General features: G+C 39.5%; 97 protein-coding genes and 2 rRNA genes (1 of these 99 running past the window's edge). 65 read left to right on the top strand and 34 right to left on the bottom strand.

The genetic code is table 11. From position 1 onward, the window contains the following. The 3 genes from A9267_RS00005 to A9267_RS00015 form a co-directional block, all read left to right on the top strand. Nucleotides 1–167, top strand: a 23S ribosomal RNA gene (locus A9267_RS00005); the annotation flags it as partial. A gap of 211 nt (nt 168–378) precedes the next feature. Next, nucleotides 379–494: ribosomal RNA gene (rrf, locus tag A9267_RS00010) — 5S ribosomal RNA — on the top strand. Nucleotides 495–1,435: 941 nt separating this feature from the next. Beyond that, nucleotides 1,436–3,913 carry an EAL domain-containing protein gene (locus A9267_RS00015; RefSeq protein ID WP_065107776.1) on the top strand — a complete coding sequence of 826 codons (2,478 nt, stop codon included), beginning with the start codon at nt 1,436–1,438 and terminating at the stop codon, nt 3,911–3,913. 81 nt (nt 3,914–3,994) lie between these two features. On the opposite strand, the gene A9267_RS00020 is transcribed toward A9267_RS00015, so the two are convergent. Together A9267_RS00020 and A9267_RS00025 are read right to left on the bottom strand one after the other, a co-directional pair. Next, entirely contained in the window at nt 3,995–4,330 is a 336-nt protein-coding gene (locus A9267_RS00020) for a hypothetical protein (RefSeq protein ID WP_065107777.1), read from the bottom strand. A 1-nt stretch (nt 4,331) separates the two neighbouring features. Continuing rightward, nucleotides 4,332–4,601, bottom strand: coding sequence for a hypothetical protein (locus A9267_RS00025; RefSeq protein WP_055026307.1), 270 nt, complete (start codon nt 4,599–4,601; stop codon nt 4,332–4,334). 227 nt (nt 4,602–4,828) lie between these two features. Here A9267_RS00025 and A9267_RS00030 point away from each other — a divergent pair, with 227 nt between their 5' ends. The 5 genes from A9267_RS00030 to A9267_RS00050 all read left to right on the top strand — a co-directional run bounded on the left by A9267_RS00030 (nt 4,829) and on the right by A9267_RS00050 (nt 10,048). After that, the gene (locus A9267_RS00030; RefSeq protein ID WP_065107778.1) at nt 4,829–6,316 is read left to right on the top strand and encodes an ATP-binding protein; all 1,488 of its coding nucleotides are present in this window, start codon (nt 4,829–4,831) and stop codon (nt 6,314–6,316) included. Nucleotides 6,317–6,322: 6 nt separating this feature from the next. Beyond that, complete coding sequence (locus tag A9267_RS00035) at nt 6,323–7,018, top strand: response regulator (RefSeq protein ID WP_065107779.1); 696 nt, start codon at nt 6,323–6,325, stop codon at nt 7,016–7,018. A gap of 155 nt (nt 7,019–7,173) precedes the next feature. Then, nucleotides 7,174–8,043 (top strand): 6-carboxytetrahydropterin synthase, encoded by an 870-nt coding sequence (locus A9267_RS00040; RefSeq protein ID WP_065107780.1) that lies wholly within the window; start codon nt 7,174–7,176, stop codon nt 8,041–8,043. Nucleotides 8,044–8,344: 301 nt separating this feature from the next. Further along, nucleotides 8,345–9,205, top strand: coding sequence for a M23 family metallopeptidase (locus tag A9267_RS00045; protein ID WP_065107781.1), 861 nt, complete (start codon nt 8,345–8,347; stop codon nt 9,203–9,205). A 78-nt stretch (nt 9,206–9,283) separates the two neighbouring features. Continuing rightward, on the top strand, nt 9,284–10,048 hold the full coding sequence (locus tag A9267_RS00050) for a DUF4344 domain-containing metallopeptidase (protein ID WP_156669070.1): 765 nt from the start codon (nt 9,284–9,286) through the stop codon (nt 10,046–10,048). Nucleotides 10,049–10,152: 104 nt separating this feature from the next. Here the strand turns inward: A9267_RS00050 and A9267_RS00055 are convergent, their stop codons facing one another. Both A9267_RS00055 and A9267_RS00060 read right to left on the bottom strand, forming a co-directional pair. Continuing rightward, on the bottom strand, nt 10,153–10,710 hold the full coding sequence (locus A9267_RS00055; RefSeq protein ID WP_065107783.1) for a VOC family protein: 558 nt from the start codon (nt 10,708–10,710) through the stop codon (nt 10,153–10,155). A 53-nt stretch (nt 10,711–10,763) separates the two neighbouring features. After that, nucleotides 10,764–11,270: a L,D-transpeptidase family protein gene (locus A9267_RS00060; protein ID WP_065107784.1), complete on the bottom strand. Its 507-nt coding sequence runs from the start codon at nt 11,268–11,270 to the stop codon at nt 10,764–10,766. A gap of 181 nt (nt 11,271–11,451) precedes the next feature. Here A9267_RS00060 and A9267_RS00065 point away from each other — a divergent pair, with 181 nt between their 5' ends. Both A9267_RS00065 and A9267_RS00070 read left to right on the top strand, forming a co-directional pair. After that, the gene (locus A9267_RS00065) at nt 11,452–12,300 is read left to right on the top strand and encodes an ion transporter (RefSeq protein WP_055026300.1); all 849 of its coding nucleotides are present in this window, start codon (nt 11,452–11,454) and stop codon (nt 12,298–12,300) included. Further along, nucleotides 12,297–13,811: an MATE family efflux transporter gene (locus tag A9267_RS00070; protein ID WP_065107785.1), complete on the top strand. Its 1,515-nt coding sequence runs from the start codon at nt 12,297–12,299 to the stop codon at nt 13,809–13,811. Before A9267_RS00065 ends, A9267_RS00070 begins: the two co-directional genes overlap by 4 nt. A gap of 96 nt (nt 13,812–13,907) precedes the next feature. On the opposite strand, the gene A9267_RS00075 is transcribed toward A9267_RS00070, so the two are convergent. The 4 genes from A9267_RS00075 to A9267_RS00090 all read right to left on the bottom strand — a co-directional run bounded on the left by A9267_RS00075 (nt 13,908) and on the right by A9267_RS00090 (nt 18,695). After that, on the bottom strand, nt 13,908–14,120 hold the full coding sequence (locus A9267_RS00075; RefSeq protein WP_055026310.1) for a DUF2986 domain-containing protein: 213 nt from the start codon (nt 14,118–14,120) through the stop codon (nt 13,908–13,910). Between the two features lie 248 nt (nt 14,121–14,368). After that, complete coding sequence (locus A9267_RS00080; protein ID WP_055026298.1) at nt 14,369–14,824, bottom strand: hypothetical protein; 456 nt, start codon at nt 14,822–14,824, stop codon at nt 14,369–14,371. A 204-nt stretch (nt 14,825–15,028) separates the two neighbouring features. After that, nucleotides 15,029–15,385, bottom strand: a complete 357-nt coding sequence (locus A9267_RS00085) for a glutathione S-transferase N-terminal domain-containing protein (RefSeq protein ID WP_055026297.1) — start codon at nt 15,383–15,385, stop codon at nt 15,029–15,031. 199 nt (nt 15,386–15,584) lie between these two features. Next, entirely contained in the window at nt 15,585–18,695 is a 3,111-nt protein-coding gene (locus A9267_RS00090) for a DUF748 domain-containing protein (RefSeq protein ID WP_065107786.1), read from the bottom strand. A 304-nt stretch (nt 18,696–18,999) separates the two neighbouring features. On the opposite strand from A9267_RS00090, the gene A9267_RS00095 reads away from it, so the two are divergent. From A9267_RS00095 to A9267_RS00110, 4 genes are all read left to right on the top strand, one after another. Beyond that, the gene (locus tag A9267_RS00095; RefSeq protein WP_055026295.1) at nt 19,000–19,431 is read left to right on the top strand and encodes a GNAT family N-acetyltransferase; all 432 of its coding nucleotides are present in this window, start codon (nt 19,000–19,002) and stop codon (nt 19,429–19,431) included. A gap of 92 nt (nt 19,432–19,523) precedes the next feature. Then, the gene (locus A9267_RS00100; RefSeq protein ID WP_082972184.1) at nt 19,524–20,225 is read left to right on the top strand and encodes a DUF445 domain-containing protein; all 702 of its coding nucleotides are present in this window, start codon (nt 19,524–19,526) and stop codon (nt 20,223–20,225) included. 264 nt (nt 20,226–20,489) lie between these two features. After that, nucleotides 20,490–20,840 (top strand): VOC family protein, encoded by a 351-nt coding sequence (locus A9267_RS00105; protein ID WP_055026293.1) that lies wholly within the window; start codon nt 20,490–20,492, stop codon nt 20,838–20,840. Continuing rightward, entirely contained in the window at nt 20,821–21,054 is a 234-nt protein-coding gene (locus A9267_RS00110) for a DUF1289 domain-containing protein (RefSeq protein WP_082972140.1), read from the top strand. Before A9267_RS00105 ends, A9267_RS00110 begins: the two co-directional genes overlap by 20 nt. Before the next feature lie 140 nt (nt 21,055–21,194). Here A9267_RS00110 and A9267_RS00115 read toward each other — a convergent pair whose 3' ends face one another. The 13 genes from A9267_RS00115 to A9267_RS00175 form a co-directional block, all read right to left on the bottom strand. Continuing rightward, entirely contained in the window at nt 21,195–21,689 is a 495-nt protein-coding gene (locus A9267_RS00115; RefSeq protein WP_065107788.1) for a GNAT family N-acetyltransferase, read from the bottom strand. Between the two features lie 48 nt (nt 21,690–21,737). Then, nucleotides 21,738–21,965 carry a hypothetical protein gene (locus tag A9267_RS00120; RefSeq protein ID WP_065107789.1) on the bottom strand — a complete coding sequence of 76 codons (228 nt, stop codon included), beginning with the start codon at nt 21,963–21,965 and terminating at the stop codon, nt 21,738–21,740. A gap of 127 nt (nt 21,966–22,092) precedes the next feature. Then, nucleotides 22,093–23,757, bottom strand: a complete 1,665-nt coding sequence (asnB, locus tag A9267_RS00125; protein WP_055026290.1) for an asparagine synthase B — start codon at nt 23,755–23,757, stop codon at nt 22,093–22,095. A 457-nt stretch (nt 23,758–24,214) separates the two neighbouring features. Beyond that, nucleotides 24,215–25,888, bottom strand: a complete 1,674-nt coding sequence (locus tag A9267_RS00130; RefSeq protein ID WP_065107790.1) for a M28 family metallopeptidase — start codon at nt 25,886–25,888, stop codon at nt 24,215–24,217. 299 nt (nt 25,889–26,187) lie between these two features. Continuing rightward, nucleotides 26,188–26,934, bottom strand: a complete 747-nt coding sequence (locus A9267_RS00135; RefSeq protein WP_055026288.1) for an HAD-IIA family hydrolase — start codon at nt 26,932–26,934, stop codon at nt 26,188–26,190. A 275-nt stretch (nt 26,935–27,209) separates the two neighbouring features. Continuing rightward, complete coding sequence (locus A9267_RS00140; protein ID WP_065107791.1) at nt 27,210–28,004, bottom strand: hypothetical protein; 795 nt, start codon at nt 28,002–28,004, stop codon at nt 27,210–27,212. 196 nt (nt 28,005–28,200) lie between these two features. Beyond that, on the bottom strand, nt 28,201–29,517 hold the full coding sequence (locus A9267_RS00145) for a serine hydrolase domain-containing protein (protein WP_065107792.1): 1,317 nt from the start codon (nt 29,515–29,517) through the stop codon (nt 28,201–28,203). 399 nt (nt 29,518–29,916) lie between these two features. After that, nucleotides 29,917–30,555 (bottom strand): hypothetical protein, encoded by a 639-nt coding sequence (locus A9267_RS00150; RefSeq protein ID WP_065107793.1) that lies wholly within the window; start codon nt 30,553–30,555, stop codon nt 29,917–29,919. Nucleotides 30,556–30,776: 221 nt separating this feature from the next. Then, entirely contained in the window at nt 30,777–31,313 is a 537-nt protein-coding gene (locus A9267_RS00155) for a phosphatase PAP2 family protein (RefSeq protein ID WP_065107794.1), read from the bottom strand. Nucleotides 31,314–31,355: 42 nt separating this feature from the next. Then, nucleotides 31,356–32,180 (bottom strand): hypothetical protein, encoded by an 825-nt coding sequence (locus A9267_RS00160; RefSeq protein WP_065107795.1) that lies wholly within the window; start codon nt 32,178–32,180, stop codon nt 31,356–31,358. Nucleotides 32,181–32,230: 50 nt separating this feature from the next. Then, entirely contained in the window at nt 32,231–32,620 is a 390-nt protein-coding gene (locus tag A9267_RS00165; protein WP_065107796.1) for a hypothetical protein, read from the bottom strand. A 313-nt stretch (nt 32,621–32,933) separates the two neighbouring features. Continuing rightward, nucleotides 32,934–33,206 (bottom strand): hypothetical protein, encoded by a 273-nt coding sequence (locus A9267_RS00170; protein WP_065107797.1) that lies wholly within the window; start codon nt 33,204–33,206, stop codon nt 32,934–32,936. Between the two features lie 473 nt (nt 33,207–33,679). Further along, entirely contained in the window at nt 33,680–35,056 is a 1,377-nt protein-coding gene (locus A9267_RS00175) for an L-serine ammonia-lyase (protein ID WP_065107798.1), read from the bottom strand. A gap of 413 nt (nt 35,057–35,469) precedes the next feature. On the opposite strand from A9267_RS00175, the gene nagZ reads away from it, so the two are divergent. After that, nucleotides 35,470–36,489: a beta-N-acetylhexosaminidase gene (gene nagZ / locus A9267_RS00180; protein ID WP_065107799.1), complete on the top strand. Its 1,020-nt coding sequence runs from the start codon at nt 35,470–35,472 to the stop codon at nt 36,487–36,489. A 129-nt stretch (nt 36,490–36,618) separates the two neighbouring features. Here nagZ and A9267_RS00185 read toward each other — a convergent pair whose 3' ends face one another. The 3 genes from A9267_RS00185 to A9267_RS00195 form a co-directional block, all read right to left on the bottom strand. Beyond that, nucleotides 36,619–37,656: a peptidoglycan binding protein CsiV gene (locus A9267_RS00185; protein ID WP_065107800.1), complete on the bottom strand. Its 1,038-nt coding sequence runs from the start codon at nt 37,654–37,656 to the stop codon at nt 36,619–36,621. Continuing rightward, nucleotides 37,656–41,138 (bottom strand): transcription-repair coupling factor, encoded by a 3,483-nt coding sequence (mfd, locus tag A9267_RS00190; RefSeq protein WP_065107801.1) that lies wholly within the window; start codon nt 41,136–41,138, stop codon nt 37,656–37,658. The genes A9267_RS00185 and mfd overlap by 1 nt, the downstream gene beginning before the upstream one ends. Nucleotides 41,139–41,308: 170 nt before the next feature. Beyond that, on the bottom strand, nt 41,309–41,887 hold the full coding sequence (locus A9267_RS00195; protein ID WP_055026284.1) for a PilZ domain-containing protein: 579 nt from the start codon (nt 41,885–41,887) through the stop codon (nt 41,309–41,311). 163 nt (nt 41,888–42,050) lie between these two features. Between A9267_RS00195 and A9267_RS00200 the strand changes: the two genes are divergently transcribed. From A9267_RS00200 to lolE, 3 genes are read left to right on the top strand one after another with little or no spacing between them, the layout of a single operon-like run. Then, complete coding sequence (locus tag A9267_RS00200) at nt 42,051–43,283, top strand: lipoprotein-releasing ABC transporter permease subunit (protein ID WP_065107802.1); 1,233 nt, start codon at nt 42,051–42,053, stop codon at nt 43,281–43,283. Continuing rightward, nucleotides 43,283–44,011 carry a lipoprotein-releasing ABC transporter ATP-binding protein LolD gene (gene lolD, locus A9267_RS00205; RefSeq protein WP_065107803.1) on the top strand — a complete coding sequence of 243 codons (729 nt, stop codon included), beginning with the start codon at nt 43,283–43,285 and terminating at the stop codon, nt 44,009–44,011. The genes A9267_RS00200 and lolD overlap by 1 nt, the downstream gene beginning before the upstream one ends. Further along, complete coding sequence (gene lolE / locus A9267_RS00210; RefSeq protein ID WP_065107804.1) at nt 44,011–45,258, top strand: lipoprotein-releasing ABC transporter permease subunit LolE; 1,248 nt, start codon at nt 44,011–44,013, stop codon at nt 45,256–45,258. Before lolD ends, lolE begins: the two co-directional genes overlap by 1 nt. A 43-nt stretch (nt 45,259–45,301) precedes the next feature. Here the strand turns inward: lolE and A9267_RS00215 are convergent, their stop codons facing one another. Continuing rightward, nucleotides 45,302–45,733 carry a hypothetical protein gene (locus tag A9267_RS00215; protein ID WP_065107805.1) on the bottom strand — a complete coding sequence of 144 codons (432 nt, stop codon included), beginning with the start codon at nt 45,731–45,733 and terminating at the stop codon, nt 45,302–45,304. 144 nt (nt 45,734–45,877) lie between these two features. Here A9267_RS00215 and A9267_RS00220 point away from each other — a divergent pair, with 144 nt between their 5' ends. The 4 genes from A9267_RS00220 to A9267_RS00235 all read left to right on the top strand — a co-directional run bounded on the left by A9267_RS00220 (nt 45,878) and on the right by A9267_RS00235 (nt 48,273). Beyond that, the gene (locus tag A9267_RS00220; protein WP_065107806.1) at nt 45,878–46,450 is read left to right on the top strand and encodes a DUF924 family protein; all 573 of its coding nucleotides are present in this window, start codon (nt 45,878–45,880) and stop codon (nt 46,448–46,450) included. A gap of 537 nt (nt 46,451–46,987) precedes the next feature. Further along, nucleotides 46,988–47,251 carry a hypothetical protein gene (locus tag A9267_RS00225; RefSeq protein ID WP_197495487.1) on the top strand — a complete coding sequence of 88 codons (264 nt, stop codon included), beginning with the start codon at nt 46,988–46,990 and terminating at the stop codon, nt 47,249–47,251. A gap of 54 nt (nt 47,252–47,305) precedes the next feature. Further along, nucleotides 47,306–47,773 (top strand): nuclear transport factor 2 family protein, encoded by a 468-nt coding sequence (locus tag A9267_RS00230; protein WP_065107808.1) that lies wholly within the window; start codon nt 47,306–47,308, stop codon nt 47,771–47,773. Nucleotides 47,774–47,889: 116 nt separating this feature from the next. After that, entirely contained in the window at nt 47,890–48,273 is a 384-nt protein-coding gene (locus tag A9267_RS00235; RefSeq protein ID WP_065107809.1) for a hypothetical protein, read from the top strand. A gap of 393 nt (nt 48,274–48,666) precedes the next feature. On the opposite strand, the gene A9267_RS00240 is transcribed toward A9267_RS00235, so the two are convergent. Beyond that, on the bottom strand, nt 48,667–49,476 hold the full coding sequence (locus A9267_RS00240; protein WP_065107810.1) for a helix-turn-helix domain-containing protein: 810 nt from the start codon (nt 49,474–49,476) through the stop codon (nt 48,667–48,669). A gap of 144 nt (nt 49,477–49,620) precedes the next feature. On the opposite strand from A9267_RS00240, the gene A9267_RS00245 reads away from it, so the two are divergent. Then, complete coding sequence (locus A9267_RS00245) at nt 49,621–50,598, top strand: LysR family transcriptional regulator (protein WP_065107811.1); 978 nt, start codon at nt 49,621–49,623, stop codon at nt 50,596–50,598. 64 nt (nt 50,599–50,662) lie between these two features. Here the strand turns inward: A9267_RS00245 and A9267_RS00250 are convergent, their stop codons facing one another. Then, nucleotides 50,663–51,661 carry an NADP-dependent oxidoreductase gene (locus A9267_RS00250; protein ID WP_065107812.1) on the bottom strand — a complete coding sequence of 333 codons (999 nt, stop codon included), beginning with the start codon at nt 51,659–51,661 and terminating at the stop codon, nt 50,663–50,665. Nucleotides 51,662–51,796: 135 nt separating this feature from the next. On the opposite strand from A9267_RS00250, the gene A9267_RS00255 reads away from it, so the two are divergent. From A9267_RS00255 to A9267_RS00265, 3 genes are read left to right on the top strand one after another with little or no spacing between them, the layout of a single operon-like run. Next, nucleotides 51,797–52,699, top strand: a complete 903-nt coding sequence (locus A9267_RS00255) for a LysR family transcriptional regulator (RefSeq protein WP_065107813.1) — start codon at nt 51,797–51,799, stop codon at nt 52,697–52,699. Between the two features lie 35 nt (nt 52,700–52,734). Next, on the top strand, nt 52,735–53,307 hold the full coding sequence (locus A9267_RS00260; protein ID WP_065107814.1) for a GNAT family N-acetyltransferase: 573 nt from the start codon (nt 52,735–52,737) through the stop codon (nt 53,305–53,307). A gap of 21 nt (nt 53,308–53,328) precedes the next feature. Continuing rightward, entirely contained in the window at nt 53,329–53,568 is a 240-nt protein-coding gene (locus tag A9267_RS00265) for a DUF3624 domain-containing protein (RefSeq protein ID WP_065107815.1), read from the top strand. 115 nt (nt 53,569–53,683) lie between these two features. Here the strand turns inward: A9267_RS00265 and A9267_RS00270 are convergent, their stop codons facing one another. After that, entirely contained in the window at nt 53,684–54,187 is a 504-nt protein-coding gene (locus A9267_RS00270) for a DUF2062 domain-containing protein (protein ID WP_055023400.1), read from the bottom strand. Between the two features lie 64 nt (nt 54,188–54,251). Between A9267_RS00270 and A9267_RS00275 the strand changes: the two genes are divergently transcribed. The 5 genes from A9267_RS00275 (at nt 54,252) to A9267_RS00290 (ending at nt 60,731) form a co-directional block, all read left to right on the top strand. Then, entirely contained in the window at nt 54,252–56,738 is a 2,487-nt protein-coding gene (locus tag A9267_RS00275; protein ID WP_269454705.1) for a DNA internalization-related competence protein ComEC/Rec2, read from the top strand. Nucleotides 56,739–56,798: 60 nt separating this feature from the next. Then, a complete protein-coding gene (msbA, locus tag A9267_RS00280) occupies nt 56,799–58,595 on the top strand; it encodes a lipid A export permease/ATP-binding protein MsbA (protein ID WP_156669095.1) in 1,797 nt (598 codons plus the stop codon). Then, on the top strand, nt 58,596–59,612 hold the full coding sequence (gene lpxK / locus A9267_RS00285) for a tetraacyldisaccharide 4'-kinase (protein WP_065107817.1): 1,017 nt from the start codon (nt 58,596–58,598) through the stop codon (nt 59,610–59,612). After that, a complete protein-coding gene (locus A9267_RS21435; protein WP_080915983.1) occupies nt 59,599–59,772 on the top strand; it encodes a Trm112 family protein in 174 nt (57 codons plus the stop codon). The genes lpxK and A9267_RS21435 overlap by 14 nt, the downstream gene beginning before the upstream one ends. 239 nt (nt 59,773–60,011) lie before the next feature. Further along, the gene (locus A9267_RS00290) at nt 60,012–60,731 is read left to right on the top strand and encodes a phosphotransferase (protein WP_082972144.1); all 720 of its coding nucleotides are present in this window, start codon (nt 60,012–60,014) and stop codon (nt 60,729–60,731) included. 78 nt (nt 60,732–60,809) lie between these two features. Here A9267_RS00290 and A9267_RS00295 read toward each other — a convergent pair whose 3' ends face one another. The 4 genes from A9267_RS00295 to A9267_RS00310 all read right to left on the bottom strand — a co-directional run bounded on the left by A9267_RS00295 (nt 60,810) and on the right by A9267_RS00310 (nt 69,213). Beyond that, nucleotides 60,810–61,676: an MBL fold metallo-hydrolase gene (locus A9267_RS00295; protein WP_065107818.1), complete on the bottom strand. Its 867-nt coding sequence runs from the start codon at nt 61,674–61,676 to the stop codon at nt 60,810–60,812. Nucleotides 61,677–61,746: 70 nt separating this feature from the next. Continuing rightward, nucleotides 61,747–64,863 carry an efflux RND transporter permease subunit gene (locus tag A9267_RS00300; protein WP_065107819.1) on the bottom strand — a complete coding sequence of 1,039 codons (3,117 nt, stop codon included), beginning with the start codon at nt 64,861–64,863 and terminating at the stop codon, nt 61,747–61,749. Next, nucleotides 64,863–68,123, bottom strand: coding sequence for an efflux RND transporter permease subunit (locus A9267_RS00305; protein WP_065107820.1), 3,261 nt, complete (start codon nt 68,121–68,123; stop codon nt 64,863–64,865). Before A9267_RS00305 ends, A9267_RS00300 begins: the two co-directional genes overlap by 1 nt. Before the next feature lie 10 nt (nt 68,124–68,133). After that, nucleotides 68,134–69,213 (bottom strand): efflux RND transporter periplasmic adaptor subunit, encoded by a 1,080-nt coding sequence (locus A9267_RS00310; RefSeq protein ID WP_065107821.1) that lies wholly within the window; start codon nt 69,211–69,213, stop codon nt 68,134–68,136. A 272-nt stretch (nt 69,214–69,485) separates the two neighbouring features. On the opposite strand from A9267_RS00310, the gene A9267_RS00315 reads away from it, so the two are divergent. Both A9267_RS00315 and A9267_RS00320 read left to right on the top strand, forming a co-directional pair. Further along, entirely contained in the window at nt 69,486–69,935 is a 450-nt protein-coding gene (locus A9267_RS00315) for a GNAT family N-acetyltransferase (protein ID WP_065107822.1), read from the top strand. Nucleotides 69,936–70,066: 131 nt separating this feature from the next. Further along, on the top strand, nt 70,067–70,966 hold the full coding sequence (locus A9267_RS00320) for an aspartate/glutamate racemase family protein (RefSeq protein ID WP_065107823.1): 900 nt from the start codon (nt 70,067–70,069) through the stop codon (nt 70,964–70,966). 409 nt (nt 70,967–71,375) lie between these two features. On the opposite strand, the gene A9267_RS00325 is transcribed toward A9267_RS00320, so the two are convergent. Beyond that, the gene (locus tag A9267_RS00325; protein WP_065107824.1) at nt 71,376–71,867 is read right to left on the bottom strand and encodes an OmpA family protein; all 492 of its coding nucleotides are present in this window, start codon (nt 71,865–71,867) and stop codon (nt 71,376–71,378) included. A gap of 315 nt (nt 71,868–72,182) precedes the next feature. Between A9267_RS00325 and A9267_RS00330 the strand changes: the two genes are divergently transcribed. From A9267_RS00330 to A9267_RS00460, 27 genes are all read left to right on the top strand, one after another. Further along, nucleotides 72,183–74,171: a serine/threonine-protein kinase gene (locus A9267_RS00330; protein ID WP_065107825.1), complete on the top strand. Its 1,989-nt coding sequence runs from the start codon at nt 72,183–72,185 to the stop codon at nt 74,169–74,171. Nucleotides 74,172–74,320: 149 nt separating this feature from the next. After that, nucleotides 74,321–75,709 (top strand): type VI secretion system-associated FHA domain protein TagH, encoded by a 1,389-nt coding sequence (tagH, locus tag A9267_RS00335; RefSeq protein ID WP_065107826.1) that lies wholly within the window; start codon nt 74,321–74,323, stop codon nt 75,707–75,709. A 17-nt stretch (nt 75,710–75,726) separates the two neighbouring features. Then, nucleotides 75,727–76,197, top strand: a complete 471-nt coding sequence (tssJ, locus tag A9267_RS00340) for a type VI secretion system lipoprotein TssJ (RefSeq protein WP_055023387.1) — start codon at nt 75,727–75,729, stop codon at nt 76,195–76,197. Nucleotides 76,198–76,267: 70 nt separating this feature from the next. Continuing rightward, on the top strand, nt 76,268–77,596 hold the full coding sequence (tssK, locus tag A9267_RS00345) for a type VI secretion system baseplate subunit TssK (RefSeq protein ID WP_055023386.1): 1,329 nt from the start codon (nt 76,268–76,270) through the stop codon (nt 77,594–77,596). A 26-nt stretch (nt 77,597–77,622) separates the two neighbouring features. After that, nucleotides 77,623–78,912, top strand: coding sequence for a type VI secretion system protein TssL, long form (gene tssL, locus A9267_RS00350; RefSeq protein ID WP_082972145.1), 1,290 nt, complete (start codon nt 77,623–77,625; stop codon nt 78,910–78,912). Between the two features lie 22 nt (nt 78,913–78,934). Beyond that, a complete protein-coding gene (gene tssM, locus A9267_RS00355) occupies nt 78,935–82,477 on the top strand; it encodes a type VI secretion system membrane subunit TssM (RefSeq protein WP_065107827.1) in 3,543 nt (1,180 codons plus the stop codon). Next, nucleotides 82,459–83,190, top strand: coding sequence for a type VI secretion system-associated protein TagF (gene tagF / locus A9267_RS00360; RefSeq protein ID WP_065107828.1), 732 nt, complete (start codon nt 82,459–82,461; stop codon nt 83,188–83,190). Before tssM ends, tagF begins: the two co-directional genes overlap by 19 nt. Further along, nucleotides 83,181–83,972: a PP2C family protein-serine/threonine phosphatase gene (locus A9267_RS00365; protein ID WP_080917474.1), complete on the top strand. Its 792-nt coding sequence runs from the start codon at nt 83,181–83,183 to the stop codon at nt 83,970–83,972. Before tagF ends, A9267_RS00365 begins: the two co-directional genes overlap by 10 nt. Nucleotides 83,973–84,280: 308 nt before the next feature. Next, on the top strand, nt 84,281–85,381 hold the full coding sequence (tssA, locus tag A9267_RS00370; RefSeq protein WP_065107830.1) for a type VI secretion system protein TssA: 1,101 nt from the start codon (nt 84,281–84,283) through the stop codon (nt 85,379–85,381). Between the two features lie 41 nt (nt 85,382–85,422). After that, entirely contained in the window at nt 85,423–85,923 is a 501-nt protein-coding gene (tssB, locus tag A9267_RS00375; RefSeq protein ID WP_055023380.1) for a type VI secretion system contractile sheath small subunit, read from the top strand. Next, a complete protein-coding gene (gene tssC / locus A9267_RS00380) occupies nt 85,923–87,413 on the top strand; it encodes a type VI secretion system contractile sheath large subunit (RefSeq protein ID WP_055023379.1) in 1,491 nt (496 codons plus the stop codon). Before tssB ends, tssC (A9267_RS00380) begins: the two co-directional genes overlap by 1 nt. A 45-nt stretch (nt 87,414–87,458) precedes the next feature. Beyond that, entirely contained in the window at nt 87,459–88,994 is a 1,536-nt protein-coding gene (gene tssC, locus A9267_RS00385) for a type VI secretion system contractile sheath large subunit (protein WP_065107831.1), read from the top strand. Nucleotides 88,995–89,008: 14 nt separating this feature from the next. After that, complete coding sequence (locus tag A9267_RS00390) at nt 89,009–89,815, top strand: type VI secretion system accessory protein TagJ (RefSeq protein ID WP_055023377.1); 807 nt, start codon at nt 89,009–89,011, stop codon at nt 89,813–89,815. A gap of 9 nt (nt 89,816–89,824) precedes the next feature. After that, nucleotides 89,825–90,313, top strand: coding sequence for a type VI secretion system baseplate subunit TssE (gene tssE / locus A9267_RS00395; RefSeq protein ID WP_065107832.1), 489 nt, complete (start codon nt 89,825–89,827; stop codon nt 90,311–90,313). Then, a complete protein-coding gene (gene tssF / locus A9267_RS00400; protein WP_065107833.1) occupies nt 90,310–92,139 on the top strand; it encodes a type VI secretion system baseplate subunit TssF in 1,830 nt (609 codons plus the stop codon). Before tssE ends, tssF begins: the two co-directional genes overlap by 4 nt. Next, a complete protein-coding gene (gene tssG, locus A9267_RS00405; protein WP_082972146.1) occupies nt 92,136–93,221 on the top strand; it encodes a type VI secretion system baseplate subunit TssG in 1,086 nt (361 codons plus the stop codon). The genes tssF and tssG overlap by 4 nt, the downstream gene beginning before the upstream one ends. Before the next feature lie 19 nt (nt 93,222–93,240). After that, a complete protein-coding gene (tssH, locus tag A9267_RS00410; RefSeq protein ID WP_065107834.1) occupies nt 93,241–95,847 on the top strand; it encodes a type VI secretion system ATPase TssH in 2,607 nt (868 codons plus the stop codon). Between the two features lie 378 nt (nt 95,848–96,225). Then, on the top strand, nt 96,226–96,705 hold the full coding sequence (locus A9267_RS00415; protein WP_055023372.1) for an Hcp family type VI secretion system effector: 480 nt from the start codon (nt 96,226–96,228) through the stop codon (nt 96,703–96,705). Between the two features lie 73 nt (nt 96,706–96,778). Then, the gene (locus A9267_RS00420) at nt 96,779–98,683 is read left to right on the top strand and encodes a type VI secretion system Vgr family protein (RefSeq protein WP_065107835.1); all 1,905 of its coding nucleotides are present in this window, start codon (nt 96,779–96,781) and stop codon (nt 98,681–98,683) included. A 2-nt stretch (nt 98,684–98,685) separates the two neighbouring features. Further along, nucleotides 98,686–99,039 (top strand): hypothetical protein, encoded by a 354-nt coding sequence (locus A9267_RS00425; RefSeq protein WP_065107836.1) that lies wholly within the window; start codon nt 98,686–98,688, stop codon nt 99,037–99,039. 49 nt (nt 99,040–99,088) lie between these two features. Next, nucleotides 99,089–99,379, top strand: a complete 291-nt coding sequence (locus A9267_RS00430) for a PAAR domain-containing protein (RefSeq protein WP_055023369.1) — start codon at nt 99,089–99,091, stop codon at nt 99,377–99,379. A gap of 21 nt (nt 99,380–99,400) precedes the next feature. Continuing rightward, nucleotides 99,401–100,504, top strand: coding sequence for a hypothetical protein (locus tag A9267_RS00435; protein WP_065107837.1), 1,104 nt, complete (start codon nt 99,401–99,403; stop codon nt 100,502–100,504). Further along, nucleotides 100,501–101,475: a hypothetical protein gene (locus A9267_RS00440; protein ID WP_065107838.1), complete on the top strand. Its 975-nt coding sequence runs from the start codon at nt 100,501–100,503 to the stop codon at nt 101,473–101,475. Before A9267_RS00435 ends, A9267_RS00440 begins: the two co-directional genes overlap by 4 nt. An 86-nt stretch (nt 101,476–101,561) precedes the next feature. Next, nucleotides 101,562–106,442: an RHS repeat-associated core domain-containing protein gene (locus A9267_RS00445; protein WP_065107839.1), complete on the top strand. Its 4,881-nt coding sequence runs from the start codon at nt 101,562–101,564 to the stop codon at nt 106,440–106,442. Nucleotides 106,443–106,456: 14 nt separating this feature from the next. Continuing rightward, on the top strand, nt 106,457–107,305 hold the full coding sequence (locus A9267_RS00450; RefSeq protein ID WP_065107840.1) for an immunity 49 family protein: 849 nt from the start codon (nt 106,457–106,459) through the stop codon (nt 107,303–107,305). A gap of 102 nt (nt 107,306–107,407) precedes the next feature. Next, the gene (locus A9267_RS00455) at nt 107,408–107,899 is read left to right on the top strand and encodes a DUF6795 domain-containing protein (RefSeq protein ID WP_065107841.1); all 492 of its coding nucleotides are present in this window, start codon (nt 107,408–107,410) and stop codon (nt 107,897–107,899) included. 21 nt (nt 107,900–107,920) lie between these two features. Continuing rightward, on the top strand, nt 107,921–109,078 hold the full coding sequence (locus A9267_RS00460) for a lipase family protein (protein WP_065107842.1): 1,158 nt from the start codon (nt 107,921–107,923) through the stop codon (nt 109,076–109,078). Between the two features lie 726 nt (nt 109,079–109,804). On the opposite strand, the gene A9267_RS00465 is transcribed toward A9267_RS00460, so the two are convergent. Next, complete coding sequence (locus tag A9267_RS00465) at nt 109,805–111,091, bottom strand: citrate synthase (protein ID WP_055023362.1); 1,287 nt, start codon at nt 111,089–111,091, stop codon at nt 109,805–109,807. A 416-nt stretch (nt 111,092–111,507) separates the two neighbouring features. Here A9267_RS00465 and sdhC point away from each other — a divergent pair, with 416 nt between their 5' ends. The 5 genes from sdhC to sucA all read left to right on the top strand — a co-directional run. After that, a complete protein-coding gene (sdhC, locus tag A9267_RS00470; RefSeq protein ID WP_065107843.1) occupies nt 111,508–111,903 on the top strand; it encodes a succinate dehydrogenase, cytochrome b556 subunit in 396 nt (131 codons plus the stop codon). Next, nucleotides 111,897–112,244: a succinate dehydrogenase, hydrophobic membrane anchor protein gene (gene sdhD, locus A9267_RS00475; protein WP_055023360.1), complete on the top strand. Its 348-nt coding sequence runs from the start codon at nt 111,897–111,899 to the stop codon at nt 112,242–112,244. The genes sdhC and sdhD overlap by 7 nt, the downstream gene beginning before the upstream one ends. Beyond that, the gene (sdhA, locus tag A9267_RS00480) at nt 112,245–114,011 is read left to right on the top strand and encodes a succinate dehydrogenase flavoprotein subunit (RefSeq protein ID WP_055023359.1); all 1,767 of its coding nucleotides are present in this window, start codon (nt 112,245–112,247) and stop codon (nt 114,009–114,011) included. It abuts the gene before it with no gap. An 11-nt stretch (nt 114,012–114,022) separates the two neighbouring features. Further along, a complete protein-coding gene (locus A9267_RS00485; protein WP_055023358.1) occupies nt 114,023–114,730 on the top strand; it encodes a succinate dehydrogenase iron-sulfur subunit in 708 nt (235 codons plus the stop codon). Between the two features lie 210 nt (nt 114,731–114,940). Beyond that, nucleotides 114,941–115,343 carry the start of a 2-oxoglutarate dehydrogenase E1 component gene (gene sucA, locus A9267_RS00490; protein WP_055023357.1) on the top strand. It continues 2,420 nt past the right edge of the window, so the window shows 403 of its 2,823 coding nt (coding positions 1–403); its start codon is at nt 114,941–114,943; the stop codon falls past the right edge of the window.

Below are 115,343 nucleotides of genomic sequence, written 5' to 3' on the forward strand. Positions count from 1 at the left end.
ATAACCGCTGAAAGCATCTAAGCGGGAAGCGAGTCCTAAGATGAGTCATCCCTAGGAATTTAATTCCTCTAAAGAGCCGTTCGAGACTAGGACGTTGATAGGCAGGGTGTGTAAGCGTTGTGAGGCGTTGAGCTAACCTGTACTAATGACTCGTGAGGCTTAACCATACAACCCAGATGAGTTTTACCAGAAATGAGTCCAATCATTTCTTGGCACTGCCTACATCCATGTAGGTGTATCTGAGTTGATGGTAACTAGATTTATTACTTACTGTTGAAGGTAAGACTTAGTGAAGAATATAAAGCGCTTAATAAAGTAGAAAACTCAAACAGCTTTCCGAATTTAGTTAATTGCGATAAGCGATTAACACCGAATTTGCTTGGTGACAATAGCATTGTGGTACCACCTGATCCCATCCCGAACTCAGTAGTGAAACGCAATCGCGCCGATGATAGTGTGGGGTCTCCCCATGTGAAAGTAGGTCATTGCCAAGCGCCTAATTTCTCTTTTAAGAGAGCCGAGAAAGCCCTGACTTAATAGTCAGGGCTTTTTTCGTACATAGAGCTAGTCAAAATTTAGTACAGCGAAAGACAGTGTGGACGATATGCCCATGTGAAAGTAGGTCATTGCCAAGCGCCTAATTTCTCTTTTAAGAGAGTCGAGAAAGCCCTGACTTAATAGTCAGGGCTTTTTCCGTACATAGCTAGTCAAAATTTAGTACAGCGAAAGACAGTGTGGACGATATGCCCATGTGAAAGAAGGTCATTGCCAAGTGCCTAATTTCTCTTAATTGAGAGCAGATAGCCCGTTACTCACGTAACGGGCTTTTTTGTGTCTGATTGTTAAGTGGATTGAGTGTAGCGAAAGACAGAGTGGACGATATGCCTATGAGAAAGTCGCTCATCGCTAAGTGCCTAATTTCTCTTTTAAGAGAGTCGTGAAAGCCCTGACTTAATAAGTCAGGGCTTTTTTGTATCTGATTGTTAAGTGAGTTGAGTGTAGCGAAAAACAGTGTGGACGATATGCCCATGTACAAATAGACCATCGTTAAGTGCATAAGTTTTCTTAATCATAAGTGACATAAACATGATTATTAACGCTATTTGCTGATTAGTAAGATGAATTAAAATCTGTGCTTAAGGTATGATCATGAATATTTGGGATAAATTCATTACATTCATCACAAGATTGGGTCGCTTTATTATTTATAACACGTTCGTTTAGGTATTTTTTGCTCATACCTCCGCAGCACAAAAGTGTAAATAGATAGGTAGTTGTAAGTTTTGTGCTGCACTTTTGTTGCGCGCGTTTTGTTTTGTTTGGGCACAATAATGATCTGGTTAGCATATACTGAATTAGGTTATTCAAATTTTGAATTTGGGGTTATATACTTTGCGAATTGATGACTACCACTTGGTAGGGATTAGCTAATATAATGCATAAATTAACAGAAGCTGCAGTGAATCGCTGGCAGCAAACTATCGATCTAGCAGCCAAAGCATTACATTCATCTGTATATGTCGTTTCTGTTGATGAACAAAGCCTATTAATCACATCTGAACATCAGATTGAATTACCTTGTGATTCAGTTTCTGAGTTTACCCATTTAGTGGTTAAAGAATGCAAAAGTCTTATCAAAGATTTTAATACTTCAACGTCACCGTTTAACGTAATCCATTCCGATTTTTGTTACCAAGACAAACATTATAAGCTCAATAGCCTCCCTGTACATTTTGGAAATGACAAAGAGGGTCAAGTCATTTCTTTTATATGCTCAGTGTGTCAGTTAACCCATGATTCACAACAAGTTGAAGTGACTTTGCTTATGGCTGCCCAAAGTTTGTCGTTTCAATGTGAATTTGATGAAAATGTCCATTTAAACGGGATTAATTTACAGAACTTTATTAACGCTTTTGAAGAACATATCTGGATTAAGGACCTCTCTGGTCAATATGCTGTTTGTAATCAAAGTGTGGATATAGCTTGGAATAAATCACATTCTGAAATTATTGGCCAATATGATCACGATTTATTTGATTCTGATACGGCTGACTCCTTTGTTCAAGGTGATAGGCAAGCTGAAATAGAAGGAAAGCCTGTTGTTGTCGGAGAATGCGAACGGATTGATGAAAATAACAAGCGACATTGGTTAGAAACCACAAAAGCGCCGCTCTATGACAGCCAAGATAAGCTGGTCGGTATTATTGGTATTACGCGTAACATAGCTCGACATAAAGAAACCCAAACGCAACTGTTATTAGCTGAAAGTGTATTTGAAAACACTGTTGAAGGCGTCTTAGTCACAGATCGCGACGGCAATATCACTGAGGTGAATGCAGCATTCAGTAAAATAACTGGCTATGAGCGTAGTGAAGCATTGGGTCAAAACCCAAGAATTTTAAACTCTGGCAAACACGATTCACTATTTTTTTCAAAAATGTGGAATACCTTACTTGTAAAAGGTAAGTGGCATGGTGAAATTTGGAACCGACGTAAGTCAGGCGAAATCTTCCCTCAGTCAGTCACCATTAATGCGATTTACAGCCAAGAAGATAAAATTAATTACTTTGTCGCAGTGTTTGCTGACATTTCGACTCAAAAGCGTAATGAAGAAAAACTCGCTAATCTTTCTTATTACGATACTTTGACGCAATTACCTAACCGGTTATTGTTTAGGTCAATTCTACAAAAGCGGGTTGAAAAAGCATTACATCAGCAAACACAATTAGCGGTCGTATTTTTTGATATTGATTTCTTTAAGCATATCAATGACAGCTTAGGGCATGACGTCGGGGATAAATTATTAATCGAAGTAGGCGAAAGGTTATCTCAACTTAGTGGTGAGCATTGTATTGTGGCTCGACTTAGTAGTGATGAGTTTGTGCTTCTACTGACTGATATTCATCAACATGAATTGATTTTACGTAAGATTAATAAATTAAAATCTATGATCGAACAACCTTTCAAGTTCGATGATAGGCCACTTATTAGAGTTACGCTAAGTATGGGCGTGTCAGTATTCCCAAATGACACATTAAACTTTGAACAGCTATTACAAAATACAGATACAGCGTTACACATTGCTAAACAAAATGGACGTAACAATGTCACTTTTTATGATTCAACTATGACGCTCAATTCTGTTGAACATTTAAAAATTCAAAGTGCGCTGCACGAAGCTATTCAAGAGAATCAATTTCATCTTGTTTATCAGCCAAAACTATCTCTGCTTGATAGTAAGCTTGTCGGTTTAGAATCATTGATCCGTTGGCAACACCCAGAGCATGGTGTCATTTCACCTGCTGAGTTTATCCCGATAGCTGAGAAAACTGGATTAATTCATCAAATCGGTTTAATGGTATTAACGATGGCTTGTAAGCAAGGTAAAACCTGGCTTGAAGCAGGTTATCAATTTGGTCATTTAGCGGTAAATGTAGCGAGTTTGCAGTTTCAACGTTCAAGTTTTATTGACGATGTTGAAAAGGTGCTTGCTGACACTGGCTTTCCTGCTAATCGACTTGAACTAGAAATCACAGAAAGTTGTATGATGTATGAGCCTGAGAAAGTCATCAACGATCTAAAGCGATTAGGAAATATGGGGATTCAGTTATCTGTTGATGACTTTGGAACCGGATATTCATCATTAAGTTATTTAAAAAAATTGCCGATCAATGTACTAAAGATTGATCAATCATTTGTTGCGGATATTCCTGATGACAGTAACAATACTGCGATTGCTAAAGCGATAGTTGCGATGGGGCATGCATTAAAACTGACCGTTATCGCTGAAGGTGTGGAAACGAAAGAACAAGCTGCTTTCTTGTTAGAAAATGGATGCGACCAAGCACAAGGTTACTTTTTCAGTAAGCCACAATTACCAGCAACTCTGACCCCAATACTGCCCCAAATGTAATGGTGTCTTTCATCGGCGTCATCTTCGCATTATTAGCCACTAATACTATGCTGTCATTCTATTATTCTGACCTCTTTTTAGTCAGTTAGGCATGAACAAATCTGAGTCTAGCTGACTAATCTGCCTTAAAATATCAACAAAAACCGTGGCCAAGTCTTGATATGATAAGTTACTTACATGTGGCTTTAATCCTTCTATAGACATTCTAAGACCACTTTGTTGAGCAATATTTAGTAAAGTAAGCATTTCTGAGATTGATGTTTGCTCAACCTCAGAAAGCGAGTTAACCGCAGCATGAATATGATCATCTATTATATCTAGTATGTGTAATTGATGTGCTAGCCGCCTATGGTTATCAGTTTTATTCCATTGGTTGACTTTAACATTCCTGCCAGATAAACAGACTTCAAATTGCATGTTAACCTCTATTTCCTTTAGAGCGGCCACGTTGTGGATGATTATCAGGCACTGCAACCAATTCATCATCCATTAGCTGGCACGTTGCTTCCACTTCATCTCCGTCTGGGGTTGTAATGGTGACGACATCGGCTTCATTTTTGTCCTCACAGATGTCATACGCTTCTTGTGGCGGTTTACGCATTTGACGTTCAGCAGCTTCAGTCATCAAGCCGGATGAGAAGCACAAAACCAGACTCAATACGGTAAAGCTTTTAAGTGTTTTAATCATTTGAGTTCCTTATTGCCTTAAATTGATAAGCACAGTAACAATCAAGTATGTAGAAAATGTGCAGATTTTATGGAGTTTTAAAGGTTTGGTAGTGGGATTTGTGTAAGCTATATATACTGTTGAACTGTTTCCTAATTTATCCGTAAATTTATCAAGTTATGTGCTTGATTCAAAATGTAGATGCAATCATTTAGGGTAATTTTATAGAGCTTGTTGGGTTTGGTTTCATGAAGATATCTCAAAAACTTTTTTTAGCATTCATTGGGCTGACCAGTATTGTTCTTATCGCAACCTTATCACTTGCGAGGTGGAGTTTTGATCAAGGCTTTGTTAATTACATTCATTCCTTAGAAGAAGAGCGATTACATACATTATCCAATTCTTTTTCTTCTTTATATGGTCAATCAGGCCAAAGTTGGGATAACGTCTCTGTACAACAATTAAATACCTTGTTAAGAGTGTTTTCTGCAGACCCATTAAAGTTAGTTACCAATGGTGACAGGAAATTACCTCCTAGACCTCTTTTCGTTGATGCTATCAAAGGCGTTGATTCGGGTCCTGAAGAAAGAGTAAGGCGTGGGCCACCACCGCATTTACGAGATGCTAGAAAAGCAGGACCGCCCAGAAGACTAGGCCCACCAACATCAATATATAATCCAGCGGGTGAGCGTTTAGCTGGTGATGCATTTGACGATATTGATGGCAGCATCAGCATGCCTGTTTTATATAACGATGAGGTCGTTGCCACGTTATACAGTAACCCTATTTTTGAAGTAAATAGTATTTCGGCTAAGGCGTTTGCGAAGCAACAATTATGGACCAGCATTTGGATAGGTCTACTTTGTTTATCGTTAGCCATTATTATTTCATGGCTATTGGCACGGGTGTTACTTATGCCTGTAAGAGAAGTTGTAAAAGGGATATCTCATTTATCTAAGGGGAATTACTCAGAACGCTTTAATTTAGACCGTCAAGACGAACTGGGGCTGCTAATGAATGATATTGATCACCTTGCTGTGACTTTAGAAAATACACGCAGTGCTAAAAATCGTTGGTTTGCCGATATCTCACATGAACTGCGAACGCCATTGAGTATTCTTTGTGGTGAAATCGACGCTATAAAAGCTGGCATCCGGCCTTTTAATCAACAGCAACTGACTTCACTAGAGCAGGAAGTGATGCGAATTAAGCATTTGGTTGACGACTTATATCAGCTTTCTTTATCTGATGTTGGCGGCTTAAAGTATCAGTTTGAGTCTCTTAATATTACCCAATGTATTAATGAAACATTACTATCACTAGAAGATAAGATCAGTGAAAAAGACATCGCAGTGAGTTTTACCGCTGATGAGCCCATTTTTATCACTGGTGATGCGATGAGGCTTCGGCAATTGTTAGCCAATGTGATTTTAAACTCAGTTGCCTACACTGATAGCCCAGGGCGCCTATCTATAGACCTCATCACTGAGAAAGAACGTCTATTGATTGTATTTAATGACACAAAACCGTCTGTCGATGCATCAGAGTGCGAACTTTTATTTGACCCTCTACATCGGCAAGATAGCTCACGAGTTAGGCGAAATAATGGTGCAGGTCTAGGTTTAACGATTAGCAGAAATATTGTTGAGGCTCATGACGGGCTGATTAGCGCAAGACCATCTAATTTAGGTGGCCTATGTATTGAAATTGTTCTACCTTTGCAAAAAGAGTCATAAAAAATAATGAGTACAGATTACCCTAATATGAAAGTGTTAATTGTTGAAGATGAACAAAAAATTGCGCAAGTACTCGTTGATTTCCTTGAGTTAGAAGGCTTCGAGACTCAGGTGTTAAATGATGGGCTTCGCGCTGTCGAAACCATTAAAAGTGGCAATATTGATTTTGTTATTTTAGATCTCATGTTGCCTCATAAAGATGGTTTAACGATCTGCAAAGAAGTACGCCAATTCTCATCTATTCCTTTATTAATGCTCACGGCAAGAGTAGATGAAATTGATCGCCTTATCGGATTAGAGGTTGGCGCTGACGATTATGTATGTAAGCCGTTTTCAGCCAGAGAAGTCGTTGCCAGAGTCAAAACTATTTTACGTCGGATAGATGTTGAACCTAAAATTAGTGAAGATGAAATTGCTTATAAACATATTTTAATCAATATCCAGCGCTTTAAGTGTTTTGTTTCGAGTGTCGAAGTGGAGTTAACCCCTGTCGAGTTTCGACTACTGCAAACCATGTTAAAACGTCCTGGGGTGGTTCATAGCCGTGATAGTTTAATGCAAGTTTGTTATGTCGATGACCGCGTAGTGAGTTCTCGTACCATTGATAGCCACATTAAAAACCTAAGAGCCAAACTAACAATGCACCAAACTCAAATTGACTTACTTCATTCAATTTATGGTGTGGGTTACAAAATAGAATAAGCCCCTTTGAAAACAATTTCATATTCTCAGCTTGTTTACTCGCTCCTAGCGCTTGTTTTGTTTAGAATAGCCAACAATATTTATTATTCCCTTTAGCCATTGCTATATTGGGATACGTTGACTGAGGCGGACTGTTTTTCTGCCTAGGAGCTTTAATGCAATTGTTTGTAAAAGATTTAACCGTTATTGATTTCTCTTATTTGTGTCCAATTCGCGGCATGGTGGGAGAAAGCTGGATTGTCGATGTATTGCTTGATGGCGGTCTGGATGAGCAGAATATGGTTTTGGACTTTTCAAAAGTTAAAAAAACCATTAAAAATACCATCGATGATGTCGCAGACCACCGACTATTAATTCCTACAGCATGCAGTGAAGTGAGATGGCAGCAAAAGGGTGACAGAGTTTGGATGGATTTTTCAAGCCAACAAGGTGACATTCATCTTGCGTGTCCGTCACAAGCATTTGCACTTGTGCCTACCGAAGTGATTGACTTTGAAAGTGTTAATTCATTCTTAATCAAAGCGCTACGTGAAGCTTTACCTGATAATGTTGAAGGTATTAGCTTAACGCTTCGTAATGAAGTGTTAGATACGCCTTACTACCATTACAGTCACGGTCTTAGAAAGCACGACGGCAATTGCCAGCGTATCGCCCACGGACATCGTAGTCCAATTACTGTATTTGAAAACGGTATTGCAGCACCTAAATGGGATCAATATTGGGCCGATAGATGGCAAGATATATATTTAGGAAGTGAAGAAGATATTGTTGATGTCAGCACTCTGTCTTTATCAAAGCAAGCTAAAGTGAATGATGCAACTCATTACGGCTTTCACTATCAAGCCCCCCAAGGTGACTTTCAGCTTGCGATGCCTAAATCTTGCTGTGACATCATTCCCCATGACACCACAGTAGAGTTATTGGCACAATTTTTAGCAGAGTCTATGTCAAAACAGTCTCCTGAGTCAGAATTTAAAGTGATTGCCTTTGAAGGTATTGGCAAAGGTGCCATTGCTGTTAAGTAGCATGTTTTACAAAGCTTAATAGAGTCAAGATGCTCTATTAAGCTTTATACATTTTTCAAATCAACATCCCCTGATTAGTTCTTTTTAGCCTTACAAGAATCCTTTTATTCTCTTTTTAATCTATCTTTTATCTATAAAGAGTGCTGTCTTGAATGGGTTAACTTTCGCTTATGATTAACAGTTTGAATCTATTAGTTTAAAACCATACTATTGTATAAATTGGCTGAAAAGATGCCTATTCGTTAATTCTTTAACGACCTGAATCTAAATAGAATACATATACATTAGGAATGCATCGTACATGTCTGACAATAAATGTAAAAAGTTTTGTGTGCTTTCACTGCTGAGTGCTAGTTTTATCGCTTTTACCGCTCATGCTCAAATCCAGCTTCAAGGACAATTTGAACAAGGTGCACTGATCCGAGGCGCTGTTCCTGAAGGTAGCGTTGTAAAACTTAATGGCGAAGCGATTCAAGTGACGCCTCAAGGTAAGTTTGCGTTTGGATTTGAACGAGATGCCGCTAAAGAGCAAATGCTCGAAGTGGTATATCCGGACGGATTAACTGAATTAAAACCAATGACGGTCAAAGCAAAAGAATACAAAATTGATCGCGTCACTGGCATCAGTAAAAAAATAATGAAGCCGAATCCAGCTGCACAAGAACGCGCTGCTAAAGATGCGAAACTAACCCGCACGGCAAGAAATACATTTAGTGAACAAACGGCGTTCATGCAGGATTTTATCTGGCCTGTTACAGGACGTATATCAGGGGTTTATGGAAGTCAGCGCGTATACAACGGTAAACCAGGCAATCCGCATTACGGTGTGGATGTGGCAAGACCTGCAGGAACCGTTGTTGTTTCACCTGCCGATGGCGTGATTACTTTAGCTGAACCTGACATGTTTTATTCAGGCGGCACGCTTATTATTGATCATGGTTATGGTATTAATTCTACATTTCTGCATTTAAGTAAGTTGTATGCCAAAGTCGGTGATGTAGTGAAACAAGGGCAAAATTTAGCTGAAATTGGTGCAACAGGACGCGCTACTGGCCCACACCTTGATTGGCGTATTAATTGGTATCAAATGCGTTTAGATCCTGTCACCGTTGTGCCACCGATGTCAGCAGTATTAGCTGCTGAGAAAGCTATAAAAGAATAATATTATCGATACTGATATTAATATTAATATAGATAATAAGTTTAGCTATTTATCATAGGGTGATGTAAGGAGATGATTATGAAGAAATTATTGCTCGCCCTAATAATACCGATTTATTTGTTATCTGGTATCAGCTTAGCATCTGAAAAAGCGAAAATGAGTGTAACTTATTTGCCTGCAAGTAAAGCTGATTTACGTTATCAAGATATAATAAAAAGAAGTGAAATTAACCAGTTAGTACAAGCATTGGCTGAAACCTACTTCACTTTTAACAATCCTCTGCTGATTAAGTATGGGAGCCAAGATGGCCCTTTATATGACCCCAACACTCACACCATTCATATCCCGTACTCATTTATCGTCGATTCAATAGACTATTTTAGTCAAAATGCTTATAAGGCCGAGCTTGCTGACTCAGCGGAGCAAGCCGCAGTCGATGCGTTATTACATACGCTACTTCATGAGATTGCTCATGCTTATATTGCTGATAATGGTATTCCAATATTGGGCAAAGAAGAGGATGCTGCAGATAACTTTGCCGCTATTATCATGCTTAATTATATTGATGCTGGCGATGATGCCTTACTCAATGCAGCAGATTTGTTTGCTTTAGAATCAGAGCACCGCCCTGATTTTTATGAGCTAGGTGAGTATATCGATGAGCATAGTTTTGATTTACAAAGGTACTTTTCAAGCCTGTGTTTAGTCTATGGCTCTGAACCAGAAAAGTATCCGGCATTACTGAATGAAATTGAAAAGGATTATCGAGTTGATAGAAAGTCGTTTTGTATTGAACACTTTCAAGTCATAACAAAAAACTGGCAAGGTTACTTTGCTCACTAAATAAACCTATCCTATTAAATACATGTTAAACATTAGCCACTGGGTCAGGCTAACAAGTTTGTGGCTAGTGTTTTTGTATGACTAATGGCGAATAAAGTAAGACCTTATTGCTCACTAGCAATAATAGTTTCAATGCTATGAGGGTGAACTTTAATACAAATACCGTCTTTCTTAAAAGCAATCGTAGGGTTTGCTAATCGCTCATTATCGCCTTGAGGTGAGCTTAACTTCACTTTGATATCAGTTTTTCCTTCAATAATAGCCGTTATTGACGGGACTTTTCTTGATAAATCCGAGATGAGTGCTTCACAAGTGGTTGCTGTAGTGGGCAAGACAAGCTCAATGTGCTCCCAGCCTTCTTGAGGGTAAACCTTATCTGAAGGAAAGGGCAGCTCGACACATGGCACGCTAGCACCATTTAATTGCATTGGTGTATGTAATTTTATGATTAGGATAGGACGACCGTTAATCATATTGTTTGAGATCACTTGACCAGCTTGTTCAAATGCGTCAACAAGTAATTCAGCTTTCTCCTTGCTATTAACTCTCAGGGCGCAATGATCGCACTTTAGAGCTAAGTCTGCTAAACCTAATTGATGTAGGAAGTGAGTGATACGCTGGTTAAATTCAGGCCAGCTTTGCTGTAACTGAGCATAATTCATTAGGGATCCTGAAGGTGTTTTTATGGTTATAAGGTGGAAAAACGATGCACTGGCTAAGGCCAAATTTCAATGGGAGTTCCTTCTTCGATAACTCGCCACAATTCGTCCATCTCTTTATTCGTTACAGCAATACAGCCGTTGGTCCAATTAAACTGTTGCGCTTGCTCAGGTGTTAAAGGTGAGTTGGGGTTTTGGCCATGGATCATGATCATGCCACCAGGACTGACCCCTAAGGCACTTGCTCGCAGGCGATCTTCTTCATTTGGGTAAGAGATATGGATAGATTTATAAAAAGCACTATCAGACTTTTTATAATCTAACGTGTATCTTCCTTGAGGCGTTCGTTGGTCGCCTTCTTTAAGCTTATGTCCTTGAGGGGTATCGCCCATGGCAATGCGGTAGGTTTTTAGCTTTTGACCCTGATGGTAAATCGACATACTTGATTCAGATTTATTCACCACGACGAGGTCTACTTTTGCTTTAATAAGTTGATCGACTGAAGCATTGACGAAAGTAGGCGTGATAATGGCGAGCAAAAAGAGGTATTTAACCAAGTACATGAAGTCTCCAAAAGCAGTTTTTTCGATATGTTTATTATTAATAGTGTTAACATGAGGTTAATTCGTTAAGCAATCTAGCAGAAGCATCAATAATTGTCATAATGAATTTATTATTTACAAAGATAATACCGTATTTTTCATATTATGCGGTACTTAATTAATGGTCATTTTTGAGTGAACTATGACGTCAGAAGAAAAGCAAGACACGCCATTAAAACGGCATATACGTTCTGTCATATTTGGCACGGAAACTAAGCTAGGTCGATGGTTTGATATCGGACTCATCATTTGTATTTTATTCAGTGTATTACTGATAATTTTAGATACCATCGACAGTTATCATCAACAATATGGCCAAGCAATTTACTATGCTGAGTGGGCGTTTACTTGGCTATTTACGATTGAATACTTGTTGCGGCTTTATGGCTCAATCAACCGCTGGGCTTATATGCGTAGTTTTTACGGTATTGTCGACTTACTGTCGATTTTACCGAGTTTTTTAGCATTGATATTCCCAGGGGCAAACGTCTCATTAGCGTTCAGGATATTAAGGCTATTTAGGGTATTTAGAGTATTAAAATTATTGCGCTACCTCAGTGAAGGAAACTTGCTACTAAAAGCGATGATTCAGTCTCGCAGGAAAGTGTTTATTTTCTTCTTTTCAGTGAGCTTGATCATAATGGCATTAAGCGTCGTAATGTATGTGGTTGAAGGACCTGGAAATGGGTTTACTTCAATTCCAAAATCGATGTATTGGACCATAGTGACTATCACAACCGTTGGTTATGGCGATATCACGCCACAGACTAATTTAGGTCAGGCGATTGCTTCACTTACCATGCTAATTGGTTATTCAATTATTGCGATTCCTACAGGAATATTAACCGCTGAAATATCACATGAAATGGTTGCTGAGCGAGATTTAAGAAAGTGCAGCAATTGTGGTACTCGTGGTCATAATTTACAGGCTTTATTTTGTCATCACTGTGGTAGTGAATTAGAGCAACATCAATCAGAAGGGAAATCATGACCGAAGCTAAGTTTGTTCAAGGGTCGATTTTAAAGCACATTTTAGTCATGAGCTCAACGGCGGCAGTGGGAATTTCAGCGCTGTTTGTGGTCGATTTATTAGATATCTTTTTCTTAAGTTTATTAGGCGAAGTGGAGTTAGCTGCTGCGGTTGGCTATGCAGGCGCTATTTCATTTTTTACGACATCAATCGGCATAGGGTTGTCGATAGCACTGGGTGCACTGGTATCGAGAGCCGTTGGTGCTAAGAACATGGTTCTGGCTAAAAGGATGCTATTAAACAGTGCCGTTGTCTCGTTAATCACCAGTGTATTTGTTGCCATTACGGTATTTATTTTTATTCCTGAGTTACTTGCATTGGTAGGAGCTACTGGCGAAACCGCTGTACTTGCTGAGAGTTATCTTCGCATTTTAGTTCCTTCTTTACCTTTTATTTGTTTAGCGATGGCGCTTGGTGGGGCACTAAGAGCAATCGGTGATGCTAAGCTCTCTATGATGTCTACACTTGCAGGTGGTGGGGTTAACTTAGTCCTTGATCCTATTTTCATCTTTGCATTAAGTATGGGAATTGAAGGGGCAGCTGTAGCGTCAGTATTTGCTCGTATTGCGGTATTTGTTATTTCTGCTCGCGGCATTGTAGTTAAACATAAAATGTTGGGTAAATTTAATCGCCAACATTTTGTGGAAGATATTCGAACTATTTTTGCCATTGCTTTACCTGCAATGCTAACCAATGTGGCGACACCGATAGGTAATGCGGTAGTAACTAAAGCCATTGCTGACTTCGGTGATAGTTATGTAGCTGGTTGGGCTGTGTTAGGACGATTAATCCCTGTGTGTTTTGGGATGATTTTTGCTCTTAGTGGCGCAGTGGGGCCAATTATCGGTCAAAACTATGGCGCACTTGAGTTTGGCCGAGTCAGAGAAAGCTTAACAAAAGCCATTCAATTTTGTGTGGTATTTGTATTAGGTGTGTCGATTATTTTATTTGCCCTTAAACATCAAATTGTGTCGGCATTTGATATGCAAGGAGAGGCTGAGGAACTGATTTTATTCTTTTGTAATTATATCGCTATCTTCTTTATATTTAATGGCATTTTATTTGTTGCTAATGCTTCATTTAACAATTTGGGCAAAGCGAAATACTCAACTTTCTTTAATGTAGGTAAAGCTACTATAGGTACAATTCCATTTGTGTATTTTGGCGCCCAAATTGGTGGGGTGTATGGCGTACTGATTGGACAGGCGGTTGGCTCTATTTTATTTGGTATCGGTGGGGTTTGGGTTGGTTATCGACTCATTGATAAAATTACCAATAAAGAGCATGAACAGAAACTGCATCAACAAGCCCAACAAACTGAAGACAGTGAAATAGAACTGGAAATGAGTCCTAGCTCTTCACCGCAATCGTCATCTTATGTGCATTTAGCCCAGTTAAATGAAGAGCCTTTGTGTGAAGAGATTATTCGAGATGGTGACTTAGAAAACCCTTTATCATCAAAAGATAAGTAACTTATATTTCAAAATAAGGCCTGTTAAATAATAAAGCCCAGAAACTATGACGTTTCTGGGCTTTATTTTTATCTAATTAGATAACAAATACTGCGGTTATTTTTCTTCAGCTTGGGCTTGTTCAGGCGAGGCTTCAGCTTGTGCCGCTTCAGCTAATTTCTGCTGCTCTTCTAATTCCATTTGAGCGCGAACGGCTTTCGAGATATACCCCACTTTTGGATTTTTTTGTGGGTTATCTTTAACGATTTTATTTTGCTTCGCTTTAGCCCGCTTAGCGGTCTTTTTGATCATTTGCTGTTTTCTGTTCATGGGACTTGCTAACTCGCTTAATGGTGCCGGTGGCACTTTACTGTCTAACTCACAACTACAAGAGTGCCTCATAGTTGCTTTAAATGATTAAGCCAAGTTTAGCTCAAACTGGCTGCAGGATATAGTTAAACTACTTATATAATCTATTGTGGGCGAATAAAGCAGTGTTGAATCAGTTAATGCCGCTTTTAATTAAGCAATAGGATACTTAGCTATAGATTAATGGGTGTTTGAAGTTAAGGCGTTAATTAAAAGTTGCGGCTGAATTTTTCAATATCTTCAGCAGTTGCGCCGTCATTGCATTCGCCACGGATTTCTCCACGGCCTTCACTCACACTTCGGTTAAGGATCATGTAACCTTCTTTACAGTAACCAGTCATGTCGATGGTTTTTTGTAAACCGACTTCAACTTGTTGACCCCAAAGCTCTAATCGTTCTGCACGCTGTTCTTGCTCAATGGCATAACTTCGTGCGTTTTGGCGGCGGCGATCGATTCTTTGTTGGTGGGGGAGTGGGTCTTCAATGCCACGGTCACTTGCCGTTGCAACTTTTGCTTTGTAAGTAAAAAGCTTAATACCTTCTCCTTTTATGGAAGTGCTAAATTTATCTTTGAATTGTCCTGCATAAGCTTCAGGCTCCAAAGGGGCAGAAGTACATGCAGTTAATAAAACAATACTGATTGCAATAGCAAAAATCTTTAGCACCTGAATATCCCTTTACCTATTTCTAAAATCAACTGTGTCTATTAAAAACGAAATTTATTTTTATTGATAGTTATTTATAACGAATTGAGCACTTCGGTATTGGTGAGAAGAGTGTCAATTAACAAGGTGTTATCCCGCCTGTAAAGAAGCTTTATCGCAGCCTACAAAAGTAAACTGCGACCATAGGCTTTACTGACGTTTTGACTATGCATATTGCTTTTCTAGGTAAGCAATAATGTCATTGGATTCATACATCCACTGAGTTTTTCCATCTTTGTCTATTTTTAAGCAAGGCACTTTTAGTTGGCCACCTTGCTCAATGAGCTGCTGCTTATTGGCATCTTGTTTGGCATCGACAATCGCTATTTCTAAACCTTGTCTGCGAATCGCACGGCGTACTTTGACGCAAAATGGACATGCCGCGTATTGGTAAAGGGCTAAACCTTTTGTTTGCTCATCGATTTTTGCTTGCTCTGCAACTGGGCGCTGACGTTTTTTACCTGGAAATATAAAGTTAGCTAATAAGATAATACGACCGAGGATCCAACGAATAACAAACATACTGCTTCCTTTTTAAACTGGATGAATCAATTTAATTATATTTGTGGATGAATGCAGCATATAAAAGTGCACTTACATTCAAATTTAGCGACAGTTTACGTGATGTTATTCACAGATAATAGTCACTTGTGAGCCTTAACGTGTTTATCCTTGCAGGTTAAGGCTCAATTGCATTACTAGGATTAGGTGTTCGGCAATGTTAATTAGCATCTAAAGTCAGTATTGCCTGTGCTTCTGATTCTTCCATATGTACCCGGCTTTCAAGAATGAACACTCTACTTGGGTCAATCAGTGCTTGCTCAACCAAATAGGTTTTAACCGCTTTAGCACGTTGCTGGGCAAGTTGACCCAGTGCTGTTTCAGTAACGTTTTGTTGATTCAGTGTTAAGTTATACAGTGCGATATGCCATCTTGTTGCTAGTTCTTCTGCTGTAATTTCTGGTGCTTCAGCTTGTATTTGTTGTTTGACGAGTTGTGGATCTTGTTGAGTTTCATTTTGATATAGGTTCATTAATGCTGTCACTAACTCACCTTGAGTTGGAAATTGACTCGCAGATAAATTGGCTGGTAGTTCACTTATATCGAGCTTGGCGAGTGCAGCTAGCTTGCTGTGCAGTTGTTGTTGCTGAAGCGCATGTTGGTCGTTAACTAAATCTACGCTGCCTTTAATGTTTAACATCAATAATGGGCGGTCATTCAGTGCACTTGCTAGTTTACTAAGCGTCGATTGTTGATTGGTATCAATGATGGCCTGACCATATTCAAAACTCACTTTATCCATTTTTTCATCACTATCAACAAGGCCAGCAAGTAACGAAAATGGCGCAGTAATCGCTTTAGTTATCACATTGGTAATGGCTGTCATGATGATGCTGCCAAAACTAAAGCTTGGAGAATCCAAGTCGCCATCTACATTGACACCTAAATCAATCACCCCGTGCCTGTCTTGTAATAAAGCAATAGCAAGGGTGATTGGCAGTGAGGTCGCGAGTGAACTATTACTTGGCTTACCTAGCTGTAACTGATCAACAACTAAATGATTGCTACCCACTAATTGATTGTTTTCAAGCTTGTAGTTAAGAGCCAGTGAGAGTTGGCCTTTATCAATATAGTATCCAGCATAGGTTCCTGAATAAGGATTGATTGAGGTTAATTCTACTTTGTTAAAAGCAAGATTAAGATCAAGATACGGGTTAGCGAGTAACGGGTTAATATCCCCTTTTAAAGTGACAGGCGCATACTTATCAATTTTACCTTCAAGATTCACTGATGCTCTTGTTTGTGGATTGGTTGAAATTTGGGTGATTTCGCCTGTTAGCTGCTCTATACCCGAAGCAAAATTAGGTGTAAGTGAGTTATCCGCAAAGAAAGCAGAGCTCTCTTTTAATCCGATACGGTTAATGCTAATAGCGAAAGCTGGCTCAGTTGAGCCTGTTGAACTGAGTTCGACATCAATAGGCGCTTCTTTTGACGCATTGTCTGATTGGTCAATATCTTCAACCCCCTTACTGGCTGGCTGTACGATTAAGTCTGCAATATTAGTACTTCTGTCTTCAGCAATGACTAAGCGACTAAATAACTGGTTAAATTGGATTTCATCGATTAATAATGATCTTGCTAAATTATCGAATGTAAGCTGGTTTATCTTCATTGCATCCCAGTTGAGTAAGGGCTGCTTTAATACGTTATCTTTTATTTTTAAATCTAATACCGATGCTTGCCCTTTAAAAATGAGCTTTTGCTGATTGTTGGCACTGACGTGGCCCTTTGTATTAAATAATCCATCCTCTAAGGTGATATTCATAAAAGGAGCAATGTAAGGTTGTAGCTTGGTAAGATCCATATTCTGGTAATCAATATCAGCTTCAATGCTCATCAAGTTTGCATCGAGCTGGCCTTGTGAGGCGAACTGGCTTTGATCGTTAATCGATAAATCAAGTTGATAGTCAATCGGCACAGATAAATCTGATTTGATAACACCTGTTGATAAATTGATATTGGATATCTTCCAGAAATTACTTGTTTTGTTTGCCACACTTTCTGTGAGTTCAAACTGGTAATCATTAAGTTTGAATTGATGCAGCGTGACCAGCCATTGTTGCGCGCTGTTGTTATTGTCATGGCTCTTGAGATTATTGGCCGTAGCTTGGTTATCCGGTGCGTTATCTTTACTTTGTGTATTAACTGCTTGCTGCTGTTTAGGAGTGAACAACTCAACTAAGTTTATTCGTTTAGGCGCAACCGTTAACCAAAAGTCAGCATTGTTGGTTGTTAATAATGGGATATCGATGAGTTTGTCTTTAGAAGAAGCACTAAGACCTTCTAATGCTAATAAACTTATGGTTGCGACATTACGTTCAGTATCTTTTGTGACGATATTATCAAGTGCAATATCAGTATTAGTGAGCTCAATATTAACGGGTAATTCTGATGAGTCGACATTTGTCTCAAGTTGAGAGACCACAGGTTCAGAAATGGCAAAATCAGYTGAAACATTCAAGTTTGCTGACGTTAATGACACATCAAACATACTGTCAATGAATGACCAATATTGCGGCAAAGTAATTTGAGTCAATGTAACCTGACCATTGGCTAATATAGGCGACAATTGAAATTGAGTGTTTAACGCTAAAACGCCTTTTTTATCATCAGTGATAGACAGGCTAATTTTATTTGCATCGACTGAATTAGCCAGTAAGGCATCGGTTTTAATCAATTGACCGTTAATTGTGATATTAGGGTAGGTAAGGCTTGATTGTGTTACCTTATCGTCAAAGTTAACACGCGCTTTGTTTAACTCAAATTGGTTAAGGTGAAGTGCTATCGGCGTTGCTTGATTGTCACTTTCTGTTGGTTCCGAACTGTTGTTATTAGCCGCTAAAGTATCAAGAATATCGGAAAAGTTAAATTGATTTGAAGGGGTATTTAGGCGAGTGACTGCCCACTGGCTTCCTTCAATAGTGAGATAATCTAAGGTAACGTTAAGATTAAATAACGACTGCCAAAAGAGAAAATCAACCGATAGCGTTTCGATAGAAATGAAGTCAGTTGTGCTGTCTTTCTCCGCGATAGAAAAACCATGTAAGCTGGCTTCAAAAGTAAATGGGTTGATTTTAATATCTTCAAGGCTTACTTGTCTGCCAAGTTGTTCCTCAAGAATTTTTGGAAGCTGTTTTGAGGCTATAAACGGAACCAGTAAGCCTAAAGTCAAAATGAATAATAAGTAAATAAATGAAATTGTTATCGCGGCCTTTTGGTAACGAGGGCGATTTGAATAGGCGAGCTTCATTTTAGTCAACAACGACATCATAGTACGACTGCTTCTTTTGGTTTTAGACAGTGAATATTTTGACATTTTATCTAATTTATCGTTCAGTTACTTGCTTGTTTAAATATTTTTACAAAAAAGATTCACTTTTGTTTTTAAATGGACAAAAGTAGTATTTCAATTTAAGCTAATGTATTAATGAGATTTTTATTTTAAAATTGAGCTGACTGTTCTGCTATAACAGTAGAATGAACTCTCATCTGACTTATTTCGCAATTGAGCTGTATCATTCAGTAGCGATAAAGGATGGCAAGTGAACAGCAACAACATTTTCAAGGACGAAACAATGCAAATCCGCCTGGCTTCAGAGTTTGATACCGATGTATTGGTCAATTTATTTGATGAATACCGTCAAAGTATGGGGTTTAAATCTGAACCAAAAAATTGTCGAAATTTTGTGAGAACTCGTCTACAAGAAAATGATTCGATGATATTTTTGGCTTGGGAACAAGAGCATTGCCTTGGCTTCATCCAACTTTACCCGTCTTATTCTTCTTTATTGCTAAAACCTGTTTGGTACTTTGACGATGTTTATGTTGATTCAGCCAGACGTGGCGAAGGCATTGCCGCTAAACTCATTGCTAAGGCCAAGTTATTAGCTGATGGTACTGAGGTTATTTTGGTTAAACGAACTAAAGTGCTCGATAACGAACTCGAGAAAAACTTAACTAACATGACCGAGACGGAAGGGATGTACTTATACCATTCCGATATGTAAGTGAGCGTTGATTTAATTAGCTTGTAAACTAGCATCTAGCCTTTGGAAATTGATAAAATGCCAAAGGTTTTTTTATGTCTGAGGGTTTTAGGTTGAATAAGAGTTTAGTCACTAACATCATTGCTGCATTATTTGTATTGGTAGGTTATGTTGCCGCTTTACCTATAGTGTTCACTATAGGGTTATTTGCGTTATCTGGTGCGATAACAAATTGGTTAGCTGTGCATATGCTTTTTGAAAAAGTCCCTGGTTTGTATGGTTCTGGTGTGATCCCTTCACGGTTTGAGGAGTTTAAAGCAGGCATTAAGCATTTAATGATGTCGCAATTTTTTACTCAAGAAAATATTGACCGCCTTTTAACAGAGAACAGTGCATCAGCCATTGATTTAACGCCAGTGATCGACAAAGTTGATCTTGAACCGTCATTTGATGCGTTAGTTAATACGGTAGAAAACTCTTCATTTGGCGGAATGCTGTCGATGTTCGGTGGTACTGAAGCCCTAATACCTTTAAAAGAGCCTTTTATTGAAAAGATGAAAGCGTCGTTAACTGAACTAACACAGAGTGAAGAGTTCAATCAGATTTTAGTTAATGAACTTGAACAGCCCAACGTGATGGCTGATCTGCAAGCTAAAGTATCTAACATTGTCGATCAACGTTTGGATGAGTTAACTCCAACAATGGTTAAAGATATTGTTCAAGAAATGATACGTAAACATTTGGGCTGGCTAGTGGTGTGGGGCGGTGTTTTTGGCGGTGTCATCGGGGCAATTGCAGCAGTGCTTCAGGCCTAATAACAATTCGTTATTTAACACGCTAACAGCCTCTGTTAAGTGTGTATTTGGCGCTATTTAAATGCTTCAAATATTACCTCAGCCACCTTTATTAAGGTGGCTTTTTATTCCATTATTTTCATCAATCCGGACAGTAAGTTTAGTTGAGTTATTCGACATCCGTTGATAAATCCACTATTTTGGATAATCAGAATCAACTTTTTCGACATCTTATCGCTTAATTTGGGCTGGATGACCATTTCGCCAATAACTAAGGGAATGCTTATGTCAAATCATCATAAAGTCAATTACTTAGAAATACCGGTTAACGACCTTACTAAAACAAAAACGTTTTTTTCTGACGCTTTTGGTTGGCACTTTAAAGATTATGGCCCTGAATACAGCTGCTTTTTGGACGTTGGCATTGATGGTGGTTTCTATTTGTCATCAACTCACTTTAACCTTGAAAAAGGTTGTCCGTTAATCGTGCTTTATAGTCAATGCCTTGAAACCAGTGAACGTAAAATTTTGGCTGCTGGTGGATTGATTACTAAAGCTGTATTTAGCTTTCCTGGTGGGAAAAGGTTTCATTTTAGTGATAATAATGGCAACGAATATGCCGTTTGGTCAGAGTAAAATGGCCAACTTAAAGACTAATAACATTGCTGAAAATCAACAAAATACGATCGTTAATTCACCTTGTATTGGCAATTGCTGTTTAGATGAGCAAGATGTGTGTTTGGGTTGTCACCGAAGGTTAGATGAAATATTGGGGTGGCATAAAATGACCGACAACCAAAAAAGAGAGCTTATACAGGCACTATCTCAACGATTAGCGTCGCCTAAATGAATTGTCTTCTAGGCGAATGATTACCTTCTGAAGTGGTTAATTGATAAACCCACCGATCCATTACAAACATATGTGAGGGCAAACTAAGTAGCAGTTGAGACGACGGAGTGATTGCTCTATCTCATTATTTCAAAATATTGTTATTGCTCAGTCTCTGTTTTAAATAAGCTGAACCCGCGAGCCTGATAATTTTTTAAGGCGCTAGGATGGTCTAAAGAGCACGTATGTACCCATACTCGCTTAGTATTTGGTAGTGCCCAAGCTTGCTTTATAGCCTCACTAAGTAAGTAGCCGCCCATTCCCTTACCGATAAACCTTACTCCTAGTCCAAAGTACATTATTTCAACTTGGCCGTTGGATTGTTGTTGCAGCTCAAAATAGCCTGCAGGTGAACCTTCAAAGTAAGCAACGTACAAATGTAAGTGAGGATCTTCGCTATAGCTTTTCCATTGTTGCTCTGACCAGCCCAGTTTGTCGGTCCACTCCCACGCTTCCCCAACAAACTGATATAGAAACCGATTGAATTCAAACTGGGGAAGCTTGGCTTTAGTGACAATTAAACCTTTAGCATCTGATTTTGCGTTTAATTGACTTGCATGGGTCATTTCTAAATGAAAAATTGTCACATCAGACATGGAAAACCTTTAAAAATAGCTGGAGCAGTGATTATAAGATTGCAGACATCAACTTACTGGTTCTAAAGGCGAATTATCTTTAATCATGACCAAAACTGCAATATAAATTAGTGCTAAAGGTGGAAAGAATGCGAGTAAGAAGCCAATCGCTGTGGCTAACTTAGGTGAAGAGGTTTTTTTACTCCCTAATTTATAACTGCTCCATGTAATAAAAATGGTAAATGGCACCCAAAGCACCATGAGTAATTGTCCAATAAAAGCGGCATTAATTGACATTATTTAATCCTTTAAATATTGAGTTTATAAGTAACTGTTAAACTAGCATTGAAAATATAGCATAAAAACAAACATAAAAAAGCCATCGACAGTCGATGGCTTTTTATTAATAGGTTATTTATAACAACTAATAAGCACTGTCATGGACGTTTTTAACAGCACGACCTGAAGGGTCATTAATGCCTTGTAAACTCTCATCCCAAAGTAATGCTTCAGGTGTAGAGCAAGCGACCGTTTTCCCGCCCGGTACTGTTTCTGCTGCTGACTCTAATGGGAAGAACTCTTCAAAGAAGCAACGATAGTAATAGGCTTCTTTTGATTCTGGCGTATTGTACGGGAATCTAAATTTAGCGTTGGCTAATTGTAAATCATCCACTTGCTCTGCAGCGATGTCTTTAAGGCCATCAATCCAAGAGTAACCAACACCATCACTGAATTGCTCTTTTTGACGCCAAACGACTTCATGTGGCAATGCATGTTCGAATGCTTCACGTAAAATGTTTTTCTCAATACGACCTTCTTTTGACATTTTAGCCTCAGGATTGATACGCATAGCGACATCCATAAACTCTTTGTCTAAAAATGGAACACGTGCTTCTAGTCCCCAGGCCGCCATGGCTTTGTTTGCTCGTAAACAATCAAATAGGTGTAATTTATCGAGTTTACGTACTAACTCTTCGTGGAATGCTTGTGCATTAGGTGCTTTATGGAAATATAAGTAACCGCCAAATAATTCATCAGCGCCTTCGCCTGAAAGCACCATTTTAATGCCCATCGCTTTAATTTTACGGGCCATTAAGTACATTGGTGTCGCTGCACGAATAGTCGTAACGTCATAGGTTTCAAGGTGATAAATAACTTCTTTAATCGCATCTAACCCTTCTTGGAAGGTGAAATGGATTTCGTGGTGAATTGTGCCAATTGCATCGGCCACTTTTTGAGCTGCGATTAAATCTGGTGCGCCTTCTAAACCAACAGCAAATGAATGTAGCTGTGGCCACCATGCATCAGTTTCGCTGTCATTTTCAATACGACGTTTAGCAAAGGTTTGTGTAATTGCCGAAATAACTGATGAATCTAACCCGCCTGATAACAATACGCCATAAGGTACATCTGACATTAATTGACGTTTAACCGCAGCTTCTAAAGCATCTCGCAATTCTTCTTTACTCGCGGCATTGTCTTTTACTGCTTCAAAATCTTGCCAATCACGTTGGTAGTATTGGGTTAATCCTGCGTCTTTAGAATAGTGGTAATGGCCTGGTGTAAACTCTTCTACTGTTTTACATACCGGCATTAACGCTTTCATTTCTGATGCGATGTAATAGTTACCTAGACTGTCACGACCAGAATAAAGCGGGATAATGCCCATATGATCACGGCCAACTAGAAATGCATCTTGTGCTTTATCGTAGAGCACAAACGCAAAAATGCCGTTTAGTTTATCTAAAAAATCGACGCCGTATTCTTGATATAAAGCTAAAATCACTTCACAGTCTGAGTTTGTTTTATAACGGTATTTTTCGCCTAGCTCTTCTTTTAGCTGTTTATGGTTATAAATCTCACCATTTACTGCCAGTACAATGTTGTCATCTTCACTAATTAGCGGTTGTGCGCCGTGGTCTACGTCAACAATCGCCAAACGTTCATGTGCCAAAATTGCTTTATCGTCAGCATAAACACCTGACCAGTCGGGTCCACGGTGGCGCAGTAGCTTAGACATTTCTAAAGCCACTTGACGCAATTCTTTTGCGTCTGATTGAATATCTAATATTGAAAAAATTGAACACATAATTTGGCTCCAGAATCGCTATATCTACACTTAATAATCTTTATCTGGAAATTACTTTGACAGTATTTTTCTCAAGGTTCAACTGTATTTTTTGAATAATCGTCAATGTTATTGGGTTTTCAGTTGGTTAAATCTGTTTTTGTTGGCCTTGTTTTTGAGGTTTATCTATTTTTTTGTTGCTACCATTGATGAATATTTATTTTGACTGGGTAGATAGCCCAAGAATTTTAAGATTGTGGAATCGAAAGTGATTAAATTTTTCAGGTATTTTAATAGGGAGATCTTGAGGTAGTTTTATACAAAAAATCCCTTGAGGTATACAAACTCAAGGGATATTGATTAAAGATACAGTTAAAACGACTTATATTGTTAAAGGCCAATGCTATTAACTCATTGCAGGATTAACTCAATGTACGATTAGCTCAATACGTTATTAATTCCTGCAAAATTAGCAAGGTTAGTCCTTTGCTGGTCTAAGCGAATTAAATTCCGAACCTTGATAATAGCCTGGCCAATCATCGTTATTGGCTAAAGATTTCGCTGATTCAAAATACACGGCTAAATCTTGTAAAGCGCCAGAAAGGTCCCAGTCTTCATGATAATGATCGCAAACACTGTGATAGCATCCTTTCATTTTTTGTTGCATCGCTTTTTTATACTCTGCAGTCTCGTCATCTAGCGGAATACTACCGCCACCAGCAAATACCGCTGGTACCCCTAATTTTGCAAAGCTGAAATGATCTGAGCGGAAAAACCCGCCTGATGCAGGGTTACGTTCGCGAGTAGCGTGACGGTTTTGTTTATTTGCTACATCAATTAAATAGCGCTCAAGTTCTGACTGGCCTTTGCCAACAATGGTGTAATCTTGCGTCTTGCCATAAACATTAGTGCTATCAAGGTTGAATACAGCAACGGTTTTATCAATCGGGTAGATTGGATTTGCAGCATAGTAACGCGATCCCAACAGCCCTTGTTCTTCACCTGTTGTTGCTATAAAAGTTAATGAACGTTTCACGCCTTGGCCATTTTTGGCTTGTGCAGCAAATTGACGTGCTATTTCCATTATCCCAGCTGTTCCCGAGGCATTATCTAATGCACCGTTATAGATGTTATCGCCATCTTTGCTTGGGTCTATACCAATGTGATCCCAGTGAGCAGTAAATAGAATGTGTTCATCACTTGCTTCAGTCCCCTCAAGAGTTGCAACCACATTATAGCTGTCTGCGTATTCAGCCTTGCTGGTAAATTGAATATCTGCGGTTTGATTTAACTCAAGATGAATCGCGCTATCTGCAGCACGTGCCATTAATGGTTCCAATTCAAATCCTGCTTTTTTGAACAAGGCATTAGCGCTTTCCATTGTCATCCAACCTTCAACAGCAACGCGTTTATCTTGCTCTGCTTGATTTAAGACAAGATCTTGTTGTGCACCAGTCCAGCTGTTTTCAACAACAGACCAAGGATAAGATGCAGGAGCCGTATCATGGATAATGATTGCACCTAATGCACCTTGACGGCTGGCTTCTTCAAACTTATAACTCCAGCGGCCGTAATACGTCATTGCTTTGCCGTTGAATTTATCTGACTCTGGGTGAGCAAAACCTGGATCGTTAACCAAAATGACCGCTATCTTGCCTTTCATATCAAGGTTTTCATAATCATTCCATTGATACTCTGGCGCATTAACTCCGTAGCCAACAAACACCAAAGGCGCATCTTTAATGTTAACCCCACCTTTATCGTGACGGCTTCCCAGTACAATATCTTGGCGATAATGCATATCAATGCCCGCCAAGCTGATAGCTTGGTCTTCACTTGCGGTATAACTCACCATAGGAACCGGTTGTAAAAAGCTGCCTTGATAAGCGCCTGTTAAACCCATTTCAGTAAATGCTGCAGATAGGTAATCAAGGGTGAGTTTTTCTCCTTTTGTTGTCGGGGCGCGGCCTTCAAACTCATCTGATGATAAGGTCTTGATATCGTTTCTAAAACGAGATTCATCAAACGTTACTTTTGTATCTGTAGATACCGCTGAGGTGTTTTTTTCCGTTTGGCTCGGAGCAGTAGGGGCATTTTGTGGGCTACAAGCCGTGATGAGTGCTAACGCACAAAATGGCAGCAATTGCTTCATAGGTTGTCCTATTGTTATTTTTAGTCTTAATCCGAGTTAAAACCGCTCAATGTAGTAGAAATGCGGTTTTACTATGCAGGCATAATGAATCAAGCCTATATTGCATTCAATAGAGAAGGCTTGAAATTATGTTACCTAATGTTAATCAGAGAAATATTCAGTTATTTAAACTGTTAAATAACTTTTTTGCTGATGTAAATATGGGATTATGCTAGTTAGCCTCAGAGATCTTGATACCTAAGAGGCTAATTTTAGCTGAGTGGATGATTTGAGTAGATAAATGGCGTTTTTGTCGGAAATTAAACGACGTCAATATCGCCAGCACATTTAAACACATGATTAGGTCTAAACGGTTCTTTGTCGATATCTGCCATTTGGCTGACACCACTGGTGACTAGAATCGTTTCAAGACCCGCTTGAAAACCTGCCAATATATCGGTGCGCATGTTGTCGCCAATAATGACGGTATTTTCTGAGTGACCTTTGATGTGGTTTAACGCCGAACGTATAATCCATGAGCTTGGTTTGCCTACATAAAATGGCTTTTTACCGGTAATCCGTTCAATCGGTGAGCATAAAGCGCCACAAGCAGGGCTGTATGCTGGACCATGAGTGTCGGGGTTTGTAGCAATAAAGCGAGCACCATCAGCGATAAAACGGGACGCTTTGTGGATCATGTCCCAGTTAAATGAGCGAGTCTCACCAACAATCACAAAGTCAGGGTTAATATCAGTAATCGTAAAGCCAGCGTTGTAAAGCTCGTGAGTCAGGGCGCCTTCACCAATAACGTATGCTTTACTGCCTTTTTGGTGTTTTAAAAAGTCCGCCGTTGCCATTGCAGAAGTGTAAAAGCTACTTTCAGGAACATTAATGCCAGCAGCGCCAAGGCGGTTTTGTAAATCTTTTCCTGTTTGAACAGGGTAGTTGGTAAGAATAACCAGTGGATTGCCTTGCTCGAGCACTCTGTGGATAAATTTATCACTTCCGGGGATCAGTTTATTGTCGTGCAGTAAAACGCCATCGATATCGCAGATAATATTTTTCATTGATTACTCTTTATTGATGAATGCTTTCATCATATAAAGGCATTTTTATGTAAAAAACAATCAATATGCTCGTGATTTAACCAAAAACAGGGTAATTAATTTTACGGTATTATAATTGCTGGCTATTTGGTGTTGATTTGTCTCTTTACAGGCTGATTGCCGCTAAAAATGGGTGATAACTTATGTAACTCCTAAAGAGAGTATTTATACTTATTTTGTTCGCTTCAAAGGTCGTTAACATTTACCATCCTTGGCATAATAATTAGAACTCGGGTTCAGAAATAGTATGAAACTGTGACATCAAATAAATGATCATTATTTATGCCAGTTATTATTTGGTCAACATATTTTATTTCAGCATTATTTTCAGTGTAAGTATGGGAAACTTCCAGCCACCATTTTCCAATTTCATCCATAGAAGTGCCAAAGCCCGTTTTTATCTTAAAAGTGTTAACGTCAGCTGATGTACTTTGTGTATTTGACGATAATTTAACCTGCTGAAATTGAGGTTGCAGCAGTATATAGCTTGAATCGTTGATGGCATAACTTGCAAATAAGTTAGTCTGGAATCCTTTAACATCACTTTGTTGACCAGTGCTCCCCTTAGCTTTACCGATGACATAAGCAACGTTAGGGTATACTGATAATGAGTCGGTTAGTGAATATTTGCTAATTACCCCCAATGCTAGAGTGTCTGATCCAATTGCTTCTGTGTCCATTTTCCAAGACTTCATGTAATCAACGCTGTAACCAATTTGCTCAGTGGACATGAAGTTAGCATCGAACACTTGAAAATATCGAACTCGGGTATCTTGAGCTAAACGATTATTCTCATGGGTGGTCGCTGATTTGTGTTCAACTAAGCTCAAGAAGCCATTTCCAGCAGAATATTGACCCGCAACCCCACCCATTAAAGTTATTTCTTTGTTATTGTTCAATGATCCACTCACAAACGAATTAACTTGAGTTAAATCACTGGGTGAAACCTTTTCTTTAGTGGGCAGCTCTGTGGCTGCAATACACCCAGTAAACAGGGAAGCGATTGATAAGGTAATCAATGTATTTTTCATGGTATTCTCTCTAAATTTTATTGTAAATTAAATGTTTATCGTAAGGTGCGCCTAGAGCGCCGATATGGCTTACAAGGGGTTTTATACGTTGTGGTTATAGTAGTACGATGGGGTTTACTAGGCTTTTGAGGAATGTTTAGTGAAATCTAGAGATAAAAAAGGCTACCAAGTTGGTAGCCTTTAGTTTGAGGATAAATTAATTGCTTTCACCAACAATAACGACGTCACCGTTTTCATCTAAATAAGCACCAATAGGTTGCTCAGTTAATGCTTCGATGATGGCTGGAATTGTTTTGTAGAAAATTGAAATCGCCATTCTTGGTGTTTCTGAGATTGGATAGCCACCATTCATTGCAATCACAGTATCAGTATCAAAATCCATTGCGAGAACTTGTCCATGAATACCTACCATCGCTAAGATTTTGTGTTCGCCGATATTAAGAACTCGGAACTGATCTTTATACCATCCGTCAGCCAACGCACTTTCTTTGCTTAACTTCCAAGCTGCACGAACTTCATCATTACCACTCATTAAACTATCAATAAATGCTTTAGGTAAAACTTGTTCACCATTATAGTTTTTACCATCATTGATAATCATCTTGCCAATTCGTGCTAAATCTTTTGTTGATGCATTCATACCGCCTGAAGCCATTGCATCACCAGCATGTCCAGCCATCAAATAAACATCGTTTTTAGCACCTACTTTTTGCCACAGTCTTTCTAAGTTACTGGCAAGGTTTTCACCAGTCGCTACCTCAACAACTTTACCGAGGACTTCTGTGTTGACACACTGGTAAGTGTATTTTTCACCCATAGAACCTTTAAATTTAGTTACTAACTGAAAGTAATCATTAATGCCATTTGGATAAGTTTTTACACCTTCAAGAGAATTATAACTTTGCGCCGTTGTCATTCTTGGGTCCCATGAAAAGTGAGGCGGTGTATTGATGACGACTGAAGTTCTCATATCTGAAACTTCTTGAACTGTTGCAGTTTCCCAAGCTGTGCCTTTTAGTTCAGGTAGATATTCGATAACCCGTTTTGACATATTCAATTGACCATTCGCAACAGCAATTTGAGCCGCCATCGAAGTGAATGACTTTGTAACTGACATATCAAGGTGGGTCGTATTTTCATTCATATTGTTCCAGTAGTGTTCGTGTGCTAGTTGACCATTTTTAAGCACTACCATTGAGTGATTTTTAACGCGATCACGTAAAAATGTATTGAGGCTAATTTGTCCATCAACATCATCYACAAATATGTTGTCGAAGTTCATCTGACCCGTACCTAAATCTTCATGGTTGCCCTGAGTGTTCAATTTATAAGAGTGAGTAAACTTATATGCATTAGTGAAAGTAGATGCTGCATTTTCACCTTGATCCCAATTCTCAATCGTAATCGCATGGTGAGCGGCATTATCAACAAATGCTTCGTCACGGCTTTGAAATTCTGCCGCATTAACATTCAGAGCCACAAGCATTGGTAAAGCCATAAGTGTTTTTGTCATAGTAACCTCAGTAGTAAACCGTCTTTGGCAATGTCATCAAACTTAGTTAAGTTTTCTGAAACTTGCTTCAAAGGATGATGTTGGTAGTCAATATTTCGTCTTGGGTTCATATTGCCAATTTGCTTGTTACTAAGCATCACTGTTAGCTATAGTGATTATTAAAATGAAGTGAGTAGTGAAATGAAGTAATAAATGAAAGGAAGTGATAAAAGCTTAAATGTTTTAAACGTCAGCTAACGCTCACCAATAAATTGAATTGGTATTTTGATATTTGGTTCGACATTCAAGTTTTATTGCGCTGTATAACGTTTCATTCTACTGAACAAGAAAAAGGCGACTTAATACGTCGCCACTTTAGGATAAGTTTATAGATGAATAGGGTTTTGTTTGAGTGTTAATTTATCGGGTTGATTTCCACTCTAGCCATTCTTTGATCTCGGATGGATTACCATGTTCTTTGAAAAACTTTATGCACGATTGCGGTGCTCTAGTCCCAATATTACTTTCGCACCACATATTGAGTTTGTAATGTGAAGTAAAGCCATCAACCCATGCAGCATAAACTTTATCTAGCTGTGCGTAAAACCCGAAATCAATTCTACCTTTCTCAGCTAACCAAGGGTATTTGATGACCTTAACCTTAGTTGTATCAATGACACTGTTTGCCATCTTAATCAAAATTTCTGAAAGTACTTCTGAGCCAATGTCTTGGATGGACAAGGTTTCTATTGAATGGATATCAGCGCCCACCAAGTGAATAACACGATTAGACAAAATCGTCGTATCAATGGTCTGAACCATCTCATACCCTAAGTTGTCTAGCAAACGGTATAAAGACAAGTTCCACTCTTGTTCGGTGAAATCACCATTTTTAATTGCTCGTTGTAATTCTTTATTACGTTCTGACTGGATGACGAGGTGTTTTTGTAAAGCTGGATATTGTTTTAGGGCTTGATGAGGGACTTGTGCAATTAACTCTAGTAGTTTCGTTTGATCTGTTATTAGGCTTGCAAACTCTAATTTAGCTGAATCATCCATATTATTAGCTCATATAAAAGTTGGTTAATTAAAGGATTGCTGTAAATTGATATTACCTGAGTAATACAGGCTTGGCGATAAATACGCATTCTTTAATAAAAACAATCTACTTAAAACAGTACAGGAGCTAAATTTCCTCTACGTTAACAGGTAATGTGTAATAAAAGTCATTACTTTTTGGGATGTAAGATATCTGACTTCAGTGATAGGTGTTAAAGACATTAAAAGGTATAACTGATTTTTATGCCCTGGGCATCTTTGCCCATTAACACCGGTGCAATGGTCAAGTTAGGGTCTCGATATCGACTTGTCACAAAATAACTCACTGTATAGGCTAAACACGCACCAGCAATGACGTCAGTGTTCCAGTGTTTATTCGCTTTGACTCTTGAATAGGCTACTCCAGTCGCTGCAATGTATGCGGGTAAGCCGTATTTAAATCCATATCTGTGATCCAAAAAAGCAGCGCCACTGAAGGCGGCCGATGTATGACCACTTGGAAAACTACGTTTACCACCACAAGGGCGAGTAACATCAGTAACATATTTAGTTGCTTCAGTGATTGCTTGTGTATAAACAACCGTTTTACCTAATTGCCACATTCCTTCAGTATCATCTTTCATCCAGGCAACGAAAAAGCCTGTTAGTGGAATAGCAACTTGAGCAACATCACCATAAGTGCGTAAATCACTATGGATGCTTTCTGCATTTGCGTTAACAGAAAATAAAAGTGGTAAAGCTAATAGTAGTTTTTTCATCATTACCTCAAGAAGGATTTGCCGTCCTTGGCAAGAGAGAACTTAGAATGTTGCGGTAATACCTACACGAATAGCTTCGTCATTAAGGCCGCTATATAGCTTTTTACCTGTGTATTGAACATATGGCTTAACAATATCGAAGCCATTGAATGTTGCTCGAACTTCAGAGGACCAATCAGAAGATTTAGCACCGATGCCTTTGTAAAGGTTTGCCAAATCTTTGTTCTTTTCACTTTCGTGAATAGCAGTTGCTTTTAGTGAAACCAATTCAAAGTTATAACCAACTGTTAAATCAGTTCGAGCAATTTTGCTTTGAGATGACAATTCAAACTGGTCAACTACATTTGAGCCACCATCCATTGTTTCAACGATTTGAACTTTGAAACCTGTGTTTTCTTGTGCATATTCCATGCGGTAGCGAGCACTTGCAAATAAGCCGAAATCAAAGCTATAACCAGCTTCAAGTCCAAACATTGCTACATCTGAGCCTTCACCCATAGTATCGAAAGTTTGATAACCAGTGACTTCACGTGTCCCATTACCACCTGGAATTACATCATCAATAGTGAATGTTCCATCACGTTCTGCATGGAAGTTGTCTGATTTGTTGAACAGATATTTAGCGCTTGGAGTGAGGTAGAAACCGTCAGTGATAAAGAACTGATGCTCAAGACCAAGTTCAAATGATTTATCAGTTTTTGCTTCAATCGACAATCCAGTTCCAAAATCAAATTGATGACCTAATTTAAGGCTTTGAACGTGGTTCTTTGAGTCAGCATGTTCTGAATATACATCAACTGTTGTTGAAGCTATTGCAGAACCAGCAAATAAAGAGGCGATTGATAAAGCGATTACAGATGTTTTCATTGTATTTCTCTCTCGAGTTAGTGAGGGCTTGGCCCATGAGTTGTTTAATGTTATTTAGCTTCGACGTTGAATGCGTAGCCGTAAGAGCCGTTGTGGTAGTACTCCTCAGGGTTACTTAGCTGAACATCGATGCTTTTTGTGTTTGCATATTCCATTGCAGCTTCTTTAGCGTTTGTTTCAGTAATACCACTGGTAAGGTAAGCAAAAGGAGACCAGCTTGAATCCATCACCAACACTCGGTTGTCGTCGCTTTTTGAAGCGTGGATTTTGATTTCAAGACCATTTGAAGCCTTAAAATTTTCGGTATGCGTCATATCAAAATTCAATGAAGTTTTAACGTGACCATATGTACTAGAAATAGGAGCCAGTACATCAGCTTGAATTGTTGGCGCTACTGTTAGGGTTAAGGTGAATGCGATAGTCGCTATTAATTTTTTCATGATGTTTCCTTAGTAAGTTAAAGTCGGTATTGATAAGGAGTTTTCCACTTGGATTGATTTTTTCTACCAGTAGGTGGTGACTCGATGTGGGTATGTTATTAAACGAAGGTTCACTAAGCTTTACTGGCGTTTATAGTGAGCATTAGTGATGTATTTACGCTGTAGTTACTAAATTGCAGACATAAAAAAAGCTACCGAAGTAGCCTAGATTGAGTGAGTGTTTTTGAGGGAGGTTATTGCTTGTAACTATTTACGCTGTTTGTATAAGTTTTAGGTTGAAGTAGTTCCTTAGTTAGAAAAACAGGCATATTAATTAGTCCGCATTTGAGGCGGATTTCAATCTTTTGTTTAACATCAGCGGTTTATTGTCTTTTAGGTGTGCTAAGTATTCAACCATAAAGTCATTGTAAGCAGTAAAATCATCAGCAAACCAATGCTTGATTAAGAACCGTTTAATCGTTTCTTGCGAGCCACTTATTTCTACATGAGTCGGTTTAAATGTAACGGTAAGCTTGTAGATAAAATGAACATGGCCGTAGCGAATGACATCTTCTTCAGTGAGCACAGCTTCTGTTCTTATTTTCATTAAATGTTCCTGTAAATTCCATAGAAAGGTAATCGTTTAAGGATTTTTTGTTTTGTCGTTTGCTTTTATTAAGCCTTATGGTTGAAATATGGGAGGTGTGTATAAATTGCGGCTTGAACTCTATACACATTAGTTACTTCATTACCAATGAGACAATATTAAGGTGACTTGGCGTTACTAGTAATTAAAAAGACATTTAGTAATGGTTAACTCAGTATTAAATTCCTAAAATAGCGAGTTATCGAAGTGCGAGTTATGACTATGCGATTGATAACCTTTACCAAGAGTGTAGTGCTTTGAGTATTGGATAACACTGAAATCTGATCGCTACTATAGTTTTGTAGGTTAGCTGTCTTGATAGTGCTTTAATGATGCTTGTAGATACGTTACCGATTAAAACAAACAAAGAGGCTAAAAAGCCTCTTTGGAAGATGTCATTGATTCATGCATGATTGGTTAGGGTTAAATTATGGTTAACACTCAACGATATTGACTGCTAAGCCACCTTTGGCCGTTTCTTTGTACTTACTACGCATATCTTTACCGGTGTCCATCATTGTTTTTATCACTTTATCAAGTGTGACCTTATGGTTACCGTCGCCACGCAATGCCATACGAGAGGCGTTAATTGCCTTTACTGCGCCCATTGCATTACGTTCAATACACGGTACTTGGACTAATCCGCCAACAGGATCGCATGTTAATCCAAGATTATGCTCCATACCGATTTCTGCCGCATTCTCTACATGCTCTACAGTGCCGCCCATAATTTCTGTTAGTGCTGCAGCTGCCATTGAACAAGCGACGCCCACTTCGCCTTGACAACCCACTTCAGCACCAGAAATAGAAGCATTTTTCTTATACAAAATACCGATAGCAGCGGCAGTCAATAAGTAGCGGCAACATACATCAATGTCCACTTCTTGCACAAAGGTGTGATAGTAGCAAAGCACTGCTGGAATGATGCCAGCTGCGCCATTAGTCGGAGCGGTGACGACGCGATCGCCTGCAGCGTTTTGTTCATTGACTGATAACGCAAATAAATCGACCCAATCCATTGCTGTTAATGGATCCATATTATTACGGCCTTCGGCTTGTAAGCGGCGATATAAAGCTGGTGCACGTCGACGAAGTTTAAGGCCACCAGGTAGCATGCCTTCTTTTTGATAACCACGTTCGATGCAGTTTTTCATCGTTTGCCAAATGTCCCATAAGCCCTGTTTTACCTCTTCTTCAGAAGCAATACTCAGTTCATTGGCCATCATTAATGACGAAATACTTAAACCATTTTCACAACACACATCAAGAAGTTGCGTGGCTGAATCAAAATCATAAGGGGCTGATTTTATGGGTGTTGCAGGTGAGGCATTTGTTTGGGTGATTTCATCTTCATCTAGAATAAAACCGCCACCGACAGAATAATAAGTACGTTCATAGATACAACTGCCTTCGCTATATGCATATAGCGTCATTGCGTTGGCGTGAGCAGGTAAACTTTTACGACGATGATAAGTAATCCCGTGATCACGGGTAAATTTGACTGTTCGTCCATCTGCAATCGTTAGGGTTTGATTGGCTGATACTTGCTCTAAAATAGCGTCGATGGTGTCAGTATCAACGGTATCAGGATCTTCGCCCATTAATCCAAGAATGACCGCTTTACCTGTACCATGACCTTTACCCGTTTGGCCTAAAGAGCCAAATAATTCTGAGCGTAATTCATCGGTTTGCGCAAGTATATTTTGTGCAGCTAAGTGCTGCATAAATAACTTACCAGCCTTCATTGGACCGACAGTATGGGAGCTTGATGGTCCAATACCGATTTTAAACATGTCAAATACACTAATCATTGTTATCAACCTTTAATTCAGTCGTTTTTTATTATAGTCGTTTATTATATTCGTCGTGTTGTGTGAGATAGATTTGCCAGCATAATAGCCTGCGCCAATGTGTCACTATATGCAGATAACAAAACAAGTAATAGGCGGGTTGTTTTCGTTATTAACTGTTTCTCTATAGGAGATTTCTCTGCATAATAGTCGCCACTAAACATGTTTAGATTAATGGCTTAAACATAATCTAGGTTCAAATCACGATAGTTATTTTACTGAGTATCCCATACTTTTTACGAGTTCGTTCATTAGATTTTTTTATGCGACTTACTTCACATTAGTTGAGGTTATTGCAAGGGGGAACTCAAGGGTGACTATTCATAAATATGAACAATTATGAGGTTGTACTGCCAATATAAACAGGAGCTCTCGTGAGTTATTTAATGATGGATTTAGCTGGCCATAGCGTTAGCGAAGAAGAGGCGAGCTTACTCTCGCATCCACAAGTTGGCGGAATTATTTTATTTACCCGCAATTTTTCTAATAAAACACAATTGATTGACTTAATTAAATCTGTTCGGCAAATACGTCCTGAATTATTGATTGCTGTTGATCATGAAGGTGGCCGAGTACAACGGTTTAGAGAGGGCTTTTCACTTATTCCTGCCATGGGGGATATATTACCCGCAGCCGCTGGAGACATAACACTTGCGCAAAGCTGGAGTAAAGAACTGGGCTTTTTGATGGCAGTTGAATTACTTGCTTGTGACATTGATTTAAGTTTTGCTCCAGTGCTAGATGTAAACGGCATTAGTGATGTGATTGGTAAACGCAGTTTTAGTGCCGAACCTAGTCAAGTGAGCGCGCTGGCTGAATCGTTTATTGAAGGAATGAATGAAGCAGGGATGGCCGCAGTAGGAAAACATTTTCCTGGTCACGGCAGTGTTAAAGCGGATACCCATGTTGCTATGGCAGAAGACAATCGAAGCCAAGCACAAATATTTGAACATGATATGGTCCCTTTTAAGCAACTTATGGGTAAAAAATTACTCAATGGGGTGATGCCAGCGCATGTGGTTTATAGTCAGTTAGACCCCAATCCTGCTGGTTTTTCTTCTTTTTGGCTGCAAAAGGTATTAAGACAAGAGCTTGAATTTGATGGAGTGATATTCTCTGACGACTTAGGCATGAAAGGGGCTTCTTTTGCGGGAGATTATCTCGGTAGGGCTAAAGCGGCTTTAACAGCGGGTTGTGACATGATTTTAGTGTGTAATGACCCCGAAGGTGTTAACACGCTTTTAGCTAATTTTGAATGGCCGCAAACACCACCAAGTGTTAATGCGACCAAGCTTAAAGCAAATAAGGAACAAGTCATGAGCGCCTTAGGTTGTGAGGAGCGTTGGCAAAAAGCCCAGCAACTTGCCAATCAAATAACACACTCACAAGCGTAAACTGGCCAATAAAAAACCGAATGACATAAACAGATTTGTTCATGTGCATTCGGTTTAGTGATGCTAATGCTAACGGAATCGTTTGCTCTACACCTGACCAGACTAAATTAGTTTCAGTTAGTGAAAGGCTTACTTTAATGATTCATGGCTTGCATTGCCTTCAGTCATCAATGCCGGAGTATCATCACTAAGTGGTTGAGTACTTTCCTCAAGCGAGTCTTCCATCACTAGATCTTCTGGCTTAGTGGTTGTCGGTTGTTCCATTTTTCTAATTTGCATCACAATCCCCATTTTAGGGTGGTCAAAGTAGTGGATTTCACCTGATCTTACTCGTCTGTTTTGCACCATAGGAATAGATTGCAAAAATGGACTTAATACTTTTTCATTTTCCACTTGAGTGCTGTATTGATAGTAATCATTTTGCACCACTTCTTTTTGGATGGGTTTACGAAGCGCAAGTTGTGTTTCGATAAATAAATAATGACTTAAGTAAATATTGATATTGCCATCAAGCTCCCACACTGGAGTCGTTTTGGGTTCATCAATAAAGCTGCCAAATGATGAACTGAAGTCAAAAGTTGAAAACTCATCTTCTTGCTGTTCTGTGACTGGGTTGCCAGCGTATTCAAACTGTTCTGAAAAGTCTTTACCTGCGTAGATGCGAATCGGTTTGGCACGGTTGCGGGACTGCATATCTTGTTGCCATGTCATATGCAATAAACTACGCACGTCTCGTTCACGCTTTACAGCGCTGATTATCTCGGCAAATTGGCTCTGGGACTCAGCTAATAAAATTGGCCCTTCACCTAAATAGGCGACTTGAGGCTCATCGGCAGCAATAGAAAAAGGCACCTGACTTGGGAAGGTGGTTTTATTGGCACTGACCAATGGATCTTGGCAATCAACTTCGCCACTTGTCCAGTCTGTTGATGTGCAGCCTGATAAGCCTAATGCAACGCCAGTGATGTCGTTACTGATAATAGGGGTAATTAAGTCGACATTTTTGCGATTAGGCGCAACTGCGGCATTTTCTTGCCATTGTTCTAGGCTGTTAGATTGTCTTTCAAACACGAAAACTTCGACTTCAAACCAAGACTTGGCTTGAACACTTACTGACGAACTTATCGCTGTGATAGCGGCAATTGATATAACAAGGTTACGCAGCACTAGTGGGTTTCTCCAATACGGTGTTGAGCTAATTGTTCTAGTAACGTCTTCACTAAGTCTAGACGTTGTTTGCTGGTTTCAGCAGGGATAGTGAACTTTAACTTATTTGAGCCTTCCATTCGATAAATTTGTGGCTGGCTTTGTAATAAACCAATGATGAACATAGGATCTATTTTATGGTCGTCATTAAACTCTATGCTACCACCTTTGGCATGCATCTCAATCTTACTGGCGCCTAACGCTGTTGCTTGGTGTTTGTATAAGGTTAGTTCCATTAAGTTGCGAGTAGGATCTGGCAGTAGACCAAATCTATCAATGAATTCAACTTTGAGTTCATCTAGCATTTTTTCAGTTTCGCAATTGGCAATACGTTTATATAAAGACAAACGCATATTAACGTCTGACACATAGTCATCAGGGAGTAGGGCTGGAATACGTAATTCAATCTCACATTGTGAATTTAGCATGTAAGCAAGCGACGGCTCTTTGCCTTCTTTTAATGCTTTCACTGCTGATTCCAGCATTTCCATATATAGACTAAAACCAATTTTAGAAATATGGCCGCTTTGCTCGTCACCTAAGAGCTCGCCCGCACCACGAATTTCTAAATCTTGTGTGGCTAACATAAAGCCTGCGCCTAAATCTTCTAAGGCATCAATTGCGGCGAGTCGTTTACGAGCATCTGCGCTCATTAATTTTGGATGTGGCGTCATTAAATAGGCATAAGCTTGGTGATGCGAGCGACCCACACGTCCCCGTAATTGGTGCAATTGTGCAAGCCCAAATTTATCAGCACGATCGATAATGATTGTGTTGGCGCTAGGTACATCGATACCGGTCTCAATAATCGTTGTACATACTAATACGTTAAATCGTTGGTGGTAAAACTCTGACATGACTTTCTCAAGTTCACGTTCTCGCATTTGACCATGAGCGGTAACGACGCGAGATTCAGGTAATAATTCGCGAATGTCTTGGGCACATTTTTCAATGGTTTCGACATTATTGTGCAAGAAGTAAACTTGGCCACCACGCAGTATTTCCCGCAGTATAGCTTCACGTACCGTTGCAATATCGTACTCACGAACAAAGGTTTTTACAGCTAAGCGTTTTGCTGGTGGAGTTGCGATAATAGATAAATCTCGCATCCCCGACATTGCCATATTTAAGGTTCGTGGGATTGGGGTTGCTGTTAATGTCAGGATATCAACATTTGCCCGTAGTGCTTTGATTTTTTCTTTTTGGCGGACACCAAATCGATGCTCTTCATCAATGACAAGTAAGCCTAAATTGTCAAAGTTGGCTTCAGCTTGGAGTAATTTATGGGTACCAATAACAATATCGACTTTGCCTTCAGACAATTGTTTAAGCACCTCATTTTGCTCTTTTACAGAGCGAAAACGTGACATGACTTCAATGACGACAGGCCAGTCTGCAAACCGATCTTTAAAGTTTTCATAATGCTGCTGAGCAAGCAGGGTGGTTGGTACTAATACTACCACTTGTTTGCCTGCATTGACCGCGACAAAAGCCGCTCGCATAGCAACTTCAGTTTTACCAAAACCGACATCACCACAAACCAGTCTATCCATGGCCATTGGCGCTTGCATATCGTCAAGCACAGCTTCGATTGCGGTTTCTTGATCGACAGTTTCTTCAAAAGGAAAACCTTGAGAAAATTGGGCATATTCTTCAGCTTCAATTTTCATTGCATCGCCAGGTCTGGCTTRTCTTCGGGCGTAAACATCGAGTAATTCTGCGGCAACATCACGAATTTTCTCAATGGCTTTTTTCTTGGCTTTAGCCCACGTTTCGTTACCTAGTTTATTTAAGGTTGGGCTTTCATCGGCACCCACGCTGTAACGACTAATTAGGTGCAGTGAAGATACTGGAACATATAACTTATCGCCGCCAGTATATTCAAGCTGTAAGTACTCAGCGACTAAACCACCAGTATCAAGTGTGACTAAGCCTTGATATAGCGCAACACCGTGTTCAAGGTGAACGATAGGTTCACCGACTTTTAATTCAGCTAAATTTTTGACTAATACATCAGAGCTGACTTGCTTTTGTTTTTCTCTACGTCGTTGCTGAGAAATCCGTTGTCCGAATAATTCAGTTTCACAAATAACGCTGATATCACCTTTAGGCGTATCGTGAATAACACAGCCTCGTGATAGCGGCGAGACAATTAACCCAATAGGAGCTTTTGCCTTGATGTAGTCATCTAAATGATTGAACAACTTAGGCTTAATATCGATTTTGCCTAGCAACTCAATTAATGCTTCACGTCGACCTTCTGATTCAGCACAGAACACCAATTGTTGATGTGTTTGACTATATTCTTGCAGACTGATTAATGGCTGCTTGAGCTTGTGATTGGCATTGATATCAGGCAACGCAGACACACTAGCGTGTTGCGCTTTGTTATTTTCATCACTAGGAAGAGCAAATTGCGAGCGCTGATAGCGCTTGAATTGTGCAAATAACTCATCGATGAGCAGATACAGTTCTTGTGGTGCGAGTAAGGGGCGTAAAGGATCAACTCTACGGTCTTCATAGCGGCTGTTGATTTCACTTAAATGGTGCTGACTTGCTTGTTCAATATCACCCAGTGTAATGAGCTGAGTGTTCTCTGGAATATAATCAAATAGATTGGCTGTTTCATCAAAAAACAGTGGTAGGTAATTCTCAATACCCGCAGGCATAAGGTTTCTACTCACGAGCTGGTAAACCGACTCTGCTTCTTTTGAGATGACCTCAAATCGACGACGGTAACGCTGCCTAAAGCCTTCAATTCCGGCATTGTCAGTAGGAAACTCTTTTGCTGGCAGCATTCTTACTGCGTCTATTTCTTGCTGAGAACGCTGGGTTTCAGCATCAAAGTAACGAATTGACTCGACTTCATCGTCAAATAATTCAATTCTTAATGGTTGATCTGACCCCGTCGGAAAAATGTCTAGAATAGAACCACGAATCGCAAATTCGCCGTGCTCGTATACTTGGTCAACAATGTAATAACCCGTATCTGTTAAATGTTGTCTTACTTGTTGGAGACTATAAGTGTCGCCTTTTTTCAGCAACATGACATTTGCAGTTAAAAATGATTTAGGCGGCAGTTTAACCATGAGCGTGTTAACTGGCACAATAATAACATTGTGTTGTGTTTGGCTCATTTGCGCTAAGGTTTCTAACCGTTGAGAAATCAAATCTTGGTGCGGTGAAAAACTGTCGTAAGGCAAGGTTTCTCTGTCAGGAAACAAGCAGACATTGACGTCGTAATGAGACAATAAGTAACCGAGTTCAACTTCAAGTTGTAGCGCTGCTGGCGTATCACTTGTGACAATCAGAGTTGTGCCAGAATGTTGCTGAATTAAACTCGACAGGGTAATGGCTTGAGATACGCCCCCTAGTGTTGCTAATGTCTGAAATTGTTGGCCTTTTTTTACACTAGGCGGTGTTAAAACGCTAAAATTCTTCATTGAATTATTAAGTTTACTTCTGTCAATGTGTGATGTTCCAGCCGATACTAATAAGGGACTCAATAGTAAAAGTATTGGTAACGGATATGAATAAAAGCAAGCATCCTCATTGCCTTTATTATTGGCTTACTATTATAAGCTAGCCAATAACAAGTTGCAGGCAAATATTATTAGTCAGAGGCTTGTTGGCGACTTTGTTTTCGCATTTTCAACATTTTTTGCTGCACATTTAAACTGGCTTTGACGAGTTGCTCTACATCAGAGTCGAGTATCTGGCTAAATTCGAATGTCACAAGGTAGCCGTTTTCGGTGCTTTGGCACTGACTGACTTGGCATAAACATAATATCGCAACGAGTTCACTGCTGATGTAAATCGAAGATTTAAAGTAATCGCCAATGGTGAGGGGATCAGGGCTGACGATGCTTATACCGCTGCCACCAAATTGGGTACCTTGATAACGCTCACCCGATTGCACTTCTTTTTCTAAAACATGCTGTAACACTAAATCGACTTTACGTGACTGTAATTTTAAAAAATCGACCACAGCTTTTGCTTCATTATCTAATTGACGTAGCTGCAATAAGCAATTGGCTTCAAGTTCTTTGACTTCTGACAGCAGCTTAAGCCCGACAGACTGCATTGAGCGAAGATCCTCTTCTGTTGGGATAGCGTTAGATTCAGGCCAAGTTTCCAAATAAACATTGAATTGATGAGGCACAGTAAAATATGCGTTAGATTCAGTGAACAAGGTTTGCCTCTTTATTTATCAAACTAATACCCCTATTATCATGCCCATCTTTATCATTTAGCAAGTTTTAGCCTGCTTACGTAAATAAACGGCTGTTTTTCATGCATAATAGACTCACTAAGCCGTTATATTTACTTTCTACACTCGGGGTGCCGTTTCCTTTATGAACTTTCGGTTTTCATTATTCATTGGCTATCGCTATTGGCGAACCAGAAAAGCGAATGCGTTCGCATCCTTCATTACCTTTTTTGCCGTATCAGGTATCTTTTTAGGTGTTGCTGCACTGATTATTGTTAGCTCAGTGATGAATGGGTTAGAAGGTCAACTTAAACAGCGTATTTTAGGTGCAGTTCCGCAATTAACTTTAGTTTCAGAAGCTGGGTTTAATGATTGGCAAGGTGATACCAGTATTATTGTTCAGCAAAATGGTATCCATGGCATTGCCCCATCAGTAACCACCCAGGCGATGGTGCAATCCAATCAAAATATCAGTGCTGTTCAAGTGTATGGGGTTTTTCCTGAATATGAACAGGACTTATCTGCAATTATCGCAAATACCTATTCAAGTGCGTTTGAGCAATTACAGGCTGGCAGTTATAACATTGTTTTAGGCAGTGAATTAGCCCGTAAACTGTCTATTAATATTGGTGATAAAGTCAGATTATTAAGCGGTGATGGAGTGGTTTACTCTCCGTTAGGACCGGTACCTAGTCAGCGTAAATTTACCGTGGCTGGCGTATTTGAAATGGGATCACAAGTTGATGCCGCACTTGCGTATGTTCATTACCAAGATGCAAGGCGATTAATGCGAATTAACCCTAAAGAGATTAACGAGCTAAGAGTGTATTTAGCTGATCCGTTTTCTGCACCGCAAGTGGGTGAGAAAATCACTGCAGTTCTCGCTCAACAAGGCATATCCATTACCACTCGTGATTGGCGTGAAGGGTTCGGACACTTGTTTGCAGCCGTTAAAATGGAAAAGAACATGATGTCGCTGATGTTATCGCTAATTGTTGCTGTTGCAGCATTTAACATTGTGTCAGCGCTAGTGATGATGGTGATAGACAAAACGACCGATGTCGCAGTGTTAAAAACACAAGGTTTAACTACTCAAGCAGTGATGAACATTTTTATCGTTCAAGGCTCACTGAATGCCATTATTGGCCTCGCACTTGGTGCAATTGTGGGTGTAATGATTACGTTGAATTTAAATATTATTTTAAATGTGCTGGGCATATCAGTTTTAGGCGCAGGGCAAATGCTACCTGTTGAGGTATCACTAAGCCAAATTAGTATCATTGTGGTGGGCACGCTAGCAATGACATTAATTGCCACAATTTATCCAGCATTAACCGCTGCGCGGGTTCAGCCTGCCACTGCTTTGAGATATGAATAATGAATGATAAAACCTCAGTGATCCTGCAAGTAAGCCAAGTTTGTAAACAGTTTCATGACGGTGAAACGACAACAAAAGTGCTGTCAAATGTCGATTTGAGTGTTTACAAAGGTGAGCAACTGGCAATTGTGGGGAGTTCTGGCTCTGGTAAAAGTACCTTGCTGCATATTATGGGGACTTTAGATATTCCAACATCGGGTGAAGTGACACTGGATGGTGAGAATTTGTATACCCTATCTGCATCAAGACAAGCTGAAATTCGCAATCAGGATTTAGGCTTTATTTATCAGTTTCATCATTTATTACCTGAATTTTCAGCGATTGAAAATGTGGCGATGCCAGCCTTCATTCAAGGTCGTGATAAAAAACAAACGTTACAAGAAGCGCAGGCATTACTTGAAAGAGTAGGGCTAGGTCATCGACTTCAACATATACCCGCACAACTATCTGGTGGCGAGCGCCAGCGTGTAGCCATTGCTAGAGCATTAATCAACAAACCTAAGCTTGTTTTGGCTGATGAGCCTACAGGTAACCTTGATGCAAGCAGTGGCGATAGTGTATATGAGCTTATTCGTGAACTTGCCCATCAACTTGGCACAGCGTTTGTTGTCGTAACCCATGATTATAAATTAGCGGCGAAAATGGATCGCCAGCTAACAATGAAAGATGGAGTACTACAAGACATGGCTGATATTTCGGTTCAATCAACAGCAGCGGACAAACATTAATGAAGTCTTTATTACCGCTAACGATAGGTTGGCGATTTTATCGCGCTAGACAATCGAATGGTTTTATTGGATTTATTTCTTTTGCCTCTACAGCTGGTATTGCCCTTGGTGTGGCTGTATTAATTCTGGTTCTTTCTGCAATGAATGGCTTTGAAAGAGAATTAGAACAACGTTTGTTAGGTGTGGTGTCCCATGGTGAATTGTTAAGCGTTAATGAGCCGCTACATGATTGGCAAGCGATTGCTGAAACAGCCACACACATGCCAGATATTGTTGCTACAGCGCCATTTATCAGAATGCAGGGATTAGTGCAAAAACCGGGTGGTTTCCAAGGAATTGTGCTTAACGGTATTGAGCCTAAATATGAGCAGTCAGTTTCAACTCTTGCTGAATTTATGCCAGAAGAAACATGGAATACCTTATCAGTAGCTGAAAATAATATCGTTTTAGGTCGTTCGTTACTCGATAAATTGGGTTTAGATATTGGCGATACCTTATCCATGTATACGCCTGATATGAGCCAATCAAATACATTGTCGGCAGCAAAGAGTCATCGCTTTATTGTTGCGGGAGTTTATGATGTTGGTGGCGAAATAGAGTCAACACAGGCTTATGTTTCAATGGCATATTTAGCTAACATTCTTAAACTGCCAGCCAATTCAGCAACAGGGCTTAGGATCACGGTTAATAATGTATTTAGTGCGCCACGCATTACTCGAGATTTAGGCTATGCCCAAAGTCAGTACTTACATTTAAATAATTGGACTCGCTCACAAGGGCATTTGTATCAAGATATTCAACTTGTGAGAATGGTAATGTATTTGGTGCTGGCTTTGGTGATTGCTGTGGCTTGTTTTAATATTGTGTCTACGCTTGTGATGGCTGTCAGGGACAAAAGCTCTGAAATTGCTATTTTGATGACCATGGGCCTAAAACGACCAGCAATAATGTCAATATTCATTATGCAAGGTGGGTTGAATGGCTTTTTAGGCTGCACTATCGGCGCAGTAATTGGGGTGTTGTTAGCAACGAACCTGAGTGCTATCGCCAGTGCAATAGAGCAAACTTTAGGAATACAGTTACTCGCTTCTGATATTTATTTTATTGACTTTTTACCTTCTCAATTACAACAGGAAGATGTCATAGTTGTTGTGGCAATGGGGTTAGTCATGAGTTTATTAGCGACAATTTACCCCGCTTATAAAGCAACAAAAATAGCACCTGCTACAGCTTTAGCTGGCCGATAAAGGCAAAATAAACGCGCTGAGGCGCGTTTATTTTGTAGCCTCGCTATTCAAATCGACTTTTAACAGCATCCCAAATACCTAAAGAGGTGTCAGGAAATAGGTCTATACCTAACCAAGACTTCAATAGATATAAAAGTAATAAGCCGAATAAGGTACTCATCAAAATAAACCCTCCGATGGTGGCAAACATCWTCAACATCGACATATTCTTTTCTCGACGGGTGTAAGCACGCTTGTTTTTACCCAGTAAAAAAACGTAATAAAATCGCCATTTGATAAAGGGAAATTTAAAGGTTCCTCGACTATCTAAAAAATGGCCTCCCCAAGTATTAGGGCCTAAGGCCATTTTTATTGCATTGAGCTGTTCATCAGTAAAGGTTTCTGCAATATTTGAAGGACTGCGCTTGAGCACTTTTTCGATAAGAGGATCTTGTCTGATAGACTTGCTGGAAGACGTGTCGGGAGTATTAGCCATATTAGGTCCATAATTCCTACTATCAAATGACTTAGTAAAAGATGACTAAGTGTCTAAATTAAACCTAGCATATATTTGTTGAGTTACTGAAATTATTCATGAAAATGAAGATAAATGACGAATAAAACAATAAAGGATTAGTTGATGAGTAATTGCATAATAAGTCATGAATTGAATGGCGATGCTGCCAACATTATTCAGTTTTGGTTTACTGATATTGACTCGGGTTTATGGTTTACAAAAGACAAGGAATTTGATGCGACGATTAAGCAACAATTTAATCATTTTCACCGTCAAGCTAACGCCGGAGAGTTATTCCATTGGCGTAATACTGCGTTAGGTCGTTTAGCAGAAATCATTGTATTAGATCAATTCTCAAGAAACCTTTATCGAGATTCAGCCAAAGCGTTTGCTTCTGACTCACTGGCTTTAGTATTGGCGCAAGAAGCTATTCATTGTGGTGACGATAAACGGCTCAAGCAGACAGAGCGAAGTTTTCTGTATATGCCTTTCATGCACAGCGAATCACTATCGATTCACCAGCAAGCATTAACGCTATTTAAACAAGATGGCTTGGAGTCTAATTATCAATTTGAACTAAAACACCTAGCGATTATCGAAAGGTTTGGACGATACCCTCATAGAAACATGCTGTTAGGCCGTGAATCTACAGAAGAAGAACTGAGGTTTTTACAGCAACGGGGTAGCGGTTTTTAAAGCGGCTTTCCATGTGGAGACAAATTGGTTAAAGGAAAACTTTGATCATTAATCAAGGATAATTACCTTTGTTATACATCTGTATATATTTGTGTGTGATTGGCGGCGGTTGTACAGGTGTATAGTTAGTGTCGCAACTATTATTCCCCGGTGATATTAAATGAGCGAGTTATTAAATAAACATGGTTTCTCGCGAGTGTAGCCACGACATTAACCTAATAATGCAGAAGGAATTGCAACCCTCTCAAACCTCGCGTTTTCGAGAATTGCTTCTTCTTGATGTGGTAAGCTGTTGAAATTATTGTCTTTTATGGTGGCGCTACTTACATGGCCACCCAAAATAATTCTCGGTTAACTCAATTCTCGTTTTTATCCTTAGTTAAGCTGATTGATTTAGATAATGGTGGCTGTTAAGTTATTAAAATTATTAATAAATAGAGCTGATAGTGATCAAGTTTTGGTAAAGTACCTAAGGGGGTTTATCGGAATTCTTGCTAATACGCTGTTATTTGTTTCAAAGCTATGGAGTTGAATAGTATGGATGTAGCTCAATTAATAGGCGTTGGTGGTGCTGTTGTCGCAATGATTTATGGCCTGTATATTATTAACCAGCGTATTACAGCTAAAAATCAAGGTTTTGGCCCAAATACCTTAAAGATTGTAGGTGTGGTTTTATTCATCCCAACAATTCTAATTTTAGCTCTTGTTACTAGTTTTCAGTCAGAAACATTAGCTGCATTACTTGGTACTGTTGCTGGGTATGTTTTATCAAATAATAGTAAAAATGACGGTACTGACTAAAATACATAACAAGCATTTAATGGGCCTTATGTGATTCTTAGAAAAGGAGTTCTTATGAATAAACTATTGATACTTTCATTGACTATTTTGTTTTCCGGTTCGTTATTAGCTAATGACTCAAAAATAGATCTCGATGCGTTTGCGAAGTTGTACTTTGATAAAATGGTCGCCACGCAAAGTCCGACAGCTACAAAAAAAGAATTAGAAGAATATTTAGCATTATTAACCGACGATGTTGGTCACTCGCATTTGCCTTGGGTTACTGATGATTCTCGCTTACCGTCTGGTAAAAGTGATATGCGTAAAGGGATGACATTCTATTTAGGTGCTCATACTGAGTACAAAGCTGAATTATTAGACGTATTTGCTTTCAATCAATCAGCCATTGCCATTAGATATAAAGACTATGCTAAAGGTATTCACCCTCAAAGTAATCAGCCTATTGAGTACTCTCAAACAATGATGGAAGTACTAGAAATTGAGGATGGAAAAGTGGCTGTCATTCGTAAATATCACGAATAAATTCACATTAAAGGCGCTCAAGAACGGCCAAATACAGTTAGCCTTGTATGTTCCTTGCTTATTTCCTCAAACAATTTTTTTGCACGCTTGGCGTGGCGTTATGCGTAAGGAGTATCATGCAATTAGAGTCACCACATATTCCATTAGGGATTAGTTTAGATGAAGGTTTAAACATACTTGAGTCATTTTCTTCTGAAATAGAAAAGTGTACCGATAAAGAAGGTGAATTTTATAAAATCGTCTTTGATAATTGGGAATGTGGTTTCTATGAGAGAAACGGTATCGTAACTTCAACTTGGTATAACGATTCGGCAGGTAGAGAAACTGAAGAAGGCATTAATTCAAAGGTCAATCGCTATTTAAATCGTTACGGTGAAATTAATGACTGGGAAGCTGGAATTAATAACGGTTGGATTCAGTTTTTCATAAATCATACATCAGGTGTAAATATGGCTTATGGCTTACATAAAGATGTTATTCGCTTTAACAGCATTAGATAGTTCAACACGTTAGTCATATATCTGAACATCTATCTGAGCATCTATCTGAAGTAGTGCAGCAGTTATCATTGTCACCAGGCTATAAATGTTCTAGAAAGTTGGGCTGACTTAGTTAATGTGAGTGCTGATAAGATGGTAGACGCCTAATTAAGCCAAGTTGTAATAGTGGTTATTGATGTATTTTCAATGTTAAATTCAGTGATTAAGTCTGCTGTTGGATGAATCTGGGTAGTGTTCATGCCGGTAAAGCTTACACAGAAAAGACAGCGACTTGTGATACATCGTTTATCCAAGGCGCTATACTTTTTTGCGTAACTCTTATAAATCGACTGACTATAAATCGACTAACTATAAATCGATTAGCAATAAATCGATCAGAGATAAACAGGTTGATTAGTCATTGTGCTGTTCGAAACGAAGCAAGGCTAAATCATCATTACCGTCTAAAACGTGCTTAACAAACGGGTTATTGAAAACAACCTCACTCTTACCTGCGTGTAGTGTAATAGGTGAGTCATTTTTAATTTCTTCAAGGTAAATATCATTGAGCATATGGCTGTAATATTTAATAAAACTTGGAATAACTAACATTAAGTCAGATGACAATGTCTGGATGAATTTAAAGATATTCATTTTAATGTTTTTATCGATAGCGACCACACTGGCTAACTTAATTAAACCATTTTGTGCTGCGCAAAAGGCCAAATGCCCGATGATTGAATTATTGTAGTAAAAGCAGACTACTTTTAGTCTTTTACAGTCAATGTGTTCGATGGTTTCATTAAAGTCATATCCACTTTGAGACGCATGTGCGTTATAGATTAATGCTTTCTCATCTTCAGTCATTTCATCAAACCAAAACTCTTTGATTTGATTGATATTATAATTATAAATATTCGGTTTTTCATTAATAGCAGTTTTGTGCTTACGTGCCTTGATAACCACTTTCAATTCATGTTCGTCATATTGATAACATTGGTTGAAGAAGTTGGCTAAACCGACTCTGCGATTTAGCGAAGGCAAGATAGTGCCTTTTTCCCATAGACTGACCATTGACTGATTGATGTTTTTAAATAAGCTATGGTTAGTCGCTAAATCATCGGCAAGTGATTGCTGAGATAAGCGGTATGACTTTCTATAATTCCTTAAGGCGACGGCAAAGTCTTCTTTGCTGAAAATTTCTTCTTTACTTTGAGCGGACACTCTCTCTCCCTTGATACATATGTGAGCTGATGTGCGTAATACACTAGGCGGTGTAAATGCTAGTTAACATTTGTGATGAGGGCTACTTATAATGGCTATTAGGTATGCTAATATGGATTAAGTTTTACACTTTCAAAAACCTGCATGTATAGAAAATATCCAGAACAAATTAACTTAAATTATTTAAGAATTTTTAACGAGTTATATATCACTCGTAGTACAACTTTGGCTGCAGCAAAACTCGGAATATCTCAATCAGCAGTGAGCCAGGTTTTATCTAAATTACGTCTTGCTACTGATGACCCTTTATTCATCAAAGGCCAAAATCATTTAGTGCCAACCGTCAGAGCGACGACAATTGGCGAGGGTTTGGCGAATGAATTGATACAATTAGATAAACGTTTTTACCCTCAGGATTTTTTAAGTCATGGAGATTTCGATGGTGAGATTAATTTTGCCATTGGTAGTCCTCTGATTGATGTTATTGCTAAAAATCTTGTTGAAATAGTGATTGAGGTATTACCCAAAGCAAAAATCAATTTTACTCATTGGGGAGATCATACCCTTGATCAAGTCATTAATGGCGATGTTCACATTGGGCTTAATTTATTTCCAATTAATGCGCCAAAAGAAATTAGACAAATACCATTGATTGAAAGCCAGCCTATTTTTATCAGTCGGACTCCTAATGCGTGGATTGAAGAGGGGATGGAGTTGAGTGGTTTTGAAAAGCACGACTTTGCAGGGATAATTTTTTCAGATATCAATCGTATGCAACCAGCACTGGAAAATAACGATCTCACTGAGGGATTCAAGTTTAAGTTTAGATCAGAGTCTCACTCGATATTGGCGCAGTTTTTACAGTCAGATAATTCTATTGTTATTGCGGATAAACTTTCTGCACTTTACTATCCCGGACACTATTTTTACGAGGTTCCCGATAAAGTCGCTAATTTATTACCATCACGTTTAAGTTATGCATTGTATTATTTGCAGGCAAATCAGCAACATCAAATATATTCGGGCTCAAAAGATCTAGTGAAATCATTAATTGCAGGATTACTTTCATCAGTTGAACTTATTGCCAATCGTAATTTACACTCTGACTCTACTATCACCTAGTTTATAGAGCCCTTGTTTAATAAACATAGGCTCTATTTGGGCTGGATGATTGGGGCTGATGATATTAAAGCTTAACCATTAACTTGCCTTGGTTTTCGCCTTTAAAAAATAAATTTAATCCTTCAATTGATGATTCTAGCCCATTGAGTACATGTGAGCGATGCTTCACTTTCCCTTGCAGTACATAAGGAGTGAGCTTTTCTAATAAGCTAGGGATTTCGCCAAAATGATCTGGCATGGTAAAACCTTGCACTGTTATACGTCTTTTTAGAATATTCATCCAGCTTGGTCCTAGCGCAGGTGTCTGTTTACTGTAATCAGCAATCAGACCACAAACCATGACGCGGCCATGAGGGTTCATTCTGTCTACTATCAGGCTTTGAATTGGACCTGCAGTATTTTCAAAAAATAAGTCGATACCTTGGGGAGCTAATCTGTCGAGCTCCTCTTCTAAATTTGCTGTTTTGTAGTTTATGGCTGAATCAAATCCCAGCTCATCAACAATCCAATTGGCTTTTTCATCACTACCAACAACACCAATGACGTGAAGTCCATCAGCTTTAGCAAGTTGGCCAACAATAGAACCGACAGAGCCCGCAGCGCCTGTTACTATTATTGTTTCACCTTTTTTAGGTTTACCTACATTAAATAACCCTTGCGTGGCGGTTAACCCAGGCAGAGCAAACACAGATAGAATGGTTTCATCAGGTAAAGGGGCATCCACTTTATTTAGGCCTTTGCCATTACTGCAGAAATACTCTTGCCAGCCCATCATTCCCATGACTCGATCGCCGACCTTAAAATCAGGGTGATGACTTTCAACGACTTCTCCTATACCACTACTGCGCATGACTTCACCTAGATTTACTGGTGGTATGTAGCTGTCCGTATCAGGTTGCATCCAGCCAAACATAGCGGGATCCAGTGACATATAGTTTTGCTTTACGAGAATTTCACCCGGGTTAACCTTTGGCATTGGTAAGGATACGATTTCAAAAATATCTTGAGTAATTGGTCCGCCTTGTGGTCGTTTGACTAAGTTAATTGCAGTAAATGTACTCATTTTGCTTCCTTCAATGAGATCGATAATTAGGTATCGGTGTGAATAAGATAAACAGTATTATTACTTTGATTATTGATAAGATATAGTGGGATAATTGTCTTTCTTTATTGCTTTTATGACAATAATGGGTGGGGTATGGATCAATTAAGAGCGCTTAAATATTTTATCAAAGTGGTAGAAACTGGCAGTTTTACTCACGCAGCCAAAAGCTTTTCGGTACCTGCTTCTTCATTATCAAGGCGAGTGGCAGATCTTGAGACAAGCTTAGGTGCGACGTTATTGAAACGGTCAACTAGAGCCGTATCATTGACTGAGATTGGTGCTGAATACTATCAACAAGTATCACAACTATTGCTACAGCTTGAACAAAGCAATGAAGCGGTAAGAACGTATCAAACAGAGCCAATGGGAAAGCTGAGAATAAGCGCCATGGTTGGTATCGGCAGAGAAGTACTTATTCCGCTTTTAGATGAGTTTTCTCGCTTATACCCAAAAGTCATTTTAGATATAGAGCTTAGTGATGAATTGTCCTCGGTTGGTCGTGATGATGTGGACATTGCTATTAGAGGTGGTTATGCCCCAAATGATCGCGTTATGGCGATTAGATTAATGGACAATCAATTTATCCCTGCTGCAACTCAGCAATACCTCGACACAATGGGAACGCCAACACATCCATCAGAGCTGCAAGATCATAAAGGTTTATATTATCGCTCACCAAATGGTCGTGTACCTTGGCTGAGTAAAATAAATGGTCAGTGGCAAGACGTATCAGCACCAGCAGCAGCGATTAGCAATGTGGGGGAGTGGCTAATTGCAAAGGCAAAACAACACCAAGGTATTTTGATGATGCCACGCTGGGTTTTATCGCCGTTTTTAGCCAGTAATGAATTAACTGAGTTACACTTTGAGCCACCATTGTCTGCCACTCAAAGTGATGATTTTGGCGTATATTTGATTTATCAAAAACACCGCTACCATGTGCCAAAAGTCAAAGCCGCAGTGGATTTTTTAGTGGCGAGAATTAAACATGCTTAACCTATTAATCAATCACAAAAGGTAAGGTATTAGGAATGAAGACAACCAATAAGCCCGTTCAAGTACCGCAATTGAATACACAACGATTAACAATACGGGCTTTTCAATCTGATGATTTAGCTAATTTTGCAGCTTATCGAGCGGATCCCATCATTGCTCAATACCAAAGCTGGAATGATTACACTGAAGAAGATGCCCTGCGTTTTTTTTCTAATATGGATTACCAAATGTTCGGTGTTGCAGGCCTTTGGTTTCAATTGGCCTTGATTGAAAAAGACTCGCAACAGTTAATTGGTGATATCGCACTACATTTTGTTGATGAGCAGCAGGTTGAAGTCGGTTTTACCTTAGCAAGAACGGCACAAAAAAAAGGTTACGCAACTGAAGCCATGAAATCAGTGATTGATTATTTATTTTCTGTACTGAAAAAACATAGAATTACCGCAACAACTGATGCTGAAAATAGTGCGTCAATGACACTATTGATGCGGCTCGGCTTTAGAAAAGAAGGGCATTTTATACAAAACATATTTTTCAAAGGAAAATGGGGGGATGAATGCGCCTTTGCACTATTGTATAAAGAGCACCTTTCCTATGAGTCTGCTTGAAGTATATAAAGGAGAGTGGTGATGTCTTGCAATGACTGTGAAGAGTCCATTTTTAAGCAAAAGATAGGTCGTTGCCGAGCGTGTATGATGCAACTTACTGTATTGAGTCTTATCTGTTGGCCGTTGTGGTGGTGGAATTATGCTGATAACCCGACGTTGGTTGAATCGATTGCGCTACTGTTTTTCTGCATTGCATTTTCTGGACTGTTAAGTTTGCACTTAGTGGTACTGATTTATCGAAAATTATCAGCAGCTGAATAAATATGTGCAGCTAACTCTCACGTATTATCATTTCAATCGCACTGGCTTAAAGTCGATTTGAGAAAGTAAAAAGCCAGCTTAAATGCTGGCTTTTCATTCAATATCACGGTTTAGGTTAGCTTCTTTTTTTCCACTTAAATAGTATCGAATATTTCCATAGACTTTTAATCACAAAGAAGCTGATTAACGCAAAAATTGCCCCCAAAATAACACAACCTAATAAAAATGGTGGACCGATTGTTCCGATTGAACTTTCAACCCATTGCCAACTGGCTTCAAATGCGAAGTCAGTCGTATCCATCCCGAGGATATTTGCACCTAATAGGTAGGCAGCATAAAACATAAACGGCATGGTAATCGGGTTAGTTAACCAAACTAGCGCAACGGCGAGGGGAATATTAACTTTGAAATAAATGGCCATACCTGCAGCAATAACCATTTGAAAAGGTAAAGGCAGCCAAGCAACAAAAAGGCCAATAGCAAATGATCCAGGCGCTGATTTTCGATTCAACGTCCATAAATTGGGATCATTTAATAAGCTGCCAAATATACGTAAATACTTATGATTACGTATTGTTTCAGGCTTCGGCATAAATTTTTGTAATAATTTTTTTGGCATATACGCGATTACTGTCTTTAATTAATCAATGATAAATCGATTCATTTATGGTTTTTGCGCCAGTATGCTTTTTAGCAATTTGCTGCCAAGCCTACTTCCTATATGGATGGCGTCTATCACTTTGATAATAGTGTTAGTAACTTTTAAAAAGTGGTCGTTCATCAGTGGAACACTTTTTGGAGTGTTGCTAGTTTCTATTTGTTTTAATTCACTATTTTCTTCACAAGAATCAAATATCCCTGTCAAAAAACAATTTAAGGCAGAGATAGTATCACTAGTTAGCGTAAACAGCGACTGGATAAGTTTCGATATTCGGCTGCTTTCTGAACAAAGTCGCTTTTATGACCACTACTATAGACTCATTTGGCAGCAACCGCCTGAATTAAAAGTCGGTCAAACTTGGCTGTTAAATGCCAGACTTAAACCGATTACCAGCCCGCTTAATCAAGGTGGTTTTAATCAACAAAAGTACCTATTAAGCCGTCATATCGTCGCAAAAGGCACGGTGAAGCAAGGGGAGTTAGTCGCCTATTTTGCGCCTTTTAGGCAAACAATCATAGATAACCTAACACCTGTATTAAGGAGCTTAGACAATAGCGCTGTTATGCAGGCGTTACTATTTGGCGACAAATCATTATTATCCAATCAGCAATGGCAGCAGTTACGTCAAACAGGAACTGGGCATTTGGTGGCTATTTCTGGCTTGCATTTATCCGTTGTTTTTGGACTTTTTCTATTATTATCGCGTGGGATGCTGTTTACATGTTGGCCGCATTCTAGTCGCAGGAATCTGCTTTTATCTATGCTCATAGCAACTGTGTTTGCTTTGGGTTATGGCTATTTAGCTGGTTTTGCCATTTCAACACAACGTGCCTTGGTGATGTTGCTTGCACTTGTGGTCCTCACCATGGTCAATCAATATGCTTCAACATGGCAGCGACTCATTTGGGCGTTATTTGCTGTTTTATTAATTGATCCTTTCGCGAGTTTAAGTGCTGGTTTCTGGCTGTCTTTTAGTGCGCTGGCCATTATTTTATTAACCATTGACTATACCTCGCTTCAACAACAAACCGCGCTTTCACAAGAAAGTGATAGCACTGATTGTATAGATAGTGTTGACTCTAATAGGGAACAACTAAGCCTTTATCAGCGTTTTGTTCAAGATCACCAAACCAGGTTTAGACGTTTAATCAGTCAATGTAAGGCTTTTTGTGTTGTATTTTGGGCAGTGCAATGGCGGTTGGCATTAGCTTTAGGTTTGGTGCAAGCGGTATTGTTTGGCATTTTCTCATTTCACAGTATTTGGGTTAATTTCCTTATGGTGCCTTGGTTTAGCTTTGTGGTTATTCCATTAAGCATTATCGCTTTGGTGCTCAATTTACTGTTGATGATAATGCCCATACCACAAAACTGGTCGTACATACTTGGCGAAACTGTAATGCAATTAGCTGATTTGTCACTTAGCCCTTTTCAGTGGTTAATTGGCTTTAGTGACGCCTGGCCACTCGCTTTAGTGAGGTTGCCAGATAATCTCATCTTGAGTGTGGCTTTCTTCATAATGGGACTATTTTTAATAAAATGGTCAGTGGATAAAACATGGCGAGTCGTATCAAGTTTATTGTGTATTCCCTTTGTCATGTTGACAGTGCAGCATTGGACTTTACATCACATTGATCCATTTCAGCACGCCGATAATGAGCCAATCATTACAGATTCAACGCTAAAGCCGATTCATTGGCAAGCGCATGTTATTGATGTAGCTCAAGGCATGTCGGTACTACTGCAGCAGGGGAATCGTGGCGTACTTTATGATACAGGCGCCGCGTATGGGGAGAGTTTTTCTTATGCAGAGCGAGCTATTGTCCCTATGTTACAAGCAAAAGGGGTTACTCAATTAGATTACGTCATTGTGAGCCATAATGATAATGACCACGCTGGAGGGTTAAATGTCATAACCAAACATTACCCAGAGGTGATTGTCATAGCAGAGCAAGCCGTTATCGATAAAAGTATTAATTTAAGCTCTGAGCTGGCTACTGAAGCACCAGCACATATGCTTTGCGAAAATAACCAAATAAAGTGGCTTAACTTAACCATTGAGATGCATATTAATACACTTGAAAGTAATGATAATAACCGCTCCTGTGTTGCTTATATTATTGATACTCAACGGCGGCTATTTTTGGCTGGAGATATTGAAAAAGAAACTGAGTATGAATTCCTTAAGCGAGACGTATTAGCCCCCGTTGATGTGTTACTTGCACCGCATCATGGGAGTCGAACATCGTCTACACTAGACTTTATCGATGCAGTGTCACCAAAGCATGTTATTTTTACCGCAGGCTACGCGAATCAATATGGATTTCCTAAAGAAGATATTCAAAATCGTTACAAACTTAAAGGAGCTAAAACACTTGTTAGCGGTGACTCGGGTCAGATTAGTATAGATTTTGAACCATCAAACTATGCTATTCGTGAATATCGTTCAGATATTGCGCCATTTTGGTATAACAGCCTGTTTAGATTTGGTGAGAAAGTTAAAGCAGAGTAGAATAACCCTTTGTTTGCTATTCAAGTGTTAACGTAATCAATGACAACAACTAATAACGAAATGTCGAGTAATAACGAAATGTCGAGCGTATTTAAACGCCTTCTTACTTATCTCATTCCGATGAAAGGAATGTTTTTGTTAGCAATCTTAGGTCTGTTAACTTACGGCTTAGTCGACGCCGCTTTTATTGCGTTCATTAAACCTTTTATCGATGAAGGCTTTAGTCAAACGCCTAATGTGGTTGGTGGCGTAGAAGTTCCGACCCACGGCGGGTTTAATGCCAACAAAGACATTATGTTAATGGCGCCACTTGTGGTCATTGGTATGTTTACACTTCGGGGGATTGCGAATTTCGTATCGACCTATTGTGTATCCTACATGAGTGCTAAGTTAATCATGGATATGCGTCAGCAAGTGTTTGAACATTATTTACGCTTACCTGTCAGTTATATTGACCGAGAAAACAGTGGTAATTTAATTTCTCGAGTTACATTCGATACTGAACAAATCGCCCGAGCATCCGGCAGTGCACTTATTTCTATAGTACGTGACTCGATTACAGTCATTGCAATGTTAGCCATCATGTTCTTTTATTCTTGGAAACTATCCCTGTGCATATTAGTGATTGGCCCATTAATGGGGATAGTTATAAGCCTTGTCAGTAAACGCTTTCGCAAGGTTTCTAAGCAAATCCAATCAGCTATGGGTGGGGTCACAGCGACAACAGAACAAATGATCAAAGGCCACAAAAATGTATTGGCGTTTGGTGGTCAAAAAACGGAAGTTAATCGTTTTTTCAAGGTGAATGATTCTAACCGTCATCAAAATATGAAGTTAGCTGTCGCCCAAGCAATCAGTCAGCCAGTGATTATGATTATCGGTTCATTTGCTCTTGCGTTTGTACTGTATGCCGCAACATTTCCTGGATTAAAAGAAGAACTGACCGCGGGTACTTTTGCCGCTATTTTAGGCGCTATGATGGCAATGCTGCAGCCAATTAAAAACTTAACGCGAGTGAATGCTGAGTTTCAGCGTGGTATTGCAGCGTGTACAACCGTGTTTGAGCTACTTGATACCGCCCCTGAATCTGATACGGGTGAATATGAAGTGGCGCGAGTTAAAGGTAACTTGAAATTCAATAACGTGACATTCAGTTATCCAGACACTGAAAAGCCAGCGTTAACCAATATTGACTTTGAAGTAAAACAAGGCAAAACCATTGCTTTGGTTGGCCGAAGTGGATCAGGTAAGTCGACCATTGCCAGCTTAATGACGCGTTTTTACACTGGTGTATCTGAAGGTGATATTACCTTAGATGATGTCAGTATTTATGATTACAAATTGAAGTCTTTGCGTAATCAAGTCGCCTTAGTATCACAACAGGTGACCTTATTTAACGATACTATCGCGAATAACATTGCATATGCCTACCCAGGTGAAGTGACTCGAGAGCAAATTGTTAAAGCCGCTGAACTTGCTTATGCAATGGAGTTTATCGAAACTCTACCAGAAGGCTTAGACACCGAAGTCGGTGAGAATGGCGTTTTGCTATCAGGTGGACAGCGTCAAAGGATTGCCATTGCTCGTGCTATGTTACGTGATGCGCCTGTCCTTATTTTAGATGAAGCAACCTCGGCTTTAGATACTGAATCTGAAAAAGCCATTCAACATGGGTTAGATAACTTACGTCACAACCGCACATCCATTGTTATTGCACATCGACTTTCAACGATTGAATCTGCAGATGAAATTCTTGTTATCGACCAAGGTAAAGTTGTCGAGCGCGGTGCGCATGCTGAGCTAGTTGAGCAAGAAGGCGTTTACGCTAACTTGTATAAAATGCAATTTGGTAATTAAATGCAGGCGTTAGYTAACAAAATTTGGTATCAAGGTCATCCGGCAAAATGGTTGCTTATGCCATTGAGCTGGTTATTTGGGCTTATTACTTGGTTGCGTCGCCTTGGGTTTTCACTCGGGATAAAACAAGCTAAAACTTTACCTGTGCCTGTGATTGTCGTGGGTAATATCACAGCTGGTGGCAGTGGCAAAACGCCTACCGTTATCTACTTAATTGATTTACTTCGCCAGCATGGCTATAAGCCTGGGGTAATAAGCCGCGGATACGGGGTTAAAATTAATGGCGTGAAAGCCGTTAATTTAACCGATAAAGCGGTAGATGTGGGTGATGAGCCAGCCATGATTGTGGCGCGTACAAACGTTCCCATGGTGGTTGGCGCTAAGCGTATTGACGCGGCGCAGAAGTTGTTATCTGATTTTGATGTTGATGTGATTATTAGTGATGATGGCTTACAGCATTATGCCTTAGCCAGAGATATCGAACTTGCGATTGTAGATGGGCAAAGACGATACGGTAATGAATGCTTAATTCCGGCAGGGCCATTACGAGAAGGCATTTGGCGATTAAACACTATTGATTGGGTGATCAACAATGGTGGTGCAGCGCAAAATGATGAAGTGGCAATGCAATTAGTACCGTGTTCATTAACAAGGGTAGACTCTGCAGCGTCTTCTAATACCTCATCTTGGCAATCTGAACCCGCAGTGGCTATGGCGGGGATTGGTAATCCGCAACGTTTTTTCGATAGTCTTAGCGCGTTAGGGTACGACATTGTTCAAACTCATGAGTTTGAAGACCATCAGGCATTTGATAAACAGGTATCAGCGCAACTCTCTGAAGAGCATCCATTGATAATGACAGAGAAAGATGCGGTTAAATGTCGCGATTTTGCACAACAAAACTGGTGGTATCTGCCAGTAAATGCGAAGCTTAATAAAAGTTTTGATCAAGCATTTTTGAATAGACTAGAACAAGTCGTCAAAGTTAAACAAGGAAACCTCCATGGCGTTCGATAAAAAATTACTTGAGATTGTGGCTTGCCCAGTATGTAAAGGTAAGTTGGAATTTGATAAAGAAGCAGATCAATTGATTTGTAAAGCTGACAAGCTCGCTTATCCAATTACTGAAGGCATTCCTGTTTTGCTTGAAAACCGAGCATTACCGCTAGAGTCTTAAAAAATCATTATTAAAAAAGCGCCTTTAAGGCGCTTTTTTTTGATTTAAATCCCATGCTACATATCAATTCGTTGGTTAACTATTGTGCACTTGTTGTTATTAGTATGTAGGTACTGATTATAGAGTGATTGCACTATTTATGCGCTGACGTAAAAGTCAGCCAGTTCACCTCGAAAAATTTGAAGTCTATGTCTTATAGCTTAGATACTGAATACTTAATTCGGTATGGCGGACAAAAAATGACTCAAATGCATTCTTTTCAGGACAAAGTCGCACAAATGCTTATTTTAAATGAAGGTGTGCGTATCAGTCATTTTGAATATCAAGGTAAGCGCTATTGGCTTAAACAAGTTGAAAAGCTTTCTGGAGCGATGCGCTTTTTAAAATCTGATTCAGCCGAAGCCTTATACAAAGAAACTCAAGTTTTGAAACTTTTACAAAACGATGGTGCTCCAGTTCCCAAGGTACATGCAAGTGGCGATGGATATCTCGTTGTTGAAGATGCAGGGCGCACGGTTAGGGATTGGCTTGAAAGTGATGATATAGCCAGTGATGAATTACAGCGTATTTTGAATGATACCAGCAAAGGTTTAGCTCATTTGCATTTGATGGATCATGCACATGGAAGACCGGCTTTACGCGACATAAGTTGGGATGCCGGTGAAGTTAAATTTATCGATTTTGAGGCCAATCAGCAAAAGGGCACCTTGTTGAACCAACAAATTCGAGATGTATTAGTTTATGTGCATAGCCTATACCGCTACATAAATGATAAAGAAAAGATTTCGGCTGCGATAACGGCTTATCGCCAAGCTGGTGGTGAGGTTATTTGGCAACAAGCCAAGCAATTTTTACAGTCTTGGCAATGGTTATACTATTTTGCAAAACCGTTTCAAGGTATAGGTGGTAAAGATTTAAAACCAGTGTATTGGGTGCTATGGCACTTTAGGTACCATTAAATAAAAAGCCGCTTGTCACTGCTACGCTGACAAGCGGCTTTTTTTAGAATGAATCGCTTTATTCAAATAAGTAGATGATTAGCGAGGTTTTAAGTCTTTATATAAGGTATCGATCCACTTTTTCTCCGTGATAAAACCCCAGCTCCAATCTTTCCATTTCTCAGGTACGCCACTTGCTTGTACTTGCGCTAGTGTTTTACCTTCAGTGAGCTCTTTTTCCATCCATAGAATATTTTCATCAAGCATATGTTTGAACTTTAATAAATCATCCTGAGTGGCCAGCGAACCATGACCTGGGATTATCTGTGTCTGTTTGTCTATTAATGACAGAACCTTTGAAACATTGTCACGATAACCAATAACAGAGCCACCACCATTTAAATCAACGTAAGGGAAGCGGTCTTTAAAAAATAAATCCCCCATGTGTATAACGTTATCATTTTTCCAAAACACTACACTGTCGCCATCAGTATGTCCTGACCCCATATGCTTCAGAGTTAACGTGTCATTGTTAAAATGAATGGCAACATCCTCGGAATAAGTCACAATGGGCAGGGCTGCTTTTGGGGTATCTTGCTTGGCACTGAGTCTTTTCAGTACATTGTGATGAGCAAATATGATCCCTTGTTCACCAAAGTGGGCATTACCGCCAGTATGATCGCCGTGATAATGGGTATTAATGACGTACTTAGGTTGTCCTGGTTGAATTTTATTTAATGATTGACTGATTTTATCTGCGAGTGGTGCAAATTGATCATCGATAATTAATATGCCATCTGCACCAGCTGATACACCGATATTACCGCCAGAGCCGATAAACATATAGGTTGTGGGTGTGAGTTGTTGTGAGGTGATTTGAACATCTTTAAAGCGGTCATCATCAGCATAAACTGCAGTGCTAATTAATGATAGTGCGAGTAATTTACTGAACAATCTTAGTTTCATCTGTTGTGTCCTGGTTTAATATTCACGCCTTTGGCTAGATTAACTAGCACAAAGGCATGAGGCATCCATATTACACAGTCCAAGGTAACAGCTTTTTCGCTCTCTTGTCAGCTAAACCTAATTTAACTGATGATTGATAACGAATTCGATATAGCGCTTGGTAACAAAGAGGCACTAAATACAAACTGGTGACGGTAGAAAAACTTAACCCGCCAATAATGGCAATGGCCATAGGTGAGTATGGTGGCCCACCGCCGCCGATTTGAGTATCTCCCATGGCTAAAGGAACAAGCCCTAGCACAGTGGTCGCGACTGTCATCAATACTGGACGTAATCGTGTAACACAGATGGCAATAATGGTGTCTGATAAGTCAGATAATTTGGGCGTCATTTGGTTTATTTGATCCACCAATACAATGCCGTTATTAACTACGATGCCCATTAAGATAAGGATCCCAATCATTGCCATAACTGACATTGGCGTACCTGAAATCCACAGTGCCCAAAAAACACCTGTGATTGAAAACAAGATTGAGCTGATAATAGCTGTTGGTAATAACAGGGATTCAAATAAAGCGGCCATGACGATATAAATCATGGCTAGCGCTAATATCATATTGACGGCCATAATCGACTGGTCTTCATCTTGTCGTTGGAACCCACCACGTAAACTGTAGCCATAACCATACGGGAAATTAATGGTTTCCATGACTTGTTCAATTTGCTTTTGAGCCTCTTCTGTAGTGATGTCATTGACATTCGCGCCAATGGATAGGGCTGTTTGGCGATTGTAATGTCTAATCGTATCAAAACGAGGTTGAATATTGATTTCAGCTAAGTTATCGAGGTTATACACTCGCTGACCTTGGCGAATAATAGGCAGTTGTTTTAACTTTTCTAAAGAGTGTTGCCAACTTTTATCATAGGCTAATTCGATACGTAACTCGCCATTAGGATCGTGTCTGAATGAACGCAGTGGTGAGCCTCGAAGTGCCATTGAAATATGAGAGGCTATTTCATTGAGGTTTAAGTCAAGCCTAGCAGCCATTTCACGGTCAATTTTTACCACAACCTCTTGTTGCGCTGCATTCACTTCAGAGCGCACGTCTTCTAAGCCGTCAATCGCACTCAGCAATGGTACAACTTGCTGACTAATCTTGATAAGTTCAGACGTTGAACGACCCGTTAATGTAATGCGTAATCCTGAGTTTTCATTTCCCCAACCAAATTGTGGTGAAGCGGCGGCATATTTAGGGAATCCTTCTCGGATTTGCGCTTTTAACTCAGACATCGGGGTTTCGATATCTTTTAATAGCAAGATGGTGGTTTGAATGCTATCAGCTGAGTAATAGCTATATACAGAGTCGATTTGAAAGGCGTCTTTATTGGCATAAAGATAGTCTTCCATTTGATTGATCATCGCTTCAGTGACTTTGAGGTTATGTCTGCCTTCAAGTTGGTAATTAATATATAAACGGTCATTACCTTCACCATCTGATTGGTCCTGTTGCACCAAGCTCAATGGCAATGCTGTTGAGGCTAATAGGAACACGGCTAACACCCCAGAGGCCTTCGAATGCGTTAAAATCCAAGTTAAGCTTGTTTGATAAAACTGACGTAACTTAGACTCTTTTTCCTCGGTATCAATTTCGAAATGTAATTTGGTCAATAATAATGGGATTAATGTCTTTGCCACTAACAGTGATGCGGCAAGAGAAATACAGATTGAAATCGCTACATGTTCAAGGAAAATGGTCAGCTCAACTTTAACACCCACAATATTAGGTAAAAAGACAATGGCAGTGGTCAGCGTGCCAGCAAGTACTGCTAAAGCCACTTTTTCAACACCAGTTAACACGGCATTTTCATTGGCTTTTTGACAGCGTGCTAAGGTATCTTGCTGACCTGTAATACCACTACGTTGCTTTTCTTGCAGTACGCTTTCGGTTACAACAACCGCATTATCAATCAGCATACCCACTGCCAGTAATAACCCCATCATCGATAAGATATTCAAGCTATAACCCAGTAAGTACATACCAGCTAACGTCATACAAATTGAAATAGGTACTGACGACACCACCACTAATGTCATTTTTAAGTTACGTAAAAATAAGTACAGTACGCCGAATGATAGAAAAGCGCCCATCAATCCTGATAGCAGCAAATCTTTAAGTGAAGACTTAACACCATAGGCCTGATCTTCCATGACAAATAACTTGATGCCTTGAAATTGTCTGTCTTGTTTAGTTTGTTCAATGACCTTTAATACTCGCTCTGACACATGCACTAAATTTGCCCCAGATTCTTTAAACACATCTAAACCAACAGCATATTTTTGGTCTAAATGTCGACCCTCAAACGCCTCAGGAAGCGTAAAGGTCACTGACGCTATGTCACCTAGGCTGGTTGTGGTATTGAGTTTAACTGCTTTGATATCTTCAATAGATAAAAATTCACCTTTTGGAGATACTTGAAAAACACGGTCATTGTGACGGATGGTACCAGCACTTATGACAAAGTTTTCCATTTGTAGTCGTTGGCGAAGCTGTGCAGGGTTGATACCTGAAGCTGCTAACTTATCGGCATCGAGCCTAATTTCTATTTGCTTTTGATCAACGCCATACAAAGTGACTTTTGATACGCCTTCAATACGCTCTAAGGGTTTGCGAAGTTGCTTATCTAGCAAGTCGAATGCATTGGATAACTCGCGCTCACTTGATATACGAATAGTGAGCACTGGCATATCAGCAGTAGAGAATTGCTGAATGAGCACTCGTTCAACATCTCTGGGTAATAAATGCCTTACCGAGTCGATTTTTTCGCGTGCTTCTAGGCTTTTGGTGGCGACATCTTGCCCCCATTTCATATTGAGCTGAATATTCGCTCCGTCTTGAGATGAATTTGAGCGTACCTCTTCAATACCACTCATTGTTGCTAACGACTCTTCTAGAACACTGGTGATATCTCGTTCAACCTCAGCAGGCGTTGACCCTTTATAAGGCACGTTTACCTGAATTTGTGGAATATCAATACCTGGAAACATTTCCAATGGCAGTAGCCTGCTAGAGGCCATGCCGAATAATAATATTGCCAGAAAAAACATGCTGGTGGTTACGGGGCGCTTAATGGCTAATCGAGTAATGCTAAAGCTCTGTTTATTTTGATTAATTTTAATGTTATCCATTATAACTGCCCCTCTGATGCTAAGGTCGGCGCCACTTCCGTTTGCGTTACTTGATAACGTTTTTTATCAAATATGCCGTAAAGGGCTGGGATAACTAACAGCGTTAACATGGTCGACATTGATAAACCAAAAATAACAGTAATTGCCATAGGTGCACGTATTTCACTACCATCACCTAAACCAATTGCCATTGGTAACAAGCCCAGTGTTGTGGTTAAGGTTGTCATCATAATAGGGCGTAATCGTGATTTAGCTGCGGTGTTAATCGCTTCATCTTTATCATGACCTTCTTTTCGAAGTTGATTGATTCTATCGACCAAAACAATCGCATTGTTAACAACAATACCTGCGAGCATTATTAGGCCGATAAAGACAACCACACTTAAGTGAGTGCCTGTTATAAACAGACCGATAACACTGCCACCAACAGCCATGGGCACAGCAATTAGGATTAGTAATGGATGCAGTAAAGACTCGAACTGACTTGCCATGACCAAATAAACTAAAAAGATAGCTAATACCAAGGCAATTTTTAATGAATCAAACGAGTGCTCCATTTCTTCGTTTTGTCCGCCGAAGCGTGCTTGAATGGAAGACGGAAATTGCTGTTGATTAAGTATTTGTTGGGCTTCTTTTACTGCTTCACTTAAATCGCCATAACTGAGGTTTGCCGATACGATTGCGACACGTTGTTGGCTAACACGGTTAATGGCTGATGGGCCCACTTGCAATGAGACATCAGCTACAGCACTTAATGGAATCGGGTATTGACTATTAGGGTTAATAATCAGCGAATTGACATCTTCAATGTGATTTCTTTCATCTAGTTCGCTTCGCACTAAAATATCAACTTTACGGTCACGAACTGTGTATTGGCTTGCTATAGTCCCGCCTACACGCTGAGCAATTCTGCTGGCAACAGTAGGTGCGTCCATATCAAGGGCTGCTAAACGGGCATGATCAAAGCGAATACTGATTTCAGGTTGTCCATCACGTAGACTCGTATTGATATCGCTAAATCTTGTTGATTGTGACAAGGCAGAAACCAGTTGGTCACCACTTTGCTTTAACTGGGCTAAATCATACCCAGAGAGTTCAATTTCAAGCGGTGTTTTAAAGCTAAACAATTCAGGATGTTCAATTTTTGCATCTAAGGCTGGAATACGCTTGGCGGTTTCACGTAACGTATTAGCCACTATTGTAAATGCGTCAGGATTGGCTAGTACAACTTGTAATCGTCCCCAATTTTCTCCACCTCTAGCGGTATCAGAAGTCATTAATCCACCACTACCTGCTTGGCTGAAAGTGTGTTTCACATTGTCACTATCGCTAATGGAAAATGCCAATTGCTCTAGCACAGCATCAGTTTTTTGAACGGCAGTACCTGGTGGAAGTAAAATTTCGACATAAAACTCCCCTTGGTTCATTGGAGGAATAAGCTCCACACCTAATCTTGGGAATAAGCTACCAGCCCCCACGGTTAACATGAGTGCAATAACCACAGTCACCATTTTATGGCTCATTGCTTGACGTAATACACGATGATATATCGCCTCAATGAATCGATAAAATAGATTAAAACCTGCGCTTAACGGACGCATGAACAAGCTGAAAAACCAAGACGTAAAGCGGGTTAGTATGATGACAAGATTAAGCAATAAGGTCGGTAGATAACTGAGTATAAGTTTAAAAGGAAAACCTAAAATAGCCTTGGTGTAATAGGCGAACTTTGCTTTTTTACTCGTTGGTTTTTCAATCGGAGTAGTGGTTTGCTCTACAGGTAGTTGAGTAAAACCTTGTCTAGAAGCAAGCATTGGAATCGCTGTGAGAGCGACAAATAATGAAGCCAGTAAGGCGAAGGTCACTGTGAGCGCTTGGTCAGAAAATAACGCCCCAGCAATACCATCAACAAACACAAGCGGGACAAATACGGCGAGGGTGGTCAGTGTTGAAGCAAATATAGCACCAGCCACTTCTTTACTGCCAGTAACAGCAGCATCTAATCTAGCCATGCCTTTTGATTTATAGCGGTCAATATTTTCAAGTACCACGATAGCATTATCAACTAACAAGCCTATGGCTAATGCGATCCCGCCAAGCGACATTATGTTCAAGCTAATCTCTGCAAAGTACATCATGTTGAAAGTGGCGATAACAGAGAATGGGATTGAAATTGAAATGATAAGTGTGGCTATGATGTCTCTTAAAAATAAATAAATGACTAGCATTGCAAGCAAACTACCAAATAGGGCAGCTGTGGTGACTTCACTCACTGCGCTTTGGATAAACTCTGATTGGTTATAAATGACTTTTAGTTGATTATCTGCCGATTCTTGATTGATATTAGCAAGCTCTGCTTGCACCTTTTTAGCAACAGAAACGGTATTAGCATCACCTTCTTTATAAATCGCCAGTTCTATAGACTCGACATCGCCGATACGGGTGACATCACTGCGTTCTTTATAGCTGTCGACAATATCAGCCACTTCCGATAATCGAATTAATGTTTGGCCTTCACGGTAGATGATGACGTTTCGTAATTCATCTAGGCTATTAAATTGATTGAGGGTGCGTACAAGATATTCTTTATCTCCTTGTATCACTTTACCTGCTGATAAATTTATATTTTCTTGATTAATACGGCGCTTAATATCGTCAGCATTTAAGTTTAACTGCTGTAATTTTTGCTGGTTAAGTAAAATATGCACTTCTTGCTCTAATCCGCCAGATAACCTAACTGCAGCCACACCAGATAGTGCTTCAAGGCGACGTTTTAGTTCTTCTTCAGCAAAAGTGCGTGTGGTTTTTAATTCAGATTCAGTTGCGTCAGGAACCGATAACGCCAAACGCATGATGGGATCCAAATTAGGGTTAAATCGCAGTAAAAGCGGCTTATTAATATCTAGAGGTAACTCAATAGTATCGATTTTTTCACGTACTTCGAGGCTTGCCATATCCATATTCGTGCCCCACTCGAATTCCAGGACAACATCGGACATTCCAGAGCGAGAAATTGAACTGATTTTCCGCAAACCTTTTACGACTCCAACCGCTTCTTCAATGGGTTTAGATATAAGCTGTTCAACTTCAACTGGCGCAGCGCCATCGTAGGCAGTACGTACCGTCACACTTGGATAGCTTAGGTCGGGTAGTAACTTAACCGCAAGTCGAGTAAAGCCCACCATGCCAAACAGCATAATGGCAAGCATAAACATCCACACAGTAACCGGGCGTTTAACCGAAGTATTAATCAATGACATAGTGACTTCCTTATTGCGCTGCTAGGCTGTTTTTGGCATAAGAAAGGGGCGTGATCACTTCGACCAAAGATTGATCCTTCAGGTTTTGCTGACCACGAATGACGATTTGTTCACCTTGTTCAACACCTGAAAGGATTTCAACTTTATCTTTTTCTCGATAGCCCAGTTTGACTTCTCGACGGGTCGCGGTGTTATCTTCGATAACATACAAGGCTTGAGTATCATCTTGATTAATAACCGCGTTGAAAGGAACGGTAACAACGTTTTTATGAGTGTCATATTTTAATTCTACTCGGGTAAACATACCGGCTTTTAGTTTGGCATCGCTATTATCGATAGCAATGGTGACTTTAAATGTACCGCTTTGGGCATCCACAATCGGGCTGATACGCAATACGTTAGCGATGATTTCTTGGTTGTTGATGCTTTGATTAGCATATTGATTTGTTACTTTAGCTTCTTGCCCTAAACGTAAGCTCACTAGTTGTTGCTCAGGTAAGTGAACGATGCCATGAAGCTCGTCTTGGTTAACAATATAAAATAACTCTTCAAATTCTTTCGCCATGTTGCCTTTTTTAACGTGGCGTTTAGCGACTACACCATTAATTGGAGAAACTATCTGACTTTCAATAACATGCAGTTTAGCTAGATCACGCTGCGCAATAGCGGCTTGTAAATTGAATTCTAACTTCGCCATGACATCTTGACTGACAAATTCTTTATTCTTCATCTGCTTTAGTCGATTTAACTCTTGCTCAATGATTTGAACTTCAGCTTGAGAGCGTTTGTAATCGTAGCGCTGACGTTTTGCGTCAATGGTGGCTAAAGCCTGACCTTTGGTTACTCTATCGCCTTCCTCGACTTCAATTGTTTCAATGAGACCTGCAATGCGGGTGACGACATGAGCTTCTTCTGGCGCTTCTAATGTTGCAGTTGTGCTATAAAACGAAGATACATCTCCTTGAGTAACTGGTGATACTTCAACAGGAATGGCGTACTTCTCTTCCTCTTTTTCTATTTCAGATTCTCCACCGCAAGCTGTTAACGTTAATGTTGCAAGGCAAAGTAGTGAGATTGTCATTTTTTTCATGCTGATTAACCTATCCATGGGGTACCTGCTAATTTATTTTGTAATCGGTTTGTTGCTAATACTTATTTAACCTTGAATAAGCAGAAGTTGTGCCAATATAGTTAATTTGTTTTTAAACAAAGGTTTAAGTGTTTTTTTATACTTTAGGTTAGCAAAGGTGAATATTAAGATGTGGTGAAAATGTTTATTTTTTGGTGTTAATGGTTAATAGTGGCAGTGAGCACTTCTGACACTCAACGAAAAAGCCGATGGCTCAGTCAAGGAATAGGAAAATGGTTAAGATCATACAAGCAACAATCGATAACCTTTTACAAATCTCACCGCTTTTTGATGCCTATAGACAGTTTTATGGCCAGGAAGAAAATTTGGATTTAAGCCATAAATTTATCAAGGAAAGGTTAGTCGAAGCTGATTCAATCATTTTTATTTCGATGAATGAGCAAAATACGTTGGTTGGCTTTGCTCAGTTGTATCCGTCATTTTCATCAGTTGCGATGAAAAGAACATGGATTTTAAACGATTTATATGTAGAACACGCTTTTAGACAACAAGGTGTAGCTACAGCTTTACTGCATCAGGTTGACGTTTTCGCTAAATTTACTCATGCGGACAGTATTAAATTATCGACAGAGTTGAGTAATGGCGCGGCTAAAGCATTATACGAGAGGGAAGGATACCGACAACTCAACCAGTTTGATCACTATATTAAACGTGTTGATTAACCCATTACGCTTATTTAACAACATCTACGCCAATATAATAGAGGATTAGATCCTTCAATTGGGATTAACGTCTATTGCACCTGCCTTTTACCATAAGCCTAAATTTACAGAGGGCGAAAGGCCAGTTAGATATGAAAGAGTTATTATTTGGTGTTGTAGGCAATATGGGGCCGGAAGCTGACATTCTATTTCAGGATATTGTTTTTAAGGAAGAAGTCGCGCATGGTGCGATGAAGGATCAAGACCATATGGGAATGGTTGTCATTAAGAATCCAGATATACCTGATCGCTCTGAAGCTATCAATGAGGGAGGAGAAGATCCCGTTCCTGAGATGCTTGAATCAGTAAAATTTCTTGAAAAAAATAAAGTCAATTTTGCAGTGATGACATGCAATACAGCGCATTATTTTAGAAAAAGGCTACAAGAACAAACAGATGTTTATTTACTCGACATGTTGAAAGCAACCACAGAGCAAATTCATAGCGATAACCCTGCAGCAATCGTTGGCATACTTTGTACCAATGGTACTTACAATTCGGGTATCTACGATGATTATCTAACAATGGCAAATTTACCGTTTATTAAGCCGTCATTAGAAATTCAAGAACGATATGTACATAGCGCAATATATGGTGCCAAAACTGGTGAGAAATCCTCATGTGGTCAGGATATAAGAGAACCGTTTGGTATTAAATCTGGTGAATTTGCAAGTAATGCAAAATTATTGATTAAGGCGATTGAAACGTTAGAAGTTCAAGGTGTTGATACCGTTATTTTGGGCTGTACTGAGTTACCTTTAGTTCGCTCTATTTTAGAGAACCACTTTTCATCAATTGATTTTATTGATCCAATGGAGGCGGTTGCAAGCAAAGTTGTGCAAGTTTATGAGTTGGCAAAGTCACTTTATTTCAGCGGTGAAGCCAGAGACTTTTGTGAAAAAATAAATATTGGAGACATTCACTCTATTGAAGATATCGCGCATTATATTGTTTATAGGCAAAATAAAAACAGGGTGCTTGCTGAGGCTTGAAACTTAGCATCTGTTTGTGATTTTTAAATATACTCGCGACCAACGCAAGCTTATCTTTCTAGGTTATCAATGATACAAGTCAGGCTGTGTTATTAGGACTGATTAATTGATGGTTTTTTGTAATATATTAATGCAATTTGGTTTTTTAATAAGTAAATTTTAACTTAATCTAAAGTGGAAGGTAACTTAAAATGAAAAAACCACTTGAATTAAAACTAACCTAAATTAAAAATGACATAAAATGAAACCTTAAAGTATGATTTTTAAAGTCTACTGATTAAATTATTATCACTAAGTATTATATAAATACAGGTAAGCCGAAACTCGGTATACCTGTATTTATATCGTGATGCTCATGCTAGTAGGATAGGTGCTAGTTCGAAAAATAATAGAACTATTTCCATCGATACTATAAAGATTTTTCTGTAATAGCAAAATTAACACGACGTATTTTTGAGCGCTCTGAAGTCGTCAATTTAACGCCTTTGTCTTCGATAATGTGTGCACTAGACTGAAGCTGCTTTGGTGAGGCGCCTAATAGTACTAAGTGTTCAACTAAGCCATCAGCGCGTTTTTTAGCTAACGCCTTGTTGTATTCAATTGTACCTTTATCGTCGGTATACCCTTGAATATCAACAGACTTATCAGGGTTTCTAGATAGGTAAGTGACAATACAAGACATATTACTGTCTAAGCTACTGTAAGGTTTTGCACTGTTGACTTCAAAGTAAACCGGTCTAAAACCAACAAGCTCTTCATTATCATTTTCTAAAGCGTATTCCATGCACGCAGGAGAAAGCGAAACGACTTTAGGTGGTTCAGGTTGAACTTCTGGGGTTGATTTACATCCAGATGCTGCAAGTAAGATCAAAAGAGGTACTGATAATTTAGAATATGCCATATCTACTTCTATTATTTAGTCCGTTAAAAAAGTATTCGTAAATTACCCATTATGGAATGCTTGGTCAATAGAAATAGATGGTTTTTTAATGAATGTTTTATAAGTTTAATTAAATTTATATCCTAATTAATTATATTTTAATTAAATACATACCAAAGGGTGTGAGATATTTGCTCTATTTTTATATTTACAATGATAAATGGTTTTTAATATTGTTTTTTTTAAATTGATGCTGCAACATATTGGGGTAAATTAAATAGAGTAGTGCATTAGTTTACATACTTAAGGATAATATAAAGGGATTTACCTGTACTTATGGATAAGAGTCAAACCCCCGAACATATGGTTGATGACAAGACTTTGGTCGCTGGCATTAATAACGGTTCAAATAGCAAAAATAATACGAATTTAATCGGTAAATGTTTTAAAAAGCGTTACTTAATAGAATCTAAAATTGGTCATGGCGGTATGAGTGATATCTACCGTGCAAAAGATCTATATTTAGAATCATTAAATGTCGCAGAACCGTTTGTCGCTATTAAAGTACTGTTATCACAATTTACTGACATTCCAGAAGCGCAACAGGTGTTAATTAAAGAGTCTGTGCAAACACAACAGCTCTCGCATCCCAATATTATTCGTGTATACGACGTTGATACTGACGATGGTTACCATTTTATGGTCATGGAATGGCTAGATGGTGAATCTTTAGATCAAGTGGTTAAACGTTCTAAGCCGCTTGGACTTAACTTTAAAGGTTCAATGAAGATTATTGAGCAGATTGGTTCGGCATTAACTTATGCCCATAAACAAGGAATTGTGCATACCGATCTGAAACCATCGAATATTTTCTTAACCCGTCAAGGCAATATCAAGGTATTTGATTTTGGCGTGGCTAAATCATTCCAACATGAAAAAGACCATTATGCATTAGAACAAGTTGATCAAGACTCGCCACTGACAGGTTACACACCAGCCTATGCCAGCTATGAGCAGCTGATGGGTGAAGAAGCTTGTGCCGCCGATGATATTTATGCCTTTTCTTGCATTACCTATGAACTGTTAACCAGCAAACACCCTTACAAACGAGTTGCGGCAAATGAAGTCGATTTGGCCAAAGCATCGTTGAGTAAACCAAGTCATATTAGCTTACGTTTATGGCCTACACTCAAAAAAGGTCTTGCTATTAAGAAGGCGCAAAGAGCTGACTCTATCGCGACGATTATTGAAAAGTTTGAGAGTAAAGCCTGGCCGCTACCTACTGCGATTGCTGCGGCAGTGGCACTGATTGTTGTGGGAGTACAAGTCCAACAACATCATCAGCTGCAACTTGCGAATTTAGAGCAAAAAGTATCAATGACTGATCAAGTGCAAAATGAAACTCAGTCATACGAATACATTCCAGCTTCCGCATTATTAGAGCGCCTAGCTGAAATACCTGAAGATAAAGTGCTAATTCGTAATGGTTTATTAAGAAAACACCAAACTGAAGTATTAGATATTGTTGAAAAGCGAATTGCTTCAGTTCCGAAAAGCAGTAACGGTTTATATCAAGACTATGGCCGAATTTCATTAATCATTGAAGCCACTGAGCGCTATTACCCTGACTCAATACGCTTATTAAAAATGAAAAACCAAGCAGAACGTAGCAAGCAGTCGGTGATAGATGCGTTATCTGAGCGATTAGCTTTACTGTTAAGTCAGTCAAGATACGATGAAACAGGCGGAAATAATATAAAAGCGATTGTTGAAGACTTAGCCTTTATCGAGCCTAAGTTCACTTATGTGCCATCAGAAGAAGATTTTACACTTTATGCAACAGCTTTTGATGTAGCGCTTAAAACCCACGATGTCACTCAAATAAAGGCACTAATCACAACGGGTGAGGTTATTTTTTCACAGCAAGCTGAAGCACAACCTTTACTGACTTATGGCGCTGAAATGAAGGTGGCGGTTGAACAACTCACTGCATACAACAATGCTGTCCAAAGCGGTAAAAATGCGCAATATCCTTACCAAGATGCAGAGGTCTATTACAGAAACACCTTTGAAGAGCTGACTGTCAGATTAGATGCCATTGATAATCCAAAAGACCTGCGAGCATTTGACGATGAAGTCAGAGTGCTAGCTGAGAGTGTACCGGAAGATTTTGAACCCTTATTGACTTTGGATAAACGTTTAGCAGGTTCTTACCTAAGACAAGCCAATATTTATTTAGAGAAACAATATTTAAAAACTGCCCGTGAATTATTTGCTCGTGGTAATGAGATGTATGAACGTCTAAACGGTGTTGAGAGGCTGTAAACCGCATTGCAAAGAGTGGGCAAATAACCAGTAAGATGATGAAATCACCTTATTTAACTGCATATCAATTTAAGGATTGATATGCATTACGCTTTTAAATGTGTTGAGTCACTGTTTGCGCATAAGTTGTTTAAAGGAATGTATTTAAAATGGAATTAACGCTTGAGATAGTGAGCTTTCATCGGTTATCACCTGAGCAAGTCACATCTAAGGATGTAATCAGTTCGCTTACAATAGGTCGAGCTGATACTAATGATTGGCATTTACCTGATCCAGAAAAGGTGGTGTCGGGTACACATGCTCGTATTACGAAACGTTCTGACGGCTTTTATATTGAAGATTTATCAACGAATGGCTTATATATAAACCGTTCAGTTGAAGCGTTAGGATCTACAAAGCCTCATAAGATTGAGCATGATGATCTACTCACCTTAGGTGATTATGAAGTGTCAGCAAAGATGACAAATGGTATTAGTACTGGGGCTGCTTCTAGCACTCAATCAGCTGCAAGTGTTAGTGCCGACCCGTTTCAGGCTAACCAAGTGCTTGACAGTAATCCGTTTGAAAACGAATTTGAACAACAAATTGCTGGTTTTGACGCACAAAGTTTGTTGAATCAAGCGCCGAGTCAGTCTCAACCGCTACCTGATGTCAACGGTGACTTACAAGATCATTTTCAGCCTCCTGGGATGGCAATTCCAGAAGAGTGGGGCCAAGATTTCTTTAATGAGTCTGCGCCAGTGGCAGAGCCACAAGTTAGTATGCCAGTTAGTCAACCTGTTACGAATCAAGCTGCGCCGCAACCCGCTCACCAACAGCCGCAATCAATGCCGCCACAACAATTAGCAAGTATGGCAAGTCAGCAGCAAGTGACTAACCCACATGCGGCGCAATCAACAGCTCAACAAGCAACTCGATCAGAACCTCAACCACAAGTGAGCAATCAGGTACAAGCTGCTTCATCATTAAGCCAAGCTTTTTTTAAAGGTTTTGGTATTGATGAGCAAGAGTACAGCAAAGTACTCACTGAAGAATTAATGTTCGAGCTTGGTCAAAGCATGCAACTCATGCTCACTGGCTTAATGGACTCTTTGCGTCAACGCTCGAAGTTGAAAACAGAATTCAGAATTAACCAAACGACATTTCAGCAAAGAGAAAATAATCCGCTCAAGTTTTCAGCCAGTCTTGATGATGTTTTTCAAAATTTGTATTTGCGTAAAAGTGCGAGTTTTCTGTCATCTCAACAGGCCATTATTGAAGCATTTAACGATGGGCGTAAACATGACATTGCACTTACCGCTGGGACATTTGGTGCTTTAAGAGGCTTGTTAAATCAGCTCGATCCCGATCTTGTTGAGCAAAAAAGTCAAAGCCAATCATTTGCTGAAATGTTAGTGCCAGGCCAAAAGCAATTTAAACAATGGAAAGTCTACAAAAGTTTACATGAAGATTTACAGGCTGAGTTTGCTAACACAAACACCTCAGCATTATCTGATGACTTTGTAGAAGCTTACGACAATAAAATCAAATCATTATAATTTTAAGGGATTAAGCGATGAAACTAAAATTAGGATTGTATCAAGCTTTACTAGCCTCAGTATTGTTGATAAATACGGGCTGTAAAACCATTAATGCCGTGGTACCTGCTTATACCGATATCACGTTTAGTGCGAGCGCAGATATTAACCCTGATATCAATAAGCGTCCGTCGCCTGTGGTAGTAAAAATATTCGAACTTTCTTCCCGTACCATCTTTGATAATCAGGATTTTTTCACTCTTTACGAGTCTGCTGAATCGGTATTAGGACCTGACTTAATTCGAAAAGATGAGCTTGAATTGCAACCTTCTGAAATTCACGAGTATCCAATGAGCTTAGGTCAAAACACACGATACGTAGGGGTGATTGTGGCTTATCGCGATATCGATGCTTCTCGCTGGCGCTCAGTTGTTGAGGTTGACCCTACTGGATATGACAGTGTCACAGTCAATATAGAAAAAATAGCAGTTTATAACTCTGAGCAGTAAAGATTTTATTTAAATTGAAATAACGGATATTTCAACAACGATAACAAGTATTGGAAATAATAAGGAAGTTATGAGCGATTTTAGCCCAATAGCATGGACTGAAGGGATGTTTTTACGCCCTCAGCATATGCAACAACAAGAACGTTTTTTACAGTATCAGCAAACTCAAATAGCGAATAAAGCTAACCCATTTGCATGGGGAGTGACCCAATACGAAATTAATTATAGCTTGTTGCCACTAGGTCAGTTTGGTTTAGATAGAATTGAGTGTGTATTTCAAGATCAAACCTTAGTATTAATGCCTGAGCAAAGTCCGCTTCCTAATGCGTTATCGATACCAGCAGGGACAATCGATCAACTGATTTATTTAGTGCTTCCTGTAGCGAAAAGTAACGGCCTTAATATTTCGTCATCTGAACAAAATCAAATCACTCGCTACTTGTACGAAGATCATAATATTGTTGATACCAGTGTGGGTTCTGATGCAATGGAAGTGTTGCAAGTCGCAAAATTTGATTGCCGCTTAAAGCTGCAAAGTGAAGACCGTTCAGGCTATGTATCTATCGCCATCGCTCGAGTTATTGATGTTTCTGAAGAAGGGGCAATTAGGCTTGATAAAAAGTTTATTCCAGCTTGTACCGGCATAGAGCATATTAAAGCCTTGCTTAATGTCACTTCAGAAGTGACGGGAATGATAAACCAACGTGCAGAAGCTATTGCTGGCAGATTGAGTCAAGCTCAAGGATCTTCAAGCTCAATTGCTGACTTTTTAATGCTACAACTATTGAATAAATACCAACCTTTATTTGAGCATTATAGCGTCATCAATCATATCCATCCTGAAGTGTTATTTAGAACTCTAGTGAGTTTTGCAGGTGAGCTATCGACGTTTAGCAGCCAAGATAAAAGACCACCGAAATTGCCTACTTATCAGCATGATAATTTGACCTATGTATTCGGTAATATCATGGTCATTGTTAACCACGGATTAAGCACTGTCCTTGAGCAAACAGCAACAGAATTGGTACTCGAAAAAACCAAATTTGGCGTGTACTTCTCAACCATTGCCGATAAGAGTTTACTTGATAGCGCAGAGTTCATCTTAGCGGTGAAAGCGAATGTACCAAATGATGATTTACGTCAGCGTTTGCCGTCACAAATTAAAATTGGCTCGGTAGAAACGATTCGAGAACTGGTAAATAACCAGCTGGCCGGTATCGGAATCACGAACCTACCTGTTGCCCCGCGACAAGTGCCATATCATGCTGGCTATCATTATTTCCAATTAGATAAGAACAATAGCCATTGGATCAAACTTAAATCCAGTGGTGGTGTTGCGATGCATATTTCTGGCGCTTATCCGGATTTACAACTTGAGCTTTGGGCTGTAAGCGTTTAACAACCACAATATTAAGGATAATTTTTGTGAACGATAAAACCATTGTTAAACCACGTCCAGGGAAAGGCGCGGGGATGGCAATCCAAAAACCTAAAGTTAGTGATGATAATCAGAAAACATTAATACAAGAACAAAGCGTTGATAACAGAACGCAAAGTGCTGTATTAAGCTTGGCACAAAATCCGATTGTTGATTATGCAGGCACGTTACTATCTATTTGTACTCAATTACGCACGAGTACTCAGCATGATGACGTAAATACCTTACGTGTGCATTGTGTTGAGTTGATTAAACATTATGAACAACAACTTCGTAATGCTGATATTGCTGCCGAAGACATAAAGTCAGCGCGCTATTGCTTGTGCTGTTTTATTGATGAAGTGGTTTTGAATACAGCATGGGGCGGCCAAAGTTACTGGGCTTCTGAGAGTTTACTGTCGACTTTTCATAATGAAACACTCGGGGGTGAATATTTTTATACGCTACTTGATGCGTCTTTATTACAACCTGCTGAGAAATGTAACTTACTGGAATTGATGTATTTATGTTTAACGCTTGGTTTTGTCGGGAAAATGCGTATTGAGCCTCAAGGCGACCAGAAACTGGAAGCGTTAAGAGAGCGAACTTACCTTGCTATCCAATCTTGTAAAGGCGACTTCCATCGGGAGTTATCACCTGACTGGCGAAATAATATTGTGCCAAATTTATCATTTCAACAGCCTTTCCCTTTATGGGTGATTGGTGCGTTGTTTGGGGTGATTATTTTATTCGTCTACATGGGATTTAACTACAGTATTAATAGCTATTCGTCACAGGCATATAAGCAATTAACATCTATCGTACCATGGGAAAAAACCGTTGCTGCACAGCAACAATTAAGCCGTGAAGAAGCCCTTTTACTACAGCAGTTATTGCAGACAGAAATTAGTATGCAACTACTTGAAGTAGAGCAATTAAGTGACAGAGTTCGGATCAGAATTGGTGCTGGTGAATTATTCGCATCGGGTAACACTCAGCCAAGATCAGATTTTGAAGCGATTTTAGCTAAGATCGCTAGGACACTTGAAGGAACCAAAGGGAAAATCTTGATCACTGGCCATACTGATGACGAACCGATTTTTACGTCTAAATACCCATCAAATTGGCATCTCTCACTTGCTAGAGCCACATCGATTGGCAATGTGTTAGCGCATAACGCGTCATTGAGTGGTCGGTTATGGCCTGAAGGAAGGGGAGAGTCTGAGCCTCGTTTTGCTAATGATAGCGAGCTTAATCGTGCTTTAAATCGTCGAATTGAAATTGACTTATTGTTTTAGAGTGACAAAAGGAATTGTATAAATGTCTTTAAAATCAGTCGGCAAGGGAATTGTCGAAACACTTAAATCTAAATGGGTTATTACCATTTTAGGCTTTGTGTGTTTAGCACTACTTATTTGGTTTGGTGGCCCATTAGTCGCTATTGCAGGTTATGAGCCATTAGCGTCTGCAGCAGTTCGTGTCATTGTACTTTTGGTCATTGTCATGGTCTGGGGTGGCGTTCATTTTTCACGACAAATTAAAAGTAAAAAACAAAGTGAAGAAATGGCTGATAGCTTGATTAATGGTGAAGAAGGCGCTGCGGTTAACGGAGACGAGCTAGTAAAAAGTGAGATAACGCTGCTGCAAAACAAAATGACCCAAGCGTTAGATATTTTAAAGCAAACTAAATTAACCAAAAACAAAAGTATTTATGAGCTTCCTTGGTACATCATGATTGGGCCACCAGGAAGTGGTAAAACGACTGCAATTCAGCATTCAGGATTGGAATACCCGTTAAAAGATAAAATGGGTGTCGACATGATTGAAGGTGTTGGCGGTACACGTCATTGTGATTGGTGGTTTACTAACAAAGCGGTACTTATTGATACCGCAGGACGCTATACCACCCAAGATAGTCATGTTAAACAAGACTCACGTGCATGGCAGGGCTTTTTGGGGTTATTGAAGAAATACCGACCAGTAAGGCCAATCAATGGCGTCATTATTAGCATGGGAATGTCGGAGTTACTTAATCAAACTAAAACTGAACGTAATCTACACGCACGAGCGATTAAGCAGCGTTTGCAGGAATTACAAAACCAGTTAGGCATGACATTTCCTGTTTATGTGTTGTTATCTAAATCTGATTTAGTTGCAGGATTTAACGAATTTTTTGATGATTTAACCAAAGAAGATTGCGAACAAATTTGGGGCGTGACTTTTCCATTAAATACCGAAGATGATGAAACTGACATCGTTAGTACTTTCAATAAAGAGTTTCATCATTTGTTATTGAACTTAAATGCTCGCTTAAATAGTCGCCTTAAAAATGAGCGTGATCTTGAGCGCCGAGCAGTAATTTATGAGTTCCCAAAACAACTACGATTACTTCAAAGTTCGGCAGATGATTTCTTAAAGGAAATATTTGCTCCGAATGCTTACGAAGAAGCCCCTCTTTTGCGTGGCGTATACTTAACCAGTGCGACCCAAGAAGGCACGCCGATTGACCATCTTTCAACTCACTTATCCAGCGGTATTAAAAGTAAAACTAAAAGCAATAATAGTAATAAGCAGCGTAGTTACTTTATTAAACGACTTTTGGAAGATGTCATTTTTCCTGAGAAGAATTTAGCCTCTACAAACCGCAAACATACTAACCAAAACAGAATGCTGCGTAAGGTTTCGGTGGGTGCAGCCGCAGTGGTCACTTTATTTACGAGTTATATTTGGTGGCAAAGTTATGATTGGAACCATGAGCTTATCGATAATACTTTTACTGAACTTGCTCAGTATGAGGATATTACTCATGGTGGTCTGAATGCGAACACTGATGTCATCACCTTAACTAAAGGTTTGACACTGATTCGTGATTTACCTGTGGGGTTTGGATCAGAAAAACCTGAGGATGCACAAACGTTTGGTTTGTACCAAGGGGATAAGTTAAAGCAACCTGCTTCAGCTGCATATGAGCGAGCATTAGAAGCGCATTTATTGCCGTTTATGTTAGATGTGTTAAGCGAAGAAATGGATGCTAACGGTCAGCACCTTAATTATTTATATGAAACCTTAAAAACATATCTCATGTTGTATCTACCGGAGCATTTTGATGAAAGCAATATCAAAATTTGGTTCTCTGCTTATATTGATCGCAACATTACTGGGAATGTTAATGCCGAAATCAGAGAGCAGCTAAACCAACATATTGAGACACTTTTAACGTTAGGGATCCGTGGAAATCAATACGATGACATGGTTGTTGATGGCGCTCGAGCTAATTTAACTATGTTGCCGCTGGTGGAGCGAGCTTATCAGAGATTGAAGAGCGACTTCTCTCAAAGCAGTATTCCTGATTTTAAACTAGTGGATATTCTTAGTTTAGACAGTCTTGATGGCTTAACATTTATGAGTGGTAGACCGTTTAATGACGGTATTCCAGGCTTGTATACTTTTAATGGGTTCCACGGAATTTTCAATATTGAAAAAACCAAAATTATTAAAAACCTGACTGCTGACAGCTGGGTATATGGAGATGACTTAGCTAATTTAGATGAGCAGGCTAAAAAACGTCTAACAGCTGAATTAGAGCGTAAGTATATTCGTGACTATATATTTTATTGGGAAGACTTTTTAAGTGATATTTCTGTAAAACCATACTCAAGTCTTGAAGTGGCTGAGCGTGTGACAGCGGCGTTATCAAGTCCTGATCAACCCATAAAAACCATCATTGCCGCGGCGCAAAAAAATGTGCAGCTAACCAAACTTCCTATGGAGTCTAATAATTTAAAGGCTGCATCTGAAGTGGCTGCCAATGTCACTGATGTTGCCTTTCGTTCTAAAAAAGCGCAGTTAAATCGGTTGCTACCTGATACCGCAATTGAGTTAAATGTCGACTTGCCTGGTAAAGAAGTGGAAGTTGCCTTTAGTGAGTTGATTAAAATTAACTTAGTAGAAGTCGATCAAATTCAAACTACTCTGCGCGCATTGAATCGAAATTACAGCAAGTTACTTCTTCAATCGGATGGCAGAGTTGTGAACCAGGCTGTAGAAGAAAACTTTGCTCAGATGGGAATGACATTGTCAGAGCAATTGATGGATTTACCATACCCAGTCAAAAATTGGTTAAATGATGTTGCTTATCAAACTAGATCATTTGCTAAAACTAACCAAAGTCAGCGATTTAATGGCATTTGGCGCTCAGAGGTCTTAGCTGAGTTTAATCGTGCGATATCAGGTCGTTACCCGTTCAACCGTCGTGCAAAAGAAGATGTGAGACTAAAAGACTTTAGCAAGTTCTTTGGCTATGGCGGCACCTTAGATCAGTTTTGGGACCAATATCTGGCAGCGCATGTTGATACCAGTAAAAAGCCATGGCGCTTTAAACGTAACATTGGTATTAGCTATGACGTGTTAGAAATGTACCAACGAGCTGAAATCATTAAAGAGGCATTCTTTGAACCGGGAACTAAATTCCCCAAAATTAACTTCTCTCTTGAGCCACAACTACTGGACAGTAGTGTCAGCCTATTCTTATTAGAATTGGATGAACAACAACTTAAATACCGCCATGGACCAACACGTAAAGAGTTATTTTTCTGGCCAGGTCGAGGCGCCAATAATGAAACTCGCATTGCGTTTTCACCGCCTAATGGTGGCCGTTCAATCAATAAGAAGTACGAAGGAGAATGGTCATTCTTCCGCTTACTCGATGAGTTGAGTAAAAAACGTCCGCAAACAAAGAAAGACGGCAAGTTAATGATCAACCTCAGTGGATATAACGCTGAATTGAAACTGATTGCTAACAGCGTAAACAATCCATTTTGGATGGCTAATATGGAGACTTTCTCATGTCCGTCGAATCTTTAATGCGATTAGGTTATTGCGGTAAAGTCCCCTCAAAGGGTGACTTTTTACAAGAAAATCTAGATATAGACTTTTTTAAAAACTGGAATGAGTGGTTACAAGCAGTCATTGCAGTGAGTAAAGAGCAAAGCGGCAATGAATGGCTGGATTATTATCTCACAAGCCCTGTTTGGCATTTTTCTTTGTCAGCTGGAGTATGCTGCGAGCAAGCAGTAGTGGGGACACTTATTCCGAGCGTGGATAATGTTGGGCGTCATTATCCTTTTACTTTAGCAGGCTTTCATCAGCAAGCTGCGGTATGTGGTTGGCATGAAAACGAATGGTCGACACAATTTGAAGCACAGATTTTGCAGGTACTTGAAGATGATATCAATCTTGAGACTTGGTTGAATGATGTCTCTGGGCAACAGTACACGATTCCGGTTGCTGCTCTGTGTTCATCTCAAAGTGAATCTAGTGACATTACAAAAAAAGCTTGGGTTATTCAGGGAAGTAATGCTCCTAATATATTGTCACTACTTGATCAGCAATACCGTAAACAGTTTGAACGATACAGTATTTGGTGGACAGAAGGTTCATCAGAGGTTGAAGCATGCATGATTATCACAGAAGGGCTGCCTCAAATTAGCCAGTTTGTCTCTATGTTAAGCGGGCAATGGATACAAAGAGGTTGGAATACAGCCGCCTTAGTGAAGGAGCAAAATACGTGCACTTAAGTCAAGCTTTAACCCACAGAGGCACAGTACGAGAAATTAATGAAGACGCTATGTTAGAACTTCCGCATATCGGTGTATGGGTTGTTGCTGATGGGATGGGAGGTCATGCTGCTGGTGATGTGGCGAGCCAATTAGTTATCGACAATATTCAACAGGCTGTTGATGGATTATCTCCTGAGCTAATCAGTGTTGATATTTTAAAGCTCGCATTACAAAACAGTAATACCCAGCTTCAGCAAATGAGCCAAACTGATTTTGAAGGTAAAGTCGCCGGTAGTACAGTTGTAGTGTTGTGGTTATATCAAGGCGATTATCACCTGCTTTGGGTCGGCGACAGTAGGATTTATCTGTTAAGACAACAGAAAATGACAATGATTACCAAAGATCACAGTCAAGTGAATGACATGGTTGATGAAGGTTTGTTGGCCGCTGAAGATGCAGAGTCACATCCATTAGCAAATGTAATCACACGTGCTGTGGGAGTCGATAGTCAATTAGATATTGATTATCGGACGGGTAAAGTGGTTGAAGGCGATACGTTTTTACTTTGTAGTGATGGCCTAAATAAAGAACTTAGTGACACTGAAATCGAAGCCACAATTAACTCTGGTAATATTATTGATTCTGGACTGGCCTTATTACATGCATCGTTAGTTCGAAATGCGCGTGATAATGTCACTTGTATTTTAGTAAAAAACACTCAAGTTACGTCGGGTTTATCTTCAAAAGACATAAGTGAGTCAAATGATGACTTTGATAAAACCATTCCTGTATTTATTTAAAGAATAAATCGGAAGTTTTCTTGTTGATGAATTAACAAAAGTGTAAATGTTACATGGTAATTATTATATTAATAGTTAATAAGTATGTTATTTAAAATAAATCTATACTTAATGATTATTGCGTATTAGATGTTTTTTACATTATAAAGTATTAACTAATATGTGATCTGATATATAACATCAAAAAGTATTATTTTTAGTATTAATTTTAAATATACACTATTAAGTATTAGTGTTTTATTAGTTTTGTGTAGAAGCACAATTTGTTATCGAATATTGATAATAATATATTCAAGGATTGAATAAAGTTGAGCCAATTAAATAATCTATCGATTGAAGAATTAATTGAACCTATTACAGATGAAGCTGTAACGGGAGAAGATCCGCGTTCTGATATCAGTCCAACATCTACCTATTACTTACTTAAAGATGTAAGAAGCACAGCACGGGCGAATGAACGAAAAGCGTTAATAGACGAAGAAGATGTGCTTTCTGTTGCTATTGAGTGGCGCCCAATCTTTGAGCAAGTGCCAGATATCACTAGAGATAAAGCCAAAGATCTCGAGTACATCGCTTGGTTTATTGAAGCTGCATGCCGTTTACATGGATTTAAGGGATTAAGTTTTGGTTTTACCTTGGCCGCTGAATTAATTGAGCGCTATTGGGAAAACTTATATCCAATACCTGACCCAGACGATCTTGAAGAACGAATTGCGCCATTAATTGGTTTAAACGGTGTTGAAAGCGAAGGTTCATTAATTCAACCAATCAAAACCATTCCCATCACAGAAGGGGCCTTCGCCTATTCAACTTGGCAATATGAGCAAGCATTAGAGGTCGATAGGCTAGATAGCGACAAACAAGAAAAACGTTTCGATGCGGGTGCTATATCACTTGAAGAAGTTGAGTTAAGTATTAAGGAAACATCAGATAGCTTTTTTATTGAACTTGATGCTGATGTCAATGCTGCAATCGCTGCATTTTCAAGGTTGTCGGAAGTCATGGATACTGCGATGGGAGGTTTACCACAACCGACTAGCTATATTCGAAAAGCATTAGAAGCCTGTGCGCTTCAAATTCATACGATAACCGAACCTATTTTAGCTAAGAGCCAAACGTCTTCAATATCTACGGAAGTTGAAGTAGAAACTGATGACGAACTAACGGTGCAAAGTAGCTCGACTGGGATTGAGCAACAGCTAAATTCTCGCGCTCAAGCTATTGATAATTTGGAGAAAATCGCAGAATTTTTTAAGAATACTGAGCCACATTCACCGATGTCCTATGCCATAGAGCAAGTCATTAGGTGGAGTGATCTGAGTTTACCTGAGTTGTTACAAGAATTAATCCAAGATGGAGAAGCGAGGAATGGCTTCTTTAAATTATCTGGAATAAAAACTGAAGAATAATCTGTAATCGATTACTCACAATTTTATTGAAAGGAGTTCAAATGAGTGTACATGATAGATTAAAGCGAGTGAGAAAACCCCGCGTCCACATTACCTATGATGTAGAAACAGAAGGCACAGTTGTAAAAAAAGAGCTGCCTTTTGTGATTGGTATTACAGGTGACTTTACCGGCCATAACACTGAAGATTTAAAACCATTAAAAGACCGTCGTTTTGTACAAATCGACCGTGATAACTTTAATGACGTGCTAAAGCGCATGAGCCCTAAGTTAAATATTTCTGTGAAAAATACGTTAGCTGACGATGATTCTGAAATGAATGTCGATTTAGAGTTCAAAAGCATGGAAGACTTTGAACCTGCAGCGATCGTCAATCAAGTTGAGCCTTTGAAAAAGTTAATGGAAACACGTAACAAATTGCGTGATCTGATGACTAAAGTAGACCGCTCAGAGAATCTTGAGAATATTTTAGAAGACGTATTAAACAATACCACTAGCTTAGACAAACTAGCCGGTGAACTAAATCTTAAAGGAGCTGAATGATGAGCACGGATGCCGCTACATTAGAGCCTGTAAACGAAGAAACACTGAGTGTGTCGATTCTTGACCAAGCGATAGATGCTACGAAACAAACTGATTCAACACGTGCTGAAGAGCTTATTCGCTCTTTGACTGAAGAAGCGTTGAAAGGGACAGTTCAGTGGGATAAAAACTTAACTGTGACGTTTAACAAAGCGATTGATAGTTTGGATGAAGTTATTTCGAAACAGCTTGCAGCGATTATGCATAATGATGAGCTGCAAAAATTAGAAGGAAGCTGGCGTGGTCTTCATCACACAGTTAAGAACTCTGAAACCAACGCGACATTAAAAATCCGTGTAATGAGCTTATCTAAAAAAGAGCTTCATAAGGATTTAAGTAAGGCTGTTGAGTTTGATCAAAGCCAAATGTTCAAGAAAATATATGAGTCTGAGTTCGGAACGCCAGGTGGCGAACCTTATGGTTGTTTAGTCGGCGATTATGAATTTACTAATCATCCATCAGATATTGAAACCTTATCTTTAATGTCTAATGTGGCTGCTGCTGGCTTCTGCCCATTTATTTCTGCTTCTGGTTCATCGTTATTTGGATTTGATGACTGGACAGAATTAAGTAAACCACGTGATCTTGAAAAAGTATTCGAATCATTAGAGTACACACAGTGGCGTTCATTCCGTGACAGTGATGATTCACGCTTTGTGACCTTGACTATGCCACGAGTACTTGCGCGTTTACCTTACGGTAGTGCAACTAAACCAGTAGAAGAGTTCTGTTACGAAGAGTTTGAAATGGATGCGGCAAGTGGCCGTTCTAAAGTTGCAGCTCATGATGATTATTGCTGGATGAACGCAGCATATGTTATGGCAACCAATATGGGTCAAGCATTTAGCCAGTATGGTTTCTGTACTGCGATTCGTGGTGCAGAAGGTGGGGGTAAAGTTGAAGGTCTACCTGCTCATGTCTTTACCAGTGATGATGGCGACCCAGACTTAATGTGTCCAACTGAAATCGGTATTACAGACCGCCGAGAAGCAGAGTTAAGTAAACTTGGTTTCTTACCATTATGTCATTACAAGCATACTGATTATGCCGTATTTTTTGGTGCACAAACCTGTCAAAAACCACAAATCTTTTCTAGTCACGATGCAACGGCTAATGCTGCAATTTCATCTCGACTACCTTACTTAATGGCAACGTCTCGCTTTGCACATTACTTAAAAGTAATGGCTCGTGACAAGATTGGTAGCTTTATGGAAGCCGATGACGTTGAAGCATGGTTAAACCGTTGGATCCTTTCTTTTGTCAATGCATCAGAAGGTGGCGGACAAGATATTCGTGCCAAATATCCATTAGCTGACGCAAAAGTGGAAGTGAAGGAAATCCCAGGTCAACCGGGCTCTTATAATGCTGTAGCTTGGTTACGTCCTTGGTTGCAAATGGAAGAGTTAACTGCATCACTACGTCTAGTGGCGAAAATTCCTAAAGTAGGATAATCACTGACAGTGACCCTCATTTGTTTTCAAGGATAGAAACAAACGATGACGCAAGAAACCATTTCATTTGTTACAAGTGAAATTTTCAATGATGACGCAGGCTTTAAACAGCCTGTGTCTTCAACACCACAAAAGCTGAAAAATAAACATCTTGTTGAACGATTCCTTCGTGAATCAGACTCAACACGATCGTTATTATTGTGGCTTGAAAACTCGCGTCATTCTTTAACTCAGTTTGACAAGCACTCAGTGCTACCTCTTTTATTAAAAGCGGTAGATCTTATCGATAAGCAGCTCGAACAACAAATCAATAGCATTATTCACAACACAGCTTTTCAGTCATTAGAGGCGAGTTGGCGTGGCGTGTTTTATCTTGTAGAGCAGCAAGAGTTACATGATAAAGATCAGAAAGTTAAAGTAAAAATTCTCGATTGTTGTTGGCAGACGTTATCTAAAGATATCAATCGGGCTATTGAATTTGACCAAAGCGAATTTTTCAAACTCATTTATAACAATGAATATGACATGTCTGGTGGCGAACCCTTTGGCACGCTCATTGGTGATTATCAACTTAGCCATAAATCTAGGCCAGGTGTTGCGACTAATGATATAGATGTACTAAAAGACATATCTCGCACCGCTGCAGCAGCTTTTGCTCCTTTCATTACATCGGCATGCCCAACATTATTTGGTGTTGATGACTTCTCTGATTTGTCGGCTCACATGAATATTGAAAAAATATTCGAGCAAACTGAATATGTAAAGTGGAACTCACTTCGTGAAATGGATGATTCGAGGTTTATTGGACTCACCATGCCGCACATACTGATGCGATCGCCATATTTAATTGACGGGACGCGCAGTGAAGGCTTCAAGTTTAAAGAATCAATAAAGCACCCAAAGACTGATCATTTATGGGGAAATGCCGCTTACGCCTTTGGTGGCGTATTAATCCGCTCATTTAGTGATTCAGGCTGGTTTGGCCATATTCGAGGCTTAGAGCCTGGTAGTCGTAAAAAAGGGCTAGTGTGTGACTTAGCTGTTAGCCAGTATGAAACTGACTTATACCGCAAGCGTAAGAAACCGTCAGTGGATTTACTTGTCAGTGATAGAGCTGAAAAGTCATTTTCTGACCAAGGTTTTATTCCATTATCTCCCGTTTCAGGCTGCGAACACTTAGTGTTTTACAGCAATGCATCAGCCCAGAAACCCATAAAGTACGAACGTTTGGAAGACACCATCAATGCCAAACTATCAACCATGCTTCAATATACGCTTTGCGTATCTCGGTTTGCACATTACATCAAAGTGATAGGTCGAGAAAAAATCGGTTCATTGAGCTCTGCAGAGGCTTGTGAGCGAGATATACAACTATGGCTTCATAATTACACGACTGCATCCGATGTGTCTTCTGACGATGTTAGAAGCAAATATCCCTTAAGAAATGCCCAAGTACAAGTGAAGGAAATGCGCGGAAAACCAGGGCATTTTTACTCAATTATTCAATTACAACCCCATTTTCAATTAGATCAGATGGTTTCTAGCATTAAGTTAGTGACTGAGCTGACCTCAAGGAATTAATTAAAAGGTATCACATGAAAAAAATACAACAGATGCTGCAAAGTGGTCAGCTACAAGAGTCAATTAAATATGTAGAAGCTCAGTTAAGAGAAGACCCAATGAATGTTGATTTAAAAAGTGCATTCATTGAACTGCTTTGCATTAACGGTGAACTTGAGCGTGCTGACAAGCAGCTTAATCTTCTTGTGCAAAAACATCCTGATTTCTTAATCGGTGCTTCAAACTTACGTCAATTAATTCGTGCAGAGCAAAGTAGACAGGATTATATGCAAGGCAACTCAGTACCTAAACTGTTCGCTGACTCTGATGATCACGTTGAAGCGCTAATGAAGTTACGTTTAGCGTTAACTGATGCCCAAAAAGGCAATGATACTGCCAATGAAGTGGCTCAGTGTAGTCAAGGATTAGAAGCTCAACGCCCTCAAGTGAGTTTGTTATTAGACGATCAAGTTAATGAAGAGATAAGAGATTTGGATGACACCTTAGGTGGCTTTATAGAAATCTTCGGAACTGATGGCTATTACTATTTAGCGCAACTTTCAGAAATTGAATATATCAATTTCCAACCGGTTTCATCATTGGTTGAAACCGTCTGGAGACGTGTTGATCTAGCGATTAAAAACGGCCCAAGTGGCGAAGCACATATCCCACTTGTTTACGGTAATAGCGAAACCGATGCGCAAAAATTAGGTCGTGAAACGGATTGGCAAGAAGTCGCCACAGACGTTATGACAGGTAAAGGATTAAAAATGTGGTTTGCAGATGACAATGCACTGCCTTTGAATCAAGTGACTAAAATCCACACTCCCGTTTTACAGTAGGAAGTCATTTTGAGCCAAAACCAGCAACCTATTATGGCATCAGTACTTGATCGTTTAATCGATGATGCGCCAGATGAGCAAGATGTCAAAGATAGCCATAGAGGCCTTAATTTACGTCAGTTAAGAACCAATGTTCGTCGTGATTTAGAAAATCTGCTTAATGCAAAGTTACAGTGGCAAACTTGGCCAGAACATTTAAGCGAACTGGATCATTCTTTAATGAACTATGGTTTACGTGATTTTTCTTCTATGCCTGTTGCAAGCCTCGATGGGCGCCAACTTCTGTGTAAACAGGTTGCTGACACGATTAAACGGTTTGAGCCTCGATTTCTTGAAGTCATGGTTGAAACGGTAGATAACGAGCAACCATTAGATCGGGTATTAAGGTTAAAGATTAATGCACTTTTATATGCGGATCCTGAACCTGAATTTATTACATTTGACTCAGAAGTTGAACCAGTTCATCTGGCGATGATTGTGAATGAGGGGGCGTTGTGAACCAAGAATTATTAGAATATTACAACCGAGAGTTAGCATTTATTAGGCATATGGGCTCGGAGTTTGCGGAGCAATACCCAAAGGTCGCTGGTCGATTAAGGTTAAGTGATGAACATGTCGAAGATCCACATGTGTCACGACTTATCGAAGCTTTTTCGCTACTAACAGCGCAAGTAAGGCAGAAGTTAGATGACAGTTTCCCTGAATTGACAGAAGCGTTATTAGGTCAATTGTATCCTGATTATCAAGCACCAATTCCTTCAATGTCAGTGATAAAAGTCACCACAGAAAACTTGTCGACAACAGGAGTACAGTTACCTAAAAATACTAAGGTTGATACTCAAGTTGATGGTATGAAGCCATGTCATTTTCAAACATGTTACGACATGAAACTGTGGCCAATTGAAGTGCAAAAAGTGCAATTTCAAAATGCTCCATTCAATGCGCCAGAACCTCAATGGCCAGAACGGGCTAAAGCCATTATCAAACTGGATATAGCATGTGAGTTTGAAGAAATTAGCATGCCGAGTTTAGGTGTTAACAGACTGAGATTTTTCTTGAATGGTCAGGACCATCAAACTTTCCAGTTATACCAATTACTGTTTCAACATAGCTTAGGCTTTGCCTTAGTGAATGAAGACCAAACTGTGTGTCATTTCTTAACTCAGCGGCATTTAAAGTCGGTGGGATTTGAAGATGATCAGCAAGTCATACCATACAGCCAACGCAGTAGCGCTGGATACCGTATGTTACTTGAAAACTTCATTTTTCCTGAAAAGTTTTTATTTTTTGATATTGATGATATTGAAGGAAAGTGGCAAGGGATCAACGATAAGTTTTCGCTTTATATCTATTTAAAAGAAGGCTCGCAAGACCTTGAAAAACAAGTTACAGCGAATCACTTTTTGCTCGGGTGTACTCCAGTCATAAATTTATTTGAGCAAAAACTTGAGCCTGTCAGTATCGATGCATCTCAATATGAATATAAACTGGCAGCGCGTTATGCCGATGCAGAAGTTGCAGAGATAATCGGTGTTAAACAAGTTATTGCCTATGATCCTAAAGATAATCAAGTTGAGGTTACACCGTTTTACGGTGAATCCCACCCACAGTATTTAGGCCATGACAACTTATTTTGGCACTTAAGGCGAGAGTCATCGAGTTGGTCTGGAGGGTATGCAGAGCAAGGGACTGAATCCTATTTATCGCTGGTGGATCATAATTTTAAAGGCTTTAAAGCCGAAGAAGATTATGGCGCTTGGATACTGAGTATTAATGCTTTATGCAGTAACAGAAATCTACCCGCTCACCTGCCATTTGGCACCGATGAACCTAAAATGTTTGTGCCAGAACGTGCTGATATTATCAAACACGTCAAATGCCTTTTAGCACCAACTATGCCGGTGAGAGCTGCATTAAGCGATGCTTCTCGTTGGCAATTGGTCAGCCATTTATCTATAGACAGTTTTAGTGGCCCTGATGCGCTGACGCATTTAAAAGAAACGTTAAAACTGTATGACTTCAAATGCTCACCAGAGAATAAAAACTTGATTGAAAACATCTATCAAGTATCAGTGTCCCCCGATACTGCTCGGGTCAATCAAAATGGACGAATCAGTTTTTGCAGTGGTAGCCATATTGAAATTACGTTCATCAAAGATCATTACTCAGGTAGTGGCGTGTTCTTTTTTTGCAGCATTTTAGACCATTTCTTTGCCCAGTTTTCTGTTGTAAATAGTTTTACGCGTTTAAGCATGAGGTTTAAAGATCAAGATGCCATCACGCATACGTGGCCAGCTCGATCTGGAAATAGGCCATTACTATGACAATGAGCGCAGAAGTAGACTTTGATGAGTTAATCAATCAGTCGGCGAACATGAGTGCACCTGCAAAACAGTTACAAGCGATTGCTGATTCACCGACAGAGCATGACTTTTATCAGGCTGTATATCAATTTCAGCAGCAATTACTTCAAGGAAAAGAGCAAGGTCACAAAGTAGGCCATGATGCCATTCCATCAGAAGAGTTATTGCGGTTTAAGTCTGATCAACATTTGGGTTTTCCTGGGCAAGCAATCAGTAAAGTGAATTTAACCCAAGCAAGTGCTGCTAAAAAAATTGCTGCAGAAATGCATGTCTCCTTTATGGGGTTAACTGGCCCAAGTGGTGTGCTACCTCAACATTATACAGAGCTATTACTTGAACGATTGCGCTTAAAAGACACAGGTATGCGGGATTTTTATGATTTATTTAATCACCGCATCATCTCGTTATTTTATCGAGCATGGGAAAAGTATCGATTCTCTGTTAACTATCAACCGCTTCAAGATAGTTCGCCAGATAGTGTGTCAGCTTTCAATAATCAAAAAGACAGTTTTACGCATGTGCTCAGCCTGCTTAGCGGTAAAAAGTCGTTGAACTGTTACTACGGTGGTTTTTTGAATAGAAAAACGCCGAGTGCTGAATCACTTAGAATCATGCTGAAAGACTTTACTGGTTGTGAAGTCGAAATAGCGTCATTTCAAGGTCGTTGGCAGCAGCTTTCAGCCAATGAACAAACCAAGTTACCTTCCAGAGCAATGCCAGAAGGTCAGTACGCGCGTTTAGGTGTAGATGCGAGTATTGGCAGTCGAGTTTGGGATATTAATTCCAGTATTAGTATTCAACTCACACCTAAAGACGGTCAAACCGTTAGTGCATTCATGCCTGGTGAGAAGTGTTATCAGCCGTTAAAAGATCTCGTATCAAGCTATTTAGGCCAAACGGCGAAATTTAAAATTTATCTCGATGTAAAACAACAAGATGCTCCAAAAGCTCAGCTTTCAAAAGCGGCCGTGCCGTTAGGGTTAGGTTGTGGTTTATTAAGCCGAACCGAACATGGACAACAAACAAAACGCTTAATGATTTAATTAATAAAGGATTATCAATATGTCAGCGATGACTTTAAGTAAGTTAGTAGGGAAACTTAATCCAACATGTCGCCAGTCTTTAGAGTCTGCGGCCAGTGTGTGTCACAGCCGAAGTCAATTTACGGTAGAAATTGAACATTGGTTACTTGCGCTGTTAGAGGCTGAGTCAGGTGATTTAGATATCATTATGGCCAGTTTTTCAATCCAAAAAGACCAATTAATTCATGAAGTAAGGCAAGGCCTAGAGAAATTTAAAACAGGTAATAGCGCAGCGCCAAGTTTATCGCCGCATATTGTTAGTCTACTGAGACAAACTTGGTTAAATACCAGTATTGAATTTAATGATAATGAAATCAGAACTGCTTATTTGATTTTCACATTATTGACCGATGACTCGTTAAACTCGTTAGTTTCTCGTTCAGCGAAACAGCTGTTCAAAATCGATTCAGCGCAATTAAAGCATGCATGGCCACAACTTGAGAGACAATCTACTGAGCATAAAGTATCAAGTAGTGATATTGAAGAGACTCAGGCAATGGAAAATGCACCCAGTAAAACACCGAGTTTAGATCAGTTTACCCAAAATTTAACGCAGCAAGCTGAAGCAGGAAAAATTGATCCTATTCTAGGTAGAGATAACGAAATTCGTCAAATGATCGATATTTTAACCCGTCGTCGCCAAAATAACCCAATTTTAACTGGTGAAGCTGGTGTGGGTAAGACAGCGGTAGTTGAAGGGCTAGCGTTAAAAATAGCCCAAAAAGAAGTGCCATTAGCGTTACAAAATGTCCGTATTCATACTTTGGATTTAGCCCTGCTACAGGCCGGAGCGGGTGTTAAAGGTGAATTTGAAAATCGCTTAAAAGCACTGATTAACGAGGTTAAAAACTCGGTTAAACCCATAATTCTATTTATCGATGAAGCGCATACCATGATCGGTAGTGGAGGGCAGGCAGGCCAAAATGATGCTGCAAATCTTTTAAAACCAGCATTAGCTCGTGGTGAACTTCGTACAATTGCTGCTACAACATGGGCTGAATATAAGAAGTTTTTTGAAAAAGATGCAGCGTTAACTCGACGTTTTCAGGTGGTTAAAATTGAAGAGCCTGAACCAGAACAGGCTATTGCAATGATGCGAGGTTTGCTACCTGTTATGGAAAGTCACCATAAGATCTTAGTGTCAGATCAGGCGCTTTGTGCAGCTGTTAATTTATCACATCGTTACATTACCGGCAGGCAGCTACCAGATAAGGCGGTAAGTTTGCTGGACACGGCATGTGCGCGCGTTGCAATGAGTCAGGCTTCAACACCAGGCAGTGTTGAATCATTACAAAGACAAATTCAGCAACTTGAGACGCAAATTGATATTTTAACCCGTGAGCAGAAAACGGGTACCGATCATAAGAAAGTCATTAGCGAGTTAAATAAAGAGCAAAAAACGTTAGAGAAAGCACTTAAGCCTTTAATGAAGCAATGGGAAACCGAACTTAAAACAGTGGAAACCATTGCAGAATTAGTGACCAAAATCCAAAAGGGAGAGGAAGATTCTGTTCAGTTAGTTGCCGAACTCACGACGCTAAAACAACAATTAGCAAGCAACAAACAACCTATGGTGCATTGGCAAGTTGATGAGCAACTGGTTGCAGAAGTGATTTCTGACTGGACCGGGATCCCTGCTGGTAAAATGCAGGATGATGAAATTACCAATGTGCTCAATCTAAAGGACATTATGGCTAAACGAGTTATTGGTCAGGATCATGCCTTAGACTTGATTGCTAAAACAGTGCAAACGTCGCGAGCGCAGTTAGGTGATGAGAAACGCCCAATAGGGGTGTTCTTATTGACGGGCCCAAGTGGTGTAGGTAAAACAGAAACGGCATTAACTTTGGCAGAGCATGTTTATGGTAGTGAAGATAACGTGACTGTGATCAACATGTCTGAATTTAAAGAAGAACATAAAGTTTCTTTACTATTAGGTTCACCTCCTGGTTATGTGGGTTATGGCGAAGGTGGCGTGCTAACAGAGGCTGTTCGTCGTAAGCCTTATAGCGTTATTTTATTGGATGAAATGGAAAAAGCGCACCCTGGTGTACAGGATATTTTCTATCAAGTATTCGATAAAGGCATGATTAAAGATGGTGAAGGGCGAGACATTGATTTTAAAAATACAATTATCATCATGACTTCTAATGCTGGGACAGATACAACGATGTCTTTATTTGAAGATGAGCAAACGGCGCCTTCAATCAATGGTTTAAGAAAGGCTTTACAAGATGACTTGCTGACTTACTTTAAACCCGCATTTTTAGGACGAACCAATGTGGTTCCATATATTCCATTAACTCAAGACATGTTGAGTGAAATTACTAAATTACAGTTAGCGAGAGTTGGTCATCGTCTTGCGGGTCATTATCAGGCGAAATTTAGTTTTACCGATGACGTTGTAAGTAAGATCGTTTCGATGTGCCAAGATGCAGGTTCTGGAGCCAGAAATGTTCACAATATTTTACAAAACTCAATGTTACCTGAACTCTCAGTACAAATATTACAGAATATGGCGACCAATAAAAAAATAAATAATGTCAAAGTTAATGTAAGTAAGGAAGAATTTACCTATAAAGTATAAATTTAATTTTTTTAAAGTAAGAGATGACTTACAAAATATAATTATTAGGTATTAGTTAGCCAGTGTTAATAATAACAAATGATAAGGGTTTATATAAATCTTTATTGTGGCAGGTTCTTATAGGTGTCTGAATTAATATCTTTTAATTATTTTTGTAAATTATTAACTCTTGTTTTGTAAGGTCGATTGATTTAAAAAAAACCTTTGTTATAATCTTTTGGCTTTAAAAATATATATCTACTTTTATCAATGAATAATACTTTTGGGTGTTATTTGTTAGTAAGTGCATTTTTAATAAATTGAAATATTAAGTTTGTTATTAAACTTATATAAAACTGTCCATTAATGGATGACAATCACGCAAAAGGAGCATTAATAATGCAAGCGAACACGTATTTAGATTATGAAGGTATTAAAGGCGAAACTACTGCTGAAGAATTCAAAGACATGATTACTGTGTTATCAGTAGACTGGAATGTTAGCCGTGAAATTACTTCTTTTACTGGTACTGCAAAAGACCGTGAAGCGAGCTCTACACGTTTAGGTGATGTAACTATCACTAAATTACAAGATAATGCCTCTACTGATCTTTTCAAAGAAGCAACTATCGGTAAAGGTAAAAAAGCTATTTTCCATGTGACCAAGCAAGGTGACAAAATTGAAGAAATCATGCAAATCGAATTAACTGATGCAATGATCTCTAGCTACAGTGTTTCAGTTCATGGCGATCGTCCAGTAGAAACTATCACTATCAGTTACACTGAAATGATGATGGCAGTAACGCCTACTGATGATAAAAACAACATTACTGCAGCGCTACGTTACGGCTACAGCGGTGTTAAAGGTCAACAAATGTAATCCATTTGCGATCTTAATCTTGAGGGAACGTCAGTTTCCTCAAGATCTTAATTCTTAATGACTGAGGCAAGGAATGCTAAAGGCGACTCAAAAAAATAATATAATCAGTATCAGCACCCCATTAGGTAAAGACACGCTATACCTAACGCATCTTACTGCCACAGAAGCCATTTCTCAGTTATTTTCTATCAATGTGTCCATGTTTACCGTTGGGACACAAATTAGTTTAGATAGCCTTGTGGGCAAAAATGTTTGCATCACTTTGCGCAACGCAGAAAGTGATGGAGCTGCTCGATATTTTCATGGTGTAGTCAGTCACTTAGAATCCGCTGGCATGCGAACGGCTGCTTCAGATGTATCCCAAGATTATATTGATTATCAAGCTGTTATCGTGCCTAGAATGGCATTGATGAAAAAGCGCAGTAACTGCAGAATTTTTCAAAACATGTCAGTAATCGATATTATTAGTGACTTGTTTGGTCAACATAAAGTTGCCTTTCAAAATAAAACCACGCGCACATACCCCAAATACGAATATTGTGTTCAGTACCTTGAATCTGATTTAGATTTTGTATGCCGTTTATTACAGCAAGAAGGTATTTTCTTCTTTTTTGAACACAGCGTGAGTGCACATACCTTAGTACTTGCCGATGATATTACAGCTTATAAACCTTGTGCAGAAGAGAAAGTACGTTGTTTTTCTGGTCATTTAGCAGAGTCACACGTTGCTCATTGGCAAGGCGGTATGAGTATGGTGAGTGGCGGCTTTATGCAAAAGGGTTATGATTACGAACAACCCAAATTATATCCGTCAGGCAGCCATGCCAATGCCAGTTTACCTGATCAAAGTACACTTGAAGTTTACGACTACCTTGGCGAATCAGAGTTAAATAAACGTGCTCAGCCATTTGCTAATAATCAACTAGAAGCATTACAAAAAGACATGAATAAATGCAGTGGTCAAGGCGACTGCCGCAGCTTTAGTGTAGGTAAATTTTTTAGTTTTAAGGATCACGAAAACAGCAGTTATAAAGGTAAGAGTTTTCTCATTACTGCCCTCAGGACATCTGCAACACAGCCTAACCAATCTGGCGCTGGTCAATCCGCTTCAATTGGTGTTTATCAAAATGATTTTGAATGTGTGCCTAAATCAACTCCGTATCGGCCAACACTTCAAATCAATAAACCGCTTATCAATGGAGTGCAAACAGCTGTCGTTACTGGAGAATCTGGTGATGAACAGCATATTGATAAATTTGGCCGAGTTAAGGTGCAATTTCATTGGGATAGAGATGGTGAATTTAATAGTAAAAGCTCATGCTGGATCCGAGTTGCCCAAAGCTGGGCTGGTAATAAATGGGGCGCTTTCTTCTTCCCAAGAGTAGGTCAAGAAGTTTTAGTTGAGTTTATTAATGGCGATCCTGATCAACCAATAATCAGTGGCGCAGTTTATAACGCGGATCTAATGCCACCCTATGCTTTACCGGCTAAAAAAACGCAGTCAGGGATTAAATCGCATAGCACTAAAGAGGGCGGCGCAGATAATTTTAATGAATTACGCTTTGATGATGAAAAAGGTAAAGAGCTGCTATTTTTACAAGCAGAAAAAGACCATCAATTAAATGTTAAGAACGATCAGAAAGATACTATCGGCAATGATAGATTTTTAGATATTGTTAATAATGACAGTGGCAAAATTGGTAATGATAGAACCACTGAAGTGGTCAATAACGATACACTCAAAGTCGGTAAAGACCGTAGCGATGATATTGGCAGTAACGACACGCTCAAAGTGGGCAAAGCGCTTAATATCGAAGCAGGGAAAGAAGTCGTGATTAAAACGGGTAGTGCCTCGATTAAAATGAGCAGTGATGGCTCGATATCAATAGAAGGTACCAACATTCAAATTAAAGGTACTAATGTGAAATTAAACGGTACCAGTATTGCGTTGAAAGCAGCGCAAATTAAGTTGAATTAACAATGCAAATTTCAAGTTATCCTGGCGTTGGATTAATGGGTGCGTTTTGTCGTGGCCACGAGTTGATTTGCCAATTTGGTTATCGGTATTTGATTTGCAAACCCGTTGATAAACCTCAAGACCCACTATTGGATATACCTGATAAGACCTATGTAACTAGTACAACCTATGGTGAACAATTCTTAACTAATCGTCATATGTGGCGTAATCATCAGGATGTAATTAGCCATATTTACAACTATTTGATGAATGACGAGTATGCATCAGGAAGGGGTGAGCAAATAAAATTAATCAAAGAAATAGCGGTAGCCTTAATGCAACAAGACTTGCTCATTATACCGTTAGAAAGTGATTAATACCCTGCCGATAGCGCCAATGTAAGACTAACAATTCAAGGAAGATTTTATGGGAATGCCCGCAGCTACACTGACATCTATGCATGTATGCCCAAAAACTAACCCAGGCCCAGTCCCACATGTAGGCGGACCTGTCATTATGGGCTCAGGAAACGTGCTTATTGGTTCTATGCCAGCTGCTCGTAAAGGTGACAAGTTAATTTGTGTTGGCCCACCAGATACAATCAACGCAGGTTCAAGTTCGGTACTGATTAATGGAAAACCCGCAGCGAGACTCGGAGACAGTACTGCCCATGGAGGTAAGATTGTAGTAGGAAACCCTACTGTAATGATTGGATAGTATGAGCAAGGATTGCGTTGAATGAACTTGATTGAGAATTTTGAACTTCTCTTAGCACAACGACAAATATTAATGTCGTCGTTTCAGTGTGCCCCTAAAAATGTTGAAGATAACACCCGATCTTTATTAGTCACACTCAATATGATCCAGCAGCAAGCTCACGAAGAACATAATAGCGAAGCATTTCTCTGTGCTAATAGCGTCGTTGAAATAGTGACAGCGTTTGAAAATGATGTGTATTTCAGTACGGAAAATCAGTTGGTTGTTTTGCAACTACTGTTGCAAATTCATCTCAAACAAAGAACTCACGACCAAGCAAAAGTATTTGAATTATTATTAAATAACAATCAAATAGATTTAAATAAATACATCCCTAGTTTAGCACTAGTGGCTTGCCAGTTTGGTGTTGAAGGTTTGCAGTTTTCGATGGTTGGTAAAACGCCTGAGCAAATTAACCAATATATTTTGTTTTGTATCTACCGAGGTAAACGACTAAAAAGTATTGCAGGTATTGCCTCACTAAATCTTACGCCGTTGAATGCACTATATGCAGAAATGTTGTTGGAAGAAATTTCTGAGCCATTAGCGCTATATAGCCGTTTTGTTGAAAATGAATATTGCCATAGCCCTTTGTTTGAAATATTTGTGACCTCTCTAGATGAGCAGGTTTTAACTCAAATTTTCAATTTAATGAGTCGTGATGAAAACCTCAATGATAGAGTGATTCAGCTTATGGGTTTTTCAGGTTTTGGTAAATTTGTGCCATTTTTAGCAAAAGCAATGCAGCACCCCGCTAAGACATTAATTGCTTTTGATGCTTTAAGAACGCTTTTAGGCCCTGGACTTGACTCGTCAATTCCTTACCAAAGACAGTTTGAAGAAAACGCACAAAGACGGACTGAATTTCTACAATTTTATAGCGCTAAGTTACTTAATCGCTGGCAATTATATGCGCCAGATACACCTGGAGTTCGCCTACTCAATGGCGTGGAAGTTAGCCTAGAAACGGTCGATAAAATACTGCTTAAATCGAGCCCTGTTCATCAAAGAGTGGCTAAATTACATCAGCTTAGATTAACCGGTGAAGTGCGAACTTCGTCAATGACTATAAAGTTGGCCTCATGATTATTAATGTACAAGAATCAGAGTTAATCGTAGGTCAATGCGATAATCAAATGCAGTTGATTAATTTACCTTATACAGAAGGGCTCAATTTCAATCTGCAATTACCTAACGGAACTCAATTAGTCTCAGGTATGCGCAGTGATCTCAGTGCGAAATGTAAATTAACACGCATTATCGAACTGCTAAGTAAGCTGCCTATAACTGATGCCAGCGCATGGGCGCCATATCAACACAATCCTGTTTTTTGGTTGTTACCTAATTTAGCACCTGAAATGTTAACTCAGTGGGTAAACGCATTACATCAAGCTTTTCCTCATTGTTTTGAACACCCAAATGGGCGCATTTTTCCTATGGGGAGTGCATCTTTACCTATTGCGTTTGAGGCGGCTAAGACGATGGGAAGCCGTGTTGACTCGATTGTCTTTATCGCAGTGGATAGTTTGTATTTTGATATGCCTGAACTTTATCGAACTGGTCAATTGATTAATGCAGATATTGATGAAGGCATTAGGCCTTCTGAGGCCGCGATATTGACTAAGGTTCAAGTTTCCACTGCAGAAAAAACATCACTAGGGCTACATGTGACTGATGTATTTCAAGACGCTGCTACCCAGGTTCAATTAACACAATCAATTAAGCGTTTATTTACTCAGCTTACAGAGCAAGATGAACCAAGTTTACTAAAACAATTATATTTCCCCGGTGATAATCAAACCATCCAAGATAGCTGGCTTAATGCCTATGAGCAGCTCGCGGGAAAAATAGATCAAGATACCCAAATTACTCAAACTAATTATTACACTGGGAATATTGGCGCCGCAGCGGGATTATATAATTTATTACACGTATTTAATCGCTATAAAGAACAAGCTTTGTCAGGAGTAAGCGTTCAGTTAGAGGTTTCTGAGCAACGTTATCTTGGCCTGTTAAGGTATGAGTGGCTAGGTTGCAGCGGTGAAGCAAATGGCTAATCAGAATCAAATGCAGCCTGTATGGCTGACAACGCATTTAGCTGTTTTTAACATTAGTCTCATGGATAGAGAAGGCGTTAGTACCAATGACGGTCAGTAATTTTTATTTTAATGGTTTCAATCGGCATATCGTTGTTGTTCCGAGCAGTGCATCAACACCTTCTGGTTTCCAGTTACAAACCTTTAGCCAAGCTAATGAAATTGAGCAGTTGGTCAATGAAATAAGTCCACATTTGGTACGTGATAGAAATGCCTTAATGCAAGGGCGCGCATTAGTATTGCAAGCGGGCTTGAATGCTTCGTTAAATCGAAAACAAATCGTCACCAAATTAAATGAAGCAATTTCACGTAACCTATTACGTGTTTATGTTGAAACCCCTAAAGCAAATATTCAAACTTCTACCGAAACGGCCTCACTCGGAAACAGCTCAAGTAAATCTAAAGCGCCTGTTTCAAGTAAAGGTAAGCAGACTGCTCAATCAACTGAGTCAGGCACTATTGCTAATTCGACTCCAACTGAAGTACCAATTGATCAACAAGAATGCCGCAGTGATCCAGTGTCTATGTTATCTGGCGAGGAAATTTTACCGTTAACTGATTTTGAAATTAATGGCCTAATGCCGTTAACTTGGCGACGTTTATATCGCTCTAGTAAAGTTGAACGCAATGTTGGGCTTGGTTTTGGTTGGCGACATAACTTTAGCTTACAACTCAATCACCAATATCAAGCTCCTCCCAAAGTGGGGCCGAAAAAGCCAGGTAAATACTGGTTTGAGCTCACTGATGAAGAAGGCCGAGTACATGTTTTTGATGAAGTTAAACGCGGCCAAACCAGTATTCAAAGCACGACAGGTTGGTCGCTAGTTCATCAAGCTGATGGTCGACAGGTATTATTAAAACCAGATGACAGTCATTGGGCGTTTAAAAAGCGTCAAATTGACAATCAAGATGTGTGGTTACTAGAAACGATTAGTAATCACCAAGGCCAATATTTTCAGCTGAACTATGATAAGCAAGGCAAGCTTAATCAAATAACCACAGGGCCTAAACGCGGTGTACTTCTTAGTTATAACGCCCAAGGTAACTTACTAAAAGTTGCTTCTTATATACTTGACGAGAAAGGTAATAAGCAGCAACACCCTGAACTCCTTGCAAGCTATCAATATGATGACCACCAAGCCTTAATTGCAGCAACTGACATGAATGGTCTAGTAGAACGATACAGCTATCATAAACCTAGCCAAACTCAGGGAGCTAAAGCTTCAACCCGAAGTAATCACAAAACAACTTATTTATTAAAAGCCAGAACTCGAGCTTCAGGATTTAGCCACCACTTTTTATGGGATGCTGAGGACGTAAACGCTAAATGCATAGAGCAGTGGGGTGATAATGAGATCTATCACTACCATTTTTCTTATGATTCACATCCAAGTGGCATGCGAAGTCATTGTGTTGATTCTCTCGGAAATAAAGAAACATTCGTTCATAATTCTCAAGGTTTACTGATTGAACATCATAATGCTAATGGTGCGGTGACACGGCATCAATATGACAGTGTTGGGCGCAAAATAGCGACCATTGATGCAAACAATAATCAAACCCAATTCATATACAATACCTCAGGACAAATTGAAGCCATTATTCATGCTGATGGTGGTGTCACACAATTTGAATATAACCGTTTAGGTCAGTGTATTCTGACGCAAGATCCGATTGGCCGAACGTTTACAAAGCAGTTTGATGCAACAGGGCGCATTTTATCTGAAAGTCATTTTGATGGTCGTCAGCGGTATTTTCGATACAATGATTTTGGACAAGTAACTCAAAAGACAGAGCTTGATGGTGTTATACATCGATATCATTGGGATAGAGATGGCGAATTATTAGCAACACAAATTGGCGATGCTTTAACTCGCTATAGCCATGATCGCTTAGGACGAGTAAATGCAACAATTAACCCGAAAGGTTTAGTTACTGAGTACATTCGCGACCCCAATGGGCAAATAATTGAAGAAAAAGCATACCCTCAGGATAAGCCTGAACAGGCAATTATCACCCAATATCAGTTTGATCAAGCAGGTAGAAAAATTAGTCAAAAATTGTTGGCTGATGAAGCAGTTGTTGATGAAAACGCATCTGATTTAAATAATGCAAATCAGAGCGATATTGAAACGCTGCTTAGCTATGATGGATTAGCTCAACCGTGTCAACAAACTTTTGCAGATGGTAGTTGGCTTAAATTCTTCTATGATAAAGAGCGTAATTTAAACAAAATTGGGCGAAGTGATGGTGCTCAATATCGAATTGAATACACCCCGACAGAACAGCCCCAAAAATTAATCGGATTTGATGGTCGCGAGCAGGTTTACCAATATGATGCCAATGATAAGTTAGTGGCAGTAAACGACAGTGACATTCGTTTTATTGAATTAAAGCGTGATGCACTAGGTCGTATTATTCAACAAAGCAGTCATGTAAAACTTGATGCTAATGTTCATTCTGCTACGTTAAACACTCAAAATTTTTACCAATATGATGCCATTGGCAATATCACTCGCGCGCATAATCAGCATCGCACGCTAGAGCAAAAATATGACACTAAGGGTAGAGTCACTCAGGTCAATCAAGGTGCATGGCACTTATCTTATCAGTACGATGCTAAAGGTAATCGAAGTGGCTTAACCTTACCTGATGGAAGCCAAGTAAATTATCAATATAATCGTAATGGCCTATTAGCGGATATTGGTGTTGTACTAACTGATAATCAGCAAACTATCGATATTGCTCAATATCAATATACAGATGCTGGCTTATTAGAGCACACAAGATTAGGTAATCAACTCGAATTAACCCACACGTATGATGCTTATTCAAGGCTTACTGAACAGCAGTGGCAACACGCTAAGTTTGCAGAAAGTGAAAGCGAGAGCGCAAGTGAAAGCGAGAGCGCAGCAACAACTGTGTCAAGTTCACCGCTATTTGAACATCGACGCTATCATTATGATAATCAGCACCAGCTTAAAGCATCTGAAAGTCAATTAAACCGCAATGGCCTGCAGGATGAGAATAAGCCAAATGTCGATTTAACCCAATTTGAATACAATAAAATTAGCCAATTGATTAGCCATTCGCGAGAGAGTGAAGCAAAAGTATTAAGCGCGAATGGTAAGAGCGGTATTGCCTCTAACGCCAGTGCAGTAAAACATCATCACAAAGAACAGTATCATTGGGATGCATTTGGCAACCCGACTCAACATATTCGTCAACATGACGCTCAGGTATTAACCACTGAACAAAATCGTCCAGATAAATCCATTCAAGATGTGGTCGTTAACAATGACCGATTAATGAGCATGGCAGGAGTGGATTATCGTTACGATGCAAGCGGTAATCAGTTAAGCCAAATTGGTATTGGTAACAAGCAACAGCGCGGTTTTAATGGCTTAAACCAGCTGATTCAAATCAATGTAAACGGCGCACTCACGCAGTATGAATACGATGCATTAGGCAGGCGCAGTGCCAAAATTACAGAGCAAGGTCGGACTGAATTTATATGGGATAACAATCAGTTAATTGGCGAATGCTTTCATGGTGAATTTACCTGGTATATCTACCAGCCTGATACTTTTACACCCGTTGCCTTAATTAAAGCCGGAGAGATTTATTATTATCATTTAGATCAACTCGATACACCTATCTATGTAACAGATGCTAGTACGAATGTGGTGTGGCGTAATCAATTAGATGTGTTTGGTAAAGCCTCTGATGATGTTGTGGAAAGTAAAGCTGAAAGAGTTGATGAGTACGAGCATTTAATAACTAATCCTATTCGTTTCCAAGGCCAATATTTTGATGATGAGTCAGGTTTACATTACAACCACTATAGATATTACAGTCCCGAGCAAGCTCGGTTTATTCATCAAGACCCAATTGGGTTAGTTGGCGGTTTCAACCATTATCAATATGCGCCTAATCACGTTAATTGGGTTGATCCATTTGGGCTACTTTGTAAAGAAGGTCGAGAAAAGTTATCGGCCATGCTGAATACATTAGTTGGTAATGGTATTGATAAACAAACAAAAGAGAAGATACTACAAAGTGCCATTGACAGCGCAGCTATCACAGACCCTGAGGCCAAATTAAAAATACAAAAGCCTGATGGGGTGAATAAATTAAATTATGCCTACACACTTGAGTCAATGGATGAAATTAATGACACCATAACAGTGCAACGAAATATTGGTGGACAAATAAAAGAAATGGATTTGACCATCGAAGAGTTCGCTGGCATGCATGAATTTGATGGTAAAGTGGTCGATGAAGAATGGGCTACCAAAGGCATAATTAAACAAAATAATGCAAGGCCATTATTTTTAGCGAAAAAGAAACAAGGTTCCGAGGCGATACATATCCTCACAGAGAAAGAGAAGGAAGCATTAGCATCTCATCTAGATGAACGTGATGAGGCGATAGCGCTGCGTGGCGAATACGGCACAAAAGCATACAATCAACAGATTTCCCCTATTAATAAAAGCACAGAAATTATTGGTGAAAAAGCTGCAGATATGGCCGTTAAAGCGCAATATCCAGGTTATGAACGGATTCACCCTGAAAGCTTAGACAGGCCCAGCCCCGGAGCGGGGAGTTTTGATATGGTCTATCAGAATGCCAACGGCGATGTCATTATTGTCGAAGCAAAAGGCGGTAATAGTCCGTTAGGAAAAAAACGGATTGGAAAAGTAGATTATCAACAAGGCACGGCGAAATATGCACAAGCGATAACAATGGAAATGGGGGAACGAGATAAAGGCAGTACAGATAAAATATCGGCAAAGGCAATTGAAAAAGCATTCGATAGAAAGAAAAATAAAGTTCAATACTTACATGTAGAGACATCGATTAATAAAACTGCGCGTGGTTCATCCGTTAGTGAAGTGAGAATTTCTGAGTTTGATATTAGCAATTAATAAAAGGTTAAAAAATGAAAGTAGCAAGAGCTTATCAGCCTGATTTTGAAAAAAACCCTTTGGATGACTGGCTAGAATTTCCACGAGAAGAAATTGAAGAAACCCCAGACTATTTTGGTGATTATCGTGATAATTTAATAAGCTGCGCCGATAAGAGGATTAGACTTGCCCGCTGGCTCACATGGGAAGAGCAAACCCCAGAGGTTACAAAAGAATCGGCCACAGGCTTGCGGTATGCTGCTAAAATGTATGCCAGCTTTTTGAAATTAGGAATAAATCCAGAGCAAGAGCAGACATTGACTATCTACGACTTACCCACAGTCACCTGGAATGGTAAAGGAATGCTGGCACAGGGGTATTTGGCGCCACAAGAATGGTTTGATGCATATTTTTTATCCGTGATTACTCGTGATACCGAAAGCATGAATAGTTTGGCGGATTTTCCTATCGAAACCATGAAACAAAGTGCAACACAAGCTGACCCCGTTATGTATAGTTTGGTTGAAGTGTTTCAGGCGTACCACCATGGGCGTGCTGACTACCCGAGTGTGTTAGGCCGTGCGATGAAGGAGCTTGTTGACGATGGTGATGACTGGTCGTTAGATATTGGCATGGGTTATTTAGAAACCTTTGCAGCACTCACCACGAATATGGATATAGATTTTAACGAGGTACTAGCCAAAAACCTAACACTCCAAGAAAAATATCACATCAGAGAATCGGGGCCAGACCGTGCACCAGTGAAGTCATTTCTTTCATTACAACTACTTGGTATGGCATGTATGTGGCACGACCGAGGGAATCAAGTCACCGTTGAGGCTGACGCACTACCGCGCTTTTTAGTTGAAGGAACGTATTTTTAATTTAGTATTTCAAATTAAGTCTTAATTTGCTTTTGCGTATATTGCAATTCTAATGAATATGACTGGCTTTTTGAAAGTTAATATTTGACAGGGATGGAGATAATGTTCGGTTTGGTAAAAAATTTTGACGTACATATGTGCTCAGAAGTGAAAGGTGTTGTGTTATTGGATGGAAAACCAGTAACGGGTGCAGTTATTAATCGTAGCCTAGAGTTCGCTTATAAAGTCGAAAAAGAAGATTTAACTAAAACTGATACAGATGGTCGATTTTATCTACCAGCTATTAATATCAATTCAAAAATTCCAGGTGATATGTTTTCACAAGAAACGACGTCTCAGTATATAACTGTGACTTATAAAGATGAAACCTATGTACTTTGGAGCATTAATTTAAGAGGAATCACTGAACTAGTTGAGTATAAATCAAAGTTAGCTAGTTTAAATTGTGATCTTTTATCTTCAAAGGTTCATTTTACTATTCCTAATTTGAAGAATCGTAATTTGGATTTTAGTGGTTCGGGGATTTGTCGCTGGGAAAAAGATTTTGAAATTTATGAAGTAGACGATGGAATTGATTACTTCGAAAACTTTTAACAATAAATACAAAGGATTGTAATGAACACTTTATCTCCTACTTTAGCTGTGGAACTGGCTGAATTTGCTTATAAAAGCCTAAAAAGCAATAAAAACGGTGTCACAGATACCAGCATGTTAATTAATAGAAATTTTGCTTTTAGTAGTAGCAATTCAAAATTGGTCGGTATAAGTGGCACTGTGGCAGAACATGTTTTAAATCACTCCAGTGGGTTTGGTTTTTTTGGGTTAGGTAAAAAAGGAGGTCAGTTTGCTGGTGATGTTGTAATTGCTTTCAGAGGTACTGCTGGGCTTGCTGATACTTTGACCGACCTGCATTGTGGGGTTACGGTTGGGCCAAACTATAAAGCTGTACATGCTGGCTTTAATCGCACTTTTGAGTCTATAAAACCTCAGTTAGCAACTTTAATGGCAAAAGCTGGCAATCGTCCCGTTCATTGTGTCGGTCATAGTTTAGGTGGAGCTTTGGCTACATTGGCAGCGAATTGGATAAGATCGCAATACAAAGTCAATGTGAATTTGTATACTTTTGGTGCACCAAGAGTGGGTTTTGGTCCCTTTGCCTTGCAAACAGAAACAGAATTAAATGGTATATATCGAGCTGTGCACAGAAGCGATCCCGTTCCGATGGTACCTGTTTGGCCCTTTGTGCATGCGGGTAATGAATACCGCCTTAGTTCCTGTGTTTCTTTCAATGCTTCTTCTCATAAAATGGCTGGGAATGCACCTGGTTACCTCAATACGGCAGCTAAGTATTCGAGCTATAAAGAAATGCAACTTGGTTCAATTCAGAATCTAGCAATAGTGCGTCTACAATATGATAAGAGACATTTAGCAAGTTTTAATACGCATTGGTCAGACAAAATTGGGGACGCTTTACTTACTTTATTGCGTGAAAGTGGAAAGATATCAAGTATTCTAGCGCAAGCAGCGGTTGGGGGGGCATTAACATTATACGATGCTCTTGCGAGAGGGGTTGTTGAAATATCAAAAATGACGACTGAGTATGCAGCTGATGCTAAAGGGTTATTGGGACATATTTTAAATTTCGTCGGCAAACCCAGTGTCAAGGTAGTTGATATTACATATAAGTTTGTAAAAGATCTATTGATGCTGATGTTAGACAAGTTAAACACACTAGTTCGCGCTGCTATACCAGCTGTAAGTGTCTATATGTAATTCTTCATTATTCGCTGATGCAAGCTTATGCTTTGTATTATTTTGCTCTAGATCATGCATTTAGTTACTGTTTTACTATTGATGATTCAACAATGAATTAAATTCATCTAAATTATTTTCGCACTATAGCTGAGCAAGCATGTTTTACTATGGTGCGAAATTTACAACCTGGTTTATCCTTCTTTTTTACAAATAGCTGTTATTGACCTTTAAAAGCACAATTACTTCGCCGTTTTTCCTTAGCTATAGTGTCTAGTTATAATTTACTTTGTATACTTATAACTTTTTTGCATAAAAATGTTGCTTTGCAAGCATATTAAATTACTTTTCACGGTTTTAGTGCATGGTTTGATTGTGTGGGAATGGAGTGAGAGTCATACTATATGGCCTAATTGACTTTATAACCTTGCGAGGTCTACTTTCTCTTAAACGGCCAAATACCTCAATGAATAATTATGTGTTTTTGTATGGTTATCTTAGTTTCTTTTTAAGTATCGGACTGTTATTGCTAGTGGCGCAGGCAAGGGCAATTAATTCACACGCTATTATCGTGCTTATTTTAGTTAGTGATAGGTGTTTGTTTGAAGAATTGTGGGCTATTGAGAGTGTACGGTGGCATAAAGTCTAATCAATATTTACTAGTTAAATCTTCTCATTCAGGTTTGCATGAATTTCAGGCAATAAAAAAGCGCCTTATAGGCGCTTTAGAAGTTAATTTAATACGAATTAACGCTTATCTAAACTAACAAAATCACGGTCTTCTGAGCCAGTGTATAACTGACGTGGACGACTGATCTTATGACCTGGTTGGTCAAGCATTTCTTTCCAATGAGCAATCCAWCCAACTGTACGAGATAGTGCGAATAGCACTGTAAACATACTTGTTGGGATACCAATTGCTTTCATGATGATGCCTGAGTAGAAATCAACATTTGGATAAAGCTTCTTAGAAACGAAATACTCGTCTTCAAGTGCGATACGCTCAAGTTCCATTGCTACGTCAAGTAGTGGATCTTTAACGTTTAATTCAGCTAAAACTTCATGACAAGTTTCACGCATAACTTTCGCACGAGGGTCGAAGTTTTTATATACACGATGGCCAAAGCCCATAAGACGGAAAGGATCCGCTTTGTCTTTTGCACGTGCAATAAATTCTGGAATGCGGTCTACACTGCCAATTTCTTCAAGCATGTTTAAGCAAGCTTCGTTAGCACCACCATGAGCTGGACCCCATAATGAAGCGATACCTGCCGCGATACATGCAAATGGGTTAGCACCTGATGAACCTGCTAAACGTACTGTAGACGTAGAGGCGTTTTGCTCGTGATCCGCATGTAAAACAAAGATTCTGTCCATTGCTTTTTCAACAACTGGATTGACTTTGTATTCTTCACATGGGACAGCGAACATCATCGATAAGAAGTTACCTGCGTAACTTAAATCGTTGCGTGGATAGACGAAAGGTTGGCCAATTGAATACTTGTAGCACATTGCTGCAATCGTTGGCATTTTAGAAACTAGGCGGAAAGCCGCAATTTCACGATGTTTTTCATCATTTACATCAAGAGAATCTTGGTAGAACGCAGATAATGCACCAGTAACGCCACAAAGCATTGCCATTGGATGTGCATCACGACGGAAGCCTCTAAAGAAAGAAGCTAATTGTTCATTAACCATTGTGTGGTTTTTTACCATTGCAACAAACTCTTCGTATTGAGTTTTGCTTGGTAATTCACCGTAAAGCAGTAAGTAACAAACGTCTAAATAGTTAGATTCAGTCGCTAGCTCATAAATTGGATAGCCACGGTGTGTTAGTACACCTTTTTCGCCATCAATGTATGTAATTGCAGACTCGCAAGAGGCTGTTGCTAGAAAACCAGGATCGAAGGTGAAATGACCTGTCTTTCCTAATTTACTGATATCGATTACATCAAAACCAGCAGTTCCCTGCTTAATTGGTAAATCGATTGAATCATTCCCCGGTAACTCTAATTTGGCTATATTGTCAGCCATACCCCGTTCTCCTTACTTCATTCTTTTCTGTGAGTGCGGCATGTTAAGCGGACATTACTTTACAGTGAATCGTGATCACATTTCAATTTAAATAAGCGTTTAAATTTATTAGACCATGGTATAAACCTTGCTAGACGCCTTGCCAGCTGTGGTTTGTTTGCAAAAAAAATGCAAAAAAACAAATTTTGCATAGTGTGATGTTTGTATTTGACAATGGGCTTGAGTATACTTGCCTGCGTCCACAAAGGGCGACAGACATCACATTTTTGAAAACATTTTTTACCTAGCTAAATTAGTGGTTTCTCAAATAGTTAAGTGTTTGATAGTAGTCTGTTATGTTTCAACATTTTGTTTACATATGTGTGTTGGTGTTGCAAATAGAAGCAAAGCAAGATGAATAATAAAAATAATGCTCAATGGAGCTGAGTGAGCAGAACGTGAAAAAGCAAAGACCTGTCCATATAGACCTACAGACCATTCGCTTTCCTGCAACAGCGATTGCGTCAATTCTTCACCGTATTTCCGGTGTTATCATGCTGTTTGCTGTCGGTATTCTTATTTGGATGCTAAATGAATCTTTAGCATCTCCTGAGAGTTTCGCTGGCCTACAATCTCTTTTTGATAACTTGCTCGTTAAGTTTGTTATCTGGGGAATTCTTACTGCGTTGGGTTACCACTTAATCGTTGGCTTACGTCATCTGATTATGGATACCGGTCGTTGGGAAGAGTTAGCCTCAGGCTTAGCTTCAGCAAAAATCGCCTTTGTACTTTCAGCGGCGTTTTCAATCATTGTGGGGATTTGGGTATGGTAACTAATGCAGCAAGCCTTGGACGCAGTGGTGTTCATGACTTTATTTTAATTCGTGCTAGTGCCGTAATTTTAACCTGTTATACCATTTTTATGGTGGGTTTTATTGCGTGTAGCGCCCCATTAACTTACGAAATCTGGCATGGCTTATTTAGCACTTTGCCGATGAAAGTATTCACTCTGCTAGCGTTAGTCGCTGTGCTTATTCATTCGTGGATTGGTATTTGGCAAGTGCTAACTGATTACGTTAAAAATGTATCAGTACGTGGATTACTTCAGTTCGTATTTGTCGTAGCGGCTTTTTGTTATCTAGCTGCAGGCATCATTATAGTGTGGGGTGTTTAAGTGGCTATTCCAGTTCGCGAATTTGACGCAGTAGTGATCGGCGCTGGTGGCGCTGGCATGCGAGCGGCTTTACAAATTTCTAAAGAAGGTAAGAGCTGTGCGCTTTTATCTAAAGTATTCCCAACACGTTCTCATACGGTTTCTGCGCAAGGTGGTATCACTGTTGCGTTAGGTAACGCCCATGAAGATCACTGGGAACAGCACATGTACGATACCGTGAAAGGTTCTGATTTTATCGGCGACCAAGAAGCGATTGAGTTTATGTGTAAGACAGGTCCAGAGGCGGTTATCGAGCTTGAGCAAATGGGTCTTCCATTCTCACGTTTCGAAAACGGCACTATTTACCAGCGTCCATTTGGTGGCCAATCAAAGAACTTTGGTGGTGAACAAGCGGCACGTACTGCAGCGGCAGCTGACCGTACTGGTCATGCTTTGCTTCATTGCTTATACCAACAAAACGTTAAACACAAAACTGAAGTGTTTTCTGAATGGTATGCATTAGATTTAGTTAAAAACGATGACGGCGCAATTGTGGGTTGTACTGCAATTGAAATCGAAACTGGCGAGATTGTTTACTTTAAGTCGAAGGCAACAATTTTAGCAACGGGTGGTGCAGGGCGTATTTACGCTTCTACTACTAATGCTCACATTAACACTGGTGACGGTGTTGGTATGGCAATGCGTGCTGGTGTTCAGATGCAAGACATGGAAATGTGGCAATTCCACCCAACGGGTATTGCTGGCGCAGGTGTACTTGTAACTGAAGGTTGTCGTGGTGAAGGTGGTTATCTTTTAAATAAAGATGGCGAACGCTTCATGGAGCGTTACGCTCCAAACGCAAAAGATTTGGCTTCTCGTGACGTCGTTGCTCGTTCAATGATGACTGAGATCCGTGAAGGTCGTGGATTAGATGGTCCATTAGGCCCGCACTGTTTACTTAAACTTGATCACTTAGGTAAAGAAACATTAGAAGCGCGTCTTCCTGGTGTTTGTGAACTTTCTCGTACGTTTGCGCATATTGATCCAGCAGATGGCCCAATCCCTGTATTGCCAACATGTCACTACATGATGGGTGGTCTACCCGCTAAAGTTAGTGGCCAAGTTGTTCGCCAGAACGAAGATGGTTCAGAGCAAGATATCGTAGGCTTATTTGCAGTGGGTGAGATTGCTTGTGTATCAGTACATGGTGCAAACCGCTTAGGTGGTAACTCACTGCTTGATTTAGTGGTATTTGGTCGTGCTGCAGGTCAGCATTTAGGTAAAGCGTTAGACGAGACTGCTGATCCTAAAGCACCTTCAGAAGAGCAAATTGCTGCTTCACTTGATCGTCTTAATCGCTGGGAAAGCAATAAAGAAGGTGAAGATCCTGCAGTAATCCGTAAAGACTTACAGTTATGTATGCAGCTTAACTTCTCTGTATTTAGAAGTGGCGATGCAATGGCTGAAGGCCTTAAAGAGCTTAAGAAGATCCGTGAACGTTTAGCTAACGCCAAGTTATCTGATAATTCTTCAGAATTTAATACTCAACGTATTGAGTGTTTAGAGTTAGATAACTTAATGGCTACAGCGATTGCAACTGCTTATGCTGCTAACTTCCGTACAGAAAGCCGTGGTGCGCATTCTCGTGAAGATTTCTTAGACCGTGATGACGATAATTGGTTATGTCACAGTGTCTTTGATCCTGTCACTGAACAAATGACTAAGCGTGAAGTCAACATGGAGCCTAAGCTTCGTGATGCATTCCCGCCTATCAAGCGTACTTACTAGGAGAAGCCACGATGAAATTGGAATTTGCAGTTTATCGCTACAATCCTGATGTAGATACTAAGCCTTATATGAAAGATTACAGCTTAGAAGTGGAAGAAGGTACCGATATGATGGTACTGGATGCACTGATGAAGCTGAAAGAGTCAGACCCTGAGTTATCATTTAGACGCTCATGCCGTGAAGGTGTTTGTGGTAGTGATGGCGTGAACATGAATGGTAAAAATGGTCTAGCGTGTATTACGCCTGTTTCAACATTTAAGGGTAAGAAAATTGAAATCCGTCCTTTACCAGGCATGCCTGTAGTGCGTGATTTAATTGTTGACCTGACTCAGTTCTACACTCAATACGAAAAAATTAAGCCGTTTCTTATCAATGATGAGAAAACGCCGGCTCGTGAACATTTACAATCACCTGAAGAGCGCGCTCATTTAGATGGTTTGTACGAATGTATCATGTGTGCTTGTTGTTCTACTGCTTGTCCATCGTTCTGGTGGAACCCGGATAAATTTATCGGTCCAAGTGGTTTATTGCATGCTTACCGCTTCTTGATTGATAGTCGTGATACGGCAACTGAAGAACGTCTAGCTGGTTTAGATGATGCTTACAGTGTGTTCCGTTGTCATGGCATCATGAACTGTGTTGATGTTTGTCCTAAAGGATTAAACCCAACTAAAGCAATTGGCCATATTAAGTCAATGCTATTGAAGCGAGCAGTATAAATGCACAGTTTAGAGCTAGGTTTACAGTTTAATTAGCTCTCATTGAGAGTCATCTTCATCTTTGGAGATGACTCTATTGTGTGTATTAGGAAGTCCTTTGTATTTAACTGATTAAAATTATATAGTTAGATACGATTCGATTGCGGTGCAATAGGTATCGTAATTATGATTATGTCGAAGCACGTGTATCAAGTTTTGTAAGGAAAAGTAATGCACCAAGGCATCATGAAAGCTTGGCTCGAATCGTCACATTTAAGTGGCTCTAATTCGACCTACGTAGAAGAGATGTATGAAGCCTATCAAGAAGATCCAAGTTCAGTTTCTGAAGACTGGCAAGTTGTTTTTGATAATCTCCCTGCGGTAAATGGTACTTCTCAAGATATACCTGAAACTGCACACTCTAAAGTACGTGATTATTTCCGCAGTTTAGCATTAGAAGGTCGAGCCAAAGGCGCCAGCCGTGTAACCGACCCTGAATTAGATGCTAAACAAGTTAAAGTTCTCCAGTTAATCAATGCTCACCGTTTTCGTGGTCACCAAAATGCCAATCTCGATCCATTAGGGTTATGGCAGCGTGAGTCAGTATCTGAATTAGACCCAGCGTTTCATGGTC

This window comes from Shewanella sp. UCD-FRSSP16_17, from assembly GCF_001675935.1.
In the GTDB taxonomy this organism is placed as follows: domain Bacteria; phylum Pseudomonadota; class Gammaproteobacteria; order Enterobacterales; family Shewanellaceae; genus Shewanella; species Shewanella japonica.

Coding starts and splice junctions, on each gene's coding strand:
- A9267_RS00015 (WP_065107776.1), top strand. CDS start 1,436: ATGCATAAATTAACAGAAGCTGCAGTGAATCGCTGGCAGCAAACTATC.
- A9267_RS00020 (WP_065107777.1), bottom strand. CDS start 4,330: ATGCAATTTGAAGTCTGTTTATCTGGCAGGAATGTTAAAGTCAACCAA.
- A9267_RS00025 (WP_055026307.1), bottom strand. CDS start 4,601: ATGATTAAAACACTTAAAAGCTTTACCGTATTGAGTCTGGTTTTGTGC.
- A9267_RS00030 (WP_065107778.1), top strand. CDS start 4,829: ATGAAGATATCTCAAAAACTTTTTTTAGCATTCATTGGGCTGACCAGT.
- A9267_RS00035 (WP_065107779.1), top strand. CDS start 6,323: ATGAGTACAGATTACCCTAATATGAAAGTGTTAATTGTTGAAGATGAA.
- A9267_RS00040 (WP_065107780.1), top strand. CDS start 7,174: ATGCAATTGTTTGTAAAAGATTTAACCGTTATTGATTTCTCTTATTTG.
- A9267_RS00045 (WP_065107781.1), top strand. CDS start 8,345: ATGTCTGACAATAAATGTAAAAAGTTTTGTGTGCTTTCACTGCTGAGT.
- A9267_RS00050 (WP_156669070.1), top strand. CDS start 9,284: ATGAAGAAATTATTGCTCGCCCTAATAATACCGATTTATTTGTTATCT.
- A9267_RS00055 (WP_065107783.1), bottom strand. CDS start 10,710: ATGAATTATGCTCAGTTACAGCAAAGCTGGCCTGAATTTAACCAGCGT.
- A9267_RS00060 (WP_065107784.1), bottom strand. CDS start 11,270: ATGTACTTGGTTAAATACCTCTTTTTGCTCGCCATTATCACGCCTACT.
- A9267_RS00065 (WP_055026300.1), top strand. CDS start 11,452: ATGACGTCAGAAGAAAAGCAAGACACGCCATTAAAACGGCATATACGT.
- A9267_RS00070 (WP_065107785.1), top strand. CDS start 12,297: ATGACCGAAGCTAAGTTTGTTCAAGGGTCGATTTTAAAGCACATTTTA.
- A9267_RS00075 (WP_055026310.1), bottom strand. CDS start 14,120: ATGAACAGAAAACAGCAAATGATCAAAAAGACCGCTAAGCGGGCTAAA.
- A9267_RS00085 (WP_055026297.1), bottom strand. CDS start 15,385: ATGTTTGTTATTCGTTGGATCCTCGGTCGTATTATCTTATTAGCTAAC.
- A9267_RS00095 (WP_055026295.1), top strand. CDS start 19,000: ATGCAAATCCGCCTGGCTTCAGAGTTTGATACCGATGTATTGGTCAAT.
- A9267_RS00105 (WP_055026293.1), top strand. CDS start 20,490: ATGTCAAATCATCATAAAGTCAATTACTTAGAAATACCGGTTAACGAC.
- A9267_RS00110 (WP_082972140.1), top strand. CDS start 20,821: ATGCCGTTTGGTCAGAGTAAAATGGCCAACTTAAAGACTAATAACATT.
- A9267_RS00115 (WP_065107788.1), bottom strand. CDS start 21,689: ATGTCTGATGTGACAATTTTTCATTTAGAAATGACCCATGCAAGTCAA.
- A9267_RS00120 (WP_065107789.1), bottom strand. CDS start 21,965: ATGTCAATTAATGCCGCTTTTATTGGACAATTACTCATGGTGCTTTGG.
- asnB (WP_055026290.1), bottom strand. CDS start 23,757: ATGTGTTCAATTTTTTCAATATTAGATATTCAATCAGACGCAAAAGAA.
- A9267_RS00130 (WP_065107790.1), bottom strand. CDS start 25,888: ATGAAGCAATTGCTGCCATTTTGTGCGTTAGCACTCATCACGGCTTGT.
- A9267_RS00135 (WP_055026288.1), bottom strand. CDS start 26,934: ATGAAAAATATTATCTGCGATATCGATGGCGTTTTACTGCACGACAAT.
- A9267_RS00140 (WP_065107791.1), bottom strand. CDS start 28,004: ATGAAAAATACATTGATTACCTTATCAATCGCTTCCCTGTTTACTGGG.
- A9267_RS00150 (WP_065107793.1), bottom strand. CDS start 30,555: ATGGATGATTCAGCTAAATTAGAGTTTGCAAGCCTAATAACAGATCAA.
- A9267_RS00155 (WP_065107794.1), bottom strand. CDS start 31,313: ATGAAAAAACTACTATTAGCTTTACCACTTTTATTTTCTGTTAACGCA.
- A9267_RS00160 (WP_065107795.1), bottom strand. CDS start 32,180: ATGAAAACATCTGTAATCGCTTTATCAATCGCCTCTTTATTTGCTGGT.
- A9267_RS00165 (WP_065107796.1), bottom strand. CDS start 32,620: ATGAAAAAATTAATAGCGACTATCGCATTCACCTTAACCCTAACAGTA.
- A9267_RS00170 (WP_065107797.1), bottom strand. CDS start 33,206: ATGAAAATAAGAACAGAAGCTGTGCTCACTGAAGAAGATGTCATTCGC.
- A9267_RS00175 (WP_065107798.1), bottom strand. CDS start 35,056: ATGATTAGTGTATTTGACATGTTTAAAATCGGTATTGGACCATCAAGC.
- A9267_RS00200 (WP_065107802.1), top strand. CDS start 42,051: ATGAACTTTCGGTTTTCATTATTCATTGGCTATCGCTATTGGCGAACC.
- lolD (WP_065107803.1), top strand. CDS start 43,283: ATGAATGATAAAACCTCAGTGATCCTGCAAGTAAGCCAAGTTTGTAAA.
- lolE (WP_065107804.1), top strand. CDS start 44,011: ATGAAGTCTTTATTACCGCTAACGATAGGTTGGCGATTTTATCGCGCT.
- A9267_RS00220 (WP_065107806.1), top strand. CDS start 45,878: ATGAGTAATTGCATAATAAGTCATGAATTGAATGGCGATGCTGCCAAC.
- A9267_RS00225 (WP_197495487.1), top strand. CDS start 46,988: ATGGATGTAGCTCAATTAATAGGCGTTGGTGGTGCTGTTGTCGCAATG.
- A9267_RS00230 (WP_065107808.1), top strand. CDS start 47,306: ATGAATAAACTATTGATACTTTCATTGACTATTTTGTTTTCCGGTTCG.
- A9267_RS00235 (WP_065107809.1), top strand. CDS start 47,890: ATGCAATTAGAGTCACCACATATTCCATTAGGGATTAGTTTAGATGAA.
- A9267_RS00245 (WP_065107811.1), top strand. CDS start 49,621: ATGTATAGAAAATATCCAGAACAAATTAACTTAAATTATTTAAGAATT.
- A9267_RS00250 (WP_065107812.1), bottom strand. CDS start 51,661: ATGAGTACATTTACTGCAATTAACTTAGTCAAACGACCACAAGGCGGA.
- A9267_RS00255 (WP_065107813.1), top strand. CDS start 51,797: ATGGATCAATTAAGAGCGCTTAAATATTTTATCAAAGTGGTAGAAACT.
- A9267_RS00260 (WP_065107814.1), top strand. CDS start 52,735: ATGAAGACAACCAATAAGCCCGTTCAAGTACCGCAATTGAATACACAA.
- A9267_RS00265 (WP_065107815.1), top strand. CDS start 53,329: ATGTCTTGCAATGACTGTGAAGAGTCCATTTTTAAGCAAAAGATAGGT.
- A9267_RS00270 (WP_055023400.1), bottom strand. CDS start 54,187: ATGCCAAAAAAATTATTACAAAAATTTATGCCGAAGCCTGAAACAATA.
- A9267_RS00275 (WP_269454705.1), top strand. CDS start 54,252: ATGCTTTTTAGCAATTTGCTGCCAAGCCTACTTCCTATATGGATGGCG.
- msbA (WP_156669095.1), top strand. CDS start 56,799: ATGTCGAGTAATAACGAAATGTCGAGCGTATTTAAACGCCTTCTTACT.
- A9267_RS21435 (WP_080915983.1), top strand. CDS start 59,599: ATGGCGTTCGATAAAAAATTACTTGAGATTGTGGCTTGCCCAGTATGT.
- A9267_RS00290 (WP_082972144.1), top strand. CDS start 60,012: ATGACTCAAATGCATTCTTTTCAGGACAAAGTCGCACAAATGCTTATT.
- A9267_RS00295 (WP_065107818.1), bottom strand. CDS start 61,676: ATGAAACTAAGATTGTTCAGTAAATTACTCGCACTATCATTAATTAGC.
- A9267_RS00300 (WP_065107819.1), bottom strand. CDS start 64,863: ATGGATAACATTAAAATTAATCAAAATAAACAGAGCTTTAGCATTACT.
- A9267_RS00305 (WP_065107820.1), bottom strand. CDS start 68,123: ATGTCATTGATTAATACTTCGGTTAAACGCCCGGTTACTGTGTGGATG.
- A9267_RS00310 (WP_065107821.1), bottom strand. CDS start 69,213: ATGAAAAAAATGACAATCTCACTACTTTGCCTTGCAACATTAACGTTA.
- A9267_RS00315 (WP_065107822.1), top strand. CDS start 69,486: ATGGTTAAGATCATACAAGCAACAATCGATAACCTTTTACAAATCTCA.
- A9267_RS00320 (WP_065107823.1), top strand. CDS start 70,067: ATGAAAGAGTTATTATTTGGTGTTGTAGGCAATATGGGGCCGGAAGCT.
- A9267_RS00325 (WP_065107824.1), bottom strand. CDS start 71,867: ATGGCATATTCTAAATTATCAGTACCTCTTTTGATCTTACTTGCAGCA.
- A9267_RS00330 (WP_065107825.1), top strand. CDS start 72,183: ATGGATAAGAGTCAAACCCCCGAACATATGGTTGATGACAAGACTTTG.
- tagH (WP_065107826.1), top strand. CDS start 74,321: ATGGAATTAACGCTTGAGATAGTGAGCTTTCATCGGTTATCACCTGAG.
- tssJ (WP_055023387.1), top strand. CDS start 75,727: ATGAAACTAAAATTAGGATTGTATCAAGCTTTACTAGCCTCAGTATTG.
- tssK (WP_055023386.1), top strand. CDS start 76,268: ATGAGCGATTTTAGCCCAATAGCATGGACTGAAGGGATGTTTTTACGC.
- tssM (WP_065107827.1), top strand. CDS start 78,935: ATGTCTTTAAAATCAGTCGGCAAGGGAATTGTCGAAACACTTAAATCT.
- tagF (WP_065107828.1), top strand. CDS start 82,459: ATGTCCGTCGAATCTTTAATGCGATTAGGTTATTGCGGTAAAGTCCCC.
- tssB (WP_055023380.1), top strand. CDS start 85,423: ATGAGTGTACATGATAGATTAAAGCGAGTGAGAAAACCCCGCGTCCAC.
- tssC (WP_055023379.1), top strand. CDS start 85,923: ATGAGCACGGATGCCGCTACATTAGAGCCTGTAAACGAAGAAACACTG.
- tssC (WP_065107831.1), top strand. CDS start 87,459: ATGACGCAAGAAACCATTTCATTTGTTACAAGTGAAATTTTCAATGAT.
- A9267_RS00390 (WP_055023377.1), top strand. CDS start 89,009: ATGAAAAAAATACAACAGATGCTGCAAAGTGGTCAGCTACAAGAGTCA.
- tssG (WP_082972146.1), top strand. CDS start 92,136: ATGACAATGAGCGCAGAAGTAGACTTTGATGAGTTAATCAATCAGTCG.
- tssH (WP_065107834.1), top strand. CDS start 93,241: ATGTCAGCGATGACTTTAAGTAAGTTAGTAGGGAAACTTAATCCAACA.
- A9267_RS00415 (WP_055023372.1), top strand. CDS start 96,226: ATGCAAGCGAACACGTATTTAGATTATGAAGGTATTAAAGGCGAAACT.
- A9267_RS00420 (WP_065107835.1), top strand. CDS start 96,779: ATGCTAAAGGCGACTCAAAAAAATAATATAATCAGTATCAGCACCCCA.
- A9267_RS00425 (WP_065107836.1), top strand. CDS start 98,686: ATGCAAATTTCAAGTTATCCTGGCGTTGGATTAATGGGTGCGTTTTGT.
- A9267_RS00430 (WP_055023369.1), top strand. CDS start 99,089: ATGGGAATGCCCGCAGCTACACTGACATCTATGCATGTATGCCCAAAA.
- A9267_RS00435 (WP_065107837.1), top strand. CDS start 99,401: ATGAACTTGATTGAGAATTTTGAACTTCTCTTAGCACAACGACAAATA.
- A9267_RS00440 (WP_065107838.1), top strand. CDS start 100,501: ATGATTATTAATGTACAAGAATCAGAGTTAATCGTAGGTCAATGCGAT.
- A9267_RS00445 (WP_065107839.1), top strand. CDS start 101,562: ATGACGGTCAGTAATTTTTATTTTAATGGTTTCAATCGGCATATCGTT.
- A9267_RS00450 (WP_065107840.1), top strand. CDS start 106,457: ATGAAAGTAGCAAGAGCTTATCAGCCTGATTTTGAAAAAAACCCTTTG.
- A9267_RS00455 (WP_065107841.1), top strand. CDS start 107,408: ATGTTCGGTTTGGTAAAAAATTTTGACGTACATATGTGCTCAGAAGTG.
- A9267_RS00460 (WP_065107842.1), top strand. CDS start 107,921: ATGAACACTTTATCTCCTACTTTAGCTGTGGAACTGGCTGAATTTGCT.
- sdhC (WP_065107843.1), top strand. CDS start 111,508: ATGGAGCTGAGTGAGCAGAACGTGAAAAAGCAAAGACCTGTCCATATA.
- sdhD (WP_055023360.1), top strand. CDS start 111,897: ATGGTAACTAATGCAGCAAGCCTTGGACGCAGTGGTGTTCATGACTTT.
- A9267_RS00485 (WP_055023358.1), top strand. CDS start 114,023: ATGAAATTGGAATTTGCAGTTTATCGCTACAATCCTGATGTAGATACT.